Source organism: Flavobacterium hibernum, assembly GCF_000832125.1.
GTDB classification, from domain to species: domain Bacteria; phylum Bacteroidota; class Bacteroidia; order Flavobacteriales; family Flavobacteriaceae; genus Flavobacterium; species Flavobacterium hibernum.
This window is the reverse complement of record NZ_JPRK01000013.1, coordinates 1-115,343: the sequence shown is the minus strand read 5'-3', so window position 1 is coordinate 115,343 and position 115,343 is coordinate 1. Positions and strand designations below refer to the sequence as shown.

The 115,343-nt window shown below is 33.7% G+C and carries 98 protein-coding genes (1 of these 98 running past the window's edge); 57 read left to right on the top strand and 41 right to left on the bottom strand.

Annotated elements, in window-relative coordinates; translation table 11 throughout:
- The 7 genes from IW18_RS15965 to IW18_RS15935 form a co-directional block, all read right to left on the bottom strand.
- A protein-coding gene (locus IW18_RS15965; protein ID WP_041518888.1) for a TonB-dependent receptor crosses the window boundary here: on the bottom strand, positions 1-2,038 show its 5' portion. 575 nt of this gene lie to the left of the window's left edge; 2,038 of the gene's 2,613 nt are visible here — the first part of the coding sequence; its start codon is at positions 2,036-2,038; the stop codon falls past the left edge of the window.
- 100 nt (positions 2,039-2,138) lie between these two features.
- Positions 2,139-2,981: a FecR family protein gene (locus IW18_RS15960; protein WP_041518887.1), complete on the bottom strand. Its 843-nt coding sequence runs from the start codon at positions 2,979-2,981 to the stop codon at positions 2,139-2,141.
- Positions 2,982-2,993: 12 nt separating this feature from the next.
- On the bottom strand, positions 2,994-3,203 hold the full coding sequence (locus IW18_RS15955) for a hypothetical protein (protein WP_041518886.1): 210 nt from the start codon (positions 3,201-3,203) through the stop codon (positions 2,994-2,996).
- Between the two features lie 46 nt (positions 3,204-3,249).
- Positions 3,250-3,771: an RNA polymerase sigma factor gene (locus IW18_RS15950; protein ID WP_041518885.1), complete on the bottom strand. Its 522-nt coding sequence runs from the start codon at positions 3,769-3,771 to the stop codon at positions 3,250-3,252.
- Positions 3,772-4,060: 289 nt separating this feature from the next.
- Complete coding sequence (locus tag IW18_RS15945; RefSeq protein ID WP_041518884.1) at positions 4,061-5,191, bottom strand: efflux RND transporter periplasmic adaptor subunit; 1,131 nt, start codon at positions 5,189-5,191, stop codon at positions 4,061-4,063.
- A 4-nt stretch (positions 5,192-5,195) separates the two neighbouring features.
- Positions 5,196-9,575: a CusA/CzcA family heavy metal efflux RND transporter gene (locus IW18_RS15940; protein ID WP_041518883.1), complete on the bottom strand. Its 4,380-nt coding sequence runs from the start codon at positions 9,573-9,575 to the stop codon at positions 5,196-5,198.
- An 88-nt stretch (positions 9,576-9,663) separates the two neighbouring features.
- Positions 9,664-10,029, bottom strand: a complete 366-nt coding sequence (locus IW18_RS15935; RefSeq protein ID WP_240475570.1) for a hypothetical protein — start codon at positions 10,027-10,029, stop codon at positions 9,664-9,666.
- A 304-nt stretch (positions 10,030-10,333) separates the two neighbouring features.
- Between IW18_RS15935 and IW18_RS15930 the strand changes: the two genes are divergently transcribed.
- The 6 genes from IW18_RS15930 to IW18_RS15905 all read left to right on the top strand — a co-directional run bounded on the left by IW18_RS15930 (position 10,334) and on the right by IW18_RS15905 (position 15,708).
- Complete coding sequence (locus IW18_RS15930) at positions 10,334-10,897, top strand: Crp/Fnr family transcriptional regulator (RefSeq protein ID WP_041518881.1); 564 nt, start codon at positions 10,334-10,336, stop codon at positions 10,895-10,897.
- A gap of 71 nt (positions 10,898-10,968) precedes the next feature.
- Positions 10,969-11,295: a DMT family transporter gene (locus IW18_RS15925; RefSeq protein WP_041518880.1), complete on the top strand. Its 327-nt coding sequence runs from the start codon at positions 10,969-10,971 to the stop codon at positions 11,293-11,295.
- Between the two features lie 246 nt (positions 11,296-11,541).
- Positions 11,542-12,279 carry a hypothetical protein gene (locus IW18_RS15920; RefSeq protein WP_041518879.1) on the top strand — a complete coding sequence of 246 codons (738 nt, stop codon included), beginning with the start codon at positions 11,542-11,544 and terminating at the stop codon, positions 12,277-12,279.
- 435 nt (positions 12,280-12,714) lie between these two features.
- Positions 12,715-14,259, top strand: coding sequence for a hypothetical protein (locus IW18_RS15915; protein WP_041518878.1), 1,545 nt, complete (start codon positions 12,715-12,717; stop codon positions 14,257-14,259).
- A gap of 241 nt (positions 14,260-14,500) precedes the next feature.
- Positions 14,501-14,935: an META domain-containing protein gene (locus IW18_RS15910; RefSeq protein ID WP_041518877.1), complete on the top strand. Its 435-nt coding sequence runs from the start codon at positions 14,501-14,503 to the stop codon at positions 14,933-14,935.
- A 182-nt stretch (positions 14,936-15,117) separates the two neighbouring features.
- Entirely contained in the window at positions 15,118-15,708 is a 591-nt protein-coding gene (locus tag IW18_RS15905; protein ID WP_041519013.1) for a hypothetical protein, read from the top strand.
- Positions 15,709-15,764: 56 nt separating this feature from the next.
- Here the strand turns inward: IW18_RS15905 and IW18_RS15900 are convergent, their stop codons facing one another.
- The 5 genes from IW18_RS15900 to IW18_RS15880 all read right to left on the bottom strand — a co-directional run bounded on the left by IW18_RS15900 (position 15,765) and on the right by IW18_RS15880 (position 19,874).
- On the bottom strand, positions 15,765-16,766 hold the full coding sequence (locus tag IW18_RS15900) for an NADP-dependent oxidoreductase (protein ID WP_041518876.1): 1,002 nt from the start codon (positions 16,764-16,766) through the stop codon (positions 15,765-15,767).
- A gap of 22 nt (positions 16,767-16,788) precedes the next feature.
- Positions 16,789-17,556, bottom strand: coding sequence for an SDR family oxidoreductase (locus IW18_RS15895; RefSeq protein WP_041519012.1), 768 nt, complete (start codon positions 17,554-17,556; stop codon positions 16,789-16,791).
- A gap of 10 nt (positions 17,557-17,566) precedes the next feature.
- A complete protein-coding gene (locus IW18_RS15890; RefSeq protein ID WP_041518875.1) occupies positions 17,567-18,265 on the bottom strand; it encodes an SDR family oxidoreductase in 699 nt (232 codons plus the stop codon).
- Between the two features lie 132 nt (positions 18,266-18,397).
- The gene (locus IW18_RS15885) at positions 18,398-18,988 is read right to left on the bottom strand and encodes a TetR/AcrR family transcriptional regulator (protein WP_041518874.1); all 591 of its coding nucleotides are present in this window, start codon (positions 18,986-18,988) and stop codon (positions 18,398-18,400) included.
- Between the two features lie 115 nt (positions 18,989-19,103).
- Positions 19,104-19,874 carry a methyltransferase domain-containing protein gene (locus tag IW18_RS15880; RefSeq protein WP_041518873.1) on the bottom strand — a complete coding sequence of 257 codons (771 nt, stop codon included), beginning with the start codon at positions 19,872-19,874 and terminating at the stop codon, positions 19,104-19,106.
- A 334-nt stretch (positions 19,875-20,208) separates the two neighbouring features.
- Between IW18_RS15880 and IW18_RS15875 the strand changes: the two genes are divergently transcribed.
- The gene (locus IW18_RS15875; RefSeq protein WP_041518872.1) at positions 20,209-20,625 is read left to right on the top strand and encodes a hypothetical protein; all 417 of its coding nucleotides are present in this window, start codon (positions 20,209-20,211) and stop codon (positions 20,623-20,625) included.
- Between the two features lie 30 nt (positions 20,626-20,655).
- On the top strand, positions 20,656-21,657 hold the full coding sequence (locus IW18_RS15870; RefSeq protein ID WP_041518871.1) for a TQO small subunit DoxD: 1,002 nt from the start codon (positions 20,656-20,658) through the stop codon (positions 21,655-21,657).
- A 77-nt stretch (positions 21,658-21,734) separates the two neighbouring features.
- On the opposite strand, the gene IW18_RS15865 is transcribed toward IW18_RS15870, so the two are convergent.
- On the bottom strand, positions 21,735-22,427 hold the full coding sequence (locus IW18_RS15865) for a hypothetical protein (protein WP_041518870.1): 693 nt from the start codon (positions 22,425-22,427) through the stop codon (positions 21,735-21,737).
- Positions 22,428-22,703: 276 nt separating this feature from the next.
- Here IW18_RS15865 and ribB point away from each other — a divergent pair, with 276 nt between their 5' ends.
- Both ribB and IW18_RS15855 read left to right on the top strand, forming a co-directional pair.
- Positions 22,704-23,366: a 3,4-dihydroxy-2-butanone-4-phosphate synthase gene (gene ribB, locus IW18_RS15860; RefSeq protein WP_041518869.1), complete on the top strand. Its 663-nt coding sequence runs from the start codon at positions 22,704-22,706 to the stop codon at positions 23,364-23,366.
- Between the two features lie 3 nt (positions 23,367-23,369).
- On the top strand, positions 23,370-23,942 hold the full coding sequence (locus tag IW18_RS15855) for a Crp/Fnr family transcriptional regulator (RefSeq protein ID WP_041519011.1): 573 nt from the start codon (positions 23,370-23,372) through the stop codon (positions 23,940-23,942).
- Positions 23,943-24,028: 86 nt separating this feature from the next.
- Here IW18_RS15855 and IW18_RS15850 read toward each other — a convergent pair whose 3' ends face one another.
- Positions 24,029-25,729 (bottom strand): ribonucleoside-diphosphate reductase subunit alpha, encoded by a 1,701-nt coding sequence (locus IW18_RS15850; protein WP_041518868.1) that lies wholly within the window; start codon positions 25,727-25,729, stop codon positions 24,029-24,031.
- A gap of 11 nt (positions 25,730-25,740) precedes the next feature.
- Positions 25,741-26,715: a ribonucleotide-diphosphate reductase subunit beta gene (locus IW18_RS15845; protein WP_041518867.1), complete on the bottom strand. Its 975-nt coding sequence runs from the start codon at positions 26,713-26,715 to the stop codon at positions 25,741-25,743.
- A 604-nt stretch (positions 26,716-27,319) separates the two neighbouring features.
- Between IW18_RS15845 and IW18_RS15840 the strand changes: the two genes are divergently transcribed.
- The 9 genes from IW18_RS15840 (at position 27,320) to IW18_RS15800 (ending at position 40,722) form a co-directional block, all read left to right on the top strand.
- Positions 27,320-27,874 carry a GNAT family N-acetyltransferase gene (locus IW18_RS15840; protein ID WP_041518866.1) on the top strand — a complete coding sequence of 185 codons (555 nt, stop codon included), beginning with the start codon at positions 27,320-27,322 and terminating at the stop codon, positions 27,872-27,874.
- 260 nt (positions 27,875-28,134) lie between these two features.
- Positions 28,135-29,700, top strand: coding sequence for a histidine kinase (locus IW18_RS15835; RefSeq protein ID WP_041518865.1), 1,566 nt, complete (start codon positions 28,135-28,137; stop codon positions 29,698-29,700).
- 105 nt (positions 29,701-29,805) lie between these two features.
- Positions 29,806-32,406: a zinc-dependent metalloprotease gene (locus IW18_RS15830; protein ID WP_041518864.1), complete on the top strand. Its 2,601-nt coding sequence runs from the start codon at positions 29,806-29,808 to the stop codon at positions 32,404-32,406.
- 26 nt (positions 32,407-32,432) lie between these two features.
- Positions 32,433-35,777, top strand: coding sequence for a SusC/RagA family TonB-linked outer membrane protein (locus IW18_RS15825; protein WP_041518863.1), 3,345 nt, complete (start codon positions 32,433-32,435; stop codon positions 35,775-35,777).
- A gap of 11 nt (positions 35,778-35,788) precedes the next feature.
- Entirely contained in the window at positions 35,789-37,111 is a 1,323-nt protein-coding gene (locus tag IW18_RS15820; protein ID WP_041518862.1) for a RagB/SusD family nutrient uptake outer membrane protein, read from the top strand.
- 58 nt (positions 37,112-37,169) lie between these two features.
- Positions 37,170-37,928 (top strand): LytR/AlgR family response regulator transcription factor, encoded by a 759-nt coding sequence (locus IW18_RS15815; RefSeq protein WP_041518861.1) that lies wholly within the window; start codon positions 37,170-37,172, stop codon positions 37,926-37,928.
- A gap of 244 nt (positions 37,929-38,172) precedes the next feature.
- The gene (locus tag IW18_RS15810) at positions 38,173-38,778 is read left to right on the top strand and encodes a porin family protein (RefSeq protein WP_041518860.1); all 606 of its coding nucleotides are present in this window, start codon (positions 38,173-38,175) and stop codon (positions 38,776-38,778) included.
- Between the two features lie 137 nt (positions 38,779-38,915).
- Positions 38,916-39,977 carry a sensor histidine kinase gene (locus tag IW18_RS15805; protein ID WP_084607963.1) on the top strand — a complete coding sequence of 354 codons (1,062 nt, stop codon included), beginning with the start codon at positions 38,916-38,918 and terminating at the stop codon, positions 39,975-39,977.
- Entirely contained in the window at positions 39,958-40,722 is a 765-nt protein-coding gene (locus IW18_RS15800) for a LytR/AlgR family response regulator transcription factor (RefSeq protein ID WP_041518859.1), read from the top strand. The genes IW18_RS15805 and IW18_RS15800 overlap by 20 nt, the downstream gene beginning before the upstream one ends.
- A gap of 67 nt (positions 40,723-40,789) precedes the next feature.
- On the opposite strand, the gene IW18_RS15795 is transcribed toward IW18_RS15800, so the two are convergent.
- Positions 40,790-41,665, bottom strand: a complete 876-nt coding sequence (locus IW18_RS15795; RefSeq protein ID WP_041518858.1) for an NmrA family NAD(P)-binding protein — start codon at positions 41,663-41,665, stop codon at positions 40,790-40,792.
- An 82-nt stretch (positions 41,666-41,747) separates the two neighbouring features.
- On the opposite strand from IW18_RS15795, the gene IW18_RS15790 reads away from it, so the two are divergent.
- The 4 genes from IW18_RS15790 to IW18_RS15775 all read left to right on the top strand — a co-directional run bounded on the left by IW18_RS15790 (position 41,748) and on the right by IW18_RS15775 (position 44,031).
- The gene (locus IW18_RS15790; protein WP_041518857.1) at positions 41,748-42,116 is read left to right on the top strand and encodes a winged helix-turn-helix transcriptional regulator; all 369 of its coding nucleotides are present in this window, start codon (positions 41,748-41,750) and stop codon (positions 42,114-42,116) included.
- 70 nt (positions 42,117-42,186) lie between these two features.
- Positions 42,187-42,618: a DoxX family membrane protein gene (locus tag IW18_RS15785; protein ID WP_041518856.1), complete on the top strand. Its 432-nt coding sequence runs from the start codon at positions 42,187-42,189 to the stop codon at positions 42,616-42,618.
- 182 nt (positions 42,619-42,800) lie between these two features.
- Complete coding sequence (locus IW18_RS15780; RefSeq protein ID WP_041518855.1) at positions 42,801-43,637, top strand: sulfite exporter TauE/SafE family protein; 837 nt, start codon at positions 42,801-42,803, stop codon at positions 43,635-43,637.
- Between the two features lie 4 nt (positions 43,638-43,641).
- Entirely contained in the window at positions 43,642-44,031 is a 390-nt protein-coding gene (locus IW18_RS15775; RefSeq protein WP_041519009.1) for a DUF1634 domain-containing protein, read from the top strand.
- Between the two features lie 202 nt (positions 44,032-44,233).
- Here the strand turns inward: IW18_RS15775 and IW18_RS15770 are convergent, their stop codons facing one another.
- Together IW18_RS15770 and IW18_RS15765 are read right to left on the bottom strand one after the other, a co-directional pair.
- The gene (locus tag IW18_RS15770) at positions 44,234-45,649 is read right to left on the bottom strand and encodes an aminotransferase-like domain-containing protein (protein ID WP_041518854.1); all 1,416 of its coding nucleotides are present in this window, start codon (positions 45,647-45,649) and stop codon (positions 44,234-44,236) included.
- 55 nt (positions 45,650-45,704) lie between these two features.
- Complete coding sequence (locus tag IW18_RS15765; RefSeq protein ID WP_041518853.1) at positions 45,705-46,097, bottom strand: hypothetical protein; 393 nt, start codon at positions 46,095-46,097, stop codon at positions 45,705-45,707.
- A 161-nt stretch (positions 46,098-46,258) separates the two neighbouring features.
- On the opposite strand from IW18_RS15765, the gene IW18_RS15760 reads away from it, so the two are divergent.
- Positions 46,259-47,281 (top strand): LLM class flavin-dependent oxidoreductase, encoded by a 1,023-nt coding sequence (locus tag IW18_RS15760; RefSeq protein WP_041519008.1) that lies wholly within the window; start codon positions 46,259-46,261, stop codon positions 47,279-47,281.
- Between the two features lie 94 nt (positions 47,282-47,375).
- Here the strand turns inward: IW18_RS15760 and IW18_RS15755 are convergent, their stop codons facing one another.
- Positions 47,376-49,775: a TonB-dependent receptor gene (locus IW18_RS15755; RefSeq protein ID WP_041518852.1), complete on the bottom strand. Its 2,400-nt coding sequence runs from the start codon at positions 49,773-49,775 to the stop codon at positions 47,376-47,378.
- 307 nt (positions 49,776-50,082) lie between these two features.
- On the opposite strand from IW18_RS15755, the gene IW18_RS15750 reads away from it, so the two are divergent.
- Complete coding sequence (locus IW18_RS15750; protein WP_041518851.1) at positions 50,083-51,363, top strand: acetyl-CoA C-acetyltransferase; 1,281 nt, start codon at positions 50,083-50,085, stop codon at positions 51,361-51,363.
- A 199-nt stretch (positions 51,364-51,562) separates the two neighbouring features.
- Here the strand turns inward: IW18_RS15750 and IW18_RS15745 are convergent, their stop codons facing one another.
- Positions 51,563-52,174, bottom strand: a complete 612-nt coding sequence (locus IW18_RS15745) for an FMN-dependent NADH-azoreductase (RefSeq protein ID WP_041518850.1) — start codon at positions 52,172-52,174, stop codon at positions 51,563-51,565.
- Positions 52,175-52,285: 111 nt separating this feature from the next.
- Here IW18_RS15745 and IW18_RS15740 point away from each other — a divergent pair, with 111 nt between their 5' ends.
- The 3 genes from IW18_RS15740 to IW18_RS15730 all read left to right on the top strand — a co-directional run bounded on the left by IW18_RS15740 (position 52,286) and on the right by IW18_RS15730 (position 55,528).
- On the top strand, positions 52,286-52,660 hold the full coding sequence (locus tag IW18_RS15740) for a winged helix-turn-helix transcriptional regulator (RefSeq protein WP_084607961.1): 375 nt from the start codon (positions 52,286-52,288) through the stop codon (positions 52,658-52,660).
- 115 nt (positions 52,661-52,775) lie between these two features.
- Positions 52,776-54,686, top strand: a complete 1,911-nt coding sequence (locus IW18_RS15735; RefSeq protein ID WP_041518849.1) for a fumarate reductase/succinate dehydrogenase flavoprotein subunit — start codon at positions 52,776-52,778, stop codon at positions 54,684-54,686.
- A 95-nt stretch (positions 54,687-54,781) separates the two neighbouring features.
- Positions 54,782-55,528 carry a succinate dehydrogenase/fumarate reductase iron-sulfur subunit gene (locus IW18_RS15730; RefSeq protein ID WP_041518848.1) on the top strand — a complete coding sequence of 249 codons (747 nt, stop codon included), beginning with the start codon at positions 54,782-54,784 and terminating at the stop codon, positions 55,526-55,528.
- 152 nt (positions 55,529-55,680) lie between these two features.
- Here the strand turns inward: IW18_RS15730 and IW18_RS15725 are convergent, their stop codons facing one another.
- Positions 55,681-56,430, bottom strand: a complete 750-nt coding sequence (locus IW18_RS15725; protein WP_041518847.1) for a 4-hydroxy-tetrahydrodipicolinate reductase — start codon at positions 56,428-56,430, stop codon at positions 55,681-55,683.
- 444 nt (positions 56,431-56,874) lie between these two features.
- Between IW18_RS15725 and IW18_RS22965 the strand changes: the two genes are divergently transcribed.
- The 19 genes from IW18_RS22965 (at position 56,875) to IW18_RS15635 (ending at position 81,928) form a co-directional block, all read left to right on the top strand.
- Complete coding sequence (locus IW18_RS22965) at positions 56,875-57,225, top strand: hypothetical protein (RefSeq protein WP_165587337.1); 351 nt, start codon at positions 56,875-56,877, stop codon at positions 57,223-57,225.
- 331 nt (positions 57,226-57,556) lie between these two features.
- Entirely contained in the window at positions 57,557-58,252 is a 696-nt protein-coding gene (locus IW18_RS15720; protein WP_041518846.1) for an ABC transporter ATP-binding protein, read from the top strand.
- A 14-nt stretch (positions 58,253-58,266) separates the two neighbouring features.
- Positions 58,267-60,561, top strand: coding sequence for a TonB-dependent siderophore receptor (locus tag IW18_RS15715; protein ID WP_041518845.1), 2,295 nt, complete (start codon positions 58,267-58,269; stop codon positions 60,559-60,561).
- A gap of 6 nt (positions 60,562-60,567) precedes the next feature.
- Positions 60,568-62,019, top strand: coding sequence for an ABC transporter permease (locus tag IW18_RS15710; protein WP_041518844.1), 1,452 nt, complete (start codon positions 60,568-60,570; stop codon positions 62,017-62,019).
- A gap of 1 nt (position 62,020) precedes the next feature.
- Positions 62,021-63,367, top strand: coding sequence for a DUF3526 domain-containing protein (locus IW18_RS15705; RefSeq protein WP_041518843.1), 1,347 nt, complete (start codon positions 62,021-62,023; stop codon positions 63,365-63,367).
- 385 nt (positions 63,368-63,752) lie between these two features.
- Entirely contained in the window at positions 63,753-64,352 is a 600-nt protein-coding gene (locus IW18_RS15700; RefSeq protein WP_041518842.1) for an RNA polymerase sigma-70 factor, read from the top strand.
- A 68-nt stretch (positions 64,353-64,420) separates the two neighbouring features.
- Positions 64,421-65,539: a FecR family protein gene (locus tag IW18_RS15695; protein WP_041518841.1), complete on the top strand. Its 1,119-nt coding sequence runs from the start codon at positions 64,421-64,423 to the stop codon at positions 65,537-65,539.
- Positions 65,540-65,541: 2 nt separating this feature from the next.
- Positions 65,542-68,898 (top strand): SusC/RagA family TonB-linked outer membrane protein, encoded by a 3,357-nt coding sequence (locus tag IW18_RS15690; RefSeq protein WP_041518840.1) that lies wholly within the window; start codon positions 65,542-65,544, stop codon positions 68,896-68,898.
- A 4-nt stretch (positions 68,899-68,902) separates the two neighbouring features.
- The gene (locus IW18_RS15685; protein WP_041518839.1) at positions 68,903-70,384 is read left to right on the top strand and encodes a RagB/SusD family nutrient uptake outer membrane protein; all 1,482 of its coding nucleotides are present in this window, start codon (positions 68,903-68,905) and stop codon (positions 70,382-70,384) included.
- The gene (locus tag IW18_RS15680; RefSeq protein WP_041518838.1) at positions 70,371-71,843 is read left to right on the top strand and encodes a hypothetical protein; all 1,473 of its coding nucleotides are present in this window, start codon (positions 70,371-70,373) and stop codon (positions 71,841-71,843) included. The genes IW18_RS15685 and IW18_RS15680 overlap by 14 nt, the downstream gene beginning before the upstream one ends.
- Before the next feature lie 325 nt (positions 71,844-72,168).
- Positions 72,169-73,317 (top strand): cytochrome-c peroxidase, encoded by a 1,149-nt coding sequence (locus tag IW18_RS15675; RefSeq protein WP_041518837.1) that lies wholly within the window; start codon positions 72,169-72,171, stop codon positions 73,315-73,317.
- A gap of 195 nt (positions 73,318-73,512) precedes the next feature.
- The gene (locus IW18_RS15670) at positions 73,513-73,839 is read left to right on the top strand and encodes an ArsR/SmtB family transcription factor (protein ID WP_041518836.1); all 327 of its coding nucleotides are present in this window, start codon (positions 73,513-73,515) and stop codon (positions 73,837-73,839) included.
- A gap of 57 nt (positions 73,840-73,896) precedes the next feature.
- Positions 73,897-74,361, top strand: coding sequence for a DUF6428 family protein (locus IW18_RS15665; RefSeq protein ID WP_041518835.1), 465 nt, complete (start codon positions 73,897-73,899; stop codon positions 74,359-74,361).
- A 132-nt stretch (positions 74,362-74,493) separates the two neighbouring features.
- Entirely contained in the window at positions 74,494-74,907 is a 414-nt protein-coding gene (locus IW18_RS15660) for an arsenate reductase ArsC (protein WP_041518834.1), read from the top strand.
- A 244-nt stretch (positions 74,908-75,151) separates the two neighbouring features.
- Positions 75,152-77,536, top strand: coding sequence for an arylsulfatase (locus tag IW18_RS15655; RefSeq protein WP_052480181.1), 2,385 nt, complete (start codon positions 75,152-75,154; stop codon positions 77,534-77,536).
- A gap of 233 nt (positions 77,537-77,769) precedes the next feature.
- A complete protein-coding gene (locus IW18_RS15650) occupies positions 77,770-78,420 on the top strand; it encodes a VOC family protein (protein ID WP_041518833.1) in 651 nt (216 codons plus the stop codon).
- A 304-nt stretch (positions 78,421-78,724) separates the two neighbouring features.
- Positions 78,725-80,296 (top strand): arylsulfatase, encoded by a 1,572-nt coding sequence (locus IW18_RS15645; RefSeq protein ID WP_041518832.1) that lies wholly within the window; start codon positions 78,725-78,727, stop codon positions 80,294-80,296.
- Between the two features lie 115 nt (positions 80,297-80,411).
- Entirely contained in the window at positions 80,412-80,810 is a 399-nt protein-coding gene (locus IW18_RS15640) for a tautomerase family protein (RefSeq protein ID WP_041518831.1), read from the top strand.
- A gap of 32 nt (positions 80,811-80,842) precedes the next feature.
- Positions 80,843-81,928 carry an NAD(P)H-dependent flavin oxidoreductase gene (locus IW18_RS15635; RefSeq protein WP_041518830.1) on the top strand — a complete coding sequence of 362 codons (1,086 nt, stop codon included), beginning with the start codon at positions 80,843-80,845 and terminating at the stop codon, positions 81,926-81,928.
- On the opposite strand, the gene IW18_RS15630 is transcribed toward IW18_RS15635, so the two are convergent.
- Entirely contained in the window at positions 81,925-83,001 is a 1,077-nt protein-coding gene (locus tag IW18_RS15630) for a BamA/TamA family outer membrane protein (protein ID WP_041518829.1), read from the bottom strand. The two genes, IW18_RS15635 and IW18_RS15630, sit on opposite strands and share 4 nt — an antisense overlap.
- Positions 83,002-83,165: 164 nt before the next feature.
- Here IW18_RS15630 and IW18_RS15625 point away from each other — a divergent pair, with 164 nt between their 5' ends.
- The gene (locus tag IW18_RS15625) at positions 83,166-83,816 is read left to right on the top strand and encodes a GNAT family N-acetyltransferase (protein ID WP_041518828.1); all 651 of its coding nucleotides are present in this window, start codon (positions 83,166-83,168) and stop codon (positions 83,814-83,816) included.
- A 66-nt stretch (positions 83,817-83,882) separates the two neighbouring features.
- Here the strand turns inward: IW18_RS15625 and IW18_RS15620 are convergent, their stop codons facing one another.
- The 5 genes from IW18_RS15620 to IW18_RS15600 form a co-directional block, all read right to left on the bottom strand.
- A complete protein-coding gene (locus IW18_RS15620) occupies positions 83,883-85,880 on the bottom strand; it encodes a heavy metal translocating P-type ATPase (protein ID WP_041518827.1) in 1,998 nt (665 codons plus the stop codon).
- A gap of 310 nt (positions 85,881-86,190) precedes the next feature.
- Positions 86,191-87,438: an efflux RND transporter periplasmic adaptor subunit gene (locus tag IW18_RS15615; protein WP_052480180.1), complete on the bottom strand. Its 1,248-nt coding sequence runs from the start codon at positions 87,436-87,438 to the stop codon at positions 86,191-86,193.
- 1 nt (position 87,439) lies between these two features.
- The gene (locus IW18_RS15610) at positions 87,440-88,735 is read right to left on the bottom strand and encodes a TolC family protein (protein ID WP_240475569.1); all 1,296 of its coding nucleotides are present in this window, start codon (positions 88,733-88,735) and stop codon (positions 87,440-87,442) included.
- Positions 88,736-88,885: 150 nt separating this feature from the next.
- On the bottom strand, positions 88,886-92,038 hold the full coding sequence (locus IW18_RS15605) for an efflux RND transporter permease subunit (protein WP_041518826.1): 3,153 nt from the start codon (positions 92,036-92,038) through the stop codon (positions 88,886-88,888).
- Positions 92,039-92,132: 94 nt separating this feature from the next.
- Positions 92,133-92,456, bottom strand: coding sequence for a DUF6660 family protein (locus IW18_RS15600; RefSeq protein WP_041518825.1), 324 nt, complete (start codon positions 92,454-92,456; stop codon positions 92,133-92,135).
- Between the two features lie 265 nt (positions 92,457-92,721).
- On the opposite strand from IW18_RS15600, the gene IW18_RS15595 reads away from it, so the two are divergent.
- Together IW18_RS15595 and IW18_RS15590 are read left to right on the top strand one after the other, a co-directional pair.
- Positions 92,722-93,843, top strand: a complete 1,122-nt coding sequence (locus IW18_RS15595; RefSeq protein WP_041518824.1) for a hypothetical protein — start codon at positions 92,722-92,724, stop codon at positions 93,841-93,843.
- A 9-nt stretch (positions 93,844-93,852) separates the two neighbouring features.
- Positions 93,853-94,626 (top strand): porin family protein, encoded by a 774-nt coding sequence (locus tag IW18_RS15590; RefSeq protein ID WP_041518823.1) that lies wholly within the window; start codon positions 93,853-93,855, stop codon positions 94,624-94,626.
- A 2-nt stretch (positions 94,627-94,628) separates the two neighbouring features.
- Here IW18_RS15590 and IW18_RS15585 read toward each other — a convergent pair whose 3' ends face one another.
- From IW18_RS15585 to IW18_RS15565, 5 genes are all read right to left on the bottom strand, one after another.
- Positions 94,629-95,216: a chemotaxis protein CheB gene (locus IW18_RS15585; protein WP_041518822.1), complete on the bottom strand. Its 588-nt coding sequence runs from the start codon at positions 95,214-95,216 to the stop codon at positions 94,629-94,631.
- Positions 95,198-96,007, bottom strand: a complete 810-nt coding sequence (locus IW18_RS15580; protein WP_041518821.1) for a CheR family methyltransferase — start codon at positions 96,005-96,007, stop codon at positions 95,198-95,200. The genes IW18_RS15585 and IW18_RS15580 overlap by 19 nt, the downstream gene beginning before the upstream one ends.
- Positions 96,008-96,014: 7 nt before the next feature.
- The gene (locus IW18_RS15575) at positions 96,015-96,380 is read right to left on the bottom strand and encodes a response regulator (protein ID WP_041518820.1); all 366 of its coding nucleotides are present in this window, start codon (positions 96,378-96,380) and stop codon (positions 96,015-96,017) included.
- Between the two features lie 97 nt (positions 96,381-96,477).
- On the bottom strand, positions 96,478-100,041 hold the full coding sequence (locus IW18_RS15570; RefSeq protein ID WP_041518819.1) for a response regulator: 3,564 nt from the start codon (positions 100,039-100,041) through the stop codon (positions 96,478-96,480).
- A 15-nt stretch (positions 100,042-100,056) separates the two neighbouring features.
- Positions 100,057-101,271, bottom strand: coding sequence for a hybrid sensor histidine kinase/response regulator (locus tag IW18_RS15565; RefSeq protein ID WP_041518818.1), 1,215 nt, complete (start codon positions 101,269-101,271; stop codon positions 100,057-100,059).
- Positions 101,272-101,569: 298 nt separating this feature from the next.
- Between IW18_RS15565 and IW18_RS15560 the strand changes: the two genes are divergently transcribed.
- Positions 101,570-102,418, top strand: a complete 849-nt coding sequence (locus IW18_RS15560) for an SDR family oxidoreductase (RefSeq protein ID WP_041518817.1) — start codon at positions 101,570-101,572, stop codon at positions 102,416-102,418.
- Positions 102,419-102,439: 21 nt separating this feature from the next.
- Entirely contained in the window at positions 102,440-102,700 is a 261-nt protein-coding gene (locus IW18_RS15555) for a SemiSWEET family sugar transporter (RefSeq protein ID WP_041518816.1), read from the top strand.
- A gap of 133 nt (positions 102,701-102,833) precedes the next feature.
- On the opposite strand, the gene IW18_RS15550 is transcribed toward IW18_RS15555, so the two are convergent.
- Both IW18_RS15550 and IW18_RS15545 read right to left on the bottom strand, forming a co-directional pair.
- The gene (locus IW18_RS15550) at positions 102,834-103,664 is read right to left on the bottom strand and encodes a hypothetical protein (RefSeq protein ID WP_041518815.1); all 831 of its coding nucleotides are present in this window, start codon (positions 103,662-103,664) and stop codon (positions 102,834-102,836) included.
- Between the two features lie 328 nt (positions 103,665-103,992).
- Positions 103,993-104,331: a hypothetical protein gene (locus IW18_RS15545; RefSeq protein ID WP_041518814.1), complete on the bottom strand. Its 339-nt coding sequence runs from the start codon at positions 104,329-104,331 to the stop codon at positions 103,993-103,995.
- A gap of 226 nt (positions 104,332-104,557) precedes the next feature.
- Here IW18_RS15545 and IW18_RS15540 point away from each other — a divergent pair, with 226 nt between their 5' ends.
- Positions 104,558-107,764, top strand: coding sequence for a PAS domain S-box protein (locus tag IW18_RS15540; RefSeq protein ID WP_041518813.1), 3,207 nt, complete (start codon positions 104,558-104,560; stop codon positions 107,762-107,764).
- Positions 107,765-107,771: 7 nt separating this feature from the next.
- On the opposite strand, the gene IW18_RS15535 is transcribed toward IW18_RS15540, so the two are convergent.
- Entirely contained in the window at positions 107,772-108,203 is a 432-nt protein-coding gene (locus IW18_RS15535) for a response regulator (protein WP_041518812.1), read from the bottom strand.
- A 256-nt stretch (positions 108,204-108,459) separates the two neighbouring features.
- Between IW18_RS15535 and IW18_RS15530 the strand changes: the two genes are divergently transcribed.
- Positions 108,460-108,960, top strand: a complete 501-nt coding sequence (locus IW18_RS15530; RefSeq protein ID WP_041518811.1) for a pyridoxamine 5'-phosphate oxidase family protein — start codon at positions 108,460-108,462, stop codon at positions 108,958-108,960.
- A gap of 103 nt (positions 108,961-109,063) precedes the next feature.
- Here IW18_RS15530 and IW18_RS15525 read toward each other — a convergent pair whose 3' ends face one another.
- Positions 109,064-109,777, bottom strand: coding sequence for a DUF72 domain-containing protein (locus IW18_RS15525; RefSeq protein WP_041519003.1), 714 nt, complete (start codon positions 109,775-109,777; stop codon positions 109,064-109,066).
- Positions 109,778-109,932: 155 nt separating this feature from the next.
- Entirely contained in the window at positions 109,933-110,505 is a 573-nt protein-coding gene (locus tag IW18_RS15520; RefSeq protein ID WP_041518810.1) for a YciE/YciF ferroxidase family protein, read from the bottom strand.
- Between the two features lie 187 nt (positions 110,506-110,692).
- Between IW18_RS15520 and IW18_RS15515 the strand changes: the two genes are divergently transcribed.
- Together IW18_RS15515 and IW18_RS23215 are read left to right on the top strand one after the other, a co-directional pair.
- Positions 110,693-111,004: a hypothetical protein gene (locus tag IW18_RS15515; protein WP_041518809.1), complete on the top strand. Its 312-nt coding sequence runs from the start codon at positions 110,693-110,695 to the stop codon at positions 111,002-111,004.
- A 176-nt stretch (positions 111,005-111,180) separates the two neighbouring features.
- Positions 111,181-111,672, top strand: a complete 492-nt coding sequence (locus IW18_RS23215; RefSeq protein ID WP_052480179.1) for a hypothetical protein — start codon at positions 111,181-111,183, stop codon at positions 111,670-111,672.
- 173 nt (positions 111,673-111,845) lie between these two features.
- Here the strand turns inward: IW18_RS23215 and IW18_RS15505 are convergent, their stop codons facing one another.
- From IW18_RS15505 to IW18_RS15490, 4 genes are all read right to left on the bottom strand, one after another.
- Positions 111,846-112,493: a DUF5661 family protein gene (locus tag IW18_RS15505; RefSeq protein WP_041518808.1), complete on the bottom strand. Its 648-nt coding sequence runs from the start codon at positions 112,491-112,493 to the stop codon at positions 111,846-111,848.
- A gap of 91 nt (positions 112,494-112,584) precedes the next feature.
- Positions 112,585-112,746, bottom strand: coding sequence for a DUF1328 domain-containing protein (locus IW18_RS22955; RefSeq protein ID WP_041518807.1), 162 nt, complete (start codon positions 112,744-112,746; stop codon positions 112,585-112,587).
- Positions 112,747-112,854: 108 nt separating this feature from the next.
- Positions 112,855-113,937, bottom strand: coding sequence for a DNA topoisomerase IB (locus tag IW18_RS15495; protein WP_041518806.1), 1,083 nt, complete (start codon positions 113,935-113,937; stop codon positions 112,855-112,857).
- Between the two features lie 51 nt (positions 113,938-113,988).
- A complete protein-coding gene (locus IW18_RS15490; protein WP_041518805.1) occupies positions 113,989-114,228 on the bottom strand; it encodes a DUF7218 family protein in 240 nt (79 codons plus the stop codon).
- Positions 114,229-114,927: 699 nt separating this feature from the next.
- Between IW18_RS15490 and IW18_RS15485 the strand changes: the two genes are divergently transcribed.
- The gene (locus IW18_RS15485; RefSeq protein WP_041518804.1) at positions 114,928-115,161 is read left to right on the top strand and encodes a hypothetical protein; all 234 of its coding nucleotides are present in this window, start codon (positions 114,928-114,930) and stop codon (positions 115,159-115,161) included.
- The last annotated feature ends 182 nt before the right edge of the window (positions 115,162-115,343 follow it).

Genomic DNA, 115,343 nt, shown 5'->3' with positions numbered 1-115,343 from the left:
TATTATTGTTCCCTAATAAATTTGCACCATCGATGTAATCAATACGGTTTTTAATATTTTTATAAAATAATTCTCCCTCAAAAGAATACTCGCGTTCTTTAAAATTTTTAAAATATCCTACTGCATATTGATCCAGTAATTGTGGTTTTGTAAAAGGTCCGCTTGGAGTCCAGATTGTCATAGGCAACGGAGCACGCGTATTCGACAACATATGAATATATTGCGCCATTCTGTTATAACTCGCTTTTACAGAAGTTTCATCATTAAAAGCGTATGATAATGCCAATCTTGGTTCAAAATTATTAAAAGTGCTAATGCTTTTTCCTTTTCCGTAATAGGTACTTCCAATTGGCGTTGCTTCTTCATAAATATGATATAACGGATTATAGACTACTGCTTCTCCATTTGCGTAAGTACTAATAGTTTCGCCACCTAAACGATTAAACATACTGTAACGAAGTCCGTAACGAAGATTAAGCTTTTCTGTAATTTGATTTTCAACATCCAGATATGCAGAAGTTTCTAAAGCATATTTTTTATCTAATTGATTATAATTGTACTGCGAATCAATACCGTAAGGTTGTACAGTTCCCGGATTAAAATCATAATATAAACCGTCTATACCATAATTAACTTTGAAATTGTCTGATATTGTCTGATTCCAGTTGTATTTTAAGCCGTAGTTGGTAATTTTACTATCCCATTCAAATTTTTGAAATGGTATTTGCAGATTAAATTTATAATCACTGTAAAAAACAGAAAGATTCGTATTTAAATTGTCTGAAAATTTATGTTTCCAGCTAAACGTTCCCATCGTATTACCGTAAGTAGTGTTGAAAAAATTATTAATATCAAATAAATCATTTCCTGTATAACCTGAAAAGGAAATCGAATTATTGGCTCCCAATCGATAATTAAACTTAGCATTAATATCATAAAACATAACAGAACTTTTAATATCTGTAAGTTTTAAAAATAGATGAGCATAAGAAGCACGACCTGCAATAATAAATGAACCAACATCCTTTTTTAAAGGACCTTGCACTAAAAGTCGGCTTGAAATAAGACCAATACCTCCGTTTACTTTATAATCATTAAGATCTCCCGTTTGCTGACTTACATCAAGGACTGATGAAACACGTCCTCCAAATTTAGAAGGAATTCCTCCTTTATATAATTCTAGTCCGCTAACAACGTCTGCATTAAAAATAGAAAAGAAACCAAACATGTGTGAATCACCGTATACAGGAGCACCATCTAAAAGAATCAAATTTTGATCGGCAGCACCACCACGAACGTTAAATCCTGACGAAGCTTCTCCGGCATTTGTAACTCCCGGCAAAGTCAATAATGATTTTAAAGGATCCGGTTCGCCCATCGCAGTTGGCAGTCTTTTAATTTCGGCCATCGAAAGCTTATTAACACTCATTTGAGTATTTCTTACATCAACTGCCTTGCTTGAGGTTACCACTACCATATCTAATTCATGGCTGTCCTCGTCCATGTTGAAATTTATACGTGTATCATCAGAAATTGTAATTTGTTTTTCCTTATTTCTTAACCCTACATAACTAATTTGAACCGTATAATTTCCATTGTCCAATTCTAATGAATACATTCCGTTTTTATCTGTTGTAGCACCAGTAGAAGTTTCTTTGATAAAAACATTAGCCCCAATTACAGGTTCTCTACTTTCGTCGAGAACCTGTCCTGTAAGTTTATTTGTTTTTTTATTTCCTTTTGTAGTTTTATGTTTTACAAAAATATTATTCCCAACAATCGAAAACTGAACTAATGAACTCTTATTAAGCTCATTAATAAGATCTTTTACTTCAATATTGTTATAAGTATTTTTCTTGGTAAAATACTTTTGAGAACTATCGATTTGACCTGTAAAGGCAAATTTAAAATCTGTTTGATTCTCAATTTGTTTAAAGAAATCTTTTAGAGTAACTGTTTTATCTACAGTTACGGTTACCTTTTGGGCGAACACAGATAAACTGAATAAAAAAAAGCACGCTGAAATTATATGCTTCATGAAATTTTGTATTTTTGAATATTATTAAATGGGATAGTTTTTCTATCCTTGAACAATAGGAAGGATGTTTAGTTTCGCGGCTAGTGCATCCTTTTCTTTTCTAATGAAAAGTAATCTTTTTTAGTTTTTCATTTATTTCGTAGTTTAGGTTATACATTTCTGATATTAATTGGATAATCGTTTTTAAATCTTCTTTTTTATTGATGCGAACTGTAATTTTCTCGTTCGAATATTCTTCAGGCAGAATTACTTTATAACCATAATTCGATTCGATATAAGTACCAACAATGCTTAGTTTTTCATCTTCAAAATCCATAAATCGGCTAAATTCTGCTACTTCAGCAACTTTGTTTCCGTATGTGAATTTCTCGCCGGGTTTCAAAATCCATTTTTTATCCTGATTGGCAACGCTCATTTCGACACTTCCTTCAAAAAGCTCTACTATAACACCATTTTCGTCTTGCTGAGTTACGGTAAAAGATGTTCCTAATACTTTAGTTATTGTTTGATTACAAAAAACCTGAAAAGGATGTTTCTTATCTTTTTTTACTTTAAAATAAGCTTCACCTTCTACTTCAATTTTTCTGTTGCTTTCAAAGTTATTGGCGTATCTAATTTTAGCATGCGGGCTTAAATCTACCTTCGAGCTATCTGGTAAGAAAACAGTTTTTATTTTTATAGTTGTGTTTTCGATTACGTTTGAACTAGCAAAAATTTCATCCTGCAAAGGATCGTTATTAAAATAAGTTCCAAGTCCAACACTTAGGAAAATTAAAATTGCTGCCGCAGCTGCGTAACGCCAGATTTTAAACTTCTTCTTTTCTACTGGAAATGCTTTCGATTGAAATGCTTCCCACGAAGCTTTTTTTTCACTATCAGAATGTGAAACGGGCGTTTCATCCCATATTTTTTTTAACTCGTCTTCTATTTTTTTATCATTCATGTCTTTGGGGCATTAAAGTTTCTGACAATAAAATCCTTGTTTATTAAAAACACCATAAACCATTTCTTTGATCTCTCTGTTAGTTTCGATTTTTAGAATATGATTAGAATCTTCTAAATCAAAATTCATGATACAATCAGAAATAACAAATTGAAGAAGCGCAACAATAAACCTTGCATCTTCTTTGGTTGTAACATCTGTTTTATAAGCTTCAATATTCATTTTTATGTTTCCGTTTTATAGATAACAAACGAGAACATAAAAGTTCCTAATGGTTTTCGATTTTTTTTCGAATAAATTTACTGGCAAGATAAATATGATTGGCAATCGTCTTTTCAGATAGCTCTGTAATTGCTGCAATCTCCTTATAGCTAAGGCTTTCCAGTTTGTGTAAAGTGTAGATTTTTTGTTGTTGCTCCGGAAGTAATTTTATGAAACTATGTAATTTTTCTTGTCTTTCTTCAAAAATTCCTGTTTCTGTGTCTTCCTGCACGATATCAACTTGCAAAGGATCAAGCTGAATTATTTTATTTTCTCGGTTAACGTGATTAATAATGATGTTCTTGCATATGGTAAACAATTGTTTATCAAACAAAACATCTTCATTAAGCAATTCTCTTTTATTATAAAGTCTTAAAAAAGTTTCCTGAACAAAATCTTGTGGAGTAAGAACCGTGAAGTTAAAACGTTTGGCAATGTTTATAAGTTTATCGTAGTAGTTTAAGTAAGCCTCTTTGAAAGAAGCTTCATTACCTTTTTTTAAACTTAATATAAACTTTTTGTTGTCCATAACGTAAATATGATAATTAGTCTAAACTCAACGTGCAAAATATTATTGCACTTTAAATTAAAAAGCTTAAGACTATTTTAATCATTATTTTAAGAAACCTTAAGGTGCAAAGAACAGAAATTTTTCTCTAAAATGATTTAACCAAAATAGATTGTTTGTAAAAAAACTTCCCAAAGTTTTCCCAATTCTATCACAAGAATAAATTAATCTTGTAATGCAATTCTAAAAAAAAGAGCAATTCTATAATAGAACTGCCCTTCTTCCGCAATTAACTAAGTATAAAGTTTTATTACTCTCCACTATTCATAAAAGTCATCAAAAGTGTATAAGCGTTCTTAACCACAATTTTTGAAGTTTTATCTATAGCCGAAGATTTAATTTGTTTGTAACCGTCGCTGGTAGTTCCGGAATCGACTGGAATCATTTTAAATTTATTGTTTCCAAGATCTGAGAAAACGAAAAACTTGCCTTGCCATCTTACCACTGCATCTTCTGGAACTGTGATGGCTTTTTGGTTATCAAATTCTGCTTCTGCATTGATAAAAAGTCCCGGAATTAATGCATTATCGTATTTGTTTACTTTACAAATAACTTCGGCCGCACGATCATCGTTTAAACTTTGATTGATGTAAGCTATTTTTGCCGAATATTTTTTTGACGGATTGGCATTGGTAAATGCGGTTACGGTTTGCCCTACCGAAAGCAAATGAATATCTTTTTCGAAAGCATTCATCACCAAAACTATATCGGTCATTTCTATCAATTCGAACATCATATCTGTTGGCGAAATATACTTTCCTACGTTCACATTAATTTTAGATACCAAACCATTTACGGGAGACAGAATTGCAACTGTTTTACTAATATTGGTAGCAGTTAATGATTTTGCATTAATACCAACTAAAGCTAGTTTTTGTGCCAATGACGACATATAAATGCGTTGTGTTTGCATTTCTGTAGCGGTTTGCTCAAACAATTTATCGCTGCTTGCTTTCTTGGCGTTCAGTTCTTTTTGTCTGTTGAATTCGCTTTGAGACAACTGAAATTTTTCTTTTGCAGTTAAATAATCCTGTTGCAGTTGTATGTATTGCATATCCTCTACAACTGCCAGTAATTGCCCTTTACGAACATGCATTCCAGCCATTAAATCTGTTTTTTTGATGTATCCGCCTAAAGGAATACTAATGTTTACAACACTTTTTGGCGGTACAGTTACAGTTCCCTGAAGTTGTAATATTCCTTTAACATTTCGTTCTTCTGGATTTCCTACAACCAAACCGGCATTTTTAATTTGTTGCGCGGTTAACTCAATTGTGTTTTCCTGTTTTTGTCCCTCTACTTTATTTTCTTGTTCTTTTTTATCGCCTTTGCAGGAAACCAAAAACAAAAATCCTAAAATCGTGATTATATATGTTTTCATTATTTTATAAATTATTAAGCGTTTGTAGATTTATGATTGCTTTGTTGTAATCATTTACTCTGTCGAGATATTCATTTTTTATCGTGATTGCCTGATTCACTACCAAAACCCATTGCAGGTAATCAATATCTCCGTTTTCTAGCTGACTATTGGCGGCATCGATAATAACTGATGCATTTTTGAGTCCTTCGGTTTCGTAATAACTCAAACTTTCTTTGTATTTCTCGACTTCGCTTACCGCATTAGAAATTTCAGTATTCAGCTCGATTTTGGTATTTTCGGCCAATGTTTTATAATTTTCATATTCGATTTTGGCGGCTTTGTTTCGTGCGGATTGACTAGAGAAAAATAACGGAATTGAAACTCCTAAATTGACATAACTAAATCTATGACTGCTGTCGTAATACACTTCCTGACCCGAGGCATTAGCTTCGGCACCAATAATGCTTAGATTATTATATCCCACTGTAATATCAGGCATTAATCTGGATTGTTCCGTTTTCCATTTCCATTTTGCAGCTTCGGCAGCATGATTTGAAAGTTGAACTTGCGGAAGTTCTGCCGTATTTCTTTTTTCATTCAAAGCCACATTAAAATCATTTTTAATGGTCGCCGAAAACGGTACATGAGTTAAACTATCCTGAAGTACTGTATTGAATGATTTAAGCGTAATGGCAATATCTTTGTTGACCATTGTAAGCTGATTGGTATAAAATTGTCTGGCAGATTGCGAAGCACTTTTTTCGAGCACATTTGTTTCTCCTGCTTTATATCGCAATTCCGATTTTTGCTCCATTAATCTGTAAATAGAATCGGCGTAAGCCAATAATTCTTTTTTACTATTGAGCCAAATATAATAATAGAACAAATTTCGAACATTCGATTTTACTTGCTGAGTCGTTAATTGCGATTCGGCCTTAGCCATATTATAGCTTTCTTTTAAAGCTTTTTTCTGATTGGTATAAAGCGTTGGGAAAGCAAAAGTCTGACTTACACCAAAACGTGTATCGTTTACAGCACTGTTAAACTGACCATAATCTGCATCTAAAGCCAATTTAGGAATATCATAGGCTGATTTTTGCAATTGTTCTTTCGACTTTTCATTCAATTGCGAAGACTTGATTCTTTTATTATTCTGAACTGCAATCGACAATGATTCGTTAAGAGAAATTGGAGTTTGTTGCGCCTCAACCGAAGCTGTAACAAATAAAGCAACAAGTAATAAAGTCAATTTATCCATTTTATTTTTTTTGATTTTTTTCGAAAATACTTTGGTATGAAACGTCATTAAATAAATCGCCGGAAGCACAAACAAAGTAAGCAACGTAGCCGTTATTAATCCACCAATAACCACAGTTGCCAGCGGACGTTGTACCTCTGCTCCTGCACCATTGCTCAATGCCATTGGCAAGAATCCTAAAGATGCCACAGCCGCCGTCATTAATACGGGACGCAATCTGTTTTTTGTACCTGTAATGATAATTTGAAAAGCATCGGTAATTCCGTCGTATTTCTGTATTCGGTTAAATTCTGATATTAAAACAATACCGTTTAAAACTGCCACACCAAACAGTGCGATAAAACCAACTCCTGCCGAAATACTAAAAGGCATATCGCGCAAGGCAAGTCCAAATACACCACCAATTGCCGAAAGTGGAATTGCGGTAAAAATGATAATTCCTTCTTTAAACGATCTGAAAGCGAAATACAACAATGCCAAAATCATAAATAAAGCAGCAGGAACTGCAACTCCCAAACGTGTTTTTGCTTGCTGTAAATTCTCAAAAGTACCGCCGTACGTGATATAATATCCTGGTTCGAATTTAATCTGATTGTTAACTTTTTTCTGCAATTCTTCGACGATCGATTCTACATCGCGACCTCGCACATTGAATCCCACAATGATTCGTCTTTTGGCATCTTCACGCTGTATTTGGTTTGGGCCTTCAACTTCTTTTACTGAGGCAACCTGATACAACGGAATTTGCATTCCGGAACGCGTCGAGATTAAAAGATTACGAACGTCAGAAATGTCTTTTCTTCCGCTGTCCTCTACTCTCACCACCATATCAAAACGTTTTTCTCCTTCGTAAATTTTCCCCGCTACGGCACCTGCAAAAGCAGCATTTACGGTTTGGTTAATATCCGAAACATAAATACCGTATTTCGCCATTTCTGCCCAATCATAATCGATTACGATTTGAGGCATTCCGGTAACTTTTTCGACATAAAGATCTGTTGCGCCTTTTACTGTTTGACTAATTGCGCCCAATTGCTCCGCATATTTTGCCAGCTTATCGAGATCTTCGCCATAAATTTTACAAACCAAATCTTGTTTGGCGCCTGTCATTAATTCGTTAAAACGCATTTGTACCGGAAACTGAAAACCGGTTGTAACTCCAGGCGCAATCTCTTTTACGGTTTCGGTCATTTTATCTGCGAGTTCCGGAAACGACGAAGCGCTTGTCCACTCTGATTTATCTTTTAGAACAATAATCATATCGCCACCTTCTATAGGCATTGGATCTGTTGGAATCTCGGCACTACCAATTCTCGAAACTACTTTTTCGACTTCGGGATATTTGTTTTTTAGTGCGGTCGATATTTTTTGAATGGTTTCTGTTGTTGTCGAAAGGTTTGTTCCCAACAATAAACGAGTTTCTACAGCAAAATCGCCTTCTTCGAGTTGCGGAATAAATTCTCCTCCCATTCGGCTAAAAATTACTAAAGCTATTCCAAACAAAACAAATGCACCAATTACAATGCTTTTTCGAACTTGTAATGCTTTAGATAATCCTCTTTCATAATAACCTTCTAATTTTGTCATAATGCGATCTGACAAATTGGGTTTATGGCTCACTTTTTTGCTAATAAACAAAGCACTTACCATTGGAACATATGTAAGCGAAAGAATAAATGCTCCTAAAATCGCAAAGGCAACAGTTTGTGCCATTGGTTTAAACATTTTACCTTCAATTCCTTCAAGTGATAATATTGGGAGATATACAATCAGAATTATGATTTGTCCAAATACGGCCGCGTTCATCATTCGACCTGCAGAACCTGTGACTTCTTTGTCCATTTCTTCCTGCGAAATTGTATCAACGCCTTTGTACTTTTTAGCACTATGAATATGATGCAAAATGGCTTCGACAATAATCACGGCACCGTCGACTATTAAACCAAAATCGAGCGCGCCAAGACTCATTAAATTTCCGCTTACGCCAAAGGTGTTCATCATAATAATGGCAAACAACATCGCTAGCGGAATTACAGAAGCTACGATAAATCCGGCTCTTAAATTCCCAAGAAAAAGTACTAGAACCAGAACGACAATTAATGCACCTTCGATCAGGTTTTTTTGAACTGTTCCAATGGCATTATCCACCATTTTAGTACGATCTAAAAAGGGCTCAATTTTTAAACCTTTTGGCAGAATCTTTTCAATTTCGGCAACACGTTTTTTTACATTTACGATCACATTATTGGCGTTTTCGCCTTTTAGCATCATGACGATTCCACCAACAGATTCTCCAATATCATCTGTAGTTAAAGCACCGTAACGAATCGCCGAAGACATTTTTACCTCGGCAATATCTTTAATCAAAATTGGTGTTCCTGCCTGCGTATTTTTAACAATGATATTTTGGATATCTTTAATATTTCTGGTCAATCCAACACTTCGGATGTATAATACTGTTGGTCCTTTTTCGATATAAGCTCCTCCTGTATTTTCGTTATTACTGCTTAATGCTGTAAAAACTTCTTTTATGGTCAGGTTTTGCGCTTTTAATCGCGACGGATTTACAGCAATTTCATATTGTTTTAACTTTCCGCCAAAAGTAGCCACATCGGCAATTCCGGGCGTTCCAAGAAGTTGTCGTCTTATGGTCCAATCCTGAATCGTGCGTAAATCTTCGAGAGAATACTTCGTTTCATAACCTGGTTGAGGTTTTAAAACATATTGATAAATTTCACCCAAACCTGTTGTTGCAGGAGCCATTTCCGGGATACTGGCATTCTCTGCAATTTCTACTTTTTGCAAACGCTCTGCAACTTGTTGACGCGCCCAATACACATCTGTATCATCGGCAAAAACAATAGTTACGAGCGAAAGTCCGAAACGCGAAATACTACGGCTTTCTTTTAACTGCGGAATATTGCTAATCGCTTGCTCTATCGGGAAAGTGATTAAACGCTCTACATCTTCTGCCCCAAGAGACGGAGCTGTTGTAATAATCTGAACCTGATTGTTGGTAATGTCAGGAACGGCATCGATTGGTAAACGAGTAACTTCGAACACGCCATAAATAATCCACAGCAATGTGAAGACTCCAATTACCAGTTTATTTTTAACTGAAAATTGAATGATCTTATTGAGCATAATTTTGATTTAATTTTTTTGAAATAATATTGTTATGGTCAAAACATAAAAAATGCTTTCACCACAATAAAAATCGTAGAAAATTAAATTATGCCAATGGAGGTCTAAACACTGCAAACAAAGCAGGATTAGAATATAAATTTGAAGTATAAGGAATTATTACTGATTCTGAAAAATCAACAGTAAAAGGAATATCAAAGATGTGTTTTTCTGCGGGAACAAATACAAGCTGAAACGAAGCGCTCGAAATATGCTTAAACGGAAGCTGCATGTCGCGATCAGAATCATTATCGTTTAAATCTTCGCCCCAATAATGCATCTCTAGAAAATCAATAAAGCTTACATCTTGTCTTTCCTGATGTTCATTGTAATGCTCGATCAATATTGGCAACTTATAAAACTGCTGAAAGAATCCAATATTGGATACAATTAGAAAGATGAATATGTAGACCATGATTTTTCGCACTTCACAAATTTAGAATATGTAGCAAAACTATCCCTATTTAAAATCAGGAAATAAAAACTTTTATCGTTTTACAAGAATAAATAAACTTAAAATAAATTTACACTACTAATTATTATAAAAATTTGAAATTTTGCTAAACTTAAATCAATCGTTCGTAGTAATTTGATTAATATTTTGATAATTATATAAACACTTTTTTTCATTTCGGGACTAAAACTCAAAGATATTATTGATTCTTCTTTAAAAATTTGAGTTACATTAGTCAAAAATTACCTTCATAATACCACCAAACATGGATATCGATTTTATTCTGGACAAAATACATATACTTCCAGAAGCATCAAAAAGTACTTTAAGAGCATGTGTAACTGAAGTTGAATACTCTAAAGGTCATATTTTATTAAGAACCGAAAAAATTGAAACCAGTATTTATTTCATCAAAAAAGGAATTGCCCGCGCTTATGCCAACAGAGAGGCTAACGAAGTTACTTTTTGGTTTGGTAAAGAGGGTGACACACTTTTGTCGATGAACAGTTATGTTGCCAATAAAAAAGGCTACGAAGATGTAGAATTACTAGAAGATTGCGAACTTTATCAATTAAAAACAGATCAATTACAATCGCTTTTTGACAGCGATATAAATATTGCCAATTGGGGCAGAAAATTTGCCGAAAAAGAATTACTTAAGACAGAGGAACGCTTAATATCTCGTCAATTTCGAACTGCTACAGAACGTTATGCAGACTTACTACAAAACAATCCTGATTTACTTTTACGCATACAATTAGGACATATTGCTTCGTATTTGGGCATCACACAGGTTAGTTTAAGCCGCATAAGATCTGAAATAAAATAATTTCATTTTTTAACATTTGTAAAATTTTGCCCGCTTTTCATTTCTCAACTTTGCATCAAAATATAAAGGAAATGAATTGGATTTTATTGGTTATCGCGGGATTATTTGAAGTAGTCTTTGCCTTTTGTTTAGGAAAAGCAAAAGAAAGCACAGGAAACGAAATGTACTTATGGTACGTGGCTTTTGCCATTTCGATTACAGTAAGTATGGGACTTTTGATTAAAGTAATACAAACGTTACCTATAGGAACTGTTTATGTGGTCTGGACAGGAATTGGAGCTGTTGGAACTGTATTACTGGGAATTCTGGTTTTTAAAGAACCTGTAACTTTTTTAAGGATACTTTTTTTAAGTACATTAATTGGTTCTATTATAGGTTTAAAAGTGGTTTCGCACTAAAAAAAAATCTCATTTCGTACTGAAATGAGATTTTTTTTCTTTTAAATACACCACCATTTAGCTTACTATTTTTCGGATTATTTTGAGTTTATTATCAACTAAATCAATCCTTTTTTTTAAGATTGTCTAATATTAGAACCGTCTAAAAAGTTTTAAATCCCTATATTTACTTTTTTGTTGGCAAAAATACAAGGCGCAAATAGTCATTTTCTTTAGCCTTATGCCAATTTATTTTAAGAAGTCAAGATGGAAAAATATATAGCACCAGCAACATCATTACCGCTGAGCGACAACACAATACAGAATAGCTTAATTATAAAAGCCGATTTATTACCTGATCCAGAATCTCAACTTGATTCTATGGAAATGAAAGAAAAACCTATTGCAGATTCTAGCATTCCGTTTAGAGATTTAACGAATTCTACCACTAAAAAAGAAAGCATTGCCCGACTCATTAATAAACTAAATGTTAAAAATAACATTAGATATCAAAGAACAGTTGAAGACACTTATTGCAATGTTTATTCTTACGATTATTGCTATTTCAATAAAGTATATCTTCCAACCGTTTGGTGGACACCTGAAGCTCTTAAAAAAATACTTGAAGGACAAGAAGTTGAAGCTATTTTTGAAGAAACTGTTGATCGCATTTACTCAAGTGCAATTCACGATTGGTTTTTAGAATGGGGCGCGAGTTTTGGTTGGAAAAGAATGTTTACTGTTGATGATATTCAAAATGAAGTAAATAATAATGGCGGAATTGGAATAATTTGTGCCAAAAGAAAACAAAAAGGCCTTTCTGGACATATTGTTCCAGTCGTTCCTGAAACAGATGTAAATAAAGCTTATCGAGAAAACGGCATAGTAGTCTATCCCCTACAATCACAGGCGGGAAAGCTAAATTATAATTATTTTGCAAAAGCTAGAAAAGATTGGTGGAATAATGAATTATACTCTTCACACGTCTTCTATTACCATGAATAATTAAAAAAATCTTCTTATCGTTCCCACAGTCAAAATTTTTATTGATTTTCAGCGCATTAACCACTTGCAAATCAAAAAATAAATAACTACTTTTGCACTTTGGAAAAAACAGGAATAGCAGATATTACAATTTCGCTATTCGTCTGCTTAAATTATTGATATAAAAGTAATTAATAACGATTATAATTTTATAAGCCCTTTATAAAATTTTACTTTTTATCAATCTTTCGGTCGATACAAATGCAAAATTTCTGAGACTCAAATATATACTTACAGTTTTAAAAGTACATGAACTTTTTTTAATGGAAGCGATAATTATACGTAACCCATTATGAGGTTTTGTGGTCTCTGGTTTTCTACCGACTAGAATTTGTGTTTGCGAATAAAAAAAAAGTTACAATATTTAATCAACCATAAAAAAGAAAATTAGTATAAATGAAAGACAATCAGACAAAAAAGTATTACTGGGGAATAGGCTTAGAGAATGAAACCTATATGCAATTTGAAGACCCCCTAATAGTTTCTGGTGAGTTTATACAAGAAAAAATTGGTTTTGAAAAATATAGTATTGACTACAGAAAGTGTTATAAACCAGAAAGTTTAGCACCAGTATTAAAAGAAGCTTTTGGTTTAAATAAAAGCTATAAAGTGAGCAGAATGATGAATAGTCATTCTTTGGAAAAACTGGATATCAATTTCCAGCACAAAACATTATCTGCAAAGAAAACTGCTGTTGACGCTGCTGAAACTGTTGAAGCAAACCCGCAACCACTTGAAAATCCTGAATATCTAGGAAAATCAATCATGGAACTTTTCCTTGAAGATCAACCGTACAATATTCAGAGTATGATTACGCAACGTAATAAAACAATGGGTTCTGTACATTTTGATGGAGATTCTATAGAATTTGTAACCAAATATTTTGAAAATAGAACGATAACTGAATCTTGCAAAGAATTAAAGGCGACTAAAAAGCTTTTTCTTGACAAAATCAATGAATCGTCTGTATTAAACGAGAAATTAAATTTTCCGGATTATAACAATGGACTTAATATGTTCATGACCAATCAGGAAAACCTGGTTTTGTTTAATAACGGAACATACCACTTTCATATCACATTACCTTCATTAACAGAAGACAGTAGAATTGTTGATTACAATAATTTCGAAAAAACACATGCCAACGCCATTTACATGCTGCAATGGTTCGAGCCATTTTTTATAGCAACTCTCGGAAGTCCTGATATTATGGGCGTGATAAGTGACACTTATAAAATGGACAAGAAATTTACTTTGGGCTCTATGCGCAATGCAATGTCTCGTTATATTGGTGTAGGAACTTATAATAAAGCGATGCCAAAAGGCAAAATTCTGACGTATAAAGTAGATGATTTTAGAAAATTACTAAAATTTGAAAAAGAAGAAAATATCTGGTGGAGAGATCAAATTGAAGCAGATATGGAATACGAAATGCTTTCTGAGGTTGGTCTTGATTTTAATCAGGAAAAAATGTACCAAAGTGGTTTTGAATTTAGAAGCTTTGACGAATTTCCGGCTGAATATTTAAATGATGTTCTTTTTTCAATTATTTTAATTTGCGAGCATTCTTTAAATTTACCTGATATTCAATGGGGACATGATAGTAAAGCTTGGAATAATTTGGTTTTTAAAACCCTAAAAATGGGTTATTTGGCTGAAATCAATGAAGATGAAAAACTAGAAGTTTTAAATCTATTGCAATTACTGAATCCATCAGACGAGAATTACGATGCGCTAAAATCTGAATTTGACGCTATTGTAATGCTGGATCAATTTTTCTTTAAAATACTAGCCGTTTTACACGATAAATACAAAGACAACAATGTTTGCCTGGATGCGATGTACGGACAAAAAACAAGTACTCCACCAAAATGGGATAACTTTAATAAATACCAAACAGAGCGCCATTTAAAACAAATTGGGGCTTTCTGCGAGAATTAAAACCTCTCATACAATAAAAGAAAACGGGCAAATTCATCTAATGACTTTGCCCGTTTTTTGTTTGGCTAAAAGCCTATTTGTACGAACTAAAATTAAAATATTGAATTAGTAAAAACTGTATTAAATAGATAGTTTTTCTCTATAAAAACTCACAAAATAGAATTCCAGCAAAAAATAAGTACTCTTTCGTGACTAAAATCTACCAAAAAACTCGTAAATTTATGTTTTAAAATACATTTTTATGAAAAACTACGTACTACTTTTTGTTTCTGTTTTAGCACTATCATTTAACTCTTGTACCTCAATGAAAGACACCGCAAAAACTGATGATCTATACAATACTTCTTGGGAGCTGGAATATATTACTGGTCCGCGTATTGCTTTTGAAGGTTTGTTTCCTGACAAAAAACCATTTTTAAAATTTGACAAAAGTAAAAGTGAAGTGTACGGAAATGCAGGCTGCAATGGATATACTTCTCCAGTTACTATAAAAGGAAAATCACTTTCATTTGGAGATCAAGGCGCTACTACAATGATGTATTGTGAAGGTGGCGGAGAACAAGTGTTTTTGCAAACAATCAAAAAAATTGACAGTTACTCGATCGATAAAGACGGAAAACTGAATCTGATTGCAAATAACATCCCAATGATGAGATTTAAAAAAGTAAACAAATAATAAACTGAATTACAGTTCAGTATTCGAGAAAAACACACACAAAATCCTTCAATAATATTGAGGGATTTTATTTTTAATTTATTCTCTATAAAGGCAATAAATCATATAATTAGATGTTTTATAAAGAATCGTTAACACATTTCGATTAACGACTAAGTTGTTTTATTAATATGAAAAAAAGTATGAAAAAAATATTGTTTCTAGTTGTAATAATTGGTGTTTCTCTGCACGGATATGCACAAAAAGAGCTGAATGGTAAATACAAACCAATTCAGTCTAAAAATTCTGAAATAAAAGATGTGCCGCCAACAGATACGCCACCAACCGTAGATCCGCCACCTGTAAAAGAACCAACCGTTTTAAAAATAAATCCGGAAGATCTTTACAAAAACAATAGCTTGTATAAACCAGAGGCTAATGTTGAAGGGATTTTTTATAGACGAAATGAATATCTTGGAGGATTTGTAACCAACTCATTATATTCTACCGTTCGTTATCGCGATGCCGCTTTTGTAGATGGCGATAAAATCAAAGTGTATTTGAATGATAAAGTTATTGAACCCGAAGTAATTTTAAATAGTGAATTTCAAGGATTTAAAATCAATTTAGTAAAAGGAATTAACAAAATTGACTTTGAAGCTTTAAACGAAGGTTCTGCCTCGCCAAACACTGCCGAATTTCAGGTTTATGATGATAAAGGCGCCGTAATCGAAGCCAGCCAATGGAATGTTGGTACTGGATATAAAGCAACAATAATATTATATAAAGAGTAAAAGAAAAAGCCCAATTAAAATTGGGCTTTTTTTATATAAAATATTCTCAAAACGATTTATTTTAAACGAACAACCACTTTACCTTTTGCGCGTCCGCTTTCTACATAGGACATAGCTTCGTTCATTCCCTCAAAAGGAAATACTTTATCTACAACCGGTTTAATTATTCCGGCTTCTATAAGAGTCGTAATTTTATTTAACTGTTCTCCGCTTGCTTTCATAAACAAAAATGAATAATCAATGTTTAGTTGTTTTGCTTTTTTGCGCACTCCCGAACTTATGAGTGCTAATATGATTTTCACAAACCACGGTGCATTTGCTTCTTGAGCAAACTGAGGTGTTGGCGGACCAGAAATAGAAATCAATTTACCACCAGATTTTAAAACTCTTAATGATTTTTCGAGTGTTTTTTGATCCTGACTATTTAAAACAGCATCATAATTACTCAAACTTTTTTCGAAATCGGCATTCTTATAATCAATAACATAATCTGCACCCAAATCTTTTAGTGTATCGAAACTTTTTGTACTTGCAGTAGTAGCGACCGTCGCGCCCAAATGTTTAGCAAGTTGAATTGCAATAGTTCCTACTCCTCCTGAGCCTGCCTGAATAAATATTTTTTGTTCTGCTTTTACTCGTGCCTTTTCGACTAAAACTTGCCATGCTGTTAATGCTACTAACGGAATCGATGCTGCCTCTTCCATAGTAAGGTTTTTAGGTTTTAATGCTACATCACTTTCATTTATGGCAATAAACTCTGCAAATGTGCCAATACGATGATCTTGTGGTCTGGAATAAACTTCATCACCAACTTTAAAGTTTCTTACATTTTTCCCCACCTTAGTAACTATACCGGCGACATCGTGTCCTAATATTAAAGGAAGTTTGTAAGGCAAAATGAGTTTAAACTCTCCAGACTTTATTTTAGAATCTAAAAGATTTAATCCAGCTGCATGAATAGCTACCAAAACATCATTATCTCCAACTTCAGGAACTGGTACATTGGCTAGTTGCAAAGGTTCTTTTTTACTGTACTTATTAATTAAAAATGCTTTCATTTTATCAAATTTAGAATATCAGTTAGTATCTCAGGCTAGCGTAAATCTTTTTCGGATTGACCAAATTAAAAGCCAATTTAGGGAAAAATCGATTTATAAAATAAATCAGCTTTGTATCGCCCACTCGAATCGTAAACTGATCTTTTTTTATTCCGGAAATTAGTCCGTTTACCAATTGTTCCGGAGTTATTTTTTTATCCTTTCTTTTAACGGTCATTTCCGTCGCAACAAGTGGTGGCAACAATTCAAAAACTTTTACTGAACTGTTGAGAATTTCTAAATCTTTTCTCAATATTTGAGTATAAAAACTCAATGCTGCTTTAGTTGCAGAATACGTAGGTTCTTCTAATGCAGGAACTATACTCAAGAGAGAAGTTGTATTGATAATTGCACTTTCCTTTCGTGCTTTGAGCATGTTTATAAAAAGATTGTTCAATCGAATAATCCCGAAATAATTAACGTTCATTTCGTAAATCGCGTTCTTTAGAATTTGATCGTTGGCATTGCCAAGATTTAAAGCCTGAGCTCCAACACCGGCATTATTATACAAAATATCAATTCCGCCCAAAGAAACCACCTTATTAAAAAGTGCTAAAGCATCATCCTCATTATCAACATCACTTTTTATTATGATTAAAGACGGAAATGCTTTTTTAGCCAAGTCCAATTTAGCTTGGTTTCTACCCGTAATAATCACTTTGGCACCTTCGGCTAAAAATTGTTTTGCCGACTCTAATCCAATACCAGAACCACCTCCGGTAATTAAGATTGTTTTTCCTTTTATATTCATACCGTATTTATTAAGCTTCTTTAAAAAATTGTTTTGTATCTCCAACCGGAACATCAAACTGATTTTTCTCTAAAGCGATCAACAACTCATCTGCCACTTCTTCTGGAGGAATACCATTTGCTCCACCAATTTCTGCCGAAAACTCAGTATTAACCAAAGGAGGATAAACCTCATAAATTTGCAGATTTTTTTGTTCTTCATAACTGTATCTTAGTGCAACGGTATAACTATGCAATGCCGCTTTGGTCGCGCCGTAAGTAGGTAATAATTTATGACTTCCAAAAACTGCAATCGACGAAACATTTATTACAACAGCCTCCGCTTTCTGTATCAAATGCGGCAACAAAAGCTCCGTAAAATGAATTACACTAAAATAGTTTGTATTCATTTCGATAGCCGCTTTTTCGTGCGCATTTAAAGTTTCATTCAAAAGATAACTAAATGCAGCTCCAGCATTATTAATGATAATATTGGTCTCAGGATAATTTTCTTTTAATTGCTTCGCAATAGCAATTCGATCTGCTTCTATCGATAAATCGCCCTGAATTGCAATGGCATTATCCAATTGTTTTAATGCATTTTGCAAACGTTCTTCATTACGTCCGTTAATAATAATTTTGTTGCCTGCGGCACTTAGTTTTTTAGCAATTGCTAATCCTATTCCAGCACTTCCTCCACTGATGAATACTGTATTTCCTGTTGTTTTCATTATAATGTATTTATTTAAATTAAAAATTCTAGTGTTATTTTTCTATCTTTTATTTGTTTCAAAATTTTAACAAATATACTTTTTAGTCTATTTTATAATATACTAAAAAGTATATTTTAATATAAAAAAAGGTTAGAGTGAATATTGCTCTAACTCCATTTTTAAACTTTTTAATAATCCTTGCATTGGTTTAGCCGTTTCCATAACTCTGCACATTACAATTCCACCTTCTATCGCGGCAACCATTTTAAAAGCAAAAACAGCGGGATCCAAATCTTTTGAAAACTCTCCAATTTGAATTCCTTCCTTAAGCAAAGCTACAAGTTCTTCCTGTCCAATTCTTAATACCTTAGCCACTTTCTTTTTCATAACCGGATAGTTATCGTCTGATTCTACGGCTGTATTAAATATCGGGCAACCGCCAGAAATAAAGGTTTCAATTGGATTTTTATAGAAATCTATAAAAGCAATCAACTTACCTTTTGGAGTTTTTCCCTTTGCAACTGCTTCTCTAATTTTTTCTGAGACTTTTTTCAATGCCAAGTCTATAACTTGCTCAGACAAATCGTCTTTGTTCTCAAAATGCCCGTACAAACATCCTTTTGTAAGTTTTGTTGCTTCTAATACATCATCAATATTTACTCCCGAAATACCTTTCTCATTATAAAGCGGTACAGCAGTTTCTAGTATAAATTGTTTTGTTTTTTCGGCTTTTGTTAGCATCACATTCTAAATTAGAGTACAAATATACTAAAAAGTATATTTTAAAAACACATAAATATATAATTATTTTCAAAAATTAAATTTCAGCATCATGATTTACAGCAATTTAAAATACTTAAGCACCTTTTCGACCGTACATTAATATTCTCTTAAAAGAATAAATTGCCGGAAGTTTTGGAAAATGAACTGCGATTCGCTCTTTATAAGTTTGAATAAAAAGTGCTTGCTCGTCGCCTTCTAAACGTTCGATATACGGAATCAACGCCGAACCTGAAATGAAGTTGAAAAGTGTTTCATGATCGTTCGCAATTATGGGATATACTTTTTGCAGAATCTGGATATCTTCAAGACCGCCATCAAAAAGTATTTGCGCATATTCGTCAATACTCAAAACTGGAGATTCTCTTTTAAAACCTTTTAAGTATAATTTAAAAGGTTCTTCATTCACCAATTCTAAAAGAATTTTATTGAGTTTATTTTCGGGCTGAACAGGCATTTGTATCGCAAATTGCCCTTTTGGATGAAGATGTTCTACTAATTTGGTAAATAAAACTTCGTGATCGTTCGACCATTGCAAAGCTGCATTACTAAAAATCAAATCCCATTTCTCGCCAGATTCTAAAGTTTCTTCGGTAGTGGCCTGACGAAAATGCAAATTATCTGATTCTAAAGCTTTTGATTGTTCCAACATTTCTGCCGATGAATCAACTCCCAGAAAACTGGCTTCAGGAAATTTATTGGCTAAAATCGAAGTTTGTTCCCCCGTACCACAACCTAAGTCAATCGCTTTCATTCCTTTTTCGGGCTGAATAAAATTAGCCAAATCATAAAAAGGCTGATATCGAATGTTTTTGAATTTATTATAGATTTCCGGATTCCAAGGCATGTGCAAAAGATTTATGATGTACTAAGATACAAAATTATTGTCGCGCTTTATTTCTTGAATTTGCAAACCTAATTACTAACTTTTTTTAACGGTATAGTAAATTTAACCGCAAAGAACGCAAAGATTTTTTACTCTTAGCTTTTATAAAAAGAGCAAAGTTCACAAAGCTTTGTATTGACTTAGCTTTGTGAACTTTGCTCTTTTTATAAAAGCTTTCTTAGATGAAAATCTTTGCGTTCTTTGCGGTAAAAAATAATTAATGTTTCTACACTTATAGTTGTTAACATTATGCAAAAATGGCCCAAAGAATTTTTATTAGCCTTATTTTTATGCCATGAACGTAAAAAGATGCTCTATTTTCTTTGGCTATCTTAAACAGCTTTTGTTAGTTGTAGGTTTGTTGTATGCTTTTTCTAATTGTCAGGTTAAAAGAACTATTCTGCATTTTGTTTCGATAGAATCTCCAGAAGTTTCTCAAAAAAACCAAACACAATTACCTGTACAGGAATCTTGCAGCAGTAGCATTATTAAGAAAAACTCTATTGCTAAAAAAGTTATTTCTGTTCCGCAAACACCTATAATTTCAAGGATTCAGCCGTTTTATTTTCAAGTAAAACAAAGTACTGCTTTTACTAAATTACAGATTCCTTCTTCGTTTGAGTTCAATAAAAAATCGATTACTTATCCTCCTTTGTTTATAGTATTTAAGAATATAAAAATTGCCTCGCCGGTTGTTTCGAACTTGGCTTAAAACAATTTATTATTTTTAAAATTACTTATAATGCAAAATCAAAAAACTTTTGATGCCGCTTCTATAACCACTTTAGCTTTGCGATTGGTTGTGGGTTGGACATACTTTTCGGCCTTTTGGAGGCGACTTATCTTAGAAAACAAATTGATTCCTGACGAAGCCGGCTATATTGGTGAAAAATTCAATCATTTTTTACCCAATTCTCTCGGATTAAAACCTATAATCGAATACTTAGTAACGCATCCTGAAGCTTTGTGGATTTCTATGGTAGCTTTTACTATTATCGAAGGAATTGTAGGTTTAGCTATGATTCTAGGCTTTTTTACCCGATTAATGAGCATTGGAATTTTCTTATTGGCTTTAGGAATTCTGCTTGCTTCTGGTTGGATTGGAACTACGTGTCTGGACGAATGGCAAATTGGAATTTTAGGTTTAGCCGCCGGATTTACATTGTTCTTAACTGGAAGCAGTTACCTTTCTTTAGATTCTTATTTTACTGAAAAAAAGGCTCGTTTCACACAAACAAAATGGTTTAAATTCTTGGGTTCGGGAGAATTAAAACTGGCATCATACAAACGAACTCTGCTGCTTATCGTTGCTTTTATTTTTGGACTTACTTTATATACCAATCAATATTTTCACGGCGGTGTTTTTGGAACTTTACACAATAAATCGGTAAAACCAAAGCTTGAAATAAGCCATTTAAAAATAGACAAAAACACTTTAAGTTTTGAAGTCTATCGTGTAGAAGGTGTCGATGTTTACGGTTCATTTTTAATTGGAATCACACTTCAAGATGCATCTGGAAAAAATCTACTAAACTTAAACGGAAATGATTTAGCCAAACTATCTCCTAAAGCGATACACAATCATTATGTTGCAAAAGTAAAACCTGGTGCGCATAGTTTAGTTATTCCGCTTGGAGCAAAAGCTACAATTACAATTCCATTAGAGAACTTTGATGTTCAAAATGGTTATTACACACTTACTTTGATAGACATTAGCGGTTTGACCTGGAGTGCTCAATTATAATTTTAAAAAACCGTTTCATTAGTTTGAAACGGTTTTTATTATTTATTCAAAATACTTTTGATAAAGCAAAATTAATATTATATTTTTTTAATTTCATCTAAAGTATTATCAATTAAAAAAGGAAAATCACCGTTTAAAAGTTCCGTAAAGCTAACCTTTTGTGCATTATAGGTATCAATTGCTATACAATAATCTTCCGAGATTTGATAAGTATCACCATAATTTTTGATAAGAAATTTATGTAATATTTCACAAAACATACCTAACTCTGGCTTTGTAAATCCACTAAGTTGTGGAATTAACCAAATTGCACCTATCAAATTTTTACCATTTCTTTCAAAAGAAAACAAAAGACTTGGATTTACAAATAATGGAAAATTATCTACAGTTAAAATTTTAAAACTTTTGGGTACCTTTTGATATTTCAAATCACACGAAGGTTTGGAATCCTCAAAATCAAAATCTTTAAAACTAGTAAGAATTTCGATATTTCTTAAATACATAGATTGAGTTCTCCTATTGTCAACATTTTCAAATCTTGAACGAAGTTCTTCTATTTTTGAATCATATAATTCATCACTTTCATATTTAAAAACATTGTAAATACAACTTGTACTTGTTATCCAATAGTCACCACCGCCTTCATTTTTTAAATCATTTTCATCAATCCTTTTTTCTTCTCTATTTCTTAATTTAAAGGCAAAATTCTTTCTGTTTCTGTCAGATTTTCTTCTGAAGGCAACTAATTCTTTAATTGTTATTTTCTTCATTCTTTGAATTATTAATTTTTTGGCACATTTATACTACTTAGTAACAAATATTATCATTTGATAATCAGCTTATTTACGGAAAACCATAATCCTCTAAAATTTAACTTTAACAAGTATAAGAATAAATAAATCTCAAACACTAAGTACTTATACGGGATTTATCACATCATAAAGGGTTACAAAAATCAAAACCCTCATTTTATTGACTTACATCAAACTTTTACATCTTAAACAACTTTAGATTTGCTGTTCTTAAATTTAAAAAGTTCAGTATAAATGATAAGTACACTAACCTCTCCACTAGAAAAATTTGGCTTGACCAGCGTTCAACGTGTCGAAAATGCCCTCCAACAATTGCAAAACGGAAAAGGCATTTTATTAACCGATGATGAAAACCGCGAAAACGAAGGCGATTTAATATTCTCGGCACATGCAATGAGTGTTCGTGATATGGCGATGATGATACGCGAATGTAGCGGAATCGTTTGCCTTTGTCTCATTAATGAAAAAGCCAATCAGCTTGAATTGCCTTATATGGTAACCGAAAATACGAGTAGTTTTCAAACTCCTTTCACCATCACAATTGAAGCAAAAAAAGGCGTTACAACAGGAGTTTCGGCAGCAGATAGAATTACTACTATCCAGGCGGCTTGTGCTATAAATGCTCAGGCTTCAGATTTGGCTAGACCGGGACATATTTTTCCGTTACGCGCCAAAAACAATGGTGTTTTAGAACGAAACGGACATACGGAAGGCAGTGTCGATTTAATGAAATTAGCGGGTTTGCAACCCGAAGCTGTTTTATGCGAATTAATGAATGAAGACGGCAGTATGGCAAAATTGGACAAAATCATTAGCTTTGCTAATCTGCACGATTTGGTAGTTTTATCTATAGAAGATATTATTTATTACCGAAAATTTGTGAGAGATTATCTGTAAATGATGCTATACGAACAACTAGGCGATTATATAAAAAAACGAATTGATGTTTCAGAAGAAGACCTCAATACCATTCTATCTTATTTTAAACCTTTAAAACTGGTAAAAAATGAGCATCTACTTTCAGCGGGACAAACTAGCCAAAATACTTATTTCGTTAATAAAGGTTGTTTGAGAATTTATTATATCAACGAAGAGGGAAAAGATGTAACACGTTATATTGCTTTCGAAAATCAATTTGCGACTGCATTGGTGAGTTTTATTACCAAAGTTCCTTCGACAGAATACATTCAGGTGATCGAAAAATCGGAACTATTGTATATTAGCCATGAAGATTTTAATCACTTAATTCAAACCATCCCGCAATGGATGCAGTTTTATTGCGCTTATTTGGAAAGAGCTTACGTTAATAATACCAACCGACTGATGTCGTTTACCACAATGGATGCTCTCGAAAGATATCAGCTTTTACTAAAAGTAAATCCCGCAATTGTAAAACGTTTGCCGAACAAAATTGTGGCTTCGTACATTAATGTTTCTCAGGAAACATTGAGTCGATTGAAATCTAAGGTTTGAACGCGCGCATAGAAAACCCGACAGGTTTTTAAAACCTGTCGGGTTTAATTTAGTTATGTAAGCTTTGTCTAATTTATTACTCTTTTTTATGATTCACAACTGCTGCAAGTAACTAAACTTGTAACGAGTTCTTTAGAAACACTTTGACTGCGTTGATAATACAAACTTTTAACGCCCAATTGCCACGCTTCGATCATTAGGCGGTTTACTTCCTTAATTGGTAATTCTGCCGGAATATTTAGGTTTAAACTTTGCCCCTGATCTACAAACTTTTGGCGAATTGCTGCTTGTTGTACAATCTCTAACTGACTGATTTCTTTAAAGGTTTTAAATACGTCTTTTTCATTTTTAGAAAGTTGACTCATATGTTGAACGCTTCCGCCGTTTAGCATAATTTCTCTCCAAACTTCTTCGTTGTCAAGACCTTTTTCTTCCAGTAATATTTTTAGGTATTTATTTTTACGCATAAAATTACCTTTGCTCAAACCAGCTTTGTAATAATTACTGCTAAAAGGTTCAATTCCTGGAGAAGTTTGTCCTAAAATTGCCGATGATGACGTTGTTGGAGCAATTGCCATTGTTGTCGTATTGCGTCTTCCGTATCCTTTTAACAATTCTGGTTCACCATAAATTCTGGCTAAATCCTGAGTTGCTTTATCGGCTTTGTCGCTAATGTGTTTGAATATTTCTGTGGTTTTCATTTTGGCTTCCATTCCTTCAAACGGAATCATATTTTTTTGCAAATACGAATGCCATCCTAAAACGCCAAGTCCAAGCGCACGGTGTCTTTTGGCAAAACGATTTGCTGCTGCCAAATAATAATTGCCTTCGGTTTTTTCGATGAATTCCTGTAAAACTGCATCTAGAAAAAAGATAGCCAATTTTACAGCTTCAGTATCTTTCCATTCTTCATAAAGTTCTAAGTTCATTGACGAAAGACAGCAAATAAATGATTCATCAAAACTAGATGGCAACATGATTTCGCTACACAAATTACTGGCGTTAATGCGCAGGTTTTTATCTTTATAAACTTGTGGTTTGTTCTTATTTACATTGTCACTAAAAAAGATATACGGCAATCCTTTTTGCTGACGACTTTCTAGAACTTTAGCCCAAACTTGTCTTTTATCTGCATCGCCATCGATCATTTCCTGCATCCAGTAATCTGGAACACAAATTCCAGTGAACAAGTTCTGAATTGGATTTCCGATGCTTTTAATCTTCAAAAATTCTTCTATATCCGGGTGATCAACATCTAAATAGGCAGCAAAAGCACCACGGCGAACGCCACCTTGCGAAATCGTATCCATTGTAGTATCAAAAAGTTTCATGAAACTTACTGCTCCACTACTCTTTCCGTTATCTGTTACGGCACTTCCTCTTTCGCGCAATTCTCCAAAATAACCAGATGTTCCACCACCAATTTTGGTTTGCATGATTACTTCTCCTAATTTATGTGTAATTCCTTCTATTTCATCTGGAACGTGAACGTTGAAACATGAAATTGGTAAACCGCGTTCTGTACCCATATTTGCCCAAACTGGCGAGCTAATACTCATCCATCCGCGCTCGATCATTTCTACAAAAGACTCTTTTAACTCAGGCTTGTAAAGTCGTTTTGCTGCAGCGGTACAAATTCTGTCAATGGCACCTTCTACAGTTTCGCCTTTTAAAAGGTATCCACGATTTAAAATTTGTTCACTTTCAGAGTTTTTCCACCACATTTTATTATCGGCTTCGCTTAACGGAAGGCTGTTTCCTGAAGTTATATCTGTTGCGTTTATCATATTTATTGCTTTTAGAAAAGGTCGTTTGCGGTAATACTTTTGTCGTGTTTGGTATATTCTACTGGTCTTTTTGCAAAGAAATCATCCAGACTATTGGCAAAAACTTCTTCTTCAAACCAAGCCATTGCTTTATAATCTTCTGGCGCAACATTAAAAATGGTTGGAATATTAATTTGAGTTAAACTTTCGTCGATTCTAAATTTCATAAAGTTCACCAAATCTGCTTTTTTGATTGTTTCGATTTCACCTTCTTCAAATATCCAGTCTAATATATCAGCTTCAACATCTATAGAATGCTTAACGGTTTCTCTGATAAGATTTAGAGTTTCATCATCAAAATAATTCGGGAATTCTTCGCGTATTTTGTTTACAATATAAATACCACCATTTGCATGAATTTGTTCGTCGATAGAAGTCCAGGCGATAATATTACTCACGTTTTTCATATATCCTTTAAATCTTGTAAACGATAATAAAATCGCAAACTGACTGAAAAGTGATACATTTTCAATCAAAATACTAAACAGGATCAACGATACTACGTACTTTTTGTTGTCTTGTGATTTGGTATCTTTTAATACATCTGATAAATAATCGACACGTTTGCGAATCACCGGTATCTCCATTAGTTTTTCGAATTCGTCATTGTATCCTAAAACTTCTAAAAGACGCGAATATGCCTCAGAGTGTCTAAACTCACATTCTGCAAAAGTACTTCCTAAACCATTAAACTCAGGTTTTGGAAAATGCTCGTATATATTACCCCAAAAGCTTTTTACAGCAACTTCTATTTGCGCAATGGCCAACAAACTATTTTTTATGGCTGTTTTTTCTGCTTCATTCAAATGGGAATGAAAATCTTGTGTATCTGCAGTGAAATCGACTTCGGTATGAACCCAATATGCTTTATTTATGGCTTCTGTAAATTGTAAAACCTCCGGATATTCAAAAGGTTTATAATTGATTCTTTTATCAAAAATAGACATATGTATACGTTTTAAAATGGTGACTTAATTTGAATAAAAATGATGTGTTTTTGTAGTAGCTATTAACAGCATTTCTATAAATACAAATTTAACCCAGAGATCTTCTTTTGGGCCTATTTTGATGTTAAAAAACGCGCCAATTATCAACAGTTATTACCTTCTTAAAAACGGCAAGGAATTCACTTTTTATCAACAGCACTCTTTAGTCTCGTAACGTTCAAAATGCCAGTTATTTATACTAAATCTAAATAGAGTTATCAACATAAAAAGAGCGTAAAAGACCTGTGATAAACAAAACACTTATCAACAGTTCAATTCAAATTTAGGGTCATTTTGATACAAAATTGCCATTTAAAAATGTTTTTTAATGCTCTTACAAACCCTTTTTAAAATTTACTTATTAGCCAAAAATAAAATTCACAAAAGTCAAAACAAAAACATAAACCATTAATAATAAATATTTTAACTTTAAACATGACATATATCAGATCAAAATAATTATGATTTATTTTTATGAACAACTTAATTTTTTAAGATACTTTCTAATTAAAACCGAATGATGGCTAAAGTTGATGTAATTTTGCAGTAATCAAAAAATATTATCATGATTATAAGAAAAGCGACTATCGAAGATTCTGAAAGTATTGCAAAACATTTACTGTTAGCAATGGAAGAAATTATATATAAATTTATTGCTGAAAGTGATCCTAAAACGGCCTATTATTTCCTACTTCATTTTGTTGAATCAGAAAATAATCAATACTCGTATCAGAACTGTTTTGTGGCCGAAGAAAACGATGAAATTGTAGGAGCTGTTGCGGTTTACGACGGAGGCAAATTGCAAGAATTAAGAAAGCCTATTATTGATTATGTTCGTCTTAATTTTAACCCTGATTTTAGCCCGGAAAACGAAACCCAAAGTGGCGAATTTTATATCGATTCGCTAGGCGTAAATCCAAATCATCAGGGAAAAGGAATTGGATCGAAAATACTACAGTTTTTAATTGAAGAATTTGTAACCAAAAACAATCAGACTTTAGGTTTATTGGTAGAAGAAGAAAACCCAAATGCTAAAAAACTTTATTTAAAATTAGGCTTTAAACCTGTTGGAGAAAAAACTTTGGTAGGGAAAAAATTAGAGCATCTTCAAATAAAATAGTATTTCTTTAGTTTCAGGTTTCAGGTTTCAGGTTTGCAGTGAACCTGAAACCTGAAACCTGAAACCTGAAACATTTTAAACAGATTAACTCTTCTTCTCCTCCTTAACAAGATTCTTCCTAAACGGATCATCAAAATATGTGTTAACTTTTCATAACTAAAAGTGTATCAGTTTAAAAGTTTTATATTTGCACTCGAAAAAATTAACACCACATTGCAATAAGGAGCATAATTGTTCCTTATTTTTTTATTGAGCATCTATTGAAATTTACATTAAAAAATACCCTCTCAGATCGTAATATTATTATTTTAGGAATCGTTTTTATTATTCTTACTGTTCTTTCTATTTTTATATTAAGCAGTCTTATTACGCAAATCACCGAAAAATCCAATTCTACTAATTCATTACGTAGTTTTATTAAGAAACAGGAACTTTTAACATTAGAGTTTTCACGTTTTCTTGAAGCTGAAAAAGAAGTAAAACGAGTTATTGAAATTAGTACTCCAGAAAAACTACACGATAATTTAAATGTCGTAAATGCGATACAAGACAATCATAATCTGGTTAAAAATAATTGGTTTCAGATCAACGATGGTGCAATAGAATTTTCAGAATCTAAAACTAATCATAACTTAACTACTGATATTAAAGACTTTATTGCCAAAAATAGAAATAAAGACAAACTCAATACTATAGTTAAAGATCACCAAAATTTCTTTTGGCGTATTTATTTTAAAACAACTGCGGCAAATGGAACCATAGTTCGATATGGATATGATATTGATTTAAAGTCTTTACAATCTTATTTTGCCACAATTGATCAAAAGGCCGAGAATTATGCTTTTATATTTAATCAAGATGGAACTATTATATATCATCCCGAGATTAAATTTATAAAACAGAACGCTTTCAGGGTTGCAAATCTAAAACCTTCAGATACCATCTTTAAATCTGTCGCAGAGAATTTTACCAAAAGAATTGTGCTTTCAGAATTTTTAGGGATAGACATTGTCAGATACACTAAAAAACTAAATGCAAACGGTACAAATTGGTACATTTCGGTTAATTTTCCAGACAAAATTGCAAACGAAGACGCTGATGCAGTAAAAAAATATGCCACATTAATATACTTTATTACAACGGCAATTTTAATTGTATTCCTTTATTTGTTTACCATTTTTACCCGTAAAGCTTTTCAGCAAAAAGAAATTCTTGCAGAAGAGAAAAATAAACTTCTGGTCGAAAACGAGAAAATCAATAAAGAAAAAGTAATCATACAATTGCAACAATTAAAAGAGCAAATTAATCCGCACTTTTTGTTTAATTCACTTAATTCGCTTTACATGCTTATTGAAAGTAATACTGGTGTGGCGCGGAAATTTACACTGAATCTTTCTAAAATTTACAGATATCTTATTAATCCTCCGGTTAACAATATCGTTACGGTGCAGGAAGAATTACTTTTTATAGAGAAGTATATCTTTTTGCAGCAAACCCGATTTTCCGGCGAATTTATGTTTGCAATTCATATCGAAAACGAAGATTTCTTATCTAAAAAAGTCCCTTATCTTTCTTTTCAGATCGCAGTAGAAAATGCGTTAAAACATAATATTGCCTCAGAAGAAAACCCTTTAAAAATAACAATTGAGATTAACGAAAACGTTGTAATTATTACCAATAATTTAAACGAAAAGCAAAACTTCGAGAAAGAATCTAAGTTTGGTCACAAATATTTAGAAAGTATTTATAAATACTACTCTAAGAACGATTTTAAGGCCTTTAAAAAAGATGGCGATTTTACTTGCATTTTACCAATGATTGACTAAAAAAAATCATTCACTCCCGAAAAAAAGCCACTCACTCCATTTTGTTTTTTTTAACGTAATCCGTGCAATATTTTTAGCCAAAAATTAACCTAAACTTAACTTTCTATGAGAGAAAAGGCATTGTTGAGAAGTCTAAAAAATATCGCTTTAGTGATGTTAGTACTGAATACTAGTACTATGATAGCTCAAAAAAAGAATAAAAAGAATAAAGAAGACAAAACAGAACAAGTTAAGGATTCATTAAAAAATTCGAAAGGACAAAAATATGATGACCTTATTAAAAAAGGAACATTAAAAAAAGGTCTTTTTAACACTATTCAGGTAAAAACAGATCTTTATCTGGAGATTAACGATTCGCTTTTTCAGAGAGAATTTTTAGTAGTGAATAAAATTTCGAATGTTCCCTTGCCTGTAAATGAAGCTGGATTGAATAAAGGAATGAACTACGAGAATAAAATTATCACTTTTCATAAAGATTTAGTTGCCAAAAAAGTTTGGGTTAAATCGTCTGTACCACAGATTTCATCACCGGTTGGTGATGCTATTACGGCCTCGGTAAACAGCAATTTCTCTGAATCTATTATTGAAGTTTTTGATATTGAAACCAAGAATAACGACTCGACTTCGGTAGTAATTAAAGCGAATAAAGTTTTTGACGGAAAACAAAAAAGTTTCAATGATATTTTGAGCAATATTGGTTTTGGAGGTTCTTTAAAATCTGATTTATCCTATATCGAAAATGTAAAAACTTTTCCAAAAAATATCGTTGTTAAATCGCAATTAACGACTTCTGTAAGTGAAGGCGGCCCTGCTCTATCGGTTACGTTTGGTGTAACTTCTAATATTATTTTATTGGATAAATTACCTATGCAACCTCGTTTTGCAGACAATCGTATTGGTTATTTCTCTGAAAAACACTGGTATTTTAACGATAGCCAACACGCTATGTTAGAGAAAGAACTAATTACACGTTGGAGATTAGAGCCTAAAAAAGAAGATATTGAAAAATATAAAAAAGGTGAATTAGTAGAACCTAAAAAACCTATTGTTTACTACATCGATCCATCGACACCAAAACAGTGGCGTTCGTATATTATTGAAGGAGTTCGTGACTGGCAAGTTGCGTTTGAAAGAGCTGGTTTTAAAAATGCGGTTATTGCAAAAGAACCTACTGCTGAAGATACTGATTTTGATATTGATGACGTACGTTATTCTGTAATTACTTATGTAGCATCGCCAAAATCTAATGCTATGGGACCTGCGGTTGTAGATCCTAGAAGTGGTGAAATTATCGAATCTGATATTATTTGGTGGCACAATGTAATGACGTCATTACAAAGCTGGATGCGCATTCAGACTGGTGCAATCGACCCAAAAGCTAGAGGAAACAAATTTAGTGATGAACATATGGGAGAAGCAATTCGATTTGTATCATCTCACGAAGTTGGACACACTTTTGGTTTAAAACATAATATGGGTGCTTCATTTGCTTATCCGGTAGAATCGCTAAGATCAAAGGATTTTACAGCAAAAATGGGCGGAACTGCTCCTTCTATCATGGATTATGCGCGTTACAATTATATCGCTCAACCTGAAGATAATGTAGAAGCAATTACACCAAAAATTGGTGAATACGACAAATATGCTATCGAATGGGGTTATAGATGGTATGCTGACCAAACTGAAGAACACAATGCATTAAACGGCATGATTTCTAAACATCAGGATGATCCTCTTTATTTCTACGGAGAACAACAAGATGGCGGAAGTACAATTGATCCGCGTTCGCAATCTGAAGATTTAGGTAACGATGCTATGAAAGCCAGCGAATACGGACTTAAAAACTTAAAAAGAGTTGTTGCTAAAATCCTTGAATGGACGTATGATAAAGACGAGTCTTACTATCAAACGGGTAAACTTTATATTGGTGCAATTGGACAATGGAATTTATACAATTATCACGTATTAAGTAATGTTGGAGGTATTTATTTAAACACAACAGTTCATGGTGATAACAAACAAAGTTATGTAGCTGTTCCGGCTGCAATTCAAAAAAGAGCCGTTTCGTACTTATTAAACAATAGTATTAAACTTCCGGAATGGTTGTTCTTTAACCCAATTTTAGACAAAACAAATCCGTTAAAAGATTCTCCTCTTGGGCCATACGAATACACACCTTATACTCTAGCAAGAGAGTTACAATACGGAATTTTATACAGTTTGTTAAGCGACGATCGTTTGTTGAGAATTACTGAAAATGAATTGTTTCAACGCAATGAAGCTAAAGAAAATGTGTACACCGTAACACAATTATTCAAAACCATTCATCAAAACATATTTGCGCCTACAATCCAGAACAAATCGCTTACGATTATGGAGCGTATGACTCAAAAAAATTATGTTGATGTATTGATTGTTTCCACTAACAAACTTTTTGAAAAAACAGATGCTAAAAAAATCATTCAGTTAGAAGAAACGTTAAGTATGCCTCATTTATGCGATTATTTAGACGAAGCAAAAATGGCGCGTAACATTAATCAATCTTCTCTAAAAAGAGTTTCTGAAGTTACCTCTGATAAAAAAGGCGAATTGAATCAGGTTTTACAATTATTGAAAGCAAAGAGAAACATTGGAAATCAAGAAACCAAGAACCATTATTTTGATTTGATTCAACGTATCGAAAAAGCACTAAACAACACACTATAAATTAAATACAATCCAAAAACAAACCAATGAAGAATTTATTTTACATGCTGAGTTTCCTTCTTGCCCTTTCGGGGTATGCGCAAGAGAGGACTATTAAAGGAAAGGTACTTGATGCCAAAGACGGACTTCCAATACCAGGAGTTACAGTTATCGTCGAAAATACTTCGATATCAAACAATACAGAACAAAAAGGGGTTATTGAAAGTGCAAGCTTAGGAACTGTAACCGATTTTGATGGTGCATTCGAATTGAAAATTAACAGTAACATCAAAACTTTAAGAGTAACCTACATGGGGTATTTACCTTATACAATTGATATTACAGATAAAAACCAATACAATATTTCTTTGAAACCTGATGTAAGCGAGTTAAGAGAAGTTGTGGTAACGGGTTACCAAAAAATTGAAAAAAGAAAACTGACATCGGCTGTTGCAAAAGTTGAAATGGCAGATATTAAACAAGCAGGTGTTGCGAGTTTAGATCAAATGTTAATTGGTCAGGTTGCGGGTGTTGCCGTAACACAACAAACAGGAGCTCCGGGAACGATCTCAAAAATTAGAATTCGTGGTACTGCATCTCTTAATGGAGCACAAGATCCTTTATGGGTTTTAGATGGTTTGCCACTTGAAGGAAACGATGTGCCTCAAAATTATGACAAAGACAATATTGATGTTTTAAGTAATTTTTCTATCGCAGGTTTAAATCCGGAGGATATTAAAGATATTACCATATTAAAAGATGCTGCTGCAACTGCCATTTATGGTGCAAGAGCTGCCAACGGTGTTATTGTGGTAACGACTAAAAAAGGAAAAAAAGGAAGCATGAAAGTAGATTTGAATGTGAATACTTTCGTGACTCAAAAACCTGATTTTTCTAAATTAAACCTTTTAAATTCTTCTCAAAAAGTAGATTTTGAACTTTCACTAGCTTCAAGAGAAGATTTGACTTACAGAGACGGTAACGGAGAAATTTCCCGTATTCTTAAACAGGCTAATGAATTAGGAGCCTATAGATCGGGAGGTTTTTCGTCTCTAAGTTCAGCGACACAAAACTCAATTAATGCTTTAAGAAACATCAATACCAATTGGGGTGATTTATTGTACAGAAGTGCCATCAATAAACAATATACATTAAGTTTATCTGGTGGTGGGGAAAAATCTGATTACTATTTCTCTTTAGGTGCTTACAACGAAGAAGGTGCTACTATTGGAACTGGTTTTGACAGATACAACCTTACCTTAAAAAACAACTTTGATGTAACTGATAAATTGCATGTTGGAGTTGGAATTTTTGGTACACAAAGCAAAAAATCTTCTTACATTTCAGATACAGACACTTTTACAAATCCTGGTAATTACTCCAGAAACGCAAATCCATATCTAGCTCCATTAAACGCTGACGGAAGTTATAATTATGATAAAGACATGACTGGGTATGGAAATGGAAGTGTATATATTCCTTTTAATTACTTAGAAGAAAGAGAAAATACCAATTACGAATTGACAACAAGATCTATAAAAGCATTACTTGATGTTGATTATAATATTACAAAAGGATTAAAAGCAAGTACACAAATTGGTTTACAGTTTGACAACAATGCTTCTGAAAAATATGCTGGTAAAGACACTTACTTTACAAGAAAAGAAAGAGAAAAAACAAGTGTATTTGCAAATGGAGCTTATAGTTATTTCCTTCCTGTGGGCGGAATTATTCAAAATTCAAACACTGACTTTTTTCAATATAACTGGAAAACGATGTTAAACTATAGTACTACTCTTGGAGGAAAACATGAGTTAGAATTTATGGTGGGTAATGAATTAAGAAAAAACAAAAGCACAGCTATTAATACAAAAGGTTTTGGTTTCGACCCGAAAACATTGACTACAACTCAAATTATTTTTCCAACTCAAGCTTATGCATCTAATCTAAACTATAGAACATATTTAAAGAGTGAAAACGAAAATGCATTTGTATCATTGTTTGCAACAGCATCTTATACTTATGACAGAAAATATACTTTCTTTGGAAGTGTTCGTTACGACGGATCTGATTTATTTGGTGTAGATCCTAAATACAAATACTTACCATTATGGGCAGTTTCCGGTTCATGGGCAGTATCTGAAGAAGATTTCTTAAAAGGTAATGAAATAGTTTCTAATTTAAGATTACGTGCGTCTTACGGTTTACAAGGAAATATCGATAAAAATACTTCTCCGTATGTCGTTGGAACAAATCAAACAACTACTATTTTACCGGGACAATCAGAACCTATTATTACTGTAATTTCTCCTCCAAATGATAAATTAAGATGGGAAAAAACAGCGAATACCAACTTTGGGATGGATCTTGGTTTATTTAACAATCGCATCAACATTGTAACTGATGTTTACGGAAGAAAAAGTACTGATTTAATTGGTTTACAATCGCTTCCTGTTGAAAACGGTTTTGAATTCACAAATGCTAACTGGGCTCAGGTAACGAATAAAGGATATGAAATTTCTTTATCTACAAGAAACATTGACCGACCAAACTTTAAATGGAATACCACTATTAACTTTGCTCATAATAAGAGTAAGATAGATCGTATCCAGACAAGATCTAACACCTATTTACCTTCAAGACAAGGATTACCTGTTAATGCCGTATTTGCATTAAAAACTAACGGAATTGATGAAAATGGTTTCCCTTTATTTGTAAACAAAAAAGGAGAAACTGTAAACACGCAAACTCTTTTTGGTCTTTTTGATCCTTATGCAGATTTTTTCCCGGGAGTTTTCTCGCAATCAAAACTTACAGATGAAGAAACAAGAGATTTGTTTACTTATGTTGGAGATGCAGATCCTAAATTTACCGGTGGTTTTATCAATACTTTTAAAGTTCATAATTTTGATCTTACTATTGCTACCACTTTCAATCTTAAACAAACTGTTGTTGAAAGACCAAATTTTAATGGTACACAAGTAGATCGTGGTCAAAACTACACTACAGATGTACTTAATGCATGGTCACCTACTAATACAGGTTCACACATACCTGGAATTACTAGTGAAACTTCAGGAACAGGAGATTCATGGATGGCTTTCCAATGGTTTTCTCCAGCAGGAGCACCACTTAATGTTTACAACTATTTAGATACTTGGGTTCACGAAATGAGTTACATGCGTTTAAGCAGTGTTCGTTTAGGATACTCATTGCCTAAAACAGCGACAAAAACGTTGTTTATGGATAGTGTAAGATTTAGTATCGAAGGAAGAAACTTATTCGTAATCAGCTCTGATTATAAAGGTTACTTTGACCCTGAAACGTACGGAAATATCTATGCACAACCAATCCCAAGATCAATATCTTTAGGATGTAACCTAACTTTTTAATCTGATTTAAAATGAAAAATAATATATTAAAATACGTATTCTTTGCCGGTGTAGCTATAACTACTGTAAGCTGCGATCATTATCTTGATATTGAGCCAGTAGGTAAAGTAATTCCGGAAACTTTAACTGATTATAGAGCAGTAATGACAAGCGGCTATTCTACAACCGCTATTCATAAAGCATTATCTGCTATTAGAGCAGACGAATTGGTTTTAGATGAATTTAATGATAATGCTACTTTTTACAGAGATCATTATATCTGGAACGATGCAAATCCTGATAAATCTACAAACAGTTTTCCTTATGCTGCTTTGTACAACAGAATTTTCTATACGAATGTTATCATCAATGAAGCAAGTGTAAAATTAGCGCCATCTGCAGAGAAAGATCAACTACTAGGAGAAGCTTATGCACTAAGAGCATTAACTTATTTTGATTTATTGAATATCTTCAGTAAACCTTATGATGCAGCAACAGCTGCAACAGAAAGAGGTGTTCCGTTGGCTTTAAAAATAGATTTAGAGCAGGCTTACGTTCCTGAAAGTGTTGCTGTTATTTACGACCAGATTTTATCTGATAATGAAGAGGCTAGCAAATTATTGAATTTAGACACTCAAACAGCCGGCATTAACTACCGTTTTTCTAAAGCTGCTTTATATGCAATGGAATCTCGTATTTTCTTATACAGAAAAGAATGGACAAAAGCTATTGCTGCTGCAGATAAAGCAATGACGTACAAAAGTGCTTTAATAAACTTAAACACTACTCCTGCTTTACCTAATCTTTATAACGGACCAGAATCTATATTAGCACTTGAAGATCCTTTTATTAATCTTTTAAAAGGAGCATCATATGCTGCGCCAACTTTAACAGGCGTTTATGATAAAACAAACGATTTACGTTTTGCCTTGTATTTTCAGGCAAGCGGAAGCAGATTCAGATTTAGAAAAGGTGGCGATATCGCTCAAAAATGTACGTATAGAACATCTGAATTGTACTTGACCAAAGCAGAAGCATCGGCTCAATTAAATGATCTTCCAACGGCAAGAACAACAGTAACCACTTTTATTAAAAACAGATATAATGCTACTGCTTTTAATACATTAAGTACATCGATTGCCGCCATGACACAAACTCAACTTCTTGATTTTATAGCTCAGGAAAGACAACGTGAGTTTGCTGTAGAAGGTCACAGATGGTTTGATTTAAGAAGAACAACTCAAAAACAAATCAATCACACCTTTAATGGTCAAAGCTATACATTGATAGAAAATGATCCGCGTTATACGCTTCCATTTCCTTTAGATGCCCGCTTAAACAATCCAAAATTGTAAAAAATTAGCTCCGTTTTTAACGGAGCTTTTTTTTTAACTTTGCATAAAATTAAACGAAATGAAAATAGTTATAATTGAAGATGAACATTTAGCTTCAAACTATCTAAAATCAATACTCGAACAGCAAAGTATAATTTCAATCAGTGAGATTACAGTACTTAAATCTGTAAAAGATGCTGTCGCTTTTTTTAATAAGAACACAGTTGATTTAGCCTTTATGGATATTCATTTAGGAGATGGTAAAAGCCTTGACATTTTTGAACAAACAATTATTTCATGTCCCGTTATTTTTATTACCGCTTACGATTCTTATGCCGTAAAAGTTTTCAAACATTTTACAATAGATTATCTTCTCAAACCGTATGAAGAGGAAGAATTACTCGAAGCTTTAATAAAATACAAAAACATAAAAGAGACCTTTAATACCAACTTAATTGTAGAATCATTGGTCGAGATTGAAAATCAAAGTAGCGTACAACATCATTTTTTGGTCAATCACAGAGATAAACTATTATCCATAAACGATGCCGATATTACCTATTTTTATGCTACCGGAAAACACCTGTTTATATACACCAATTCCGGAAGCAGTTATTTATACAACAGCAATCTAAAAGATCTTATCAATAAGCTCAATCCTGCCCTTTTCTTTAAAATCAATAGAAGTTATATTATTAACCGTCATAACATTCAGGAAATCGTTAAACATTCAAGTCAGAAAATAGAAATTTTGCTCAATGTTGCGCTTCCAGATTCTGAACCAATCATTTTAAGCAAAAAGGAAATCAATAACTTTAAAAATTGGCTTGATTCATAGTAGATTCAAAACAACTTTTCGCCTTTTATAATTTATACTTCAGTTTGAAATCAATTTCAAATATCAAAACCGTGTTCCTTAAACTCTAAGAAAATATTACACTTTTTCTTTAGTTTTTATCACATAATCCGTTTCGCCAGCGATTTTGTCCGTCTCCACCCAATTTACGATTTACGTCAATTGAAGTCATTATACTTTTGACCTGCATAAAGCAATAATTAGTATAAAATAAAATCTTGAAATTATGAAAATCGTTAAAAAATTATTCATTGGTTGTATTCTTCTTGCTTCGACAAGCGGTTTTAGTCAGAGCTTTTTTAAAAGCATAGGAGAACGTCTTTACTTTGGAGTAAAAGCCGGAGCCAATTATAGCAACTTTACTAATGCCAACTTCGATACTGAGGGGTTAACCGGATTTCATGCCGGAGCTTTTGTAGGGTACAAATTTAATGATCACTTTGCCGTACAAGAAGAGTTTTTATATTCGACACAAGGCGCAAAACTTAAAGGTGGTCTTATGGATGGAGAAGATATAAAACTATCTTATGTAACCGTTCCTATTCTTCTAAAATACAAAACCAATTTTGGAATGTATCTTGAAGCTGGTCCGCAAATTGGAATTTTAGTCGACGAAGATTTTTCGGCTCTTGGAATTCCCTCCAGTACCAAATTTGCAGAAAAAATTGACGGCGGTGTCGCTGGTGGAATTGGCTATGAATTTAAAAACGGACTCGGGATTGGTGCTAGATATTATTTGTCTCTAACGAATGTTAGTAAGATAAAAACGGCTGGTATAAACAATGATTTCCAAAACAATACAGCCCAAGTTAGCTTATCATACACTTTTTAAGAAGGTTAAAATAACAAAACAAAAACTCCGACTACAAAAACGTAGTTGGAGTTTTTGTAAAAAATAATATCCAATTATTATCCTCAGATATTTGTATATTAGATAGGGCAAATAAAAAGCAATAAAACAGGCATTAAATGATAAACAATATTAGAAAAACAATAACTCCTTATAATCTCAAAGAGATTCGCCGATTAAATATGTTATTGGTAAGTCTCGCCTTTCCGTTTACTTTTTTGCTCCTGTTTTTGTTCGAAGAAATTCTCTCGGCATTATTTGTACTCGCCATTAAAACTGCTTGTTATATGTTTATCACCAGTAATTTATTGGTTTGGATTTTAAAATTCAGTGCAAAAAAATTCCCCGATGATAAATTCAAATTTCAACTTTGCAGATTGAGTCTTAGTTATTCGTCCGGAATTGCAATCTATCTTACACTTTGGCCTATTTTTTCGTATCTAGCTAAAATTCCGAGTCATTTAGATAATTACAAACTATTAGCCGCTTTTATAGCTATTTCGACCGTACTTACAACAATCATTCTGTTTCTTCATGATTTTGTAATCTTTAGACAAAATAAAATTCAGACTGAGCTCGAAAATTCACGCTTGCAACTACGAAATTCACAGGCCGAAAATCTATTGTTGAAACAGCAAATTCATCCCCACTTTTTGTTTAATTCATTAAACACACTAAAAGCTTTATATAAAAAAGATCCAAAACTTGGCGAAATCTACTTGTTGCAATTAGCAGATTTTCTTCGTTCAGCAGTATCGCTCAACAATAGACTTGCAACAACTCTAGACGAGGAATTAGAAATTTGCAAAAACTATATGGAAATGCAAAAAATGAGATTTGGCGACGCTTTAGAATGGAAATTAAACATCGAAAATCAAGAAATGCTAAAAGGTTTTGTTCCTTCATTTTCCTTACAACCTTTGTTAGAAAATGTTATAAAACACAATATATTTACAAAAGAAGCTCCTTTAAGATTAGTTATAGAACAACACCAAGATTATATTAGTGTATCTAATGCCATAAACCCCAGAAATGCAGGAGAAACATCTACAAAAAGCGGTCTAAGCAATCTTGCCGAACGTTATCAATTGTGGTCAGGAAACGAAATTATAATTAAGAACGACGGAAAATATTTTTCTGTTAGCTTTAAAATCATGCCCGATGAAAATAGTAATAATTGAAGATGAAATACTCGTTGCCGAAGATCTGGTTAGTAATCTAAAACAAATAAATCCTGATGTCGAAATTGTGAGCATTTTGAGTTCTGTTAAAGAAGCTGTCGATTATTTTGCTGTTAATCCGCAACCCGATCTTATTTTTAGCGATATACAATTGGGAGATGGATTGAGTTTTGAAATTGCAAAAAAAATTACCATTGAAGTTCCTGTGATATTTTGTACCGCTTTTGATGAGTATGCATTAGAAGCTTTTAGAGCCAACGGAATTGAGTATATACTGAAACCTTTTAGCACTGAATCTTTGCAAAAAGCACTTTTCAAGTTTCAGAATATGCAAAAAGTAATGGCAGGAAGTATTGCTTTAAAATATGAAGCTGCTATGGCAACTTTGGCCGCCAAAAACAAAAATAGCAGCAATACGATTATGATTAAATACAGAGATCGGTTATTGCCTTTTACCCTGGACAAAATTGCTCTGTTTTATCTTGAAAATGAAATTACTTATGTGCAAAGTCATTCCGGAAAAACCTATGCAATGACAGAGAGTCTCGAAGAACTTGAACATAAAGTTGACACAGCTTTTTTTAGAATGAACAGGCAATTTCTCGTCAATCGTAACGCTATCGTAGATGTAACAGATTACTTTCCTAGAAAACTAAAAATTAATCTGTCATTTCCGTTCAATAAAGACATTATTGTAAGCAGAGAAAAAAGAAGTAAATTATTAACCTGGCTCACAGAACATTAAAAACTATTGAAATAAAAATACTATACAAAAAAAGAGCTGATTTTACAATCAGCTCTTTCCATCAAAATTAAAAATTAGATGCAAATTCCTTTGCAAAATCCTCTAGTTTTGTTTTTCCATCAACAGAAGTTTTAGTACTCAAAAAATCTTCCTGAATTTTTCCGCTTCTTAAACCAGCGCCCATTTCAGTATACAATTCTGCTATTTCTACTGGTAATCCAGCCTGTTTCATTCCGCCAAGAGCATCTTCATCTGTAAACTCAATCCAAGGCAATTCTGGTTTGTCAATCGCAAGACCCAAAACTGTTGCAACATCTTGTGGTGTGCGAACATCACTTACAATGTAACGTACGTTTACTCCTAATGCTTTTTGTAATTCCTCTGCAGCAGCAGTTGCAATATCCTCAGGATGCACAAAAGGAATCGAAATTGTTGACGGATAATTAGACCCAATAATTCCTGCACCTTTAATTAGTGGTACATCATTGTACAAATTTGTATAGAAAAATCCCGCACGAAGAAACGTGAATGAAACATTCTCTACACCTTCATAAATTTTTTCAATGTTATGAAGTCCCGCAATTGGGCCATTTCCGCCAGACAAATCGGCACCAATACTGCTTAACATAACCACGCGTTTCACTCCTGCTTGTTTTATAGCTTCGGCCAAAGCTTTACCAGCATTTGTAGTATTTTCAAGAATATTAGCTCCTCCTAAATTTGGCGGTGTCATTGCAAAAACCGCATCGGCTTTAGCAAAAGCATCTTTCAAAAAAGCAACATCATTTACAGAACCAATTGCTGCTTTTGCTCCCAAAGTTTCAATAGCCTTAACTCTATCTGTATTACTGCTCACAACAGTTACCTCATGTCCAGAAGCTATAAGTTTTGCGGTCAAAGATTTTCCTATGTTTCCTAATGAACCTGTAATTGTAATTTTCATATCTAAATTATTTTTTTATTAGCAGTAACAAAGGTATATTTGTACTTACTTTTACACAAGTACTTACCCTAAAGTATGCACAATGACAGCAATTAAAGAAACATCGACAATTCAGGAGAATAAGCAATATGCTTTAGAAAAATGTCCCGTAACATATGTAATGGAAAAAATTGGCGGATACTGGAAACCTATTATTATTTACCACCTTTCTAGTGGTCCATTACGCTATAGCGAATTAAAAAGAGCGATTCCTGCCGTAACCGAAAAAATGTTAATTCAGCATCTTAAACAACTAGAAGCCGATAATCTTGTTATTCGAGAAGCAAAACCAGTTGTACCACCTTTTGTAACCTATAGTTTAAGCGCATCTGGAAACGGATTATTACCCATAATTGAGGCAATGGCAACTTGGGCATTTAAAGATAAAGAAGATGGATTTAATATCTCTTAAATATTCAAAATAAAACAAAAGCCGATTAAATTTCCTTAAACATCGCTATTTTTATATAAAAAATATCCAAATGAAAAACATATCAATACCACAAGCAGGTTTAGTTTTAAGAGTCGTTTTAGGAATTACAATGCTTTCGGCAGTTGCGGATCGATTTGGTCTTTGGGGCGCGCCGGGTGCTCCGGGAGTTGCTTGGGGTAATTGGGAAAATTTTATCGCATATACCCAAACTTTAAACTCATTTGCCAGTAAATCTGTAGCAGGAATATTGGGCGCATTGGCAACTTTTTTTGAAGTTGTTTTTGGAATAACGCTAATCATCGGTTTCAAAACCCGAATTTCAGCTTTAGGAACATCGGCATTACTGCTTCTTTTTGCCATCGCAATGGCAACTTCATCCACCATAAAAGCACCTTTCGATTATTCGGTTTTAACCAGTGCGGCAGCAGCTTTATTGCTTTCAGTTATTGGCAAGACTTCGTTTGCTGTAGACAATAAATAAAAGCCGTTTTTTCTTCTAACAGTTTTTTAAAACCAGTTAGAAAACTCAAAATTTTATTTCTTTTCACGCCTTCAAAAATAAAGGTTTGCAAAGCCTAAACTATTTTTAAGGCTTTTTTAAGTCCTTAAACTTTTCGTCACCAAATATCTATTCGTAAATTAGCCAAAACAAAAATTATCCGAATGACAGTACTTACATTTACCCTAATAATGATTCTTGGTGCTTTTTTAGCAGGTTTTATTGGTTCATTATCAGGTTTAGGTGGCGGAATTATAATAATTCCCCTTTTAACCGTTATTCTTGGCGTCGATATTCATTATGCAATTGGTGCAGCCTTAGTTTCTGTAATTGCAACTTCTTCAGGGTCAGCGGCGGCATATGTTAGAGAAGGAATTACGAATATGCGATTGGGAATTTTTCTCGAAATTGCTACAACAATTGGAGCCGTTTGCGGAGCACTTTTGTCAACCATTGCTCCTACTTCCTTTATCGCCGTATTATTTGGTTTAACTTTAATTTTCTCGGCTATAAATTCTCTTCGAAAAAAAGAAGAACATATTGTTTTAGAATCAAGCCCTCTAGCAAAAAAATTACGCTTAAACGGAACTTATCCTTCGCATGACGGAGAAGTTATAAGTTACGGAACCAAAAACGTTCTTGGAGGTTTTAGTATGATGGGAATCGCCGGAATGATGTCTGGTTTATTAGGAATTGGTTCAGGAGCTTTTAAAGTAATCGCAATGGATAACATTATGCGAATTCCGTTTAAAGTTTCGACTACAACCAGTAATTTCATGATGGGAGTTACAGCAATGGCGAGTTCTGTAATTTATATTCAAAAAGGATATATTGAACCGGGAATTTGTATGCCAGTTGTTATTGGTGTATTGTTTGGCGCTATGGCCGGAGCAAAAGTTCTCGTAAGAACAAACCCTAAAAAACTAAGAATCTTTTTTGCATGCCTAATTTTTGTACTTGCAATTAACATGATATATAACGGAATCAATGGAAAAATCTAAGGTTATGCAAAAGGAAAAATTTGGAGAAAAAGATTTTCAAACCATCGTTGGAAACTTATTACGTTACGGCGTTTGGATTTCATTATCTGTAGCTTTTATTGGCGGTATTGTTTATTTAATGGGGCATAGTAATGATATTGAGAACTACTCGGTATTTCATGAAAATGACCGTAATATTTTTGAAGTTATTTCGGCAATTTACAATGGTGTCATTCAAGGAAATGGAGAATCAATTATATTCTTTGGGATTATCTTGCTTTTTTTAACACCCGTATTTCGTGTTTTACTATCGTTGTTTTCTTTTATTTTAGAGAAAGATTATCTGTATGTGGTAATTACACTAATTGTAATTTTAATTATTCTGATAAGTGTTTCTTTCGGATTCTCGCATTAGATATTTTTTCACGCAGATTTTGCAGATTAAGCAGATTTTATTTTTTAATCTTTTATCCCGTAATTATTAGGCATTATTTGATAAAATCATTTCTCTCACACAACACTCTATGCGTATTTTAAATAAGTGAAACGCCTTTTTTTCAGGACAAAAACTATGTTTCTATGTGTTTAAAATTACGCATTTCATTAAGTCCAATTATTTAAAGGCTGTTTTTTACTAATTGCCCTAATCGTTTTAAATTAAGTTCTACTTTTTCGTTCCATGCCAAACCAAAATTAAGGCGCATACAATTATGATATTGGTCGTGTTGTGTAAAAATTCTGCCTGGAGCAAAACCTATCTTTTGCTGGATTGCTTTGTCATACAGAACAGCAGTATCAATGCTTTTGTCCAATTCGAGCCAAAGAAATGATCCTCCTTGTGGTTGTGAAATTTTGGTATTTTCTGGAAAATGATCTTCAATAGTTCGCTGAAAATGAAGCGAATTTGTATACAATGCACTTCTAAAAGTTCTTAAATGATGATCGTATCTGCCGTGTTCCAAAAAATCGGCAATTACTTCCTGATATAATGAAGGCATACAAACCGTGTGAGCCATTTTTTGTTTAATGATTTTATCCTTGAACTTTCCGGGGGCCACCCAACCTACCCGATATCCCGGTGCCAAAGTTTTAGAAACAGATCCACACCACATTACAATTCCAGCTTCATCATAATATTTGCAAGGTTTAGGGCGGGTTGTTCCAAAAAACAAATTACCATACAAATCATCTTCGATCAAAGGAATATTATGATGAGTAAGCATTTTCACCAGTTCCATTTTACTTTCATCCGGCATCAAACTTCCTAACGGATTACTAAAATTGCTCATAAAACAGCAAACATTCACTTTATAAATCACCTTTTTTAAAGCCTCTAAATCAACTCCTGTAATAGGATGAGTAGGCAATTCGATAATATTAAGCCCCAAACTTTGAGCAACCTGAATAATTCCAAAATAAACAGGACTCTCAATTGCAATCGTATCTCCACGTTTGGTAACCGCCATTAAACAATTAAAAATAGCGTTCATAGCTCCAGATGTGGTAACAAAATCGTCTTCGGTCAGTTTTCCTTCCAGTACAATTGACCATTTTGCCAAATTACGCCTCAAATTGGCACTTCCCTGAACAGATTCATATCCCGTACCGCTTTCTTCTAAATTGCGCATGACTTTAACAAGTCCTTTATTGAGTTTAGCAATAGGCAACAAACTCTGATCTGGAACTCCAATAGAAAATCTGGTAATATTTTTATCACTCAAACTATAAAAAACCTTTGTTATTAAATCCTCAGAAGTCGTTTTATCTTCTAATAATTTAAGCTTGTTCATTGATGGTATAGACAGCTTTCTATTAGAAGTATTACTAACATAAAAACCAGATTTTGGACGCGATTCTATTAGCGATTTACTTTCTAACTCTAAAAATGATTGCTTAATGGTATTTAAACTTACATTGTGTAATTTTTGCAAAGCACGAATAGACGGAAGCTTGTCTCCAATTTTTAAAGTTTCAGAGGATATTTGCTCCTCGATAATATTTGCAATTTTTAAGTATAAAATTTCTTTTGCCATTTCTTTAACCTGTATCCTGTAAATTTACAAAAAATCAATCTGTAACCACTTATTATTAGTTACAGCTATTTAACCAATTTGATAATCTATCGGTAGCGTTTTTAATTTTAATTGTACGTGTTTCAGGATCATTAAACATTGAATTAAAAGTTTTTTGAGCATGAAACTTCAAATCATGCTCTGCTTCGATACTATAAAAATCTTTTTCCCAATAAGAATTAATTTCAGTTTCACCCTCATTATTGAATTTAACAAAAGCATAACCAATTACTCGATTTTCGAAAGAAGCAATACTCAAGGGAAGTCCAAAATGATTCGTAAATAGAGACCTTTTTTGGTTATCGTGATTATCATCATTCCTTTTATTTTGATAAATATTCACTATAGATATTAAGGATGATAAATTAACCTGATCAAACAGAATGTTGGTGGTAGTTGTGGTATTCATTGCTATAGATATTTAATTTCTATTCAAAATTACTGCGCAAAAAATACTAGATACAGATACAAAAATCATTTATTTTAAGGGTACAGATGATTATTTTTTAACTGTTTTAATACACATTTATAATCCCCGAAAAAAGAAAATTTAATATCTTTACTATTATGATAGAGATAGGAATTGACAGTTTTGCTTCGGCAATGTACGGAGACAACAACACGCTCAGTAGTGTTGATGCGATGGAACAATTACTCCAAAGAATCGAACTTGCAGATCAGGTTGGATTAGATGTTTTTGGAATTGGAGAACATCATAAAAAAGAGTTTTTAGATTCGGCTACGGCAGTAATATTAGGTGCTGCGGCCTCCCGAACAAAACGTATTCGATTATCTAGTGCTGTTTCTGTTTTAAGCGCTGCCGATCCTGTAAGAGTTTATCAAAATTTTGCGACACTCGATTTGATTTCAAAAGGAAGAGCCGAAATTGTTGTGGGTCGTGGGTCTTCGATCGAAGCTTATCCCCTTTTTGGTTTTAATTTGAATGACTACGATGCTCTTTTTAAAGAGAAATTAGAATTATTATTACAAATAAGAGACAATGAATTTATAACATGGTCAGGAAAATTTCGTCCTGCCATAAATAATCTTCCTGTTTATCCAAGAGCATTACAAGAAAAATTGCCTGTTTGGTTGGGTGTTGGAGGAACTCCGGAATCTTTTGTAAGAGCAGGATCTTTAGGATTACCTTTGATGGTAGCCATTATTGGAGGTCAAACACATCGTTTTCGTCCTTTAATAGATTTGTATCGTGAAGCTGGTAAAGCCGCTGGTTACAAACCCGAAGAACTTCAGGTAGGTTTACATTCGCCTGGTTATGTTGGAAACACCACTGAAAAAGCTATAGAAGAATATTATCCGGGTTACGCTGAACTTTGGACTAAACTAGGGCTCGAGCGCGGATGGCCACCTGTTACTAAAGCTAAATTTGACGGTCTTATTGACGACGAAGGTGTTTTGATTGTTGGTGATCCTGAGCGAGTTGCCGAGAAAATTTTACGCCACAGCGAATCATTAGGCGGAATCTCGAGATTTACGTTCCAAATGGATAATGCAGGCCTTACACATAATCAACTTATGAATGCCATAGAATTAATTGGTTCAAAAGTTATTCCTTTGGTTCAAAAAGGGTAATAAGTAATTATAAATTGTGAATTGTGAATTGTTGGCTAATCTAAAACTAACAACAGATAATTCACAATTCACAATTTACAATTCACAACTATACTTAAAATTTATACGTTACTCCCACTCTAAAATTAATTGGCTGTTCTGTTTGCCAATAATAAGCAGAAAGATAAGAGTAATAAGAACCGCTATAAAGATATTCGTTTAGAATATTATAAACGTTTGCAGTAATTTTGAACTTTTTCGTATCGTAAGATAAACCTCCATCTAGTTTGAAATAATTTGGAAGTTTTTCCAATCCAACACTCCAAGTATCAGTCAAACGTCCTGCTAAATAAGTTCCACCCAGCGAAGCGCCAAAACCTTTAAATGTTCCATATTGAATCGTATAGTTTAACCATGCATTTGCAGTATGTTTTGCATATCCAGGCACAATATCTCCCACCGAAATTCCCGGAATAGTACCATTTAATTTTAATACTACAGATTCTGTAAATGCATAATTTGCAACAACATTAAAACCGTCAAATATTTTTCCTCTCAAATCAAACTCAGCTCCTCTCGCCCTTTTTTCACCAAGAACAATACTATATTGTTCACCAGGTTTATTTGTTGGGTCAGATGCTAATTCATTTTGTTTTAAGATACTGTAAGCAGATAATGTCGTACTCCAAGATCCGTCAAACCAATCCTTTTTAATTCCAATTTCAGTATTACTTCCCGTAAGCGGCTTTACCTTGTCTCCACTTTTAATAATACCCGATTGTGGTATAAAAGCCTGATCGTATAATCCGTAAAGAGCCAAACTTTCAGTAATAGAATAACTCACTCCTACACGTGGCGTAATATGGCTGTCTGCAATTGGAGCTCCTCCCCAACTAGCATTACTAATCCAGGTATAACGTCCTGCCAGAGTAACTCTAAGCCTGTTGTCAAAAAATCCAAGTTCATCCTGAATATAACCTGCCGCATAATTAGTAGTCATTAATCCTCCAGCATTTGCTGCTCTAATACTAAGTGGTGTAGTGTGGTCGAAAGCAGGAAAACCATTTGATGGCGTGCCATAATTTGGATTGTACACATTAAAAGGTTTATCTGCCGTATCAAGGTTATGAGATTGGCCCCAATCTGCCATATAATCTTTACTTGCCAAATCTACACCACCCAATATTTTGTGGCTAACAGATCCAGTATTGAATTTTCCGTTCAAAAATATTTGTCCCAAATACATATTACTTTCAGCATCCCAAATACCAACATTTCTAATAATATTTCCTTTTCCTAGAGCATTACTATCTGAACCCACTGCATTAGGCCAAGAACTGTAACCTTGCTGAATGTATTTAAAATAAGAAGTCTGCGCTGTTAATTTCCAGCTGTCATCAAATTTATGCTCAAAAGTTAAGTATCCGCTATGATCCTGAATGTTTGTATCAGGCAATCCAGGTTGCGTCATTGTAAATCCAACTGGCAAAGTCGCATATCCATCAGCTTCAGGGCCAAATACATAATAAGACCCAACTTCGGTCATATTTGCATACTGAAAATTATATTCGGCAGTAATTTTAGTCTTATCATCAATTTGGTATGAAATTACCGGAGCAATTACATAACGATCATTGTGCTCAAACGGACGATGTGAACCTTTTTTTTGCGCTGCTGCATTAAAACGGTATAAAAACTTCCCTTTTTTATCCAGTTTTCCGTCAAGATCGACACTTGCTCTGTAAAAATCATAACTTCCAGCCATCACATTTACTTCACCTTTAGTAATTCCAGTTGGCTTTTTAGTCACCACATTATAAAGTCCGCTTGGATCACCGCTAGAAAGCATGAACCCCGCAGGACCTTTTACAAACTCAATATGATCTACAAAACTCATATCTTCAGTAAGAGGTCCCCAAAAAGACGAAACCACATTAAATCCATTACGAAAAGCCTGTATTTGAGAACCGCGCATTGTAATATTAGTATACAAATCTCCCCAATGTTCCAGACGCACGGCGCCACTCACATTGCGAATAACTCCGTCGCTCATACTCACAATTTGTTGATCTTTTAAAGTTTGTCCGCTAACAATTTGAATATTCTGAGGAATCTCAAGAACAGGAGTTTGAAGACGTAATGATAACGAAGGTTTATCCTGCTTGTACTTATTCTTAGTAATTACAACTTCATCAAGATCTTCCTGACTTTCAGAAAGAGCAAAATTTTTGGTTGTTGTTTGTTTTGCCGTAACCGTAATTCTATCTTCTACAGTTTGAATACCTACCACTCTAATACTAATTGTATAAGTCGCGGGTTTCACATTTTTAATTTCGTACTGTCCATGTTCGTTTGTAACAGTATAATATTTTGTTCCTTTTAGAACAACCGAAATATTCTCGGCAGGAACATTACCTGTCAAAGAAACTTTTCCTACTACTTTTCCTGTTTCCTGGCTCATCATATGCAATGAACTCAGAAATACAAGACACAGTAAAACTCTTTTTATAGTCATTATAATTAATTTTAATTGGTTTGATTATTTGTCGCAAAAGTATATGTTAATATTTTGTTATCCAAACTATTTTTAATCATTCTAAATAAAAATAGTTATATTTTTTAACCGTACGCAAAATCAAAATAGAAATCTAAACACCTGATTAAACAGAAGAATAGATTATGTTTTTAATAAAAAGATCAAGAAACAAAAAGTACTCAATGATAAAAACCAAAACTATTTGCAACTCAAAAAAATCAAATTATAAATAAGTCTCCTTATCTTTAATCTCTATTACAATCTCACGAAAACAAAAAATATAGCTATGAATACAATCAAGACCGTTAGAAAAGTTGCAATTGTTGGATATAACAGAATTCCTTTTGCAAGAGCAAATACCGCCTATGCAGAAGTTAGTAATCAGGAAATGATGATTGCTGCTCTTGATGGTCTTATTGATAAATATAGTTTAAAAGGAAAATTACTTGGAGAAGTTGCCGGTGGTGCAGTAATTAAACATACTTACGATAATAACCTAATTAGAGAGTGTGTTATGAGAACGTCACTTGATCCTGCAACTCCTGCATGCGATCTACAACAAGCTTGCGACACCGGAATTGAAAGTGCCATATATATTGCTAACAAAATTGCACTTGGTCAAATCGAATCTGGAATTGCCGGAGGTGTCGATTCTATTAGTGATACGCCAATTGCTGTTGGTGAAAAAATTCGAAAAATTTTACTGAATGCCAGAAAAGCAAAATCATTGGGCGAAAAAATAAAGCTCTTTTTAAAGTTACGTCCAAAAGATTTTACGCCACTTGTACCTAAAAATGAAGAATCTCAAACCGGTCTTTCGATGGGCGGCCACACTGAAATTACTGCAAAACATTATAAAATTTCTCGTGAAGATCAGGATAACCTTGCACTTAGAAGTCATTTGAATATGGCAAAAGCCTACGACGAAGGTTTCTTTGATGATATGATTACTCCTTTTAACGGACTTGAAAAGGACAATAATCTTAGAAAAGATAGTACTATCGAAAAATTAGCGCAATTAAAACCCGCTTTTGATAAGGTAAACGGAACGCTTACGGCAGGAAACTCTACACCGCTTACAGATGGTGCTTCTTGCATTCTTTTGGCAAGCGAAGAATGGGCGAAAGAAAATGGATTACCAATTTTAGCCTACATCACTTTTGCCGAAATTGCGGCTATCGAATATGTAAAAAATCAGCAGAATCTTTTGTTAGCACCGTTATTTGCAGCCAGTAGAATGCTTGAAAAAGCAAATCTAACGCTACAAGATTTTGATTATTATGAAATTCACGAAGCTTTTGCCGCACAGGTTCTCGCTACTTTAAAAATATGGGAAAGCCCGGAATTAAGCGCTCAACTTGGATTAAAGAAAACTCTTGGTGCAATTGACAGAAATAAACTGAATGTAAAAGGAAGCAGTCTCGCAGCAGCACATCCTTTTGCCGCAACAGGAGGTCGAATAATTGGCGTTATGACAAAATTATTAAACGAAAAGGGTTCAGGAAGAGGTTTCATCTCTATTTGCGCAGCAGGCGGACAAGGCGTTACAATGATTATTGAAAAGTAAATACCTATTTTTTGGCAGGGTGAGCGTCCCGAAACTTCGGGAGAATCCTCGTTTGCTAAATCACTTTGTGGGACTTCTCCCGAAGTTTCGGGACGCTCAGTCTGACAATGGTCATCAAATTGACAAACCCGACAGGTTTCAAAAACCTGTCGGGTTTAATAATTACGAAAATGTCCAACTATCGCAATTTATTTTCATCTTAAAAAGCAAATTCCTCAACCGCAGATAAAGCTTTAGGTAGTGCATTATCGGCAAAATCTGGAATTGCTGTACCTTCTACGCGAAAAGTTGTAATATCGGTTATCCCTAAAAATCCTAATACAGCACGCAAATACGATTCAGAAAAATCATAACTTTTATAAGGTCCTTCAGAGAATATAGCACCTGAAGCAATTGATAAAAATACTTTTTTATCTTTTAACAATCCTTTCGGGCCATTCTCATCATAACTAAAAGTCTTTCCTGCTCTCGCAACTTGGTCAATCCAACCTTTTAGAACCGCAGGAATTCCAAAATTATAAAGCGGAACACCAATTACAACAATATCAGCCTCAATTAAATCTTTCGTTGCTTCATCAGAATGTTTAAGTGTTTCTTTCTGAGCATCGGTTTGTTGCTCTTCGGGAGTATAAAATGCGCTTACATTCACTTCGCTTAAATAAGGTAAAGGCGTTTTTGAAAGATCAAGTGTTTGTAATTCGATCGTGTCATATTCTCCTTTCAGTTTTTCAAGAATAGCATTCGATAATTTGTTACTAAATGAAGCATCTCCTTTGATGCTGGTTACTATATTCAGAATCTTTTTACTCATCTTTTTACAATTATTTTGTTTATGATACAAACTTATCTACATTTACTATCTCTTTTATAGTACTATCCTCAAGGATAGCGCTTTCCTTGAGGATAGTAACGTTATATACCTATGAAAACAAAAAGCGAAATAACAAAAGAAATGGGTTGTGGTCAACCAGAAGAATGCCTGGCAGCATTATTACCAGTAAGAGATGCTTTGGAAGTTTTAAGTGGTAGATGGAAGCTGCCTATTTTGATTGCATTATCCAATAGACCAAAGAGATTTAAGGAGATTTCTAAAGATATCAACGGAATTACAGATAAAATGCTTTCCAAAGAACTTAAAGACTTAGAGATCAACAAACTTGTTACCAGAACCGTTTATGATACTTTTCCTCCAACTGTTGAATATGCAAGAACAGAACATAGCCATACGCTGTATAATGTTATTGGAGCCTTAAATGAATGGGGGACCTTGCATCGTAAAGAGATTATTGGAAAATAAACACCAATAAAATCATTTTTTAGTAAGGCAAAAGTCATTTTTTTGTAGTAAATTAGAACTTCTTAAAATCTAGGTTTCTAATAATTTTATCGAATTCATTTTAAATAAAATAAAAATGATAGACTCAAAAATACCCGATGGTCCACTTGCTGAAAAATGGAGTAATTATAAAGCTAAAGCTAAACTCGTAAATCCCGCTAATCGAAAAAAATTAAACATTATAGTTGTAGGAACTGGTCTTGCAGGTGCTTCGTGCGCTGCATCATTGGCGGAACAAGGTTATAATATCAAATCATTTTGTTTTCAGGATTCTGCCCGAAGAGCACATTCTGTGGCTGCCCAAGGAGGTGTTAATGCCGCTAAAAATTACAAAAACGATGGTGATAGTACTTTCAGGATGTTTTACGATACCATTAAAGGTGGCGATTTTAGATCTCGTGAAGCCAATGTTTACCGTCTTGCAGAATGTTCTGCACATTTAATTGATCAGGCTGTTGCGCAAGGCGTTCCTTTTGCGCGAGAATATGCAGGATATCTTAATAACAGATCTTTTGGTGGTGTTCAAGTTTCCAGAACATTTTATGCTCGCGGGCAAACAGGTCAACAACTTTTACTTGGTGCTTATCAAGGATTATTACGTCAGGTTTCATTAGGAAAAGTGATTATGCATACACGCCATGAAATGCTGGAATTAGTTGTGATTGACGGAAAAGCAAAAGGAATTATTGCCCGAAATCTAGAAACCGGAGAACTAGAACGTCACGTTGCCGATGCTGTAGTACTGGCTTCGGGAGGTTACGGAAAAGTATATTATCTTTCTACATTAGCCATGGGTTGTAACAGTTCGGCAATATGGAGAGCACATAAAAAAGGAGCTTATATGGCCGGAGTAAGCTGGATTCAGTTTCACCCTACTTCACTTCCGCAACACGGAGAAAATCAATCAAAATTGACTTTAATGTCTGAATCCTTGCGAAATGACGGACGAATCTGGGTTCCTAAAACCGCTAAGGACGACCGAAATCCAAATATAATTCCAGAAGAAGAACGAGACTATTATCTAGAAAGAAAATATCCATCTTTTGGAAATCTTGCTCCTCGAGATATTTCATCCAGAGCAGCAAAAGAAAGAATTGACGCCGGACATGGCGTTGGTCCAATGAAAAATGCCATTTACCTTGATTTTTCTGATGCCATTAAATCACAGGGAAAAGACAAAATTGAAGCCAAATACAGTAATCTTTTTGCCATGTACGAAAAAATTACAGGAATCAATGCTTACAAAGAACCTATGCTCATATCCCCATCTGCGCATTTTACAATGGGTGGACTTTGGGTCGATTATGAATTAATGACTTCTATTCCTGGGTTATTTGCCTTAGGCGAAGCTAATTTTGCCGATCATGGCGCTAATCGATTAGGTGCTAATTCTTTGCTTCAGGCTTGTGTAGACGGCTATTTTATTGCGCCTTATACAATTCCAAATTATTTGGCAGGCGAATTAAATGCTCCAAAAAATGATATTTTGCATCCTGCTTTTGATGAAGCCGAAAAAGCTGTAAGAGCTCAATTAGATCGATTTTTAAATAGTAAAGGAACACTTTCAACTGATTATTTTCATAAAAAAATTGGACGATTGCTTTATGAAAAATGTGGGCTTTCCAGAAGTAAAGAAAAATTAGAGGAAGCTTTAAAGGAAATCAAATTACTAAAGGAATCTTTCGAGAAAGATTTACTCATAACGGGAGATGACGCATTAAATAGCGAATTAGAAAAAGCCGGCCGAATCGCCGATTATATGGAACTAGCTGAATTAATGTGCTATGATGCTTTGCAGAGAGAAGAATCTTGCGGTGCACACTTTAGAGAAGAATATCAAACTGCCGATGGTGAAGCTGTTCGAAATGATACTGATTTCTGTTACGTTTCGGCTTGGGAATGGAAAGGAAAAGGACATAAACCTGAATTACACAAAGAACCTCTTGTATTTGAATCTGTTGAACTGGCGGTAAGAAGTTACAAATAATTGTTGATCGTTAATTATTAATTAACAATCCATAAAACTCAATTTCACAACCTACAAACAATTCATAATTAACAATTTATAATTAATAATTACCTATGAAATTATATCTTAAAATATGGCGACAACTTAATACTTCTTCAAAAGGAGAAATGGTAAATTATGAAATTGACGGAGTTTCAGAACATATGTCGTTTCTGGAAATGCTGGATCTTTTGAACGAATCGTTAATTCAAAAAAGAGAACGTGTTATCGAATTTGATCACGATTGCAGAGAAGGAATTTGTGGTCAATGTGGCGTTATGATAGATGGAAGAGCACACGGACCTTTAAAGAACACCACAACTTGTCAGCTTCATATGAGAAGTTTTAAAGATGGAGACACCATTTATATTGAGCCCTTTCGCGCCAAAGCATTTCCTGTTTTAAGAGATTTAAAAATTGATCGATCTGCTTTTGATTCTATTATTGAAGCCGGCGGATTTATCGGAGTTTCAACAGGTCAGGCGCCCGAAGCAAATACAATTCCAATATCGTACGAAACTGCCGAAGCTTCTTTTGATGCCGCAGCTTGCATAGGATGCGGTGCCTGTGTTGCAACTTGCAAAAATGCTAGTGCTGCCTTGTTTGTTGGTGCAAAAATCACACACTTGGCTTTGCTTCCTCAAGGAAAAGTTGAAGCTTCAAAAAGAGTTTTAACAATGGTTGAACAAATGGATGCTGAAGGTTTTGGAAATTGCTCTGATACAAGAGCCTGCGAAATTGAATGTCCACAAGGAATTTCAATTCTTTCAATCGCAAAAATGAATGCGGAATACAGTAAAGCAGTGATTTTTAGAAAGTAATATTATAAAAAATCACGCAAAGCCGCTAATTCGCAGAGCTTAAACACAAAGTAAACCCGACAGGTTTTTAAAACCTGTCGGGTTTCGATATTAAATAAAAAAACTTTGCGACTTTGCGAGATTAATTCAAAATTCTTTTTTAGAAACTTAAATTACACCGCAAAATAAGGCGTTAGAATATCTTCAAAATTATACAATCCTTTTTGTTTATGTTCCAGATTCTCGGCAACAAAAACAACTCCGTTTCCAAATGCTTCTCTTGAAATAGATTCGTGAATTAATCGAACCGTTTGATACGGAAACCCAAATATAACCTCGTGCTTTCCAACAATTCCTCCTGCCCTTACCGAGTTAATATCTTTTTTATCGATATCTAAGGCTTCGGCAATTTTAACGGCTGTTCCAGAAGTTCCTTCTTTCTTTTTAAAATGCTCTTCATTGACTTCAATATCAACCCAAGGAGCAATTTTCTTCAAGAATTTAGCAGCAAAAAGCAAATAATTTACACCAAGAGTAATATTAGGCGACCAAAACACAGTCGTATTATGCGCCAATTTTTTTAGCAATTGCAATTCCTTCTCTTTATAATGTGAAATGGCTGATATAATCTTAACCTTTCTTTTAGCTGCAATTTCTCCATAAGTATAAATACCATCACTGGATGAAAAATCAATAATCACATCAACAGGATGTTTGTTTAACAATTCTTCTATTGTTGTTTTGGAACTAGAGTAAATTAACCCAGGTTCATCTGACTGAATCCCGAAAAATTCCGGAACAGATCTATGTTCTAAAACAGTACTTTGTCTTAAAACCCATTCCAAGCAAAATTTCTTGTTTTCTAGTAGAATTGAAGCTACAGATTTTCCAGTCTTCCCGAATCCGATTAATCCTATTTTCATAATTTATTTTTTTACTGAGCAGAACGCTCGTTAATAGAAAATTGACATCATTTTAAAATTAATGTCAAACCAAAAATTCAATTATTATCTAAGCAGATAATGATCCTCTATTAGTAAAAATAGGAATATTACAACAGGGCAACTAACGATTACGGAGTTTTATAACAATATAAAGTCTTCTTAACAAGAATAATAATGTGAAAATATTATAAGCGTCAATAAAAATTGAAAAATTGCAATTCTTTAAAAACAAGTTCTCTTTTATACTATGCACTTATAAAACTTAATTTTCAAGGAATGAAATTGTTACAAATTTTATATTTATAATTTAAAAATAACATCAAATTTTAGTGTGTTTATAAATAAGAAACCTATATTTGCAACAAAGTTGCGTTAGTTAATAAACCACAAAGTCCGCTAAGCGCGCTGATTTCCAAAACAAGAATGAAAAAGAAAATTATCTTAATTAATTTTTTTATGTCTTTAACCGTATTGTTCGCAATGCTGTTTCAGACGGTTCACTCTTACGAGCATCTTTACAAACAATTATACCAAAAACATTGTGATCATCATTATGTTGATGGTCAAAACCAAATTACACACAGCCATTCTGTAGATAGCAATTGTCACGTTTGTCACTTTGCTTTTAGCACTTTTATCCCAAGTGCATTCCAAACTTTATCCTTTCATAAAGTAAATTTTGAAACTTCTTATGTTTTCTTTTATACAAAAGTCGCTTCAAACTTTTTCAAAGGCAGTCTTTTCGCTCTTAGAGCACCTCCTACTTTAGTTTAGTTTACTACATTTTTATTTTCTAAAAATTAGAAACACCTATAGCCTATTTTCAATTGGCTAAAGGACATCTTATTTGTGGTTTTATCTAAAGCAGTTTTCTTTAAACAGAAATTGTAATAGATATTACTCTAAAAAAATATTCTTGTTTTTAAAATTCTAATACAGATTTTCTACAAAACTGTAGTAAACTATCCATTCCCCTTACTCAAATTCTAAAGTCGTCCACATCTCAAAAATCAACCAAACCTCAGACCAAAAACTGAGACTGAGACTGAGACTGAAACTAAAAACCGAGACTGAAAACTTAAAAAAAATCCAAATACACAAAACTATGCTTATAGCAAAAAATCTGACCAAAAAATATGGCGATCATATCGCGTTGAATAAATTAAACTTAACTATTAAAGAAGGCGAAATCTTTGCACTATTAGGTCAAAATGGCGCGGGAAAAACCACAACTATAAATCTATTTTTAGGCTTTATTGAACCAACTGCGGGAGAACTAAAAATCAATGATATCTCTGTGATTGATAACGCACAGGAAACCAAAAAATATGTAGCATATATTCCAGAAACAGTAATGTTGTATCCAAATTTAACAGGTGTAGAAAACTTAAAATTCTTCTCGTCTCTGGCAGGATTTAAATATTCAAAAGGAGAATTGACTTATTTTCTTAGTAAAGCAGGATTGCAAACAAAAGCACACGACCAAAATTTGGGTGGCTACTCTAAAGGAATGCGTCAAAAAGTAGGAATTGCTATTGCAGTTGCCAAAAAAGCAAAAGTCCTTTTATTAGATGAACCTACGAGCGGTTTAGATCCTAAAGCTTCCAACGAGTTTTCGCAAATTCTGAAAGAACTTTCGGCAGACGGAACGGCAATTTTAATGGCAACCCACGATATTTTCAGAGCCAGAGAGGTCGCTTCGCACATTGGAATCATGAAACAAGGCAACTTGGTAACAGTAATCGAAGCAGATAAAATCTCAGCAAACGAGCTTGAAGATTTGTATTTACAAACCGTATAAAAGGAAATAGAAAAATGAAACATTTACTTCCCTTTTTACTTTTAGTAACGGGTACACAATGCGTACAATCGCAAAATAGCACTAAAAAAGTTAAAGACAGCATCGCTCAGGATTCTGTAAAAATGGCAAGAAACGAATTGCAAACGGTAGAAATTGTAGGTCGTTCGACTAAAAAATACAACAGCGATTATTCGTTTGCAGCAACCAAAACGGCAGCATTAAACAAAGATATTCCGCAATCTATCTCGACAATTACCAAAGAATTAATTGCAGATAAAGGAGCGTTTTATCTTGCCGATGCCGTAAAAATGGCAAGTGGCGTGATTCCCGCAAGTTATTACAATCAATACACGATTCGAGGTATTAGTCAAAACGAAGAAGGTCAAATTATTAACGGAATGCGTACACGCCAATATTACTTTTTACAGCCTTTAACGAATAATATTGAACGTATCGAAGTAATCAAAGGACCTTCGAGCGCGACATTCTCGTCTGTAGATCCAGGCGGAAGCATCAATTTAGTTACTAAAAAACCTTTGGCGGTAGATCGAAAAGAAGTGAGTATGAGTGTGGGAAGTTTTAGTACTTTTCGCGGAACTCTTGATTTTACTGGTCCTCTTAACAAATCAAAAACGTTGTTATATCGTGTAAACGGAGCGTATCAACAAGCAAAATCGTTTCGTGATTTAGTAGGTAATAAGTCTTTTTTGATTTCTCCCTCGTTTAGCTATATCCCAAATGAAAAAACAGCTATTAATACTGAATTGATTTTGAGCGACATGACGGGAACGCTTGATCGCGGGCAACCCATTTTTGGTGCGGTGGCAGGTGTTACTGATTTAAACAAAACACCAATTAGTCTGAATTTAGGCGCTCCAAGTGATTTCTTTAAATCGAAAGAAATGATTTTCACAACCAGTTTTGCTCATAAATTCAGTTCTAAAATAGGATTTAATGCACAATATATGAAACAATCCTGGACCGAGAATTTACAAGAACACAGAACCACAAATGGTTTTGCGGTCGATATGAACAATCAGCCCGTTACCAGTTTAGCCATGATGCAGTTTGTACAACGTCAGCAATATTGGGATGTAGATAATTTGAGTACCTATTTTAATTTCGATTTAAAAACAGCAAAAATCAAACACAAATTATTGGTTGGTTACGATTTAAGCAGTTGGAATAAAACAAAAGGCGGCGGACAAAATGCAGCGAGAGGTTATTTATTGAAAGACGGAACTGTTGCCAGTACTTTTGTTCCTGCAAACACGGCAAACTATCAAACGACAACAATTGATGGCGTTTTGTTACCAAAACCAAACGTTAATTATTTCAACTTGAATAATCCCACGTACACCTTAACCAGTCCAGACGATTACACATTGAATGTTAGAACAGCCTTACCATCGGCATTAACAACTACAAATGCTATTTATATTCAAGATCAAATTCAGTGGGAAAGATTTACCGTTTTACTGGGTTTACGAAACGAATGGTTTGAAGATATTAGCAATTACGAAACTAATAAGGAGCTAACAGTCAAGAAATCGGCATTGTTGCCACGCGTGGGTATAACCTATGCAATCAACAATCAAATAAATGTTTATACAACTTATCTCGAAGGGTATCAGCCACAATCGAACACCGTAACTTTAATGCCACAAACAGGTACTTTGCCTGCCGGAAGTTTGTTTGATCCGCTCGAAAGCAATCTGAAAGAAATAGGTTTAAAAGCCACTTTTTTTAACAATGCTATCAACTTTAACGCTGCGGTTTACGAAATTAATCAGCGTAATATTTTAATGAATGCCAATGATCCTGTAAATCCTGATTTATTGGTCACACGCGGAGCTGAAAGAAGCCGCGGTTTTGAGTGCGATTTAGCAGGCTACATCACAGCCGATTGGCAAATAAATGCTTCGTATAGTTACATTGATGCCAAAATTACCAACGATCGTGATGCATCATTAATTGGTGCGCGAAAACAAAATACACCAAAAAACAGCGCCAATTTATGGACGCGTTACAATTTTAATTCAGATTCAGGTTTGAAGGATTTAGGAGTTGGTTTCGGGATGCAATATCAAAGCAGCAAAGTGCCTTGGTTTACAAGAGCCTTTACACTTCCTGATTTCACTGTTTTTGATGCCGCTGTATATTACAAACCCAACAAAAGCAATATGCAAATTGCTTTAAATGCAGGTAATTTATTCAACAAAACGTATTGGTTGGGTGCACAAAATTATTTGCGATTGTTTCCGGGAGCACCAAGAAATTTCAGCCTTACAGTAACCTATAAATTTTAATTTGGTATGAAATCATTACACACCGAAATTTTAATAGCCAAACATTTAAAAAATTCCGTTTTTAAAAATACGGCTGTTTTTATCATTACGCTTTTCATTGGTCTTATTTTACTTTACGCAGCATTTTCAGGTTGGGAAAATTATACGAACCAAAACGAAACAAGCGAAAAATACCAACACGAATCTCGTGAAGACTGGTTAAAAAATCCAGACAAAAATCCGCATAGAATGGCGCACTACGGCAATTTTGCGTTTAGAAAAAGTACACCTTTAAGCGTTTTTGAGTTTGGTATGGAACCTTTTTTCGGGAATGCCATTTTTCTCGAAGCGCACAAACAAAATACAGCCAATTTTTCTGAGGCCGGATTCTCCAACAGTATGTTACGATTTGGAGAAATTAGCATTGCTATGGTTTTGCAAATTCTATTGCCCTTATTAATCTTTTTTCTAGGTTTTAATGCGGTCGCGGCCGAAAGGGAAAACGGAACGCTAAAACTATTATTAAGTCAGGGAATTAGTTGGAAACAGCTCTTAACGGGTAAAATTTTAGGCATTGCAAGCGTTATCATGTTACTTTTTGTTCCAACCATTATAGTATTGGTTTTTATTTGGTTATTGCTTCAAAATTTTTCGATTACACCCGATGAAACCATCAAAATGAGCTTGTTTATTCTATTTCATTTTATCTATCTGATCTTCTTTTGCGTGATTGCCGTTCTAATTTCGGCGTCAAGCAAAACATCAAAAAAAGCGTTGATTTCACTAATAGGTATTTGGTTGGTTTTTACCATCATTTTGCCACGAACTACGCAGGCAATTGGAGCATATATTTACGAAGCACCATCAAAAATTCAGTTTCAAAGTGACATCGAAAAAGATATTTTGAAACAAGGAGACAGTCATAACCCAAACGATTTGCATTATAAAGCGATAAAAGATTCACTTTTACGAGTTTACAAAGTCGATTCAGTACAAAAACTACCGTTCAATTATTCTGGTTTTATTATGACCGAAGGCGAAAAAATAAGTTCTAAAATCTACAATCAGCATTTAGAAAAATTACTTCAGGTTTATGAAAAACAAAATAGATTTTCGAAAATCATTTCTTTTGTAAATCCTTATATCGCCATCAAAAACTTATCGATGGGATTATCGAATACCGATTATGATTCGTATATCGATTTTCAGAAACAAGCCGAAAATTATCGCTACAATATGGCGCAAAAAATGAATGCTTTGCAAGTAAAATTCATTAGTAATAAAAAGCCAGCGCCAAACGATAAACCTCTAACTATTGACAAAGAACATTGGGCAGATGTTGAAGAGTTTCATTATGAACCAAAAGAAATTTGGGACGTTTTAAAATCCGAAATCGTGTCTATTCTCTCTATTTTTCTATGGATTGTATTGCTGTTTATTTTCATTCGATTTGCCGTCAAAAACCTTAAAGCTATTTAATATGTTAGCATTACTATTTAAAAATTTCATACGATCGAAAGGAACCAAAATTGGATTAATTTTCCTTTTCATCATCTGTTTCATCAGTCTTTTAATTGGTCAGCAATTTCAGCAAAAACAGCAGGATAATATTGCCGAAGCCGCGATTTATCAAAAAGAACATATTGCCCGAAATGCGGCTTTTCATAAAGATGAAATTGGGCTTCTACTCTATTACATTAAATTTTCGTTGGTCAATAAAACCTTGCCTATAAATAGTTTGGCAATTGGTCAGCGCGATGTAAATCCGTCGATACAAAGCGTAACCATTCGTGGTTTGGAAGCTCAAAAATATGACGCAGAGCTTAATAACCCGAATAATCTTTTGTCCGGAAATATCGATTTTAGTTTTGTGCTCATTTACCTGTTTCCGCTTTTAATAATTGCATTTTCTTATAATTTGGTTTCCGAAGAAAAAGAATCAGGAACCTGGAAAATTGTCGCAACACAAAGTAAGAATACATTTTTGTACATTCTGAAATTATTCTATATCCGAATTTTAAGCCTAATTGCGCTTTTATCAATTGTACTTTTTATCGCTGTATTATTTCTGAATATTCCCTTTGACAATTCACTTCTAACTTTTTACACCATTGCAATTTTGTACATTTTGTTTTGGTTTGCCGTTTGCTTTTTTATTGTTTCGTTGCAAAAACACTCCAACTTTAATGCGGTTATATTATTAACTATTTGGCTATTTTTCATCATTATTTTACCGGCAATCATCAACACTTATATTGTCAATAAATATCCAATTCCCGAGGCTTTAGAATTAACGGTAAAACAGCGAAATGCTTATCATGAAAAATGGGACATGGATAAAAAAATTACCATGGATAAATTCTATAGTCATTATCCGCAATTTAAAAGTTATCCGTTGCCAAACGCCGAGTTTAGCTGGCTTTGGTATTATGCAATGCAACAAGCAGGTGACGACGACTCGGCAAAACAATCTCAGGAGTTGCAAAATAAACTGGAACAACGAAATAACGCCAGTCAAAATATTGCGCAGTTTATTCCAACGTTGCACGCACAGATTCAACTGAACGAAATTGCTAAAGCCGACTTAGGAAATCAACTTTTATTTTTGAAGGAAACAAAACTATTTCACGAAAAATTGCGATTGTATTTTTATCCAAAAATCTTTGATAATTCTGAAGTTAACAAAGAAAACTGGTCTAAATTTAAAGTAGAAACTTTTAATGATCCTTCAGAAATTAACTTTTTGAAAGCATTTTTGCCTCTATTACTTTTCAACTTAATTTTGATTGTGTTTGGATGGAGAAATTTTAAAATTAAAAATATTTAAACACTTTTTTTAACCGCAAAGCCCGCAAAGGTTTACTCAAGGTTCGCAAAGTTTTTTCACAAAGCTTTGCGAACTTTTTTATTTAAGCCACAGATTACATTGATTCGCACAGATTTTAATCTTAATAATCCTTTAATCTGTGGCAAAAAAAAACAAAGCTTTGTTTCCTTTGCGGTAAAATCTAGCTGTTTAGCCTGACTTGCATTACTTACATCCCTTATGGTTTAAAAATTACTCCAATTCTGACTAATATTTTTTCAAATCCTCTTTATTTTAATTTTATTTAGAATTAATATAAATAAACTTTTATATTTGCCGCTTTCTTGGCAAATTCCTGTAGTTTTTTAAATTTACAAAATTGCCTCTCCAAAGTAAATTTCGTTTAATGAACAACAATAACAGTTTCGAATTGAATCTTTTTGAATCTTTCAAAGAAGGAGACGAAACTGCCTTCACTTATTTTTACGATAAATACTTTCGCCGAATCACCGCTTTTAGTTTCCAATTTATTTACGATCACGACGAAGCCGAAAACTTGGCTCAAGAAGCTTTGCTATATCTATGGCAAAATAGAGAAACTGTAGAATCTATAAATGGCGTACAATCTTTTCTATATACTTACGCTAAATCAAAATGCTTGAATATGATTCGTCATAATAAAGTAAAGGATAAATTTAAAAGCGAAGTCTTAAATCAAAAAGAAAGAGAACTAGACATCGAGATTTTAAATTCGGTGCAATTTGATACTTTAGAATTAACCGAATTAGAACGTTTAATTCAGGAATCTATTAGCGATTTACCTCCAAAAACAAGAGAAGTTTTTATAAAAAAACGTTTCGAGAATAAAAAAAATGCCGAAATCGCCGAAGAAATGCAAGTTACCTTAAAAGCTGTCGAAGCCCATATGACAAAGGCTTTAAAGATTTTAAAAACCAAATTATCTGATTATTTGTTCTTAATTTTTATCCTTATTTGTAATAATTAAAAATAAAAGGTAGGGTATTTTACTTCTGAAGTGTACTTACTATAACCAGAAGATTAAATAACCAAAATATGATTACCAAAATTATTCATAAATATCTTTCTAACGAAGCTTCAGAGCAAGAAGTCCAAACTCTTTTTGATTGGATCGACGCTTCAGACGAAAACAAGAAGCATTTTATTTCTTTAAAAAAGGCTTGGGCTCTCACCACACTTTCACAAGATATTTCGATCGACTCTACTCCGGTAATCTCTATTCAACCTAAAAAGAAAGTATATCGCTTTTTAAAATATGCTGCTGTATTTTTAGTCCTGTTGGGATTTGGAAAACTAGCTTTGAACTTTAATCAAAAACCAAAAACAACTTCCAAAGAAATTGTTTTAGAATGGTCTGATGGTCGCTCTGAAATTATGAGCAAAACTAAAAAAGAAGTTTTGGTTCTTAATCAAGACCGATTATTAGTTGCTAAGAAATTCCCAAACCAAATTATCTATTTCGGAAAAGTTCAGGACGAAAAAGTAGTATACAATACGCTTAAAGTTCCGTACGGAAAGCGTTTTAAACTGACACTTTCAGACGGTACGATTGTCAATCTAAACTCAGGAACTACGTTTCGTTATCCAGAGCAATTTGGTATCAACGGAAAACGAAATGTGTATTTAACAGGTGAAGCTTTTTTTGAAGTTGCCAAAGACAAAGAACATCCGTTTATTGTAAACGCGAATCAAGTTGATGTTGAAGTTTTAGGAACAAAATTCAATATTAGCGCTTATCCTGAGAATCCTAGTGTTAACAGTACTTTGGTCGAAGGAAGCATTCAAATGTACGAAGTCGCAAACAAGCAAAATCTTGTTTTACTGCAACCTAACCAAATGGCGACTTGGCAAAACAATTCTAAAAAAATTACAACAAAAGAGGTCGACCCGAGTTTTTATGCTGCTTGGACAAAGGGCGAACTTGCTTTTAAAGATACTCCATTTTCTACCATCGCTAAAATAATTCAGCGTACCTACGATGTTGAAATTATCAACGAAAATTCTGATTTGGCCAAACAGAATTTTACGGGTACAATTAAAATTAGCGACTCTAGTGTCGAAAACATTTTAGAACTTCTAAAACGTGACACGCCTTTTAATTATGCTATTAAGCAAAACACCATTACTATTACCAATCCTTCTATAACTAAATAAACATGACTTTTACGATACCCAATTTAAGGAAAATTCTATTTTTCCTAGCCCTATTCATATCCAGTTTTAAAGGTTTTTCGCAGAATAAAGGCATTACATTACAGGTAAAAAACAAACCTATTAGTGTGATTATTAAAGCAATTGAAGATCAAACTGATTTTAGAATTATTTATAATGCCCGAAAAATTGATACTGATCAATTGGCAGATCTAAATGTTCAAAATGCAAGTCTTGAAACGGTTTTAACGCAATTATTTACCGGAAAAAACATTTCTTTTTACATACAAAAAAAGCAGGTTTTATTAACGAACAGTGTGCCTACTCCAACTTCGCATTCTAATGCTGACGAAAAAGAACGTTTTATAAGCGGTACAGTTTATAGTGCCAAAGATAATATGCCACTTGCCGGCGCAACTTTGCGTATTAAAGGTACTGGAATGGGTGCTATTACTGATTTTAACGGACGATTTGTATATCAGTTAAGAGGAAACAATATTCATAATATGCTACTTGAAGTGGGGTATTTAGGAATGGAAAGCCAAACTATAAAAGCAGATAACAAAAAGGAGTTTACTTTTTATCTGGAAGAACATACAGATGAGTTAACTCAGGTTGTCATTACTTCGTCGTACGGAACCAAAAAAATGAAAGAGGAAATTGTGGGAAGTATTTCGACTTTAAATGCAAAAGATATAGCGGTTGAACAAGCTTCTGAAAGTATTGACAAAATGGTCGAAGGACAAATTGCAGGAGTTTTAGTCGAAAATACTACAGGAGTTGGTGGTCCCGTAAAAATAAATATTCGTGGTCAGGGAACTTTATCATCGTTATCCGGAGCGAAAACCGGAACTTCAACTCAACCTCTTATCATTGTAGATGGTTTGGTTATGAGTGAAGAAATGGGAATTGATGCTGCTTTTTTTACCGGAAATGGAGATAATGCAGAAAGTTTTTCAAACCCGTTAATGAAAATTGCGCCAGAAAACATTGAAACATTCACGGTTTTAAAAGATGCGGCAGCCGTTGGTATTTATGGTGCCGATGGTGCAAATGGAGTTATTTTGATTACCACAAAAAGAGGTAAAAAAGGGAAAACACAATTTGGTTTTTCTAATCAATCCGGGATTTCATCGGCAATCAATCAAATTAAATATTTGAACGGTGAGCAATATAACGAAGTTAGAAATGAGTTTCTTAGAAATACAACTCCGGGTTATGTAGATGTGCCTTACAATGGCGTAAATACAGATTGGTTTGATTTATTAAACAACGCTGGTTACTTTAATAAATACAATTTGAGCGTTTCCGGTGCAACTTCTAAATTTTCGTATCGCACCAATCTTAATTATTTAAAAATCGATGAACCTCAATTGGGCAATAACACGAAACAATTAAATCTTGGGGTAAATTTGGGATATCGCGCCGATAAATGGGACATTAATTTAATGGTGAATCCAAGTTTTATTCAAAAAGATGCACCTAATATTTTTTACAATTTTGCTTATTTACCTACAATTTCGCCTTATAATGCCGATGGTTCACTTTCGAAAATTGGCTTAACTGGTATTAGCGGAGGAAATCCGTTTGCAGCAATCGAACAAAATAAAAGCCAATCTCAGATTTACGGACTTATGGGAAGTTTGAGTGTTGGTTACCAAATTACTAAAGGTTTAAGATTTTCGACTCTATTTGGAATCGATTATACAGATAAGGAACAAGATCGCTATTTTTCCGGTCAAAATGAAAGTGGTCAGTTTAACGGAAGTTTCGTTTTAGATCAAATTACGTATCCAACTTGGGGACGTCGAATTATAAACGAAAGAAATTCTACGAGATGGAACTGGCAAGGACAGCTTTTGTTTGAAAAGCAATTGAACCAAAATCACTCCATTGATGGTGTTATTGGTATGGAACTTTCTGAAGACAAAGCAAGCTTTGATTATTCTTCGGGACTTGGATTTGTAAACCCAAACCAAATTCATGCAGTTTCTGAAGCGCTAAGAGATGATAATCCTGATACTACAACAGATGAAACCTACTCTGGTCAGACTTACAGTCATGAAAACAGCAATAACTCAAAAGTTTCGGCATTTTCGCAAATCAATTACAATTATAAAAAGCGTTACTATTTCTTGGCCAACTTTAGACGCGACCAAAGTTCTGTTTTTGGTAATGATTCTGATGTTGCTAACAATGGCGGTGCAGGTTTTAGCTGGATTACAAGCAACGAAAACTTTTTACAATCGACTTCATGGATTGATTTATTGAAATTTAAAATAAGTTACGGAACTACAGGAAACTCAAGAATTGGTTCGTACCGTTCTAAAGGTTTATACAACATTAGTCAAAACGGATATAATGGCGGTACACAGGCAAAACCAGGTGCGGCTCCAAACGAAAATTTAGGCTGGGAAAAAAATACCAAATTTAATGTGGGTATTGATTTTAATATCTTTAATCGTGTCGAATTATTATTAGAATATTACTATGATGATTTGAGCGACTTAATTACAACCCGAGATATCCCAACAGAAACAGGTTACAGTTCTGTACAATTGAATGCTTCAAGCATGTACAATAAAGGTTTTGAGTTTACTACCAGAATAAAATGGATTAAAAGTGATCGTTTTAAATGGACAACATCTTTTAATATTTCAACAGTAAAAAATAAAGTTACAGAACTAAAAGGTTTAGGCAGCGAATATTCTGTAGCAACCTTGGCATTGGCTCAAAAAGTAGGTTACAGTACCACTACACTTTGGGGAATAAACTGGGTGGGCGTTGATCCGGCAACGGGTCGTGATTTGGTCGAAAAAGATGGAAAAATTTACGACGCCACAACCTACAGATCTTTATTCACCACGGCAGATTTAGTGCCAATTGGTGACAAACAAGCCGATGCTTATGGTGGTTTTAATAACAACTTTACGATCAATAAAAATATTGTTTTATCGATTAGAGGTGCGTTTCAGCTTGGTGGAGACTTTTTAGTGCAAGATGTTTTAATTGATAAATATTCGAATACTTTAAATAGAAATCTTACGGTAAATGCCTACGATTATTGGAGAAAAGCCGGAGATATTACAACACAAGGTTCTGTAAGTACTTCGCCAATCCAGGCCAATTTGAGCAAATATATTTATGATGCGACTTTCTTGAAAATTAGCAATATCAATTTGAGTTACAATGTTCCTCTAAAAAATACTTTCCTGGATAATTTGGCTGTTTTTGTAGATGCTTCAAATGTTTGGTATTGGTACAAAGAAAAAAGTCCAAAAGGAATGAATGGTATTAGAGAGTTAAATTATAATTATCCGCAAGCGAGAACTATATCGATCGGAATGAACGCTAAATTTTAAGATTATGAAATATTTAAAATATATAACCTTTGCCCTTTTGATTTTTTCTGCGCAAAGTTGTAGTGATTTCTTAGAACAGGAACCGGGAACTCAAACTTCGATAGACGAACTTTTACAAGACAAAAAAGGAGTTCTAACTGCTTTAAAAGGACTCTATACCAGTATTGAAGAAAATATGAGAGGCGAACGTTTTGCGGTTTACGCTGATTTACAAGGTGGAAATTTAAAAATTACACCTTTTGATACTACTAATAAAGGACAAATTGTATTGCCAACAGCGCTACAAAAAGTTTATTCGTTTGAAGATCAATCTGACGAAAGTGATTTTAAAACTTTTTATGATGCGAGTTACAGTATTATAAATCAGGCGAATTTAATTTTAGAATATACGCCAAATTTAAATGATGCCACCGATGCAGAGAAAAACCAAATTAAAGCCGAAGTACTTACAATTCGTGCCTATGCACACTTTATGTTGTCGTTAATCTACAGTCAAAATTACGGTTTTACACCAGATGCTTCACATATAGGAATTGTTTACAATACTCGTTCGATAAAAGGCGGAATTCAATATCCAAAAAGAGAAACGGTTGCCAATACGTACAATTTTATTATTGAAGATTTAAAAACAGCTTTAGGTAATTATGCTGATAAATCAGTTTCAGAAGGTCCTGCTTATTCTTATTTCAACAAAAACAACGCAAAAGCATTATTGGCGCGTGTTTACTTGTATAAAAAAGACTGGCAAAATGCTTATGATACCGCCAATGATGTAATTGCAAATTCGGGCATAAGCTTAATGAACGCTACAAATTTAGTATCAGAATGGGAAAAAACAGATTTACCTGTATCTGAAATTTTATTAGAATTTAGTGCACCAAGAGATGCATCAGGTACAACTTCGAGTTCGATAGCGGCATACTTTGGTTATAGTACTTCGCCTCCACCCTTGTTCACGATATCTGATACTGGCCGAAAATATGTAGCTTCAAACGATTTGTTTAATCTTTATGAAACAAATGATTTGCGCAAAAAATTATTCTTACCGTTGCAACTTTCTACATTAATTGCCGGAAACCAAATAATGATGCCGTATAATTTTACCAAAAAATACCACGACAATCCTGGTTACGTTGCTTTTAGATTGAGCGAATTATACTTAATTCGTGCCGAAGCAGCCGCAGAAACCAACAAACCAGATGTGGCAATGGCCGATGTGAACACCATTAGAGCCAGAGCAAATGCATCACTTTTAACCAATGCAACGAACATCAAAGAAAATATTTTATTAGAAAGAAGAAAAGAACTTTGTTTTGAAGGCCATTTACTTTTTGACCTTGTTCGTAATCAAAGAGGAGTTTCCAGAAATGACGGCTGTATTTCGAATGTTTGCGGCTTAAATTATCCTTCGCCAAAATTTATATTGCCAATACCAATTTTCAATATTAATCTTAACTCAAACCTAAAGCAAAATGAATCGTATTAAATTTATACCAGCCTTATCTATTGCTATAATACTGTTATTTGCAGCTTGTTCTAAAGACGACTACAAATTAGGCGGAGAAAACGTTGATCCGTTTGTGAGATTTAACTTTATGACAAAAAGCGATAATATACCTCTTGAATATCCGGCCGTAAATGCCAACTTAATTCCACGAAACAGCTTTGAAAACACCGCTGTAAAAACACTAAAAATACCAGTTGCCTTAACTTCATTTTCATTAAAAAATGCAGTTACAGTGAATTTTAGTGCAACAACAACTGGTGCAACAGACAGTTACAGTCTTAATCCAAAAACAACACTTACGTTTGAAGGAAGTAAACTTACAGACACCGTTTTTGTTTCGTTTGACAAAAGATGGACTCAAAACCAAAGTATTACTTTAAAATTAGAGAATGCTTCAGATCCTAACATTCATATCGGAAATCTAAATACCGAAGCAACAAACGATACTTTTAAAATCGATTTGGGAACAATCTCTACCAACTATACTTTTCCAATAAGTAAAATTGATATTAAAGGTGTTAAAGGAGAAGTAATCAATTTTAAAGTAAATTTCCCTAACGGATTTTTCCCTTCAGAAGTTGATAAACTTGAAATGTTTCAGTTCTTAAACGGTTTTGATTACGAATTAACACATGACGATTATGGAACAAACAGAAGTTCGATAAACTATCATTTAAAACTTCTCGAAGACCTACAAAATGATGATGTTTATTACGAAAGTTCGCTTACTTTGGTTAATACAGCACTTTATCCTGCAACAGGAAACAAAATTTTGCAAATCGTAAAACCAATTAAATCAGCAAGAGATGTAAAAGCCAATCCAGCATCAAAATTTTACGACTTAACCAATCAGTTTTATTTGACTTATGGCGAAAACTGGTTTGATAAAAGCGGAACTTGTGCATGGCAAGCTTTTAATGCTTTTACGTTTCCGGTTGTCGTTACGAAAGACAATCCAAACGCTATTTTATACAGCGATAAAGGCACAACAAACCCAAATGACGATATTTATCACGATGCTTTCAAAATTGGTTTCAATGTTGTTTCCGGAACGTCGACCACCAACTCTTTCAATTTAAAAAGATGGTTTACCAACGAAAGTACCGCTGCGGCAAACTCTCCCGGATTTAATATCACCTCGGCATTAGAGTTTTTCCCAGACAACGGAAACAGTAAAACCCAAGGAAAAGTATTAGTAATTCCGCAATACATAACCGTTGCCAACACAACAAAAAGCAGTCATAGTATCGCAATTTCGGGAGAAGGAACTTACAAAGAAATCAGCACAGGATTATTTGAAATTTCATTTGAGTTGAAATTAACCAATCAGGAATTATTTGGAGGAACAGCAACATCACAATATAAAATTTATAACAACAAAACCTATCCAAAGCTAAATCCGATAAACGAACCTTGCGCAAAGGAAGTTGATCTTTAGATAGAGTTTTTTAGTTTTTAGTCTCAGTATTCAGTCTCAGTCGCGGTTTTTAGTTTTCAGTTTGTAACGTAGAGTATAAACTCTATTTTACGAAAAACGTAAACCAACTTTGACAAAGTTTAAAAAACAAAGCTTGTACACCGCGACTGAGACTGAGACTGAGACTGAGACTGAGACTGAGACCGAGACTGAGACCGAGACTGAAAACTGAGACTGAAAACTGAGACTGAAAACTGAGACTGAAAACTGAGACTGAAAACTGAGACTGAGACCGAGACTAAAAACTGAGACCAAGACTAAAAACTGCGAAAGAAATCAAAAAAAAATGAAAGCAAAAAAACTACTAATCCCCTTTTTACTCTTGCTAAGTTTAACCGCTTATAAGAGCATCGAACAACCCGACTACATCGATGTTACAGAATTACGAAAACTCTATTCCAGCGGTGATCCAACTAAATGGCCCGCACCGGAATTAGATAAAAGCATAGATAAAAAAGCATTCCAAGATATTGGAGTGCTTTCTGACGTTCCGTACCCCGCATATAATCCGTATTCTAAAGAAAAAGAAAGTCTGGGTAAAATCCTGTTTTTTGACCCGAGATTATCTAGAAGCGGACAAATTGCGTGCGCGTCTTGTCATAATCCTGAATTGGGTTGGACAGATAATTTAACGCGTTCTTTTGGTCACGATCGCCAAACAGGAAAACGCAACTCGATGACGATTTTAAACTCGGCGTATGCCAAAACTTTATTTTGGGATGGTCGTGCTTCAAGTCTCGAAGATCAAGCACAATTTCCTATTGGTGATCCGCTCGAAATGAACGAAAAACTAACGATTGCCGTTGATAAAATTGCCGAAATAAAAGGGTACAACGAATTATTTGTAGCGGCTTTTGGCGATAAAAAAGTAGATCAGCAAAGAATACAATATGCAATTGCCACTTTTGAAAGATCGATTAATAGTCCTAAAAGTAAATTTGATCAATTTGTAAGCGGAAAATCAGATGCTTATACTGATGCACAAGTAAAAGGTTTGCATTTGTTTAGAACCAAAGCGCAATGCATCAATTGCCATAATACACCATATTTTAGTGACAATCAGTTTCATAACGACGGACAAACTTTGTTTGGTACTAAAAATGAAGATTTTGGACGTTATAATGTAACGAAAAACAAAGACGATCTAGGCAAATTTAGAACGCCACCTTTGCGTGAAGTGGTAAACACTAAACCGTGGATGCATCACGGACATTTTCCGTCTTTATTGGATGTTGTGGAACTTTATAATTTAGGTAATCCCGCTCCTATTCAGAAAAAATATGCGGGAACTGCACGCGATTCGTTGATTCCGAAACCTGATCCTTTACTCAAAAAATTAGATTTAAATAAAGAGGAAATCAGCGATCTTTTGGCTTTTATCGAAACGCTGAGTACGCCAACCCGAAGAATTATAATTCCAACATTGCCAAAGTAATTAGAGTTTAGTTTAATATTCTAATTCGATATTCCATAGTCAATTTCAAACCCGACAGGTTTTATCCCGAAGCTTCGGGACTGTCGGGTTTACAATTAAATTTTATCAAAATATTCGTTCTGAAATTTAAATCAAAGAAATATTTGTTTTTCAGAAATCTATATCGTAATATTGCTATATTAAAATACAAAAACAATGGGCGCAACTAAAACGGAACATTTTACAACGAAACAAAATCAAATTGCAACAATTGCAAAGGCGTTGGGTCACCCTGCAAGAATTGCAATAATAGAATATTTATTAAAAGTTAACGAATGTATTTGTGGTGATATTGTAAATGAGCTTCCGTTGGCACAACCAACAGTTTCGCAACATCTTAAAGAACTTAAAAATGCAGGTCTTATAAAAGGAAATATTGAAGGAAATGCTATTTGTTATTGTATAGACGAAACTACTTTTGATCTATTAAATACTTATTTTTCAAATATTATTGCTGTCACTAAGGAACAGAAATGTTGTTAAGCTTTTTTTTATCATCTATATCGTAATATTGCATTATAACTATAAAATTTAAAAACAATGAAATTATCAGAAATCAAAAACATACTTCCTACACTGGAAAACACAGCTTTTCAATTGGAAAACGGAACTTTTGTTCCCGAACACTTTCATGTTACCGAGGTTGGAATTATTACTAAAAAGTTTATCGATTGTGGTGGTGTAATTCGCAATGAAAGTGTTGTGAATTTTCAATTATGGAACGCTGATGATTATGAGCATAGATTGAAACCTAACAAACTTTTGCAAATCATTAAATTATCAGAAGAAAAATTGGGAATTCAAGATCTTGAAATTGAAGTAGAATATCAAAATCAAACTATTGGCAGATACGATTTAGACTTTAATGGAACTCATTTTATTTTAAAAAATAAACTTACTGCTTGTCTTGCTGAGGACGCATGTGGAATTCCTTCACAATCTAAATTTATCGAATTAAACACAAACGAAGCAAGTTGTTGCTCGCCAGATGCTGGTTGTTGCTAATCGATGAAAAAGACATTTATTAAATATAGAAAACCTATTATTATAACAACATCTGTTATTGTTTTGCAGCTCTTTTTTGGCTTTGAGCCTAAATTTTGTCTTATCAATATCATTTGGTTACTCGTTTAAATTATGACAAAAAAAATTCTGGTACTTTGCACCGGTAATAGTTGCCGAAGCCAAATAGCCGAAGGTTATTTACGATACTTTTTAGGAAATAAAGCTGAAATTTATAGTGCGGGCATTGAAACGCATGGCGTTAATCCGAGAGCGATTGAAACAATGAAGGAAGATGGTATTGACATTTCAAATCATACTTCAAATCATGTTGATGAATATCAAAATATTGATTTTGATGTTGTTCTAACAGTTTGCGATAATGCAAAAGAAAGCTGTCCAATTTTTCCAACAAAAGCTCAAAAGTTGCATCAAAACTTCCCCGATCCCGCTAAAGCAACAGGAAATGAAGAGGAAATTCGACAAGAATTTAGAGCGGTTAGACAGACTATAAAAGAGTATTGCGATTCTTTTGCAAAAAACATTTAAGCAATTACGATCGTAAAAACTCATAATTTAAAATTCAAAACCCAATAGTTTTTTTTAAACCTGTTGGGTTTATTTTTTTTCCACAATTAATTGGGATTTTTACCTTTTTAAAAACTATTTATTTTTTTTAGTATAATTTAAATGTCCCTCATTTTTTTTTGTAATTTTAACAACAACCAATTCACATACAATACCTTACAATAAGTAACCATACGCTTTTTTTAATATAACACCAATCAATATTATGAAAAATGACTTATTACTCGCAGGCTTAATTATAATGCTATCCTTGGGTTTTGTAAATGCTCAGGAAAACTCTTCAAAGAACTGGCCAGACAGAACAGTTCTTCCCATAGAACCTTATCAAAAAGTAGGCAAAGTGGCTCCAACCATCAAAGATTCTGACCCCATAGAATGGCCAAAAGAAATTAGTGCACCAGAGGGCGCGCCCAACGTATTACTAATCATGATTGACGATGTAGGTTTTGGAGCAAGTTCTCCTTTTGGAGGCCCAATTCCTACCCCAAATTTTGATGCTCTTGCCCAAAGCGGATTAAGATACAATCGTTTTCATACCACGGCTGTTTGTTCGCCTTCGAGAGCGGCGCTTATTACAGGTAGAAATCATCATACTGCTGCAACAGGTATTATTATGGAATTCTCTACTCCTTATCCCGGTTATAACAGTTTAGTGCCGCGCAGCGTTGCAACTATTGGTAAAATATTGACAGATAATGGTTATGGGACTTCATGGTTTGGTAAAAATCATAATGTACCCGATTGGCAATCTACGCCAGCAGGGCCTTTTAATTTGTGGCCAACAGGTTTGGGTTTCGAATATTTTTATGGTTTTCTGGGTGCCGATGCACATCAATTTAGACCAGCTTTGTTTGAAGGTACAAAACCTGTAGATCCTTATTTTAAAGATGAAAAAGTAGATCCTGATTATATTTTAGACAGAGATTTAGCCGATCATGCGATTCATTGGATACAAACACAAAAAAATGTTTCGCCAAACAAACCATTCTTTGCATATTATACACCAGGAACTGCTCACGCACCTCATCAGGCTCCTAAAGAATGGATTGCAAAATTTAAAGGCAAATTTGATCAGGGATTTGACAAACAACGTATTGCGACTTACGAAAATCAAAAGAAATTAGGCATTATACCAAATGATGCATTACTGGCAGCGACTCCGCCCGAATATCAAAAATGGGATGCCTTATCTCCGGGAATGAAAAAAGTTGCCGCCAGAGAAATGGAAGTTTATGCTGCAATGCTGGCTTATTGCGATTTTCAAATTGGCAGAATACTTCAATCTATTAAAGATTTAGGACAATATGATAACACCATGGTTATTTTTATCATGGGTGATAACGGCGCCAGTGCCGAAGATCCTACTGGTCAGGGTTTAACAAGCGAGATAGGAATTATGGTAAATGGCGAAGTTGATACCGAAGAATTTATGCTGAAACATCTTGATGATTTTGGCGGTCCTTGGATGGCAGAACATTATTCGCAAAGTTGGGCTCATGCAATGAATACTCCTTTTCAATGGGATAAAAAAATAGCTTCGCATTTAGGTGGTAGCCGTACCGGAATGGTAATTTCCTGGCCAGCACGAATCAAACAAGTAGGACAAATTCGTAGTCAGTTTGCACATATTACAGATATTGTTCCAACGATTCTGGAAGCAGCCAATATACCTCAACCTAAAAAAGTAGATGGTTTTGAGCAAGAACCTATAGCAGGAAAAAGTCTGGTGTATTCGTTTGATAATGCAAATGCTCCAGAAACGCACAAAACTCAATATTTTGAAGTAATTGCTAATAGAGGTTTTTATAAAGATGGATGGCTGGCGAATACTACACCAAAAAATCTGCCTTGGCAAGGACACCCAATCCCATCTGAAGATCCTGTAAAAGATTATAAATGGGAATTATACGATCTAACTAAAGATTATAGTCAGGCGAATGATATTGCGGCACAAAATCCTGAAAAGCTGAAAGAAATGCAAAAGGCTTTTATGGAAGAAGCTCAGAAATATAAAGTTTTTCCTTTTGATGATCGCTATATTGATAGAGTAAATCCAGAGAATCGTCCTAATTTAAACAAAGGCAGAACCCAATTTACTTTTCACCAAGGCACTTCACGTATTACAGAAGGAATGGCACCTAATATGAAAAATACATCTTTTAGCATTACGGCTGATATTGATGTAAAAGCCGGACAAGAGGGAATGATTATTACGCAAGGTGGTTATTTTGCAGGTTTGGCATTAATGCTTCAAAAAGGAAAACCAACTTTTGCTTACGCATTTTCTCATTATCCTAACCATAAATGGCGCATACAATCGCCAACAGCTTTAACTGCCGGAAAACATAAAATCGTACTTAACTTTGATTATGCTGGCGGAGGAGTTGGTAAAGCAGCAAAAGCGACTTTATTAGTCGACGGAAAAAAAGTAGCAAGCGGAGATATCCCAAAAACAGTTCCGAGTCGTTTCTCTGCCGATGAAACACTGGATGTTGGTGAAGATTTTGGAACTCCTGTCGACAGAACTTATGATGCTCCTTTTACTTTTCAGGGTAAAATAGAAAAAGTTGTGGTCGAATTAAAGCAATAGATCATTTTTTTTAAAATAATTAAAAGTCCATTTCTAAAAGAATTGGACTTTTTTTTTATGCATCTTAAAGAAAAATGAAAACCTCGCTATTTAATCTTTGAACATTTCTTTATAATAATTTACTATACTTTCATTGATGTATAAAATGGCGCATCACTTAGATTTGTTTTGCCTTTTTTTAAATTTGTTTAAAACAAAAGAAATCTATTCTTCTTCACTAAAAAAATACCATCATGAAGTTAGCACACATACAAATTCAAACCAATAATATTCAACAAACATTAAAATTTTACACAACCGTTTTAGGACTTTCTATTGTAAAAAATAACGAAGAAACCTTAAGCATTCAGGCAGGAAATTCTATTTTAGAATTCGTAGAAAATCCTCAATTTAATTCTATATATCATTTTGCATTTAATATCCCCGAAAATAAACTTGATGAAGCCATAGAATGGTGTAAAAACAAAGTAGATTTAATTTTTATTGAAGATCAAAACGTCATCACCAATTTTGAAAACTGGAACGCAAATGCAGTTTATTTCTACGACAATAATGGCAATTTATTAGAGTTTATTGCTCGACATGATCTCAACAATGCTCAAAATGAATCTTTCAGTTCTAAATCTATTTTAAATATTAGCGAAATTGGAATCGTAAATGAAAATCCGTTGGCATTAGGAAAAGAACTGATTGCAAAACACAATTTGAAATTCTTTTCTAAAAATGATAATAGTGAACTTTTTGCTGCCGTTGGCGATGATGAAGGTTTATTGATTATAGTGAAACCAAATCGAAACTGGTATCCTACTCAAACTCCATCTCAAAGTAATAAAACTCAAGTTAGAATAGAAAATAACGAAATTCAAAGTGAATTGTTTTTTTGATTAGTCTAAAAATAATATCATTAAGCTCAATTCATTAAAATTGGGCTTTTTTTATGTTCCATTTTATAAAATGGAACATGTTTACTATAAAACGTTTTTAAATATTTTTTAATTTCAGCACTTAATACTTAGAAGTAGTCTGTTACCAATAAAATTAATGACAACCTATTTTTAACATCCCCATATTTTATTCAGCGCCAAATTAATATTGTATAAAATACAAATACTACAACAATCTACATTTATGTAAAATTATTCTTATATTTATATCTGTTCACTTATTTTAAACCTAAAAAAAAGTTTTATGCATTTATTAAAAAGATCAGAATCGAACAAAATCATGATGAAATTTGCTGTACTAATTTTAGTATTATTTGCATTTTCTACAAACATGATAGCACAAAGCAAAAAATCTAAACCCAATATCCTTGTTATTTTTGGAGATGATGTTGGGGTTACAAATGTAAGTGCTTACAGCCGTGGCTTAATGGGATTTACAACTCCTAACATTGATAAAATTGGTAATGATGGCGCCGTATTTGTTCAATATTATGCACAGCAAAGTTGTACCGCGGGTCGTGCAGCATTTATTACAGGACAATCTCCTTATCGTACTGGTTTAACAAAAGTAGGTTTACCCGGATCACCAATTGGTCTACAAAAAGAAGATCCTACAATTGCTGAGTTTCTAAAACCTTTAGGATATACTTGTGGCCAGTTTGGTAAAAATCATCTTGGTGATCAGGATAAATACTTACCAACGGAGCACGGATTTGATGAGTTTTTTGGAAATCTATACCATTTAAATGCTGAAGAAGAACCAGAAAATCCTGATTATCCAAAAGGAGAAGAATTTAAAAAAGCTTTTGGACCACGAGGTGTTTTAAGAGCAACTGCAGGTGGAAAAGTAGAAGATACTGGACCTCTTACTAAAAAAAGAATGGAAACGATAGATGAAGAATTTTTAGCTGCTGCAAAAGATTTTATCACTAAATCGGCAAAAGCAGGTAAACCATCTTTTACTTGGTTTAATAGTACAAGAATGCACGTTTTTACACATTTAAAACCTTCTTCCTTAGGAAAAACTGGCCTTGGTACACAAGCCGACGGAATGGTTGAACATGATGCAATGGTTGGAGAACTTTTAAAACTTTTAGATGATCTTAAAATTGCGGATAATACGATCGTAATTTGGACTACTGACAATGGTGCTATGAAAAATCAATGGCCAGATGGAGGATCTTCTCCATTCCGCTCAGAAAAAGATACAAACTGGGAAGGTGCTTATCGTGCTCCCGCTGTAGTTCGCTGGCCAGGAGTTATTAAACCAGGAAGTAATTTAACAGGTCTATTTTCGGCAGAAGATTGGTTACCTACTCTGGTTGCTGCGGCTGGAGGTGATCAAAATTTAGTAGCCAGCGTTCAAAATGGTGCTCAGGAAGGAAACAAAAATTTCAAAGTACATTTAGACGGTTATAATCAACTACCTTATCTAAAAGGTCAAAGCCCAACTGCTCGCCATGAATTTGTCTATTTTGATGATGACGGAAACTTGGTAGCTTATCGCGACGAGCGTTTTAAATATATTTTTCAGGCACAATATGCCAAAGGAATGGAAATCTGGCGTAACCCGATGGTTAAATTAAGAGGCCCACTTACGGTCGATTTATTGGCCGATCCTTTTGAATATGCTGTTGATGGCTCAATTGGGTATGAAAAATGGCTTATTGATCGAGCATTTTTAATTCTGCCGGCAGTAGCTAAAGTATCTAAATACTTAGAAACTTATCGACAATTTCCGCCACGACAGGCACCAGCAACATTTTCAATAGATGATGTAATCGCTAAACTGCCAAAGCCTCAAATTGAAAGATAATATCTTATATGATAAAACCCCGAAAGTAATTTTCGGGGTTTTCTTTTTAAATTTTACTTCTATTCTAAAAGAGACTTTATCTTTGTAACTATAATCACTCTTAAAATTAGATCAAATGCCTTTTGTCCGAATCAGTTTGCCTAAGAAACTTTCACTAGAAACAAAAAATAGTATTTCAGAAGCTGTTCATCAATCTTTAATAGCAGAATTTCATATTCCGAAAGACGATTATTTTCATGTAATTGAAGAATTAGAATCTCATCAAATAAAATATCCAGAGAGTTATCTTGGTATTTCGCATTCTGAAGAGATTATATATGTTCAAATTACTGCAGGACAAGGTAGAACATTGGAACAAAAAAAGAATTTGTACCACCAAATTGCAAGTAAAATTTCGACCTCGACAGAAATTTTAATTAACAATATTATCATCGTTTTATTAGAAAATAATGGCCTTGAAAACTGGTCTTTTGGAAATGGTGAAATCCAGGAACCCAAACATTTAAAGAAGTAAAATCTAAAAAGCGAATTTTAATTTACAGGATCATGAACTGGAAAAACGAAATAACAAACTTACTTGATATTCAATATCCTATTGTTCAGTCGCCAATGTTTGGAGTTACGACGCCACAAATGACCGCAGCAACTTCTAATTTAGGTTGTTTAGGATCATTGGCTCTCGCCGATTTAGATTCAGATAATTGTGTCAGGCTTATTAATGAAACTCAAAAATTGACAGATAAACCTTTTGCGGTGAACATTTTTGTAAATCAAATTCCGCAAATTGATGATACACTTACGCAACAATATTATAAAACTAAAAACTATATTGAAAAGCTAGCCAACGAAAATGGTATTGAAGTCGTTTTACCTGAATTAAATACTATTAATTTTACAGATTATCACGATCAGATTGATGCTATTATAAATAAAAAATGCAAAATTCTGAGTTTTATTTTTGGATGCCTTGACGATGAATCTATAGCGCTTTTAAAAAGAAACAACGTTGTCTTAATTGGAACTTGTACTTCTATTGAAGAAGCTAAGATTTTGTCTGAAAAAGGAATAGATATTATAAGCGTTCAGGGAATTGAAGCTGGCGGACATCGCGGAAGTTTTGAACCAAATAATATTCCAGAGATTGGCGGACTTTCATTACTATCTCAAATCGCCGAAAATGTAAAAAATCCTTTGATTTATGCTGGCGGAATTTACAATGCAAAAACGCTTTTGGCAGCAAAAACTTTGGGTGCACAAGGATTTCAAGTTGGAAGTTTACTTTTAGGATCGACAGAAAGTGCCTTGAAACCGTTTGAAAAAAACAGATTAAAATTGGTTAAAGAAGATGAAATTATGCTAACCAAATCTTTTTCGGGAAGATATGCCCGAGGAATTAAAAATAAGTTTATCGAAACCATTGAGAATTCTGATTATGTTTTACCATATCCTTATCAGAATAAATTAACTAATGAATTAAGGAAAATTGGAAAGAAAAAAGAGCTTGCAGATTTTGTAGGGATTTGGCTTGGACAATCTATTAATGGTTTTAGCAACAAATCTACCTCTGAATTGTTGAAAGATTTAATTCAGCAAACAGAAGAATTTACCACTAAAGAAAAACAAAATTTTTAAAAAGCTTCGCCAATTCTAAAATAAAGACCCCAATCGCCTTTACCAATGGCGGCATCTAAACCAACATTAAATTTTTCGGTTTTAAAAGCTCTGTAACGATATCCTACTCCTGCTCCCGGATATAATTTCCAGTTGAAACTGCTTGTATCAGACCCGTAAATTGTCGCTATACCCGCAAAGCCAACAAGCCCCATTTTTTTACTAAAATTGTATCGATACTCCGCTTGTAAATCCATAAGTCCATCGCCACGGTATTTCCCTTCAGAATACCCTCTAATATCTTGGTTGCCAATAGTTACTTGCTGTTCAAAAGCAATATTACCTAACCCAAACTTACCGGAAAAACGCGCAGCGAGTACGTCAGTTCCATTTCGCATTGGAAAATACTTGTCATATTCTGAAAGTATTTTATTGGCGTTAGCATCATTCCCGAACCAAGTGGGATAAGTAAGCCATCTTAATTTTATTTTATCTCCCTTAGTAGGATAATAAACGGCATCTCGAGTATCATAAAGCATTATGAGCTGTAAACCATTTGTATGTGTTGTAGAAGCTGGTTGCACATCGTCTTGATATTTTGTGTCGTAGTGGGAATATGAATAGCCAATTCCGGCATATAAGGCTTTGATTACTTTACGCTGTAAACTGAAATTTACAATGTTTGTTTTGGTATCATAATTATAAAAATCAGGCACATCAATATCATCTACAAAATATTGTGCATTTTGGTTTCCTGTGGCCAGAAACACTTGTGCGCGCCATTTATCTTCGTTAAAATACCATTTGTTGAATGTGGCTATAAAATATGATTTATTGGTTGTATAAATAGCCGAAATTCCTGATAATGATTTTGGAGAAATAGTATCGGCTTTATTTACTTTGTACATCATCATTGGGATGGCGCCAAACATAAAATCAAGAGTTCTGTTGTAATTGATGTAGGGCATTACATTAAAATCAATCTTTTTAGTATGCCTTTTTGATGTTTTGGTGCTGTCATCAGGCTTTGTTTGTGCGGGTGCACAAAAAGAGCAAAGCAAAAGTAATATAGTCCCAAAAAATATTTTATTCATTACTGTGTTTTTAATGTAAACAAAGCTAATACATGATTAAAAAATATCCTTTCAATTTACCTAATCTTACGTTCCATGTTATAAAATGAAACCGTTCTTTTTAAGTTCCTACGTATAAAATCTGTTTATTATTTTATTTACATTTGTAATTACGGATTTATCATATGCTTCAAAAAAATATTCCTTTTAGTATTGTAGATAAATGGCTTACAGCTTGGTCATTATCCATAAAATTGCCATTGCCTTCAAAATACAAATCAGGACTTATGGTTGAAGTTGGCTATGAGAATCAAAAAAGACGATATGTTTTTACAGCACTTCATGAAGATCTTGTCGAATTATCACGATCTATTAATCAACCAGGGATTTTTCTAAAAGTTTGTTCTCCTCCTGACGAAATAAAAGACAAAATAGCTAAAAAATGGGTTGTTCAGCCTCAAGGATATATGATGTCTTGCTTTCATCCTATGAACATTCTAAACTGTACTTTAAATGATGAGTATAAACTAGAATTTGAACATTACAATTCAACGCACGTTATTAAAATTTTTACTAAAAATGGCGCACTAGCTTCTATAGGACGTGTTGTTCTTGTAGATGATTTAGCGATCTATGATAGAATTTCGACCAACGAAAATCATAAAAGAAAAGGACTTGCAACTTTCCTAATGCAAGAACTTGAAAAGATTGCTTTGGCAAATGGTGTTTACAATAATTTTCTGGTTGCAACAGAGCAAGGTAAATTGTTCTACGAGTCTATAGGATGGGAAATCTATTGTCTTTATACGTCTCTTGTTATTCCAAATTTCGACTAAAAAGACTCTAATAAAAAAAGTCGCTTCAAATTCTAGTTCTGAAACGACTTTTATAAATTTTGGATATTAAAATTTCATTCTCTGAATCCTTACAGCATTCAAGATAGCTAATAATGCCACCCCAACATCGGCAAAAACAGCTTCCCACATTGTGGCGAGTCCACCTGCACCAAGAATTAGTACAAAAGCTTTTACAACAAAAGCCAAAGTAATATTTTGCCAGACAATTTTTTTGGTCTGCTTACCTATATTAATCGCCATTGGTATTTTACTTGGTTTATCGTCTTGAATTACAATATCGGCAGTTTCAATTGTCGCATCGCTTCCTAAACCTCCCATTGCAATTCCAACAGTACTTAAAGCGATTACAGGAGCATCATTTACACCATCGCCAACAAATGCTACAGTTTCGTTTTTAGCTTTGATTTCGTTAAGTTTTTTAACTTTATCCTCGGGCAATAAATCGCCAAATGCATTTGCGATTCCTAATTTATTGGCTACAAACTGTACAACGTTTGTTTTGTCTCCACTTAGCATCGTAACTTTAACACCTAGTGTTTTTAATCTGTCTACTGTTTCTTTTGCATCTGCTTTAATCTCATCGGCAATGGTAATATATCCAGCGAATTTTTTATCATAAGCAATAGCGATTGTGGTGTAAACAACAGCATTTGGATCTATATCATAGTTAATGCTGAATTTATCCATCAGTTTAAAATTCCCTACATGAAGTTCTTTTCCGTCAATCTCGGCCTTTAATCCGTGTCCCGAAATTTCTTCTACATTTTTCAGTTCAATTGAAGCATCAATCTTTCCAACATGATTATGAATTGCCGTGGCAACAGGATGTGTACTTTGACTTTCTAAAACATTTACTAATTTCAGAATTTCAGCTTTATCAAAACCATCTTGAATAATAACTTCCTGAACTTTAAAAACACCTTCGGTCATTGTTCCGGTTTTATCCATCACAACATTCTGAATGGTTGAAATACTATCCAGAAAATTACTTCCTTTAAATAAAATTCCGTTTTTACTTGCAGCGCCAATTCCGCCAAAATAACCAAGCGGAATACTAATCACCAATGCACAAGGACATGAAATTACCAAGAAAACCAAAGCTCTGTACAACCAGTCGCTAAATACATAATTGGAAACAAAAAGCATGGGCAATAAACAAATCGCAATGGCCAAATAAACTACAATTGGTGTATAGATTTTGGCAAACTTCCTGATAAACAATTCGGCAGGTGCTTTTTTAGTTGTGGCGTTCTGCACCATTTCCAGAATTTTAGAAAGCTTGCTGTCATTATAAGCTGTTGTTACTTTTATTAACGAAATTGTATTTACATTAATCATTCCAGCCAAAACAGTTTCTCCTTTTACTTTCGTATCGGGTTTGCTTTCGCCTGTTAGAGCGGCTGTATTGAACGAAGCTGTATCTGATAATAATTCGCCATCTAAACCTAGTTTTTCTCCTGCCTTAAGCTGAATAATAGATCCTATTATAACATCCGCTGCTTTGACTTTTGTGGCAACATTGTTTTCTATAACATTAACCTCGTCAGGTCTCTGATCTAATAAGCTTTTGATGTTCGATTTTGCACGACTTACTGCCAATCCCTGAAAGTTTTCACCAATGGTATAAAACAGCATTACTGCAACTCCCTCTGGAAATTCACCTATCGCAAACGCGCCAATCGTAGCAATGCACATTAGGAAAAATTCTGAAAATACATCGCCTTTTCTAATGCTTTCATAAGCTTCTTTTAAAACGGGTAATCCTACTGGTAAATAAGCAATTATATACCAACCAATTCTAACATAACCCGTAAACCAATTTTGAGGAAAATAATGATCTAACCCAATACCTATAAGTAACAGAGCAAGCGAAATTAGGGCTGGTAGAAATAATTTAAACAAACTGCCTTCGGCACCATGATCATGATCGTGTCCGTGATCATGTCCATCATTATCAGAATGCACTGGTTCGTCGTGCGAACAAGCACAGGTTGTTATGGGTTTACTTTTTATATTTTTTACTTCTTTATCTTGATGTATCATTTTTTAATCTATGATTGTACTCAAAGTATTGTCATTTCGACAAAGGAGACCCGAGCGGTAGCAAACAGGCGAAGTAAATCTCCTTTGATTAATCCCATTACGAGGATTCCTCCTTCGTCGGAATGACAAACTAGCGAGAATTATTAGTACTTTTTAATACTTTCTAAAGTTAAACATTTTGTGTCATTTTTTATAAGTAAGTTATTTTTTAATCTCGCAAAGTCGCAGATTCACAAAGTTTTTGTTTTTGCCTCAGGTTTGTAAACCTAAAGTTTAGTTCAACTTGAAACCTGAAATCTTTTTTTTTAAATTAATGCGTATGCTCGCCTCCACCTACCATTGCAGAAAGCAAGTAAAAAGCTCCTTTGGTCACAATTTTTGCATCACTTGGTACAGGATTTATAAATTTTACTTCGGTAAAACCTAAATCTGTCGTTCCTGGAATAACTTCAATGGCTTTAAAGTGTATTTCCTCTTCATGATTTGCTTCGGCTGCTGTTTTCTTTTCTTCGTGTTCGTGTTTCTCTTCAATAAAAACAAAATACTTGTCTGCATTTCGAACTACGGCATCTTTTGGTAAAGCAGGTACAGTAGCATTTGTAATATTGATATTTGCCGAAACGTACATTCCTGGGATTAATCCTTTGGCATCGGCCGACTCGATTTTAGCATGAACGGCAACTGTTTTACTTTCGTTAGAAAAGGATTTATTGATTCCGAAGATTTTTCCTTTAATCGATTTGTTAGATTGATTCGTCAGCACAAAATCGATTACCTGCCCAACAGAAATTGAACCTAAATCTTTTTCATAAACATTTAAATCTAAATGCATTTGGCTATTGTCTACCACTTCAAACAATGCAACTCCTGTTTGTGCATAAGCGCCTTTTGCAATACTTATTTTCCCCACATAACCACTAATTGGCGCTACTATTGGCACTAATGATGTGCTTCCTTTTGTGCTTACATGCAAGGCATCCAATTTATTTTTTGCAGCTTGTGCTCTTGCTCTTTCGGCTGCCAATTTTGACTTTACTTCCTGAAATGTTTTTCTCGGATTTACATTTTCGTCGCTTAAGGTTTTCTGACGATTGTATTCTAATTGCAGATATTCTATATTGGCTGTAGCCGAATGATAATCTTCCTGCATTTCGATTACTTCTAAATTCTGAATTGTTGCCAAAACTTTTCCTTTGTTTACATAAGTACCTTCGAGAACAAAAATATCTTTAATCGTCCCTCCTATCAAAGTCGAAACTTCGGCAGAATTTTGTGGCGGAACTGTCGTGTAACCATTTGCTTTTATGACTTTGTTCAGGTTTCTATTTTCTACAATCCCCGTTTCGATTCCTACAGTTTTGTATTGAGATGCTGTTAAGGCAACTTCTTTTTGAGCTTTTTCTTCTTCGTGTGTTTCTTCCGTTTTCTTTTCATTGCAACTTAATAAGGTAACTGCAAAACACGCAAAGAGAGAAAAACGCAAAGTGCGCAAGGAAATTAAACTTTGCGAAACCTCTGTAAACTTTTCGGTTAAATATGTTGTTAAATTTATTTTCATTTTAATTGTTTTTGATAGTTGGAAATTGAAGTTCAATGGCACTTTGATTAAAGTTATGAGTCGCTTCTGCATATTGCTTTTTAATGTCGATTGCCTGATTTAAGAAACTGATGTACGACCAGTAACTCATATCGCCATTTGCATAACTTTTCTGCGCTGTATTTATAATCTGATTTGCATATTGCAAGCCTTCGGTTTGGTAATAATCTAAAGACTTTTGCTGTTTTGCGAAGTTGTTTTGCAATTCTTGCTTTTGCAGATTTAACCTTAGTTTATTTTTATCTAAAGCCAATTGCGATTGCGAAATACTTATCGCCGAAGCTTGTGCCTTAGCGGTATTGACACCTCCAAACAAAGGAATTTGAAGTCCTGCTGTAAAACCTTGATATAAACCTTTTGTATCAATAGTTTGCGCAAAATAACCCACTCCTAGCTTTGGTGTTCGCATGGCTTTATGTGTGTTGGCTTCTTTTTGATATACTGAAATTTGCTGCTCATAATAATCAGTCATTAAACCTTCTATCTTCGAGTTTCCAACTTCTTTTACCATTGAATATTGCAAAACTGTTTTATCATCTGGAACTACATTTTCGTCTGTTTGAATAAAAAATTGCAATTGCTTTTGATAAATAGCCAAATCATATTCTAATTGCGCTTTTTGAGTTTCGATTTCTTTCACTTTTGCCTTTGCACTAATTACTTCAATATTTCCGCTTTCTCCAGTCTGAAAACGTAATTCTGCATTCTTTAGAAATTTGGTATAAATCTCATTCAGTTCTGCATTTAATTTCTGAATCGAAATACCGTACAAGTATTGATAATAAGCCAGTGTTACGGCTTTTTCAATATCATAAGATGAAAGTGCTTTTTGTTTCTCGGCCAATTTTGCCAGTTCTTCCTGCAATTGTCGATTGGCTTTGGTAATATTCCCCATTGGAAAATACTGCTGAATCGAAACGTTATGATCGTAATCGGCACTATTAAACTGCCCGCCTTGATATTGCACTTCGAGCGGTTCTGGCTGAAACGCCGTCTTTTTAAGAACGGTTTGTTTTTCGATTTCTTTATCGGCAATTTTTAAATCGATGTTATTTGATTTGGCAAGTTCTATTGCTTTTTCTAAACTGATTTTTTCTTGTGCTGATGTTACTGCACTTACTAATAAAAATGCAATTAACCACAAAGTTTTATTGGTCAATTGAAGCGTATTTAACCGCAAAGTTCGCAAAGGAAGATTCGCAATCCCACTAGCCATCGGGAGCAAACGTTTTTTATTTATATTATATGTTGACTTCATTTTTTCTCATTTAATTTGTTCATCTGCAGATTTATTTCACGCAGATTTTTAAAAGATTTAAGCTGATATGCGCAGATTATTTTTTATAATATTTTAATTTAAATCTGCTTTAATCTGCAGAATCTGCGTGAAACAAAATCTTTTTCATATTTAATCTTCATTGCGTTCTTCGCGTAAATCCTCGCGCTCTTTGGGCTTGAATCCCTTTTCCAACAATAAATACAAAATCGGTAAAACAATTAACGTCAATAATGTTGCTGAGAATAAACCTCCTATAACAACGGTTGCTAAAGGTTTTTGTACTTCTGCTCCTCCACTTGTCGATAAAGCCATTGGCAAAAATCCTAACGAAGCCACTGCGGCAGTCATTAAAACAGGACGTAATCTTGTTTTTGTACCAATTAAAACTCTTTGCAGCGGATCTAGTATTCCCTCAGTTTTAAGTTGATTAAAATAAGATATTAATACAATCCCGTTCAAAACCGCAATTCCAAACAAAGCAATAAAACCAATACCTGCCGAAATACTAAATGGCATTCCGCGCATCCAGAGCGCAAAAACACCTCCAATTGCAGATAACGGAATCGCTGTAAAAATTAATCCAGCTTGTTTAAAACTTTTAAAGGTGAAATAAAGCAATACCAATATTAATCCTAAGGCGATTGGCAATGCAACTGATAGTCTTTTTGTTGCTTCGACTAAATTTTCAAATTGTCCGCCATACGTAACGTAATATCCGGCAGGAAGTTTAAAATCTTTGTCTAATTTTTGCTGAATTTCTTCGACAACGCTTTTAATATCGCGTCCGCGAACATTTAAACCAATCGTAATTCTGCGTTTTCCGTCTTCGCGGGTTACTTGTACCGGACCTTGCTCATACTCTACAGTAGCTACTTGCGAAAGCGGTACTTGCTGTCCGTTTGGCAACGGAATAAACAAATTACTAACATCTGTAATATCAGCTCGATTGTCCTGATTCATTCGTACCACAACATCAAATCTTTTACTTTGGTCGTAGATTTTACCGGCACTTTCGCCTGCAAACGACGAACGAATTATTTGATTGATGTCTGAAATATTCAGTCCATAAAGCGCGATTTTATTATAATCGTATTTAATAGTAATCTGTGGTAAACCCGTTACTTTATCTGCTTTTAGATCGCCAATTCCTTCAATCTTTCTAATTTTCGAGATTAATTCTGTCGCTTTGGCGTCCAGAATTTCTAAGTCATCGCCAAAAATCTTAATCGCAATGTCGCTTCGGCTTCCGGTCATTAACTCGTTAAATCGCATCTGGATAGGTTGTGAAATCTCGATATTGGCACCAGGAATTATTTCCATTTCCTTTTTCATAGCATTGGCTAATTCTTCCCAATTATCGTATTTCCCTTTCCATTCCTTTTTGTCTTTTAAAACAATAATTAAATCACCGCTTTCAATAGGCATTGGATCGGTAGGGATTTCTCCGCTTCCTATTTTGGTTACTATTGTTTTAATTTCGGGAAACTTGGCTTTTAATATTTGTTCGTATTTTGTAGTGGTTTCTACCATCTGCGTAAGCGAACTTCCGGTCATGATTGTTGCGTTTATTGCCAAATCGCCTTCTTCGATTGTTGGAATAAATTCTCCGCCCATTGTATTAAAAACAATTAATCCAAGCGCAAACAAACCAAGTGATATTCCTAAAACGACCTTTTTAAACTGCAATGCTTTTTCTAAAAATGGCGTATAAATTCCTTCTAGCCAAGCCATCATTCGATCACTAAAATTTACTTTGTGTTCTGTATTTTTAGACAGGAATAAAGCACTCATCATGGGTACATAAGTCAACGAAAGTATAAATGCTCCTGCAACAGCAAAACCAACTGTCATTGCCATTGGTTTGAACATTTTTCCTTCGGTACCTACTAATGCTAAAATGGGTAGGTAAACGATCAAGATGATGATTTCTCCAAAGGCTGCACTATTTCTGATTTTTGAAGCCGATTCGTAAACTTCATCGTCCATTTCGCTTTGTGTTAATTCCCTTTTTCGTTTATTTTTTTGCAAATGATGCATTGTAGCTTCAACGATAATCACAGCTCCATCGACAATAATTCCAAAGTCGATCGCTCCTAAACTCATTAAATTTCCGCTTACGCCAAAGGCATTCATCAAAATAATGGCAAAAAGCATGGCCAACGGAATAACCGATGCTACAATTAAACCTGCACGAAGATTCCCCAGAAACAAAATCAGGACAAAAATGACGATTAGCGCACCTTCTAGCAAGTTCTTTGTTACTGTACCAATTGCATTATCGACTAATTTTCCTCTGTCAATAAAAGCTTCGGCAACAACGCCTTCTGGCAAACTTTTATTAATCTGAATCATTCTTTCGTGAATTCTATCGACAACAGCGCTGGAATTTTCTCCTTTTAACATCAAAACCATTCCTGAAACGATTTCTCCTTTTCCGTCTTTGGTCGACGCTCCATAACGCAACGCAACGCCTTCGCGAACCTCGGCAACATCGCGAACCAAAACGGGCGAACCATTTCGGTTTTTTACCACCACATTTCCTAAATCTTTGGTTCCCTTAGCCATTCCAACACCGCGAATAAAATAGGCAAGCTGATCTTTCTCGATATAAGCTCCACCTGTATTTTGATTGTTTTTTTCTAAGGCTTCAAAAATTTCGGTAATGGTAACACCCAAACTATTTAGCGTATTTGGATTCACAGCGATTTCGTATTGTTTTAGTTTTCCACCCCAAGTACTTACATCGGCAACTCCTTTAACTCCTTGCAATTGTGGAATAATTATCCAATCCTGAATGGTTCGCAATTTTACCGCGTCGTATTTGTTTTCATACCCTTTTTTGGCATAAACATCGTATTGGTAAATCTCGCCTAAACCTGTAGAAATCGGAGCCAATTCTGGCGAACCTGCATATTTTGGAATATTTTCTTCGGCTTGTTTTAAGCGCTGAAATATTTGTTCTCTTGCCCAATAAATATCGACATCGTCCTCGAAAACAACGGTTACAACTGATAATCCAAAGCGCGAAATGCTTCGAAGTTCTATAATATCCGGAACTGTTTTTACAGCTTGTTCAAGTGGATATGTAATTAATTGCTCTACTTCCTGACTTGCCAATGTTGGAGCTGTTGTAATAATTTGAACCTGATTGTTGGTTATATCCGGCAAGGCATCGAGTGGTAATTTTTTAAGCGAATAGCTTCCCCAAGCTATTAAAACAAGGGTAAATAGTAGTATAACGAACTTGTTCTTTATACTAAACTGTATGATTTTATCTAACATTTGAATATATAATGACGTGAGAAATTAGACATGGTTATGCCTATTGTTTATGTGGAAAAACCACAGATCTCTAGCCCAAATTAATTGGGAATCATTATGCTATTTGCGGAGGTTGCCAAATACTTCCGAAGAAATTAGAAGTATAAACTGACTTGTAGGTTGGTAATTGTATTGAAATAATTGAAAATGCAACAGGAAAATCAAAAATTTCAGAGGTTTGATAACTTAAAACTTGCGCACCACAACAATTACAGGCGCAAAATGGTGAACATAAATCGTTGCTTTTATCATGTGTATGATTTAGCTCTGACGAAAATTCTGCTACTTTATGAGCAGCACTATTTACTTCCATATCTGCACAAGGCATATTTGAAAGTGCCATTAAATAAATTGACAATATAATTGTTATCCATTTCACGATTGTAAAAGTAACATTTATTCTGCTAATTTTCAAAAAATATCATACCAAGCTGATTCCTAGTGATTTTTAGAAAAAAAAAGAGCAAGAGAATATAATTTTAATTAACTTTAACACTAATTAACATATTAATAAAAGTTAAAACCAATAAAACCATGATTAAAATCCATTACCATTTATAAGAAAAAAACTGTGGTTTTTGCAAAAAATAAGACTTACCCATATACTTTAAGCCTTTTAATAATCAATATTATACATCAAATCAATGAAATCTAAATCATTTATAACCGTATTTTTATTATTTTTTACTATCCCATTTTTTGCTCAAGTTTATACTGATAAAATCGTAGGAGAAAAAAATCAACAACTAAAAGACAGTCTAAAAGAAGTCGTTTATCCTTATGCACTTCCAATCTGGGGACAAAAAGTAGCCCAGAAAGGTTATAATTTACCTTACTCTGCAGGTCTTTCTGTAAATTATTTCTGGTCAGATTCAGAAATTACAATAAAGAATCTTGAAGTTGGCTTTAATAATGGGCCCTTATATAATTTAGATGAAATTGTTCGTTTTAATAAATCTTCGGTAGAAGCTGGTGCCATTACGATTCGACCTGATATTTGGTTACTCCCTTTTTTAAATGTCTACGGAATTTTTGGTAAATCAAAACCTACAACGAAAATTAATGCAGGAATATGGATTCCTGATGCCAACAATGATTGGTCAGAAATTGCCAGTTTTAGTACCAAAGCTAATTTTGATGCTACTACTGTTGGGATAGGTTTGACACCAACAATTGGTATTGGCGGAGGCTGGTTAGCACTTGATATGAATATGTCTTGGAGTGATGTTAGCGCCTTAAACAAACCTGCTTTTTCGTATGTTTTTGGACCTAGATTAGGTAAAACTTTTAAACTTCGTAAACCCGAAAGAAATATTGCTGCATGGGTAGGTGGTTTTAGAATTCATATTAATGGAGATACTCAAGGAAACATTGCTTTGTCTGATGTTTTAAACTTAGATAACGCTCAGCAAAAGGTGGATAATGGATTAACTAAGGTGTCTGAAAACCAAACTAAAGTGGATACTTGGTGGAATGGATTAACTCCTGCACAACAAAATAATCCTGCAAATATCGCTAAACACAACACTGCAGATAGAGCATTACAATCGGCAGGGAATTTTTTAACTACTCTAGATGGAGCTTTAAGTACGGCGGGATCCTCAACTATACAATATTCTTTGCAAAAAGCCCCAAAAGATATGTGGAATTTTATTGTAGGAACACAATTTCAATACAATAAACATATGATGTTTAGATTAGAAACTGGTTTTTTAGGAACTCGTACTCAAGTTTTATGTGGTATTCAGTATCGTTTTGGACTTTAACCCAAGTATATGAAAAAAGGTTTATTATTGCTTATTGCATTATTTTGCTTTGCTCCTGCGCATTCACAAGTTTTAATTTCCTTAATTTTTGGAGACAAGCTTAATTCGCCCTTTTTAGAATTTGGATTAGAAGGCGGTGCCAATTTCTCGACTATTACTGATCTTAACAGTTCTGGAACTGAACCTGGATTTAATCTTGGTTTTTACTTTGATATTCGTTACAAAAAAAATCCTGCCTGGATGATTAATACTGGGGTTATAGTCAAATCGCCTATGGGTGCGCATGGTCTTCCTGTATATTCTTTGAATGATGAAAATTTAGACAATACGTTTGCGGGCGGAAGTGTTAATCGCGAAATTCGATATTTTAATGTTCCCATTTTAATTAAATATCAATTCAAAAATCGAATATACCTAAAGACCGGACCTCAATTTGGTTTACTGGCGAAAGCTTTTGATGAGTTTAAAATAGAGGTTGATAAAGACGATGTGGTTTATAAAAAAAATATACGAGATCAAATACGTGTAATTGACGCGGGCGTTGCTCTTGGTGCGGGATATCATATGAATGTTGGTAACGGTTTAAATGTTACTGTGCAGTACTATTACGGATTGGTTCCTGTTATGAAAGGAGATGGTCCAAATGTATACAACAGATCTTTGTATGTAACAGCCGGAATTCCGATAGGAAAAGGAAAAGCAGCACAAAGAAGAGCTGATAAGGAAGCTGAGATGAACAAAATTGTTCTTCCCGAAGATGAGGCGCCTAAAACGAAAAACTAATCTTATTCTTTGTTTATTGAATTTATAAAATCAAGCATTTCTTCCTTATTTAAAATAAAATCAGGATTACTGTATAAAATGGCATTGTTGGGCATAAAAGGCATCTCTGCAGATAGCGGATTTTGAACTGCAATTGTTCCTCCAAAATCCTTAACAACCTTTAGTCCATTTGTTCCGTCTGAATTGGAGCCTGATAATAAAATTGCAACTACCGATTTTCCATAAGCTTCGGCAGCAGATTCAAATGAAACATCTATGCTTGGACGGCTGTAGTTTATTTTTTCTGAAGTGTCTAATGAAAGTGTGTGATTTTTTTCGAATAATAAGTGATAATTTGATGGTGCAATGTAAACAAATCCTGATGTAAGAGGTACTTTATCTTCGACTGGTTTGACTTTTATGTTTGATTTTAATTTGAGTAAATCTTCTAAAGTTTGATCGTCTGTGCTTTTTCGATGAACAACAATTACAATAGCAAAATCGTTTAGTTTTGGTATTTGGGGCAAAATCTGCAATAAAACACTAAGGCTTCCGGCAGATCCTCCTATTATCACCACTTTACAATTTGTTATTACTTTATTTTTCTCCATATCTTTTCTTTGTCCAGCTGTTTGTATTTATTTGAATCAATAGAATACTTTAGAGTCTCTTTTGTACCAAGTGCCAAAAAACCTAAAACGGCTAAACTTTCATCAAATAAATTAATAACTCTTTTTTGAAGATCATTGTCAAAATAAATTAAAACATTCCGACATAAAATAAGATCAAACTCATTAAATGAATTATCTGAAACTAAATTGTGCTGCGAGAAAACCATTTTTGTCGCCAGCTCTTCATCAAACTTAGCTATTCCGTAATTTGCAATATAATAACTCGAAAAATCTTCTTTACCGCCTGCAGTACGATAATTTTCTGAGTATTCTTTCATCATTCGCAAAGGAAAAATTCCTTTTTTGGCTGTTTCTAAAACTGTTGCATTTATGTCTGTTGCATAAATTAAAGATTTATGAAGCAAACCTGCTTCTTTAAGCATTATTGCCATCGAATATACTTCTTCACCAGTCGAACAGCCCGCATGCCATAATCTAATAAAAGGTTTTGTTCCTAATAATGGTAAAATCTCATTTCTTACAACGGCATAAAAAGCAGGATCACGAAACATCTCGGTAACATTTACCGTAATTTCATCTACTACTCTTTTATAATATTCAGGATCGTATCGAACTTTTGAAAGAAATTCATGAAAATGAAGAAACCCATCTAATTGTATAACTCGCTCTACACGCCTTTTTAAGGATGCTCTGGAATAACTACCAAAGTCAAAACCATAATATTCATAAACGTCATTAATGAGCGTTTCTAATTCGATATCCTTAATCATGATTCATTCAAATTTTACTCAAAATAAGCAGTAATTTATCGACATCTACTGGTTTTGAGATGTATTCATCTGCCCCAGCCTCCAAACATTTTTCTTTATCGCCCGTCATTGCCTGAGCTGTTACGGCAACAATAAAAGTCGATTCTCTGGTTGGAATCTTTTTTATTAGCGGTATTGCATCATAGCCGTCCATTTCTGGCATCATCATATCTATTAAAACAGCATCAATGATTTCTTCAGATTCTAATAATTTTAAAGCTTCTTCGGCACTTAAACAAGACAAGCAATCGAATGATTTGGCACGCAAAGTGTTTTCTAAAGCAAAAATATTTCTAGAATCATCATCAATAATTAAGAGTCTTTTTTTAGTCATTTCGCCAACTTTTTAAAGTTATATTTATAGTTAATTTGTTTTGCAATAGATTTTAAGGAAACAATTACGTTATCAAAAAACTATTGCTAATTGTGTGTTAGATTTTGTCGTAAAGCCAGACTCTCAATAGTGACAGCAATTGATCAACATCGACTGGTTTTGTAATGTAATCTGAAGCTCCTGCTTTTATACATTTTTCTCTATCTCCTGTCATAGCTTTTGCTGTTACAGCGATAAGCGGTAAATTCAAAAATTTAGGATTAAGCCTTATTTTTTCGGCTGTTTCATATCCGTCCATATTTGGCATCATCATGTCTAGCAATACGACGTCTGTATCAGGATTTTCATTTAAAATTTTGATCGCTTCTTTACCATCAAAAGCTGTAATTACATTCATTTTAAAAACTTCTAAAGCTTTTGACAAGGAATAAATATTACGAACATCATCGTCTACAATTAATACCTTTTTTTCGTGCAAGATATTATTTAGTAAATTTAACTTTTTATAACTTTCTTTTTTATCTTTTCCTTCTTTTTTATCTTCTACCAAATGAAGAAAAAGCGATACTTCGTCGAGCATTCTTTGGTACGAATGTGCTGTTTTTACAATAATTGAATCGGCATATTTTTTAATTTTTACTTCTTCTTTCATTGATAAACTTTTACCGGTAAAAACAATAACAGGCAAGTTTTCTAATCCCGGACTTTTCTTTACTCCGTCTAAAATTTGGTACGCATGTTTGTCCGGAATTCCCATATCTAGAATAACACAGTCCACTTCTGTTTTATTTAGCGCTTCTAAACCTTGAGTAACTTCACTTTTAATCTCTGAATTAATATTATAAGTTTCTAAGAAATACGCCAAAGCTTTTGCATGTTTTGGATTGTCTTCGATAATTAGAACTTTTTGTGCTTCTTTATTAATAATATGTTCAATGCGCAAAAAGACATCCGGAATTTTATCAAAAGCTACTGGCTTATCTAAGAAATCTACAGCGCCTTTTAACAAACTTTCTTGTTTTAGTTTGTGCGACGACATAATATGAACAGGAATATGTTTGGTTTCTACATGATTTTTTAATTCTTCGAGAACTTCCCATCCGCTTTTTATTGGTAGTTCGATGTCTAATAAAACACCAACGGGTTTGTAGAGTAATGTAAAATTTAGCGCATAATCACCTCGTACTGAAACAACTCCTTTATAGCCTTTTTTTCTACTAAAAGCCAAGAGGGATTTTGCAAAATTGATATCGTCTTCTACAATCAAAATTACCTTATCTCCTGCTTCGATTGCATCTCTATCGTCTTCGATTTCATCAGGAATAACAGCACTTATGTATTTGTTTTTTACAGGAGCTATTTCTTCTACTTCTGTAAAATCTGTTGGTGGAATTTTCTCTAAATTAATTTTGTTAAGTGCAGATCCAAAAACAGGTAAACATAATGTAAAGGTACTTCCTTCATTTAATTTACTGTGCAGGATAATTTCTCCTCGTAGCAATTTTGCCAATTCTCTACTAATAGACAATCCTAAACCTGTTCCTCCATATTTACGTTTTGTCGAGCCATCAGCTTGTTGAAAAGCCTCAAAAACAAGTGGTTGTTTGTCTAAAGGAATTCCAATTCCCGTATCTTTTACAATAAAACAAATGATTTTATCATCGTCTGTATTTATTTTAATTTCTAAAGTTACTGTACCTTTTTCTGTAAACTTAATCGCATTCGAAATCAGATTTTTAAGAATTTGTTCTAAACGCATTTTGTCTGTTTTTATAACAACTGGCGCATCCTTAGAAATAATTTCAAAAGTGATTCCTTTTTCTTTTGCCAACAAATGAAATAGGTTCCATAAATTATCTGTAATTTCTTTGGTCGAAACATCTAAAAATTCCATCTCCATTTTTCCGGCTTCGATTTTAGATAAATCCAAAATCTCATCGATCAATCCCAATAAACTATTACCCGAACTCTGAATTACTTTTGCAAACTCAATTTCTTCAGCAACCATGCTTTTATTGTTGTTTTCAGACAGCAAACGGCTCAAAAGTAAAATTGAGTTTAAAGGCGTTCTTAATTCGTGCGACATATTTGCCAGGAATTCTGATTTGTAGCGCGTTGTTAGCTCTAAAGCTTCTGATTTCTTTTGGATTTCGTTATTTCTTTCTTCCAATAAAACACTTCTTTCAGACAATTCTTCATTGGTTTGTTCCAATTCTTCTTGTTGTACACGCAATTCTTCTTCAGATGCCTGAAGTTTCTCTGTTTGCGCCTCTAACTCAGCATTAATAGCCTCTAGCTCACTGTGCTGGACTTGAAGTTCTTCAGACTGAGATTTGGTTTCTTCTAATAATTCCAGCACTCTTTTTCTATTTTGAGTTGCTTTAATTGCAATTCCAATGTTATTCGAAACATTTTTCAAGAACTCTAAATGCAATTCTGAGAATCCATAAATACTTGCCAATTCTACCGCGCCCTCAATTCTTGTATCAAATAACGGAACAGCTACAATGTGTGTTGGTTTTAATTGTCCTAAAGCATAATTAATCTGAATATCATCTGGGGACAAAGTCTTTAATTCAAGTATTTTTCGAGAAACAATTGCCTGACCAATTAAGCCCTCGCCTTTTTTAATACGTTCGCGATTTTTGCTCGGTATATAACTATAACCTCCGGCAACGTATAGTTCATCTTCTTCTAAAACATACAAAACACCAGCACTGCTATTAGTATAATTGCATAAAAATTCGATAATATCTTTAGATAATTTCTGAAGTGTTTTATCGCCCAACATTACATTATTTAAACTGGCCAGACCACTTTGCATCCATTCTTTTTGAGACAATAAATTAAATGATGTTTTTAAGGAAACACCCATATTATTTAGTGATTCTCCAACACTTCCAAGAGCATCTCTTTTTGTGTCGTCTACGCGAATGTCGTAGTTTCCGTTAGAAATATTTCCCGCAATTGTACTAATTGCTTCAATTCTTTCAGCAGTTTCTTTGTCCTTTTTTTCTAATTCAAGTTGCAGAAGAGCACGCTCATTGTAGTCTTTTAAAATTCTAACCAAGAATACTATCGAAATTACAAAAGCAATTATAAAGGCAACAATAATTAAAATGATACTATAAGAACCGTAACGATCTGAGTTTTCGTTTCGTATTTTTAAAAGATTTTGCTCTGTAGACTCAATAGTTTTAATGCGCTCACGCAATTCATTCATCATTTTTCTGCCCTCGTTGAGATCAAATGTGACTGAATTTTTTCCTAAGCTCTTTTTAACAACTTGATTGTTTAAATATTTAAAAAAGTTGTCTCTCAGAACATCCAATTCATTTAATCTTTTTTGTTGCGCAGGATTGTCGACTGTAAGTTCTTTTACCTTCTCAAAATAATTGTTTGATTTTTCTTCTGATTGATGGTAACGATCTACAAATTGCTCGTCGCCAGTAATTAAGTAACCTCGCATGCTGGTTTGTGCTTCAGTAACTAAGGCAGACCCTTCATTTAAATTATAAATAACCTCTTGCGTGTGTTTTATCCAAGAGTTACTGTCTAATAAACTTCTTATACTTAAAAATGAGGCTGTAGAGCTAATCATTAGTACCAGTAACGAAACTAATGAACTAATTAATAAATTCCTTTTAAAGTTGTTCTTCATCCTTATAAATTATATTTATTCGTATTTGAGAGGTAGCACAATAATGAAACTTGCACCTTTTCCTATCTGACTTTTTGCTGTGATTAATCCGTTATGTTTTTCGATGATTTTTTTTGCAATTGCCAAACCAATTCCGGTTCCTTCGTAAGATTGGCGATCGTTTAAACTTTGAAAAATAATAAATATTCGATCGAGATAAATTTCATCAAAACCAATTCCGTTGTCTTTTACTATAATTCTACAAAACTTTCCATCTGGAGAAACTGGACTGTTAAACGCTTTATTTGAGATTAACTCCGAGGTAATTTCGATTAATGGATTTTCCGAGTTTCCGGAGAATTTTAATGCGTTTCCAATTAAATTTTGAAAAACCTGTCTCAATTGACTTGGTATACTATCGATTGTTGGGAGTTCACTTGTTTTTACTGTCGCATTTTTTCGTTCGATTAGATAATCAAAATCTGAAAGTACTTCTTGCAACACCACATTTAAATCCGTCATTTCTGGTTTAACCTGCGATGATAATCGCGAATAAGCCAAAAGATCTGTAATTAAAGTCTGCATTCTTTCAGCAGATTTAATGGTACGATCTACATAATCGACGGCTTTTGCATCATCGGCCAAATAAAGTTCTTTTATTATTTTAATAAAGATTTGAATTTTGCGAATGGGTTCATTTAAATCGTGCGAAACTACCCAGGAAAATTGCTGTAGTTCATGGTTTTTCATCTCTAGTTCTTCGTTTTTCAAAACCAACTCTTTGGTTCTTTCTGCGATTTTGATCTCGAGATTATCTTGTGCTTCTTTTCGAATTTTAATTTCTTTAGAAAGAAGATCTTTAATACCTTTTAATTCATTTTGCTGTTCGTAAATTTTTAGGAATGTTTTTACTTTTAAAATAAGCAAATCAGTATCGACAGGTTTTGTAATATATTCGACAGCACCGGTTTCGTATCCTTTAAAAATGTATTTTTTTTCGATATTTAATGCTGATAAAAATATAACAGGAATATCTTTGGTTCTTTGATTGCCAGAGAGGATTTTCACAACTTCAAAACCGTCAAGTCCCGGCATTTGAACATCCATGATAATTAAGCAATAATTTATTTTCAGAATTTTCTTCAGGGCTTCCTCTCCAGACTCAGCCGTATCAACATCGATATTGTGCAATTCCAATGTTTTCTTTAGGGCAATTATATTTGCCTTTATATCGTCTACGATTAATACCATGCTGTTGTGGGAAGTAAAGTTTTATGAATTCTCATGTTTTTGTTTAAAATTACCTTTAAAAACTGCCATTTAAATAGCTTATTCTCTATTTTAACTAATGAAAGATAAACTCTCAAATTTATATAAAAAAAAGAGAACTATTTTTTTTACAAATTATAATTCGTTACATAATTCCCATGTTTCGTATTAAAAATCCTGCAAAAATTTATTGAGACAATCTTAAATTTATTTCGGTTAATTTTTATCTAAAGGAACAACTACTTTAGAGATTGATTAATTAGTTTAAAGCAAAGGCGTTATGAAAAATATTAAAACATTTCCTGAACAAAAACAAAGCCTTCCGGGTAACGAACATCAAATGCGTCCTGAACCACAAATCATTAGAGAAAACTACACTGGAAGTGGAAAACTATTAGGAAAAGTCGCTTTTATAACTGGTGGCGATAGCGGAATTGGCAGAAGTGTTGCTGTACATTTTGCCCGTGAAGGCGCTAATGTTGCTATTGTTTATTTGAAAGAAGATAAAGATGCACAAAAAACCAAGGAACTCGTTGAAAAAGAAGGTCAACAATGCCTGCTGATTAGCGGAGATTTAAAGGACGAAAAGTTTTGTAAAAGTGCCGTAAAAAAATGTCATTCGTTATTTAAGAAAATAAATATTGTTGTAAACAATGCTGCGGTTCAATTTCCGCAAAAAGAATTGGAAAAAATAACTGCATCGCAGCTTCACAAAACGTTTGAAACCAATATTTACCCTTATTTTTACATTACTAAAGCCGCTCTACCTTTTCTTCAGGAAAACGACACAATTATCAATACAAGTTCTGTTACAGCTTATCGTGGCAGCGATCATTTAATAGATTATGCCAGCACAAAAGGCGCAATTGTAAGTTTTACAAAATCATTATCAAGAATACTTGCCGAAAGAAAAATAAGAGTTAATGGTGTTGCTCCCGGACCTATTTGGACGCCTTTGATTGTCGCTAGTTTTGATACATTGGCCGATTTTGGAAAAAATAATCCGATGGGAAGAGCTGGACAACCATCAGAAGTAGCTCCAGCTTATGTTTTCCTGGCTTGCGAAGATAGTAGTTACATTACCGGACAATTTATACACATAAATGGCGGAGAATTAGTGAGTGGATAACATTTTATAAACACAAAAACCATGAATTTCATTGATATCATAGGACTTTTTGCAGGAACTTGTGTAACCATTTCTGTAATTCCCCAAATTATAAAAGTGTGGAAAACGAAAAAGGTAAAAGAAATCTCGCTTAAAACTTTTAGCATCCTTACTTTCGGTATTTTGGTATGGATTATCTATGGCATTTTAAAAAATGATCTCCCTATAATTATCACAAATTCAGTTTCACTTTGCTTAAATCTAATTATGGTTTATTTTATCATCTATTACGAAAAAGAATAATGCTTTGTAAAAAAGATTGTAAGGTTCTAAGTTGCTAAGGAACTGAGTTTTTTATTAGTGCGATGAAATTATTGTGACAAAAAAAAACAGCTTTTTGAGCTGTTTTTTTTGAAATAGAAATCTAAAAAGTGCATTAGCTAGCCAATTTTTGATTGAATGGCTTATAGGATAAATGATATTTCTCTTTAAAAATACGGGGCAAATAGTGACGGCTAGCTAATCCTGCGGCGTAAATTACTTCTGAAAGGCTCATATTTGAAATTCTCTTGATTCCAATAATCTGCTTATTGGCCAAATTTATAATGGGATCAAAAGTTTCAAGATAACTATAACTATGTTGAACTATCTCTAGCTCAATAATATCGTTTAGAATTATTTTTTGAAGCAAGTTTCTAACAATTCCTTGCTGTGGAAGTGTTTTTAGTTCTTGCCATTTTTTTGATATTTTTAAACTCTCGGCACCCACATAAATATATCTTCCTGATGCTCTGGTAAATTTTCTCTTCAATTGAGTAATTACTTCCAAACTTTGATCATCGTAAGCTTTAGTAGGCATTCCAATTAAAGAAAACTGAATACGCTTATGACTTTCAAAATATAAAACATTATTAATAACAGAGGTATTGCTCAAAATACCAGTTTGATCCTTTTTAATACTTTTTTTGTCCCCATTAGCACCAAAACTATGAATAAGATTCCCATTGTCGCAATGAAGAAAAAATACTGGTAATGAACGGAAAGATTCTATACTTAACATTACATCATGATTTAGAGTAAGATCAAAATTCATGTGTATCATTCTGTCATCAAAACAAACACCGCTTATCGTTCCTCTTGCCCATTTTGACTTAATAATTAATTTATATTCATTATTAGAATCAATTGATAATTCGCCATCAAAACTGTCTTTAAGATCATTAAAAATAGCGTCAAATCCTCCAGTGTTTAAGTATAGTTTTTTCATTTTGGTTTTGTTTTGGGTTGAGCAAAGTGGTTAGTAGTTATTTACGTACAAAACACAACTTTGGTTTTATCTTATTTTGATATTTCAAATTTCAGACATATTGCTAATCAATACCTTATACAATTCCGTACAGATATTTCATAATTTTACTTAAGGCTTATTTGGAGATAAAAAAATACACAAGTTCAAAGGCAATTCTACTTAAAATTTGCCATACTTATAAGTACAAGAGCTCAAGCCTACTAGAAATAACCTTTCCTAATAAACCTCTGCCACTTTGAACCTCTGAGCCTTTGAAGCTTTGAACCTTTGCACCTAATACTTAAACCTAAGTAAGTTTATTAATATCCGCGTTTTTAGAGTAGTTTTCTTTGGGTATATCTTTAAAAAACTCAGCTTCTTCAAGGTCTGCCGTTGGACCGTAGCCTATTAAATGAGTTCCTTTTTTCTGGTCTTTTGTTTCAATTACATACAAAATAGACATATCATCAGGATCGCTCATACCTTCGTAGCGATGATGAGCCACAATAAAAATTTCGTTGGGCTGGTAGGCGTACTTTGTTTCTGAATCTAATAAAACTCCATCTTCAAATAAAAAATTTGAAGTGAAACCCTCGTCCTGATATTTTTTTATATAGTCGGTTTCATGTTTTTGTTCCTTTTTCATGATCTGAATTTTAATTGAGATTATTTTAAATCTAGTGTTCTATCAAATTTCATCATTCGAATAAAATTTAATTAACTCAATTGCTTTAAATCTTATCTCATTCAAAAAATCAAAATAAAATCAATAATAATTTTACTAATTTTAACAATTATATAAATCAATTTAGTCATCACTATATTTATTTACTAAATCAAATTGCTTTAACCAATACCAAATATAGACCTTAATGAATACTACAAACCACGATTTTCTAGCCAATGGAGGCGAAATGGGCGCACTAACACGCGCTAAAGACTGGAGTAAAACCTCAGTGGGTTCTGTAGAATTATGGCCTCAGAGTTTGCGTACAACTTTGGGAATTCTTTTAAATTCTAAATTTCCAATGTTCCTTTTTTGGGGTCCGGATCATATTTGCTTTTACAATGATGCTTATCGCCCGAGTCTTGGGAATGACGGAAAACATCCCGCAATCTTAGGTCAAAAAGGTGCTGAATTCTGGCCTGAAATCTGGGATTTTATTAAACCCTTAATCGATCAGGTTCTTATAAAAGGTGAAGCTACTTGGCACGAAGACCAATTATTGCCCATTTATAGAAACGGAAAAATGGAAGACGTTTACTGGACTTTTAGCTACAGTCCTGTAAATAATGATGAAGGAAAAATAAATGGTGTACTTGTTATCTGTAATGAAACTACAGACAAGGTTAATATTCTTAAAAAGCTAGAAAACAGCAATCAGCGTTACTTAAATAATATTTTGCAAACCCCAAATGCGATGTGCATTTTTCGAGGAAAAGATCATATTATTGAAATTGCAAATGAGCTGATGCTTGAAATTTGGGAAAGAAAAATAGAAGACGTTATCAACAAACCTGTTTTTGAAGCATTGCCAGAAGCTACAGGTCAAGGTTTAGAAGCTATTTTGGAAACCGTTTATAATACAGGCGAAAAATTTACGGCATACGAACTTCCTGTGAAATTAATTCGAAAAGGAAAAATCGAAAATACCTTTATTAACGTAATTTATGAAGCCCTAAAAGAGCCTGACGGAACAATTTCCGGAATTGTTACCATTGCAAACGACGTAACACTTCAGGTTATTTCCCGCAGTGCTGTTGAAGAAAGCGAAAAACGTTTTAGAAATACTGTAAAACAGCTTCCGCTTGGTATCGCAATTCTTAAAGGTGCCGATTTGATTGTCGAAATGGCCAATACTGCTTACCTTCAAATTGTCGATAAAACGGAAGATGATATTTTAAATAAGCCTGTATTTGACGTAGTTCCCGAGGCTAAAAATATTGTTCATCCTTTACTTTCTAAAGTTTATGAAAATGGAGTTCCTTATTATACAGATGAATTAGAGGTAACCTTAAACCGTTACGGAAAACAGGAAGTTTGTTATTTTAATCTAGTTTTTCATCCTTTAAGAGAAGAAAATAATGCTGTTACCGGAGTTATAATTGTTACTTATGAAGTTACCGAAGCTGTAAAAGCAAGGCATTTATTGAGTGAAAGTGAAAAGGCTTTTAGAAAATTAGTAATGGAATCTCCTATTGCAATGGCAATTTTTAGAGGAGAAAAACATATTATAGAATTAGCAAACAATACCATGATGAACACACTTTGGCATAAAACCGAAGAAGAAACTATTGGTAAACCTTTGCTCGACGTTTTTCCGGAATTAATTGACCAAAAATATCCTGAATTACTGGATGAAGTGCTTATAAAAGGTAAAATTGTAAAAGAAAACGAATCGATAGCATATGTCGATATTAGAGGAAAACTCGAAGCATTTTACCTCGATTACCAATACACGCCATTGTTTGAAAAAGAAGGCAATATTTCTGGTGTAATGGTGACCGTAAATAATGTTACGGACAAAGTGGAAGCCCGAAAAAAAGTGGAAGATGCAGAACAAAGAGCAAGATTAGCGGCAGAAATTGCAGAAATTGCTACTTGGGATTTAGATATACCTTCGCAGAAACTAATTTATTCGGAAAATTTACTGACTGTTTTTGGACTCGATAAAAACACCGAATTAACACGTTTGCAACTACTTAGTCAAATACATCCTGATGATAAAATCGTTCTTGAAAAAGCATTTCAGCAGGCTCTAAAAACAAGTATTTACAAATACGAATCCCGAATTATAAAACCAGACAATTCTATTTCCTGGATTAGAGCGCATGGAAAGATCTTTTTTGATGATAATAAAGAACCTTCAAAAATGTTGGGAACTGTTCTGGACATTACAGATGAAAAGAACAATCAGGAAGTTTTAAGAAAAAAAGAAGAAAAATTCAGGCTTCTTGCAGATTCAATGCCACAGTTTGTATGGACAAGCGATGCAATGGGAAATTTGAATTATTTTAATCAATCTGTTTACACTTTTTCAGGTTTTAATAAAACTCAAATTGATAAAGATGGCTGGTTGCAAATTGTACATCCAGAAGATCGCGAAGAAAATATAAACGCTTGGATGGAAGCTATAAAAACAGGAAATGACTTTTTGTTAGAACATCGTTTTCGACGTTTTGATGGCGAATACAGATGGCAATTAAGCAGAGCCATTGCTCAAAAAGACACTAAAGGAAATATTCAAATGTGGGTTGGTACAAGTACTGATATACAGGATCAAAAAGATTTTACGAATCAGCTTGAAGAAGAAGTTCACGAACGAACTGCAGAGTTAGAACTCAAAAATAAGGACTTGATTAATATGAATATTGAACTGCAATCTTTTGTCTATATTTCAAGTCATGATTTACAAGAACCACTTCGAAAAATTCAAACTTTTGCCAGTCGTTTGGCCGACTTAGATGAGCAAAATATATCAGGAATTGCAAAGACTTATCTTGGCCGAATTGAATTTGCTGCAAAGCGAATGCAAACCTTAATACAAGATCTTTTGACCTATTCGAGAACCAATTCTGCCGAAAGAGTTTTTGTAAAAGTAAATTTGGATGATTTTGTCGAAGAGATCGAAAATGATTTCTCTGAACGTATCGAAGAGAAAAATGCTCAAATAAAGTTTCATCCTCTTGGACAAGCTACAGTTATTCCGTTTCAGTTTAGACAATTATTGCAAAATCTGGTTGGAAACGCGTTAAAGTTTTCTCGAAAAGATGTTGCGCCAATTATCGATATCAAAGCCAATAGAATTAAAGGAAGTACCATAAAACATAAGGTCGATTTTCCTGATAAAATGTATTATCACCTTAAAATTTCTGATAACGGAATTGGTTTCGAAGACGAATACAAAGAACGCATTTTCGAGGTTTTTAAACGCTTAAATACCGAAAGTGAATTCTCAGGAACCGGGATTGGTCTAGCCATCGTAAAAAAGATCGTAGAAAACCATAAAGGAATTATTAAGGCAAGTGGCGAAAAAGATAAAGGCGCCACTTTTGACATTTATATTCCTGATTTATAATACATTTTTAAGATTTATATACAAAATCCTTATCGGTTGGTTTAAATTTATTCCAATCGATTTCGAGCGCATGATCGATCGATCTTATTATATCTTTCATCAAAACAGGTTTTGTAATAAAATAATTAGCCCCAAGTTTGCGGCATCTTTCAATTATACTTGGCTCATTTGATGTTGAGAAAATAATTACCGGAATATCATTTTTTTCTTCAGAATTTCTAAGCTCCGTAAGAACATCAAAGCCGTTCTTGCCAGGCATATTCAAATCTAAAAATACGACATTTGGTGTTGGTGGTGGATTATAAATTGCTTTTAGCAACTTTTCGCCTCCAGAATACGTCTGAAGCTGTATTTTTTTGGACAAAGACTCGACCGCATCAGTAAAAATACTCAAATCATCTTCATCGTCGTCCGTGTAAAATATCGTTAAATCAGTCATAAAAAGTTAGGTAATTGGGTATTTTCTTTCTCAAAGGTAACCAAATATATAGACTAATCAATCGCTTTTTAAATATCATCCTAATAATCGATACTTGAAATCTCATAATCTTTTAAATTAATTGTATAAGCTCAAAGGTTATAAAATCATCAACTTTACTATTATCAAGTTATTAACAACAAAATAAAAATTACAGCACTCACTAAATGAGCACTTTAATTATAACAAATCTATTAATAAAGTAAAAGATAAAATCATGGGAGATCATAAAGACCTTACAAACGAATTTGCCGTCGAAAAAATAAAAGACTTGGCAGAAAATATAAAAACGTGCATGTTTTGTACTTATAATGAGCATAGACTACAATCGCGCCCTATGGCGGTACAAAAAATTGATGATCTGGGACAACTGTGGTTTTTATCAGATAGAAACAGCAGTCATAATGCAGAAATTAGCCTTAATCCGCAAGTCGAACTATTTTTCTCTGAACCGCACGATAAATTCCTTACTATACACGGAAACGCAAGTATTTCTTACGATAGAGAAACAATTAAAGAATTATGGAATCCTATTGTAAAAGTCTGGATGCCAGAAGGAGAAGATGACCCAAATTTAAGTGTTATTAAAGTAGTTCCGGAAGATGGTTATTACTGGAACAACAAAAACGGAAAAATGGTAGCAATTGCAAAAATGGCAACTGCTTTTGTAACAGGAAAAACAATGGATGACGGAATTGAAGGCAATTTAAAATTGTAGTTTTTTAACTGCCAAGAGTGCTAAAATTTACGCAAAGCTCGCAAAGAATCAAACCTTGCGAACTTTGCGTTTTTTTTGGCATTTTATTCAAAAAACAACAACCTCATTCCAACATACCTTTTAAAGCTAACGCATTTAAAATCCCAGCTTCACTTGCAGTATTATTAAAATATATAAATCCTGATTTTAAATTAATTACATTCTTTATATAAAGTAATTCTTCAGGTGAGTAACTTGAGTAAAACATCGTAGAAACACCATGAAGTCTGATGTAAATAAGCGGAAAATCTTTAAAAATAGTTTGTGGTAATTGAGGATGGCTTACACTGCAAAACGTAATATTATTATCTAGAAAAGCGTCCCAAACTTCTTGATTCCACCAACTTTCGTGTCGAAATTCGATTACATTTTTAAACTTTAGCTCTAAATTATTGATAATTTGACTGAGTTTCTCTGAATTAAACTGATAACTGGGTGGAAATTGAAATAAAACACAACCTAATTTCTCTTTTAAACCCATTTCGCAAACCTTATAAAACTCCAAAATTCGATCTTCGCAATCAACAAATTTCTTAATATGAGTAATTTCTTTTGGCGCTTTAACGGAAAAAATAAAATTCTCAGGCGTTTTTTTATACCAATTACCAAACACTTTTACAGTTGGAAACCTATAAAAGCTTCCGTTGAACTCATATGTGCTAAAGCGCTGGCAATAAAACTCAAACCACCTTGAGGATGACAAGTTGTCAGGATAAAAAACTCCCTTCCAAAGCTTATTATTAAAGCTCGAGCAGCCAACTAAAACTTCTTTTTTCATTTCTCTAGTTTTTGATCGTTGGTAAAAAAGAAACTTCAACAATTTCATTTTTAGAATTAGCAAAGATTACCTCTCCTATCTCATTATAAAATTTATGTTATAAACCAAAAAAGTGCAACATAAGAGCTGCACTTTTTAGAAATCTGTTTTTTCCATTATTCTGTTTCTGCCGCTTCAAGATTTACTGCATCGACAGCAATTATGGTTAGCTTTTTATCTGCAGATTTTTCCTCTTCAAGCGTTTGCTCTAAAATTGTTGCTGCTTCGGCCAAACCAAGTGTTTCTGCAAACTGTCTTAAAGTGCCGTAAGTAGCAATTTCGTAGTGTTCTATTTTTTGCGCAGCCGCAATAATACCTGCATCACGCACACCTCCTACTTCGGTTTCTTCAATAATTCCTTTTCCTTCTTCAATTAAACCCGCCATTGCATCACATTTTTTTGCCGAAGCTTTTTTACCAATTAACTCAAAAACCTTCTCTAAACGAATCACATGTTCTTCGGTTTGGGTCAAATGGCTGTTTAAAGCCTCTATTAAGTCTGCTGACGTTGCATTTTTGGTCATTTGAGGTATTGCCTTAGTCAAAGCCTTTTCGGCCCAGTAAATGTCCTTTAATCCATCTTCAAATAAATCTGTCAATCCAGAGGCTGCATCTGATTTTGGTTTTGTTACTCCTTTTTTTACTTCTTCTTTAGAAGTGCTTTCTTTTGCATTATTAGTAGTTTTCATGGTAATAATTTTTATTAATTAATATTTGATAAAATTACCAGCTTGATTATCAGATAAGTTATATCATTTTTTACTTAAATTGTATTCTAAACACCTGTGTATTATAGAACTCCATTTTAGAATTCTGTAAGCCTTTTTTTAGCTTGAGCGATAACTTTGTAACATAACAATCTTAAATACTCAAATAATGGAAACATATACAGATTATACCTATCAGGAAGCCGAAATTTATTTTCAGCAGAAATACAAAAGCGGACACTTAGATCTGGATACTCAAATAATAATTGACAATGCGATTGACAACCTTCTTAAAAGCGATAATATTTTTAGAAATGAAAATATTCCAAACGAAGAACAAGTTGTAAATGAAGACGATCATATTACCAATACAGAGCACGAAGAAGATGAACTTGATCGAACTGATGATTTTGACGAAGAAGAACACATTGAAGATGAAGATCATTTTGATGATGACGATTTAGAACGAAACGATAACTAAATATCAAATTCAAAAACGCAAAAAACTAAAGATGCCGTTATTCTTACGAATAGCGGTTTTTTTATGCTATAAAATACAACCATCTGTTAACTATACAATTATGCAATACAATTCTGTAATACAATAACTTAGTTTCAGACTTAGATTTGTTTAATATAAATTTAAAATCAAGCATCATGAACACTACAGATAAAAAAAATAGCGCATTAAAAAGAGATCTTAAAATTGAGAGTTCAAACCAAAGAACTACTCCAACAAACGAAGATCTTTTTAATCTCGACAAAATAAAACGTGCCGAAGATAACAACAGAGAAATTGCCAATCGCGGTTACACAATAAGAGACGGACATAACCCGAATAAACCAAATCCTGACGAGAAAGATTTTCAGGAAGATGATTTAGACACTTTAGACGACGATTTTCATAAAGATCGTGACCTTGAAGATAACAATGACGATATCTACGAAGTCGAACTCGAGGAAGGCGAAGACGAAGAGGATGAACTAGACATCGACGGAAATTTAAACGAAGTAAACGACGAATTAGACAATCCTTCTGACGATTTTAATGAAACCGAAGAAGACCTAGAAGATCTCGACCAGGACGACGAAGAGGAAGAAGAATACATCGAAGATGACATTCAGGAAGAGGATTCTAAAAAAGTTTAGTCTTTTTTTAGGTTCAAAGAAACAAAGGGACAAAGGTTCAAAGGGAAAATTGGTGTTAAACTAAATACACCAAACTAAAACCTCTGAACCTTTGTCCCTTTGTACTTCTAAACCTGCATAACTCAGAACCTCTGTCCCTTTGAACCTTTGAACCTTTGAATCTCTCTAAAAAACTAATCCCCTATTTTTTCTAAAACCGGAATATCATCCATTTTTTGCAGTCTTTCTGCCAATCCGGCTTTGGCTTCAATCAATTCCAATTCGGCTTTACCCAATTCTTTGTACCATTTTTCCTTTCCAATTTTTGAGTTTTCTATTTTTCGCAGAATCTCATAAATCTCGCCTTCGGCTTCCATAACCTTAAGTCTTTTGTAATAAGTAAGACTTTCGGTCATGTGCGCAAGAGCAATCATCGCGGTTAAAAACGGATGATTGTTGGTTACATTGACATCTTTAATTTTTCCATGTTCGAGTTCTACTTTCAAAGCAAAAGCAAATTCCTCCATATTAAAATCGTTATTTTTACTCTTCGGATCTAAATATGCTTTAATCGCTTCAACATTATTCATTGTCGAAAGATCTACATCTGTCTCTTTTTTATCGTTTAAATCCTTAAAAACAACATTTCCAATAGCTCTTGCCTCGGCAATTGTTGGATCGTTTTTAGGATTTTCAAAATCGCGTGTCGACCAATCCCAATTTTTAGGATGCACAGGTTTTAAATATTTTTCGCAAAAATCTGTCACATCATTCTTTAAACTCACCATTTCGTTGTCTCTCTTAATGTAAACATCTTGATAAGCACCACTTTTCGTTCCCATAATTCTATATTTTATATTTTTCAAAATGCAAACGACACATTTACCGAGATATATGTGTCGTTTTTTATTTGTTTTTTAAACTACGTTTAGTTTAAATTCTTTTTCTTCCACTAATTAGTGATATAACGAATAAGACCAAAAAGATGAAGAATAAAACTTTAGCAATACTTGCCGCTCCTGCAGCAATTCCTCCAAAACCAAATATTCCGGCTACTATAGCAAGAATGATAAAAATAACTGTATAACGTAACATAAGCTTGAATTTTTAGTTGATAATGATTTGTTTGTTACTCAAATTTCATACTTTTAAAAGAGATGTATTAACTCTAAATATTAATTTATTAGCACAATCAAATTTGTTTTACGACAAATCGATTTGATAGTTTTGTACCAGTTCTGAAAATGCAATTTCGGTATGCGAAAAATATTCTTTGTTGCTTGGGCATTTTTTTGCCCTGTCAAAATATTGTTCAATCGAACTGTCTTCATAAGTCGACACCAATAATGGATGAACGTAGTAATTTCGACAAACATTTCTTGTATTTCCAAGTGCTTCGGCCGTTGTGTCAAAAGCAGATAGAATGTTCTTTTTAATTTCCTTTTCGTCGGTTGTAGTTCCTATTTCCATCAAAGTTTCAAAAAACACAATCGATGCCGCCCAGGTTCTAAAATCTTTTGCACTAAAATATTCGCCCGAAATTTCGTGTAAGTATTCGTTAACCATATGGCTGTCGAGCACTTTTCTTTCGCCGTTTTTATCATAATATTTAAAAACTTCCCACCCCGGAATTTCCTCGCATCGACTCACCAATTTTACCAATTGCTTGTTTCTGGTCGTAATCGTGTGCTTCACTCCTTTTTTTCCAGTAAATTCAAACCGAAGAGAGTTTTTATTGATATTAATATGGCGTTTTCTTAAAGTCGAAAGTCCGTACGATTTATTATCTCTTGCATACTTTTCGTTTCCAATTCTAATATGCGTTTCTTCCATTAACCGAATGACCAGTGCAACTACTTTTTCTTTAGACCACTCTTTTTGTTCCAAATCTAAATCGACTTGTTTTCTAATCGAAGGCAATTTTTTACCAAACTCAGCAATTTTAAAAAACTTGGTTTGATTCCGAATCAAATTCCATTTCGGATGATATCTATATTGTTTTCGGTTTTTATCGTCTAACCCAACCGCTTGCAAATGACCATTTGATAAATCAGAAATTTGAACATTTACCCAAGCCGGCGGAAGCACCAAACTACTAAAGCGTTTCAACTCGCTTTTTTGCTTAATAAAGCGTCCGTTTTTTTTATAAACAAAACCTTCCTCGTTTTTAAAGCGCTCTATTGGCAAATCCTGATTTTTCACATAAACCAAATCCAACTTATCAAGCACCAAATGTGGCGTCTTAATTAGCTCATTCATTAGTTTTTGAGTTCTTGCAGTATTCATTTTCTTAGCGTTATTTTGGTTTCGGTTTTCTTAATTGACTTATACTTTTCTTTAATTTGTTCTAAGCGAATGAATTAAATTCTTTTTGCTCATGTATGATCTTCCAGGAATACCAACTCTTTTAGCCTGCTGATACAATTCTGCTTTCGTCCATTCGTCATAAGGCTTTGCTCTCCCGCCTTTTTCGCCAGCATCTGGTGTGTTGGCAATTCGAGCCGCTTTTTCTTTACTATAGCCAATTTCTAAAAGTGCTTGATACTGTTTTTCGTTTTTAATTCTTGCATCTGGCATAACTTGAAAATTTTAAGGTTACGTATTTAAAAATCTATAACCCAAAGTTCCCTCAAAAACAAGCCAAAAGTGTTATACAATTCTTGAATTTATTTTCATAATTAACAATATGTTAGAAAGTTATATCCATAAAAATAATCCAAAGAATAATTAGGAGCTATTTCCTGCTGTCCTTCCAAATCTTTTGTGCCTCCCGAAGCCTCGGGACCGGCACAAAAGGATTTTCCCTCCCATCAGGGCTAGATATCCAGTTTTGTAAGAAAGTTATTATAATCCAGTAACGGATTTTACTATATTTGCGGTTCTTAAACGACGATCGTTAAGAACGAAATAAGATTTGCCTTATGCTATGTAGTAAAGTTCCGAAAGGGCTTTGACGCCGTGAAGAAGCGTAAGACTACTAATGCATAAGGTTTTTTATTGTATTAGCTCACTTTTATATCCCTTTCCTTTTTTATTTTAATTTTCTTTGCGGATTATTGGAAAAGGCACGAAGTCAAGAGACTTCTCATAATTATGACTAGAGATTTAAATTTATAAGAAAATCACCTCATATAAATAACGAATTTTACTACATTTGCGGCTCTTAAACTACGACATTAAAATTTAAACAAAATTTACCTTTGTGGTATGACGACACTATCGGAAACAATAGTAACGTTATCAACTTAGGTTTTAAACTCGCTAAAATGTCAAGTTATGAGTACAAACACCCTTTCCAAAGAAGCCGAAACAAGGCTAATCAATTTCTTCAACACAACCATTACGCCTGGCGAAATGGCAAAAGCATTAAGGCAAGCAAATTATGTATTGGCTTTAGGCGTCATCCGACAAGACGAAACACCTCAACAAGAAATCATCAAATTAGAAAACAGCTTTTACTGGCTCAACGAGCTAGCCGAAGTTTTAAATCCTTATTTAGATGTAGAGTAAAACTCAATAGTTTTTTATAACAAAAAGCCCCGATTAAAATCGAGGCTTTTTGTTTCCGCGCTATCATTGTGTACAGCTGCACACTTCATAATTTTGTCATTTCGACGAAGGAGAAATCACACGAGAAACTCACCAATCTTTATCGATCAGCGCGTGAGATTTCTCCTTCGTCGAAATGACAA

Coding starts and splice junctions, on each gene's coding strand:
- IW18_RS15610 (WP_240475569.1), bottom strand. CDS start 88,735: ATGAAGTCAACATATAATATAAATAAAAAACGTTTGCTCCCGATGGCT.
- IW18_RS15720 (WP_041518846.1), top strand. CDS start 57,557: ATGCTTATAGCAAAAAATCTGACCAAAAAATATGGCGATCATATCGCG.
- IW18_RS15960 (WP_041518887.1), bottom strand. CDS start 2,981: ATGAATGATAAAAAAATAGAAGACGAGTTAAAAAAAATATGGGATGAA.
- IW18_RS15565 (WP_041518818.1), bottom strand. CDS start 101,271: ATGGTATTAATCGTAGACGATATAAAGGCAAATATAATTGCCCTAAAG.
- IW18_RS15660 (WP_041518834.1), top strand. CDS start 74,494: ATGACAAAAAAAATTCTGGTACTTTGCACCGGTAATAGTTGCCGAAGC.
- IW18_RS15665 (WP_041518835.1), top strand. CDS start 73,897: ATGAAATTATCAGAAATCAAAAACATACTTCCTACACTGGAAAACACA.
- IW18_RS15815 (WP_041518861.1), top strand. CDS start 37,170: ATGAAAATAGTTATAATTGAAGATGAACATTTAGCTTCAAACTATCTA.
- IW18_RS15490 (WP_041518805.1), bottom strand. CDS start 114,228: ATGCCAGATGCAAGAATTAAAAACGAAAAACAGTATCAAGCACTTTTA.
- IW18_RS15935 (WP_240475570.1), bottom strand. CDS start 10,029: ATGGTCTACATATTCATCTTTCTAATTGTATCCAATATTGGATTCTTT.
- IW18_RS15785 (WP_041518856.1), top strand. CDS start 42,187: ATGAAAAACATATCAATACCACAAGCAGGTTTAGTTTTAAGAGTCGTT.
- IW18_RS15765 (WP_041518853.1), bottom strand. CDS start 46,097: ATGAATACCACAACTACCACCAACATTCTGTTTGATCAGGTTAATTTA.
- IW18_RS15825 (WP_041518863.1), top strand. CDS start 32,433: ATGAAGAATTTATTTTACATGCTGAGTTTCCTTCTTGCCCTTTCGGGG.
- IW18_RS15725 (WP_041518847.1), bottom strand. CDS start 56,430: ATGAAAATAGGATTAATCGGATTCGGGAAGACTGGAAAATCTGTAGCT.
- IW18_RS15615 (WP_052480180.1), bottom strand. CDS start 87,438: ATGAAAATAAATTTAACAACATATTTAACCGAAAAGTTTACAGAGGTT.
- IW18_RS15755 (WP_041518852.1), bottom strand. CDS start 49,775: ATGACTATAAAAAGAGTTTTACTGTGTCTTGTATTTCTGAGTTCATTG.
- IW18_RS15830 (WP_041518864.1), top strand. CDS start 29,806: ATGAGAGAAAAGGCATTGTTGAGAAGTCTAAAAAATATCGCTTTAGTG.
- IW18_RS15885 (WP_041518874.1), bottom strand. CDS start 18,988: ATGCTAACAAAAGCCGAAAAAACAAAACAATTTATACTAGAAACTGCT.
- IW18_RS15795 (WP_041518858.1), bottom strand. CDS start 41,665: ATGAAAATTACAATTACAGGTTCATTAGGAAACATAGGAAAATCTTTG.
- IW18_RS15710 (WP_041518844.1), top strand. CDS start 60,568: ATGAAATCATTACACACCGAAATTTTAATAGCCAAACATTTAAAAAAT.
- IW18_RS15640 (WP_041518831.1), top strand. CDS start 80,412: ATGCCTTTTGTCCGAATCAGTTTGCCTAAGAAACTTTCACTAGAAACA.
- IW18_RS15590 (WP_041518823.1), top strand. CDS start 93,853: ATGAAAAAAGGTTTATTATTGCTTATTGCATTATTTTGCTTTGCTCCT.
- IW18_RS15900 (WP_041518876.1), bottom strand. CDS start 16,766: ATGAAAGCATTTTTAATTAATAAGTACAGTAAAAAAGAACCTTTGCAA.
- IW18_RS23215 (WP_052480179.1), top strand. CDS start 111,181: ATGAACACTACAGATAAAAAAAATAGCGCATTAAAAAGAGATCTTAAA.
- IW18_RS15865 (WP_041518870.1), bottom strand. CDS start 22,427: ATGAAGAAAATAACAATTAAAGAATTAGTTGCCTTCAGAAGAAAATCT.
- IW18_RS15735 (WP_041518849.1), top strand. CDS start 52,776: ATGATAGACTCAAAAATACCCGATGGTCCACTTGCTGAAAAATGGAGT.
- IW18_RS15805 (WP_084607963.1), top strand. CDS start 38,916: ATGATAAACAATATTAGAAAAACAATAACTCCTTATAATCTCAAAGAG.
- IW18_RS15840 (WP_041518866.1), top strand. CDS start 27,320: ATGATTATAAGAAAAGCGACTATCGAAGATTCTGAAAGTATTGCAAAA.
- IW18_RS15630 (WP_041518829.1), bottom strand. CDS start 83,001: ATGAATAAAATATTTTTTGGGACTATATTACTTTTGCTTTGCTCTTTT.
- IW18_RS15700 (WP_041518842.1), top strand. CDS start 63,753: ATGAACAACAATAACAGTTTCGAATTGAATCTTTTTGAATCTTTCAAA.
- IW18_RS15515 (WP_041518809.1), top strand. CDS start 110,693: ATGGAAACATATACAGATTATACCTATCAGGAAGCCGAAATTTATTTT.
- IW18_RS15905 (WP_041519013.1), top strand. CDS start 15,118: ATGAAAAAAATATTGTTTCTAGTTGTAATAATTGGTGTTTCTCTGCAC.
- IW18_RS15745 (WP_041518850.1), bottom strand. CDS start 52,174: ATGAGTAAAAAGATTCTGAATATAGTAACCAGCATCAAAGGAGATGCT.
- IW18_RS15605 (WP_041518826.1), bottom strand. CDS start 92,038: ATGTTAGATAAAATCATACAGTTTAGTATAAAGAACAAGTTCGTTATA.
- IW18_RS15670 (WP_041518836.1), top strand. CDS start 73,513: ATGGGCGCAACTAAAACGGAACATTTTACAACGAAACAAAATCAAATT.
- IW18_RS15550 (WP_041518815.1), bottom strand. CDS start 103,664: ATGAAAAAACTATACTTAAACACTGGAGGATTTGACGCTATTTTTAAT.
- IW18_RS15715 (WP_041518845.1), top strand. CDS start 58,267: ATGAAACATTTACTTCCCTTTTTACTTTTAGTAACGGGTACACAATGC.
- IW18_RS15775 (WP_041519009.1), top strand. CDS start 43,642: ATGCAAAAGGAAAAATTTGGAGAAAAAGATTTTCAAACCATCGTTGGA.
- IW18_RS15555 (WP_041518816.1), top strand. CDS start 102,440: ATGAATTTCATTGATATCATAGGACTTTTTGCAGGAACTTGTGTAACC.
- IW18_RS15740 (WP_084607961.1), top strand. CDS start 52,286: ATGAAAACAAAAAGCGAAATAACAAAAGAAATGGGTTGTGGTCAACCA.
- IW18_RS15850 (WP_041518868.1), bottom strand. CDS start 25,729: ATGATAAACGCAACAGATATAACTTCAGGAAACAGCCTTCCGTTAAGC.
- IW18_RS15695 (WP_041518841.1), top strand. CDS start 64,421: ATGATTACCAAAATTATTCATAAATATCTTTCTAACGAAGCTTCAGAG.
- IW18_RS15780 (WP_041518855.1), top strand. CDS start 42,801: ATGACAGTACTTACATTTACCCTAATAATGATTCTTGGTGCTTTTTTA.
- IW18_RS15650 (WP_041518833.1), top strand. CDS start 77,770: ATGAAGTTAGCACACATACAAATTCAAACCAATAATATTCAACAAACA.
- IW18_RS15950 (WP_041518885.1), bottom strand. CDS start 3,771: ATGGACAACAAAAAGTTTATATTAAGTTTAAAAAAAGGTAATGAAGCT.
- IW18_RS15560 (WP_041518817.1), top strand. CDS start 101,570: ATGAAAAATATTAAAACATTTCCTGAACAAAAACAAAGCCTTCCGGGT.
- IW18_RS15895 (WP_041519012.1), bottom strand. CDS start 17,556: ATGAATATAAAAGGAAAAACAATCTTAATTACCGGAGGTGGTTCTGGT.
- IW18_RS15705 (WP_041518843.1), top strand. CDS start 62,021: ATGTTAGCATTACTATTTAAAAATTTCATACGATCGAAAGGAACCAAA.
- IW18_RS15770 (WP_041518854.1), bottom strand. CDS start 45,649: ATGGCAAAAGAAATTTTATACTTAAAAATTGCAAATATTATCGAGGAG.
- IW18_RS15955 (WP_041518886.1), bottom strand. CDS start 3,203: ATGAATATTGAAGCTTATAAAACAGATGTTACAACCAAAGAAGATGCA.
- IW18_RS15680 (WP_041518838.1), top strand. CDS start 70,371: ATGAATCGTATTAAATTTATACCAGCCTTATCTATTGCTATAATACTG.
- IW18_RS15570 (WP_041518819.1), bottom strand. CDS start 100,041: ATGAAGAACAACTTTAAAAGGAATTTATTAATTAGTTCATTAGTTTCG.
- IW18_RS15940 (WP_041518883.1), bottom strand. CDS start 9,575: ATGCTCAATAAGATCATTCAATTTTCAGTTAAAAATAAACTGGTAATT.
- IW18_RS15525 (WP_041519003.1), bottom strand. CDS start 109,777: ATGAAAAAAGAAGTTTTAGTTGGCTGCTCGAGCTTTAATAATAAGCTT.
- IW18_RS15800 (WP_041518859.1), top strand. CDS start 39,958: ATGAAAATAGTAATAATTGAAGATGAAATACTCGTTGCCGAAGATCTG.
- IW18_RS15495 (WP_041518806.1), bottom strand. CDS start 113,937: ATGAATACTGCAAGAACTCAAAAACTAATGAATGAGCTAATTAAGACG.
- IW18_RS15920 (WP_041518879.1), top strand. CDS start 11,542: ATGGAAAAATATATAGCACCAGCAACATCATTACCGCTGAGCGACAAC.
- IW18_RS15645 (WP_041518832.1), top strand. CDS start 78,725: ATGCATTTATTAAAAAGATCAGAATCGAACAAAATCATGATGAAATTT.
- IW18_RS15915 (WP_041518878.1), top strand. CDS start 12,715: ATGAAAGACAATCAGACAAAAAAGTATTACTGGGGAATAGGCTTAGAG.
- IW18_RS15930 (WP_041518881.1), top strand. CDS start 10,334: ATGGATATCGATTTTATTCTGGACAAAATACATATACTTCCAGAAGCA.
- IW18_RS15910 (WP_041518877.1), top strand. CDS start 14,501: ATGAAAAACTACGTACTACTTTTTGTTTCTGTTTTAGCACTATCATTT.
- IW18_RS15685 (WP_041518839.1), top strand. CDS start 68,903: ATGAAATATTTAAAATATATAACCTTTGCCCTTTTGATTTTTTCTGCG.
- IW18_RS15875 (WP_041518872.1), top strand. CDS start 20,209: ATGAACGTAAAAAGATGCTCTATTTTCTTTGGCTATCTTAAACAGCTT.
- IW18_RS22955 (WP_041518807.1), bottom strand. CDS start 112,746: ATGTTACGTTATACAGTTATTTTTATCATTCTTGCTATAGTAGCCGGA.
- IW18_RS15880 (WP_041518873.1), bottom strand. CDS start 19,874: ATGCCTTGGAATCCGGAAATCTATAATAAATTCAAAAACATTCGATAT.
- IW18_RS15855 (WP_041519011.1), top strand. CDS start 23,370: ATGCTATACGAACAACTAGGCGATTATATAAAAAAACGAATTGATGTT.
- ribB (WP_041518869.1), top strand. CDS start 22,704: ATGATAAGTACACTAACCTCTCCACTAGAAAAATTTGGCTTGACCAGC.
- IW18_RS15635 (WP_041518830.1), top strand. CDS start 80,843: ATGAACTGGAAAAACGAAATAACAAACTTACTTGATATTCAATATCCT.
- IW18_RS15585 (WP_041518822.1), bottom strand. CDS start 95,216: ATGGAGAAAAATAAAGTAATAACAAATTGTAAAGTGGTGATAATAGGA.
- IW18_RS15530 (WP_041518811.1), top strand. CDS start 108,460: ATGGGAGATCATAAAGACCTTACAAACGAATTTGCCGTCGAAAAAATA.
- IW18_RS15580 (WP_041518821.1), bottom strand. CDS start 96,007: ATGATTAAGGATATCGAATTAGAAACGCTCATTAATGACGTTTATGAA.
- IW18_RS15505 (WP_041518808.1), bottom strand. CDS start 112,493: ATGGGAACGAAAAGTGGTGCTTATCAAGATGTTTACATTAAGAGAGAC.
- IW18_RS15790 (WP_041518857.1), top strand. CDS start 41,748: ATGACAGCAATTAAAGAAACATCGACAATTCAGGAGAATAAGCAATAT.
- IW18_RS15545 (WP_041518814.1), bottom strand. CDS start 104,331: ATGAAAAAGGAACAAAAACATGAAACCGACTATATAAAAAAATATCAG.
- IW18_RS15520 (WP_041518810.1), bottom strand. CDS start 110,505: ATGAAAACTACTAATAATGCAAAAGAAAGCACTTCTAAAGAAGAAGTA.
- IW18_RS15945 (WP_041518884.1), bottom strand. CDS start 5,191: ATGAAAACATATATAATCACGATTTTAGGATTTTTGTTTTTGGTTTCC.
- IW18_RS15690 (WP_041518840.1), top strand. CDS start 65,542: ATGACTTTTACGATACCCAATTTAAGGAAAATTCTATTTTTCCTAGCC.
- IW18_RS15485 (WP_041518804.1), top strand. CDS start 114,928: ATGAGTACAAACACCCTTTCCAAAGAAGCCGAAACAAGGCTAATCAAT.
- IW18_RS15675 (WP_041518837.1), top strand. CDS start 72,169: ATGAAAGCAAAAAAACTACTAATCCCCTTTTTACTCTTGCTAAGTTTA.
- IW18_RS15655 (WP_052480181.1), top strand. CDS start 75,152: ATGAAAAATGACTTATTACTCGCAGGCTTAATTATAATGCTATCCTTG.
- IW18_RS15820 (WP_041518862.1), top strand. CDS start 35,789: ATGAAAAATAATATATTAAAATACGTATTCTTTGCCGGTGTAGCTATA.
- IW18_RS15845 (WP_041518867.1), bottom strand. CDS start 26,715: ATGTCTATTTTTGATAAAAGAATCAATTATAAACCTTTTGAATATCCG.
- IW18_RS15870 (WP_041518871.1), top strand. CDS start 20,656: ATGCAAAATCAAAAAACTTTTGATGCCGCTTCTATAACCACTTTAGCT.
- IW18_RS22965 (WP_165587337.1), top strand. CDS start 56,875: ATGAAAAAGAAAATTATCTTAATTAATTTTTTTATGTCTTTAACCGTA.
- IW18_RS15890 (WP_041518875.1), bottom strand. CDS start 18,265: ATGAAAACAACAGGAAATACAGTATTCATCAGTGGAGGAAGTGCTGGA.
- IW18_RS15730 (WP_041518848.1), top strand. CDS start 54,782: ATGAAATTATATCTTAAAATATGGCGACAACTTAATACTTCTTCAAAA.
- IW18_RS15620 (WP_041518827.1), bottom strand. CDS start 85,880: ATGATACATCAAGATAAAGAAGTAAAAAATATAAAAAGTAAACCCATA.
- IW18_RS15625 (WP_041518828.1), top strand. CDS start 83,166: ATGCTTCAAAAAAATATTCCTTTTAGTATTGTAGATAAATGGCTTACA.
- IW18_RS15925 (WP_041518880.1), top strand. CDS start 10,969: ATGAATTGGATTTTATTGGTTATCGCGGGATTATTTGAAGTAGTCTTT.
- IW18_RS15540 (WP_041518813.1), top strand. CDS start 104,558: ATGAATACTACAAACCACGATTTTCTAGCCAATGGAGGCGAAATGGGC.
- IW18_RS15535 (WP_041518812.1), bottom strand. CDS start 108,203: ATGACTGATTTAACGATATTTTACACGGACGACGATGAAGATGATTTG.
- IW18_RS15750 (WP_041518851.1), top strand. CDS start 50,083: ATGAATACAATCAAGACCGTTAGAAAAGTTGCAATTGTTGGATATAAC.
- IW18_RS15810 (WP_041518860.1), top strand. CDS start 38,173: ATGAAAATCGTTAAAAAATTATTCATTGGTTGTATTCTTCTTGCTTCG.
- IW18_RS15575 (WP_041518820.1), bottom strand. CDS start 96,380: ATGACTAAAAAAAGACTCTTAATTATTGATGATGATTCTAGAAATATT.
- IW18_RS15595 (WP_041518824.1), top strand. CDS start 92,722: ATGAAATCTAAATCATTTATAACCGTATTTTTATTATTTTTTACTATC.